This is a genomic window from Lentzea miocenica, assembly GCF_033949945.1.
GTDB classification, from domain to species: Bacteria; Actinomycetota; Actinomycetes; order Mycobacteriales; family Pseudonocardiaceae; genus Lentzea; species Lentzea miocenica.
Window position 1 is genome coordinate 1 of record NZ_JAXAVW010000042.1, and the last position, 107501, is coordinate 107501.

General features: G+C 68.2%; 119 protein-coding genes. 66 read left to right on the forward strand and 53 right to left on the reverse strand.

What is annotated here, in order from left to right; genetic code table 11:
- Positions 1-240 precede the first annotated feature (240 nt).
- Entirely contained in the window at positions 241-663 is a 423-nt protein-coding gene (locus SK803_RS38710; protein ID WP_319971176.1) for a hypothetical protein, read from the reverse strand.
- Positions 664-713: 50 nt separating this feature from the next.
- On the opposite strand from SK803_RS38710, the gene dapE reads away from it, so the two are divergent.
- From dapE to SK803_RS38725, 3 genes are read left to right on the forward strand one after another with little or no spacing between them, the layout of a single operon-like run.
- Positions 714-1781, forward strand: a complete 1068-nt coding sequence (dapE, locus tag SK803_RS38715; protein ID WP_319971177.1) for a succinyl-diaminopimelate desuccinylase — start codon at positions 714-716, stop codon at positions 1779-1781.
- Positions 1782-1798: 17 nt separating this feature from the next.
- Positions 1799-2581 (forward strand): LOG family protein, encoded by a 783-nt coding sequence (locus SK803_RS38720; protein WP_319971178.1) that lies wholly within the window; start codon positions 1799-1801, stop codon positions 2579-2581.
- The gene (locus SK803_RS38725; protein WP_319971179.1) at positions 2563-3114 is read left to right on the forward strand and encodes an LOG family protein; all 552 of its coding nucleotides are present in this window, start codon (positions 2563-2565) and stop codon (positions 3112-3114) included. Before SK803_RS38720 ends, SK803_RS38725 begins: the two co-directional genes overlap by 19 nt.
- On the opposite strand, the gene SK803_RS38730 is transcribed toward SK803_RS38725, so the two are convergent.
- Together SK803_RS38730 and SK803_RS38735 are read right to left on the reverse strand one after the other, a co-directional pair.
- On the reverse strand, positions 3085-4137 hold the full coding sequence (locus SK803_RS38730) for a winged helix DNA-binding domain-containing protein (RefSeq protein WP_319971180.1): 1053 nt from the start codon (positions 4135-4137) through the stop codon (positions 3085-3087). The genes SK803_RS38725 and SK803_RS38730 overlap by 30 nt on opposite strands.
- Before the next feature lie 10 nt (positions 4138-4147).
- Positions 4148-5641, reverse strand: a complete 1494-nt coding sequence (locus SK803_RS38735; protein ID WP_319971181.1) for a CocE/NonD family hydrolase — start codon at positions 5639-5641, stop codon at positions 4148-4150.
- A 117-nt stretch (positions 5642-5758) separates the two neighbouring features.
- Here SK803_RS38735 and SK803_RS38740 point away from each other — a divergent pair, with 117 nt between their 5' ends.
- On the forward strand, positions 5759-6097 hold the full coding sequence (locus SK803_RS38740) for a hypothetical protein (RefSeq protein WP_319971182.1): 339 nt from the start codon (positions 5759-5761) through the stop codon (positions 6095-6097).
- Positions 6097-7008, forward strand: coding sequence for a glucosyl-3-phosphoglycerate synthase (locus SK803_RS38745; RefSeq protein WP_319971183.1), 912 nt, complete (start codon positions 6097-6099; stop codon positions 7006-7008). Before SK803_RS38740 ends, SK803_RS38745 begins: the two co-directional genes overlap by 1 nt.
- Here SK803_RS38745 and SK803_RS38750 read toward each other — a convergent pair.
- Genes SK803_RS38750 through SK803_RS38765 form a run of 4 tightly spaced genes read right to left on the reverse strand, consistent with a single transcriptional unit; the run spans position 6940 to position 11340 of the window.
- Entirely contained in the window at positions 6940-8241 is a 1302-nt protein-coding gene (locus SK803_RS38750) for an amino acid ABC transporter ATP-binding/permease protein (RefSeq protein WP_319971184.1), read from the reverse strand. The genes SK803_RS38745 and SK803_RS38750 overlap by 69 nt on opposite strands.
- Complete coding sequence (locus tag SK803_RS38755) at positions 8238-9587, reverse strand: ABC transporter ATP-binding protein/permease (protein ID WP_319971185.1); 1350 nt, start codon at positions 9585-9587, stop codon at positions 8238-8240. The genes SK803_RS38750 and SK803_RS38755 overlap by 4 nt, the downstream gene beginning before the upstream one ends.
- Positions 9557-10180 (reverse strand): cytochrome d ubiquinol oxidase subunit II, encoded by a 624-nt coding sequence (locus SK803_RS38760; RefSeq protein ID WP_319971186.1) that lies wholly within the window; start codon positions 10178-10180, stop codon positions 9557-9559. The genes SK803_RS38755 and SK803_RS38760 overlap by 31 nt, the downstream gene beginning before the upstream one ends.
- The gene (locus tag SK803_RS38765; protein WP_319971187.1) at positions 10180-11340 is read right to left on the reverse strand and encodes a cytochrome ubiquinol oxidase subunit I; all 1161 of its coding nucleotides are present in this window, start codon (positions 11338-11340) and stop codon (positions 10180-10182) included. The genes SK803_RS38760 and SK803_RS38765 overlap by 1 nt, the downstream gene beginning before the upstream one ends.
- 253 nt (positions 11341-11593) lie before the next feature.
- On the opposite strand from SK803_RS38765, the gene SK803_RS38770 reads away from it, so the two are divergent.
- Genes SK803_RS38770 through SK803_RS38790 form a run of 5 tightly spaced genes read left to right on the forward strand, consistent with a single transcriptional unit; the run spans position 11594 to position 13820 of the window.
- Positions 11594-11932: a PadR family transcriptional regulator gene (locus tag SK803_RS38770; protein ID WP_319971188.1), complete on the forward strand. Its 339-nt coding sequence runs from the start codon at positions 11594-11596 to the stop codon at positions 11930-11932.
- Positions 11917-12594: a permease prefix domain 1-containing protein gene (locus tag SK803_RS38775; RefSeq protein WP_319971189.1), complete on the forward strand. Its 678-nt coding sequence runs from the start codon at positions 11917-11919 to the stop codon at positions 12592-12594. The genes SK803_RS38770 and SK803_RS38775 overlap by 16 nt, the downstream gene beginning before the upstream one ends.
- A complete protein-coding gene (locus SK803_RS38780; protein WP_319971190.1) occupies positions 12591-12890 on the forward strand; it encodes a DivIVA domain-containing protein in 300 nt (99 codons plus the stop codon). The genes SK803_RS38775 and SK803_RS38780 overlap by 4 nt, the downstream gene beginning before the upstream one ends.
- A gap of 46 nt (positions 12891-12936) precedes the next feature.
- Positions 12937-13275 carry an SRPBCC family protein gene (locus SK803_RS38785; RefSeq protein ID WP_319971286.1) on the forward strand — a complete coding sequence of 113 codons (339 nt, stop codon included), beginning with the start codon at positions 12937-12939 and terminating at the stop codon, positions 13273-13275.
- Complete coding sequence (locus SK803_RS38790) at positions 13275-13820, forward strand: DNA-3-methyladenine glycosylase I (RefSeq protein WP_319971287.1); 546 nt, start codon at positions 13275-13277, stop codon at positions 13818-13820. The genes SK803_RS38785 and SK803_RS38790 overlap by 1 nt, the downstream gene beginning before the upstream one ends.
- On the opposite strand, the gene SK803_RS38795 is transcribed toward SK803_RS38790, so the two are convergent.
- The 6 genes from SK803_RS38795 to SK803_RS38820 all read right to left on the reverse strand — a co-directional run bounded on the left by SK803_RS38795 (position 13804) and on the right by SK803_RS38820 (position 17258).
- Positions 13804-14457 carry a hypothetical protein gene (locus SK803_RS38795; protein ID WP_319971192.1) on the reverse strand — a complete coding sequence of 218 codons (654 nt, stop codon included), beginning with the start codon at positions 14455-14457 and terminating at the stop codon, positions 13804-13806. The two genes, SK803_RS38790 and SK803_RS38795, sit on opposite strands and share 17 nt — an antisense overlap.
- A gap of 11 nt (positions 14458-14468) precedes the next feature.
- Positions 14469-14843 (reverse strand): hypothetical protein, encoded by a 375-nt coding sequence (locus SK803_RS38800; protein WP_319971193.1) that lies wholly within the window; start codon positions 14841-14843, stop codon positions 14469-14471.
- Positions 14840-15127 carry a hypothetical protein gene (locus SK803_RS38805; RefSeq protein ID WP_319971194.1) on the reverse strand — a complete coding sequence of 96 codons (288 nt, stop codon included), beginning with the start codon at positions 15125-15127 and terminating at the stop codon, positions 14840-14842. The genes SK803_RS38800 and SK803_RS38805 overlap by 4 nt, the downstream gene beginning before the upstream one ends.
- The gene (locus SK803_RS38810) at positions 15115-15558 is read right to left on the reverse strand and encodes a YbaB/EbfC family nucleoid-associated protein (protein WP_319971195.1); all 444 of its coding nucleotides are present in this window, start codon (positions 15556-15558) and stop codon (positions 15115-15117) included. Before SK803_RS38810 ends, SK803_RS38805 begins: the two co-directional genes overlap by 13 nt.
- 106 nt (positions 15559-15664) lie before the next feature.
- On the reverse strand, positions 15665-16450 hold the full coding sequence (locus SK803_RS38815; RefSeq protein WP_319971196.1) for an enoyl-CoA hydratase-related protein: 786 nt from the start codon (positions 16448-16450) through the stop codon (positions 15665-15667).
- A 10-nt stretch (positions 16451-16460) separates the two neighbouring features.
- Positions 16461-17258: a PaaX family transcriptional regulator gene (locus SK803_RS38820; RefSeq protein WP_319971197.1), complete on the reverse strand. Its 798-nt coding sequence runs from the start codon at positions 17256-17258 to the stop codon at positions 16461-16463.
- A gap of 371 nt (positions 17259-17629) precedes the next feature.
- Here SK803_RS38820 and SK803_RS38825 point away from each other — a divergent pair, with 371 nt between their 5' ends.
- The 3 genes from SK803_RS38825 to SK803_RS38835 all read left to right on the forward strand — a co-directional run bounded on the left by SK803_RS38825 (position 17630) and on the right by SK803_RS38835 (position 21133).
- A complete protein-coding gene (locus SK803_RS38825; RefSeq protein WP_065914675.1) occupies positions 17630-17797 on the forward strand; it encodes a DUF3117 domain-containing protein in 168 nt (55 codons plus the stop codon).
- A 238-nt stretch (positions 17798-18035) separates the two neighbouring features.
- Entirely contained in the window at positions 18036-19454 is a 1419-nt protein-coding gene (locus SK803_RS38830; protein ID WP_319971198.1) for a leucyl aminopeptidase family protein, read from the forward strand.
- Positions 19455-19534: 80 nt separating this feature from the next.
- The gene (locus SK803_RS38835; protein WP_319971199.1) at positions 19535-21133 is read left to right on the forward strand and encodes an amidohydrolase family protein; all 1599 of its coding nucleotides are present in this window, start codon (positions 19535-19537) and stop codon (positions 21131-21133) included.
- On the opposite strand, the gene SK803_RS38840 is transcribed toward SK803_RS38835, so the two are convergent.
- Complete coding sequence (locus SK803_RS38840; protein ID WP_319971200.1) at positions 21115-22008, reverse strand: LysR family transcriptional regulator; 894 nt, start codon at positions 22006-22008, stop codon at positions 21115-21117. The genes SK803_RS38835 and SK803_RS38840 overlap by 19 nt on opposite strands.
- Before the next feature lie 52 nt (positions 22009-22060).
- Between SK803_RS38840 and SK803_RS38845 the strand changes: the two genes are divergently transcribed.
- Positions 22061-23305 carry an MFS transporter gene (locus tag SK803_RS38845; protein ID WP_319971201.1) on the forward strand — a complete coding sequence of 415 codons (1245 nt, stop codon included), beginning with the start codon at positions 22061-22063 and terminating at the stop codon, positions 23303-23305.
- Positions 23306-24634: 1329 nt separating this feature from the next.
- Here the strand turns inward: SK803_RS38845 and glgA are convergent.
- Positions 24635-25786, reverse strand: a complete 1152-nt coding sequence (gene glgA, locus SK803_RS38850; RefSeq protein ID WP_319971202.1) for a glycogen synthase — start codon at positions 25784-25786, stop codon at positions 24635-24637.
- An 88-nt stretch (positions 25787-25874) separates the two neighbouring features.
- Between glgA and glgC the strand changes: the two genes are divergently transcribed.
- Complete coding sequence (glgC, locus tag SK803_RS38855) at positions 25875-27089, forward strand: glucose-1-phosphate adenylyltransferase (protein WP_319971203.1); 1215 nt, start codon at positions 25875-25877, stop codon at positions 27087-27089.
- An 18-nt stretch (positions 27090-27107) separates the two neighbouring features.
- On the opposite strand, the gene SK803_RS38860 is transcribed toward glgC, so the two are convergent.
- Positions 27108-29366 carry an SdrD B-like domain-containing protein gene (locus SK803_RS38860; protein ID WP_319971204.1) on the reverse strand — a complete coding sequence of 753 codons (2259 nt, stop codon included), beginning with the start codon at positions 29364-29366 and terminating at the stop codon, positions 27108-27110.
- Positions 29367-29483: 117 nt separating this feature from the next.
- Positions 29484-30116 carry an O-methyltransferase gene (locus SK803_RS38865; RefSeq protein WP_319971205.1) on the reverse strand — a complete coding sequence of 211 codons (633 nt, stop codon included), beginning with the start codon at positions 30114-30116 and terminating at the stop codon, positions 29484-29486.
- A 219-nt stretch (positions 30117-30335) separates the two neighbouring features.
- Here SK803_RS38865 and sigE point away from each other — a divergent pair, with 219 nt between their 5' ends.
- The 4 genes from sigE (at position 30336) to tatB (ending at position 33582) form a co-directional block, all read left to right on the forward strand.
- The gene (gene sigE, locus SK803_RS38870) at positions 30336-30917 is read left to right on the forward strand and encodes an RNA polymerase sigma factor SigE (protein WP_082374044.1); all 582 of its coding nucleotides are present in this window, start codon (positions 30336-30338) and stop codon (positions 30915-30917) included.
- Positions 30914-31444, forward strand: coding sequence for a zf-HC2 domain-containing protein (locus SK803_RS38875; RefSeq protein ID WP_319971206.1), 531 nt, complete (start codon positions 30914-30916; stop codon positions 31442-31444). The genes sigE and SK803_RS38875 overlap by 4 nt, the downstream gene beginning before the upstream one ends.
- A 65-nt stretch (positions 31445-31509) precedes the next feature.
- The gene (locus SK803_RS38880; RefSeq protein ID WP_319971207.1) at positions 31510-33030 is read left to right on the forward strand and encodes a S1C family serine protease; all 1521 of its coding nucleotides are present in this window, start codon (positions 31510-31512) and stop codon (positions 33028-33030) included.
- Between the two features lie 177 nt (positions 33031-33207).
- Complete coding sequence (tatB, locus tag SK803_RS38885; protein ID WP_319971208.1) at positions 33208-33582, forward strand: Sec-independent protein translocase protein TatB; 375 nt, start codon at positions 33208-33210, stop codon at positions 33580-33582.
- Positions 33583-33656: 74 nt separating this feature from the next.
- On the opposite strand, the gene SK803_RS38890 is transcribed toward tatB, so the two are convergent.
- Entirely contained in the window at positions 33657-34802 is a 1146-nt protein-coding gene (locus tag SK803_RS38890) for an Mrp/NBP35 family ATP-binding protein (protein WP_319971209.1), read from the reverse strand.
- Positions 34803-34905: 103 nt separating this feature from the next.
- On the opposite strand from SK803_RS38890, the gene SK803_RS38895 reads away from it, so the two are divergent.
- Together SK803_RS38895 and SK803_RS38900 are read left to right on the forward strand one after the other, a co-directional pair.
- Complete coding sequence (locus tag SK803_RS38895) at positions 34906-35373, forward strand: MarR family winged helix-turn-helix transcriptional regulator (protein ID WP_089909775.1); 468 nt, start codon at positions 34906-34908, stop codon at positions 35371-35373.
- A complete protein-coding gene (locus tag SK803_RS38900; RefSeq protein WP_319971210.1) occupies positions 35370-35768 on the forward strand; it encodes an NUDIX hydrolase in 399 nt (132 codons plus the stop codon). The genes SK803_RS38895 and SK803_RS38900 overlap by 4 nt, the downstream gene beginning before the upstream one ends.
- Here SK803_RS38900 and SK803_RS38905 read toward each other — a convergent pair.
- The 5 genes from SK803_RS38905 to SK803_RS38925 are packed head-to-tail and all read right to left on the reverse strand — an operon-like array spanning position 35758 to position 39127.
- Positions 35758-36216 carry a hypothetical protein gene (locus SK803_RS38905; RefSeq protein WP_319971211.1) on the reverse strand — a complete coding sequence of 153 codons (459 nt, stop codon included), beginning with the start codon at positions 36214-36216 and terminating at the stop codon, positions 35758-35760. The genes SK803_RS38900 and SK803_RS38905 overlap by 11 nt on opposite strands.
- Positions 36213-36698 carry a DUF1003 domain-containing protein gene (locus SK803_RS38910; protein ID WP_319971212.1) on the reverse strand — a complete coding sequence of 162 codons (486 nt, stop codon included), beginning with the start codon at positions 36696-36698 and terminating at the stop codon, positions 36213-36215. Before SK803_RS38910 ends, SK803_RS38905 begins: the two co-directional genes overlap by 4 nt.
- A complete protein-coding gene (locus SK803_RS38915) occupies positions 36691-37944 on the reverse strand; it encodes a magnesium transporter MgtE N-terminal domain-containing protein (protein WP_319971213.1) in 1254 nt (417 codons plus the stop codon). The genes SK803_RS38910 and SK803_RS38915 overlap by 8 nt, the downstream gene beginning before the upstream one ends.
- A gap of 14 nt (positions 37945-37958) precedes the next feature.
- Entirely contained in the window at positions 37959-38792 is an 834-nt protein-coding gene (locus tag SK803_RS38920; protein ID WP_319971214.1) for an aminoglycoside phosphotransferase family protein, read from the reverse strand.
- A complete protein-coding gene (locus tag SK803_RS38925; RefSeq protein ID WP_319971215.1) occupies positions 38789-39127 on the reverse strand; it encodes a hypothetical protein in 339 nt (112 codons plus the stop codon). The genes SK803_RS38920 and SK803_RS38925 overlap by 4 nt, the downstream gene beginning before the upstream one ends.
- Positions 39128-39237: 110 nt before the next feature.
- Here SK803_RS38925 and SK803_RS38930 point away from each other — a divergent pair, with 110 nt between their 5' ends.
- Both SK803_RS38930 and SK803_RS38935 read left to right on the forward strand, forming a co-directional pair.
- The gene (locus tag SK803_RS38930) at positions 39238-40197 is read left to right on the forward strand and encodes an HpcH/HpaI aldolase/citrate lyase family protein (RefSeq protein ID WP_319971216.1); all 960 of its coding nucleotides are present in this window, start codon (positions 39238-39240) and stop codon (positions 40195-40197) included.
- A gap of 157 nt (positions 40198-40354) precedes the next feature.
- Positions 40355-40531, forward strand: coding sequence for a hypothetical protein (locus tag SK803_RS38935; protein ID WP_319971217.1), 177 nt, complete (start codon positions 40355-40357; stop codon positions 40529-40531).
- A gap of 11 nt (positions 40532-40542) precedes the next feature.
- Here SK803_RS38935 and SK803_RS38940 read toward each other — a convergent pair whose 3' ends face one another.
- Entirely contained in the window at positions 40543-40944 is a 402-nt protein-coding gene (locus SK803_RS38940; protein ID WP_319971218.1) for a DUF4190 domain-containing protein, read from the reverse strand.
- 201 nt (positions 40945-41145) lie between these two features.
- On the opposite strand from SK803_RS38940, the gene SK803_RS38945 reads away from it, so the two are divergent.
- The 12 genes from SK803_RS38945 to SK803_RS39000 all read left to right on the forward strand — a co-directional run bounded on the left by SK803_RS38945 (position 41146) and on the right by SK803_RS39000 (position 51921).
- Positions 41146-42342 (forward strand): acyl-CoA dehydrogenase family protein, encoded by a 1197-nt coding sequence (locus SK803_RS38945; protein ID WP_319971219.1) that lies wholly within the window; start codon positions 41146-41148, stop codon positions 42340-42342.
- Between the two features lie 91 nt (positions 42343-42433).
- Positions 42434-43255 carry a hypothetical protein gene (locus tag SK803_RS38950; protein WP_319971220.1) on the forward strand — a complete coding sequence of 274 codons (822 nt, stop codon included), beginning with the start codon at positions 42434-42436 and terminating at the stop codon, positions 43253-43255.
- 17 nt (positions 43256-43272) lie between these two features.
- Complete coding sequence (locus tag SK803_RS38955) at positions 43273-43899, forward strand: hypothetical protein (protein WP_319971221.1); 627 nt, start codon at positions 43273-43275, stop codon at positions 43897-43899.
- A gap of 43 nt (positions 43900-43942) precedes the next feature.
- Positions 43943-44542: a hypothetical protein gene (locus tag SK803_RS38960; protein ID WP_319971222.1), complete on the forward strand. Its 600-nt coding sequence runs from the start codon at positions 43943-43945 to the stop codon at positions 44540-44542.
- Positions 44543-44566: 24 nt separating this feature from the next.
- A complete protein-coding gene (locus SK803_RS38965; protein ID WP_319971223.1) occupies positions 44567-45103 on the forward strand; it encodes a hypothetical protein in 537 nt (178 codons plus the stop codon).
- Between the two features lie 2 nt (positions 45104-45105).
- Positions 45106-45747, forward strand: coding sequence for a hypothetical protein (locus SK803_RS38970; protein ID WP_319971224.1), 642 nt, complete (start codon positions 45106-45108; stop codon positions 45745-45747).
- Between the two features lie 33 nt (positions 45748-45780).
- The gene (locus SK803_RS38975; RefSeq protein WP_319971225.1) at positions 45781-46341 is read left to right on the forward strand and encodes a general stress protein; all 561 of its coding nucleotides are present in this window, start codon (positions 45781-45783) and stop codon (positions 46339-46341) included.
- A 167-nt stretch (positions 46342-46508) separates the two neighbouring features.
- Positions 46509-47762, forward strand: a complete 1254-nt coding sequence (locus tag SK803_RS38980; protein WP_319971226.1) for an ABC transporter substrate-binding protein — start codon at positions 46509-46511, stop codon at positions 47760-47762.
- Complete coding sequence (locus tag SK803_RS38985; RefSeq protein WP_319971227.1) at positions 47759-48724, forward strand: carbohydrate ABC transporter permease; 966 nt, start codon at positions 47759-47761, stop codon at positions 48722-48724. Before SK803_RS38980 ends, SK803_RS38985 begins: the two co-directional genes overlap by 4 nt.
- Complete coding sequence (locus tag SK803_RS38990; RefSeq protein ID WP_319971228.1) at positions 48724-49569, forward strand: carbohydrate ABC transporter permease; 846 nt, start codon at positions 48724-48726, stop codon at positions 49567-49569. The genes SK803_RS38985 and SK803_RS38990 overlap by 1 nt, the downstream gene beginning before the upstream one ends.
- A gap of 7 nt (positions 49570-49576) precedes the next feature.
- Positions 49577-50761: an ABC transporter ATP-binding protein gene (locus SK803_RS38995; protein WP_319971229.1), complete on the forward strand. Its 1185-nt coding sequence runs from the start codon at positions 49577-49579 to the stop codon at positions 50759-50761.
- 272 nt (positions 50762-51033) lie between these two features.
- A complete protein-coding gene (locus tag SK803_RS39000) occupies positions 51034-51921 on the forward strand; it encodes an SDR family NAD(P)-dependent oxidoreductase (protein ID WP_319971230.1) in 888 nt (295 codons plus the stop codon).
- A 79-nt stretch (positions 51922-52000) separates the two neighbouring features.
- On the opposite strand, the gene SK803_RS39005 is transcribed toward SK803_RS39000, so the two are convergent.
- Both SK803_RS39005 and SK803_RS39010 read right to left on the reverse strand, forming a co-directional pair.
- Positions 52001-52510, reverse strand: coding sequence for an SRPBCC family protein (locus SK803_RS39005; protein ID WP_319971231.1), 510 nt, complete (start codon positions 52508-52510; stop codon positions 52001-52003).
- Positions 52507-52809 carry an ArsR/SmtB family transcription factor gene (locus SK803_RS39010; RefSeq protein ID WP_319971232.1) on the reverse strand — a complete coding sequence of 101 codons (303 nt, stop codon included), beginning with the start codon at positions 52807-52809 and terminating at the stop codon, positions 52507-52509. Before SK803_RS39010 ends, SK803_RS39005 begins: the two co-directional genes overlap by 4 nt.
- A 119-nt stretch (positions 52810-52928) precedes the next feature.
- Between SK803_RS39010 and SK803_RS39015 the strand changes: the two genes are divergently transcribed.
- A complete protein-coding gene (locus tag SK803_RS39015) occupies positions 52929-53921 on the forward strand; it encodes a hypothetical protein (protein ID WP_319971233.1) in 993 nt (330 codons plus the stop codon).
- A complete protein-coding gene (locus SK803_RS39020) occupies positions 53918-54193 on the forward strand; it encodes a hypothetical protein (protein WP_319971234.1) in 276 nt (91 codons plus the stop codon). Before SK803_RS39015 ends, SK803_RS39020 begins: the two co-directional genes overlap by 4 nt.
- Before the next feature lie 673 nt (positions 54194-54866).
- On the opposite strand, the gene SK803_RS39025 is transcribed toward SK803_RS39020, so the two are convergent.
- The gene (locus tag SK803_RS39025) at positions 54867-55343 is read right to left on the reverse strand and encodes a GNAT family N-acetyltransferase (RefSeq protein ID WP_319971235.1); all 477 of its coding nucleotides are present in this window, start codon (positions 55341-55343) and stop codon (positions 54867-54869) included.
- A gap of 145 nt (positions 55344-55488) precedes the next feature.
- On the opposite strand from SK803_RS39025, the gene SK803_RS39030 reads away from it, so the two are divergent.
- Entirely contained in the window at positions 55489-56595 is a 1107-nt protein-coding gene (locus SK803_RS39030) for an MFS transporter (RefSeq protein WP_319971236.1), read from the forward strand.
- On the opposite strand, the gene SK803_RS39035 is transcribed toward SK803_RS39030, so the two are convergent.
- Positions 56564-57409 carry a ParB N-terminal domain-containing protein gene (locus SK803_RS39035; RefSeq protein WP_319971237.1) on the reverse strand — a complete coding sequence of 282 codons (846 nt, stop codon included), beginning with the start codon at positions 57407-57409 and terminating at the stop codon, positions 56564-56566. The genes SK803_RS39030 and SK803_RS39035 overlap by 32 nt on opposite strands.
- Positions 57399-58070: a metallophosphoesterase family protein gene (locus SK803_RS39040; RefSeq protein WP_319971238.1), complete on the reverse strand. Its 672-nt coding sequence runs from the start codon at positions 58068-58070 to the stop codon at positions 57399-57401. The genes SK803_RS39035 and SK803_RS39040 overlap by 11 nt, the downstream gene beginning before the upstream one ends.
- A 64-nt stretch (positions 58071-58134) precedes the next feature.
- Between SK803_RS39040 and SK803_RS39045 the strand changes: the two genes are divergently transcribed.
- Entirely contained in the window at positions 58135-59214 is a 1080-nt protein-coding gene (locus tag SK803_RS39045) for a DUF2332 domain-containing protein (protein WP_319971239.1), read from the forward strand.
- Here the strand turns inward: SK803_RS39045 and SK803_RS39050 are convergent.
- A complete protein-coding gene (locus SK803_RS39050; protein WP_319971240.1) occupies positions 59198-59575 on the reverse strand; it encodes a hypothetical protein in 378 nt (125 codons plus the stop codon). The two genes, SK803_RS39045 and SK803_RS39050, sit on opposite strands and share 17 nt — an antisense overlap.
- Before the next feature lie 138 nt (positions 59576-59713).
- Positions 59714-60784, reverse strand: coding sequence for a magnesium/cobalt transporter CorA (gene corA, locus SK803_RS39055; RefSeq protein WP_319971241.1), 1071 nt, complete (start codon positions 60782-60784; stop codon positions 59714-59716).
- Between the two features lie 288 nt (positions 60785-61072).
- Between corA and SK803_RS39060 the strand changes: the two genes are divergently transcribed.
- On the forward strand, positions 61073-61576 hold the full coding sequence (locus SK803_RS39060) for a MaoC family dehydratase (RefSeq protein WP_086663075.1): 504 nt from the start codon (positions 61073-61075) through the stop codon (positions 61574-61576).
- 1 nt (position 61577) lies between these two features.
- Complete coding sequence (locus SK803_RS39065) at positions 61578-62573, forward strand: DUF2332 domain-containing protein (protein WP_319971242.1); 996 nt, start codon at positions 61578-61580, stop codon at positions 62571-62573.
- A 28-nt stretch (positions 62574-62601) separates the two neighbouring features.
- Here the strand turns inward: SK803_RS39065 and SK803_RS39070 are convergent, their stop codons facing one another.
- Complete coding sequence (locus SK803_RS39070) at positions 62602-63021, reverse strand: NUDIX hydrolase (RefSeq protein ID WP_406601649.1); 420 nt, start codon at positions 63019-63021, stop codon at positions 62602-62604.
- Positions 63022-63096: 75 nt separating this feature from the next.
- On the opposite strand from SK803_RS39070, the gene SK803_RS39075 reads away from it, so the two are divergent.
- Entirely contained in the window at positions 63097-63315 is a 219-nt protein-coding gene (locus SK803_RS39075; protein ID WP_086663077.1) for a hypothetical protein, read from the forward strand.
- Between the two features lie 64 nt (positions 63316-63379).
- Entirely contained in the window at positions 63380-63940 is a 561-nt protein-coding gene (locus SK803_RS39080; protein ID WP_319971244.1) for a PH domain-containing protein, read from the forward strand.
- 13 nt (positions 63941-63953) lie between these two features.
- Here the strand turns inward: SK803_RS39080 and SK803_RS39085 are convergent, their stop codons facing one another.
- Entirely contained in the window at positions 63954-65189 is a 1236-nt protein-coding gene (locus SK803_RS39085) for an RNA-guided endonuclease InsQ/TnpB family protein (protein WP_319971245.1), read from the reverse strand.
- A 265-nt stretch (positions 65190-65454) separates the two neighbouring features.
- Here SK803_RS39085 and SK803_RS39090 point away from each other — a divergent pair, with 265 nt between their 5' ends.
- Both SK803_RS39090 and SK803_RS39095 read left to right on the forward strand, forming a co-directional pair.
- A complete protein-coding gene (locus tag SK803_RS39090; protein WP_319971246.1) occupies positions 65455-66312 on the forward strand; it encodes a PHP domain-containing protein in 858 nt (285 codons plus the stop codon).
- A 38-nt stretch (positions 66313-66350) separates the two neighbouring features.
- Positions 66351-66965 (forward strand): MarC family protein, encoded by a 615-nt coding sequence (locus SK803_RS39095; protein WP_319971247.1) that lies wholly within the window; start codon positions 66351-66353, stop codon positions 66963-66965.
- Here SK803_RS39095 and SK803_RS39100 read toward each other — a convergent pair whose 3' ends face one another.
- A complete protein-coding gene (locus SK803_RS39100) occupies positions 66966-67268 on the reverse strand; it encodes an ArsC/Spx/MgsR family protein (protein ID WP_319971248.1) in 303 nt (100 codons plus the stop codon).
- A gap of 42 nt (positions 67269-67310) precedes the next feature.
- On the opposite strand from SK803_RS39100, the gene SK803_RS39105 reads away from it, so the two are divergent.
- Entirely contained in the window at positions 67311-68150 is an 840-nt protein-coding gene (locus SK803_RS39105; protein WP_319971249.1) for a RecB family exonuclease, read from the forward strand.
- A gap of 552 nt (positions 68151-68702) precedes the next feature.
- On the forward strand, positions 68703-69005 hold the full coding sequence (locus tag SK803_RS39110) for a hypothetical protein (RefSeq protein WP_319971250.1): 303 nt from the start codon (positions 68703-68705) through the stop codon (positions 69003-69005).
- Between the two features lie 3 nt (positions 69006-69008).
- Here SK803_RS39110 and SK803_RS39115 read toward each other — a convergent pair whose 3' ends face one another.
- The 10 genes from SK803_RS39115 to SK803_RS39160 all read right to left on the reverse strand — a co-directional run bounded on the left by SK803_RS39115 (position 69009) and on the right by SK803_RS39160 (position 77417).
- Entirely contained in the window at positions 69009-69653 is a 645-nt protein-coding gene (locus tag SK803_RS39115; RefSeq protein ID WP_319971251.1) for a response regulator transcription factor, read from the reverse strand.
- 109 nt (positions 69654-69762) lie between these two features.
- Positions 69763-70647 carry a type II secretion system F family protein gene (locus tag SK803_RS39120; protein ID WP_319971252.1) on the reverse strand — a complete coding sequence of 295 codons (885 nt, stop codon included), beginning with the start codon at positions 70645-70647 and terminating at the stop codon, positions 69763-69765.
- Position 70648: 1 nt separating this feature from the next.
- The gene (locus SK803_RS39125; RefSeq protein WP_319971253.1) at positions 70649-72262 is read right to left on the reverse strand and encodes a VWA domain-containing protein; all 1614 of its coding nucleotides are present in this window, start codon (positions 72260-72262) and stop codon (positions 70649-70651) included.
- The gene (locus SK803_RS39130) at positions 72259-73611 is read right to left on the reverse strand and encodes a CpaF family protein (RefSeq protein WP_319971254.1); all 1353 of its coding nucleotides are present in this window, start codon (positions 73609-73611) and stop codon (positions 72259-72261) included. The genes SK803_RS39125 and SK803_RS39130 overlap by 4 nt, the downstream gene beginning before the upstream one ends.
- Positions 73608-74762, reverse strand: coding sequence for an AAA family ATPase (locus SK803_RS39135; protein ID WP_319971255.1), 1155 nt, complete (start codon positions 74760-74762; stop codon positions 73608-73610). Before SK803_RS39135 ends, SK803_RS39130 begins: the two co-directional genes overlap by 4 nt.
- Before the next feature lie 8 nt (positions 74763-74770).
- Entirely contained in the window at positions 74771-75520 is a 750-nt protein-coding gene (cpaB, locus tag SK803_RS39140; RefSeq protein WP_319971256.1) for a Flp pilus assembly protein CpaB, read from the reverse strand.
- Between the two features lie 15 nt (positions 75521-75535).
- Positions 75536-76618 carry a TadE/TadG family type IV pilus assembly protein gene (locus tag SK803_RS39145; RefSeq protein ID WP_319971257.1) on the reverse strand — a complete coding sequence of 361 codons (1083 nt, stop codon included), beginning with the start codon at positions 76616-76618 and terminating at the stop codon, positions 75536-75538.
- Positions 76606-76998: a TadE/TadG family type IV pilus assembly protein gene (locus SK803_RS39150; RefSeq protein ID WP_319971258.1), complete on the reverse strand. Its 393-nt coding sequence runs from the start codon at positions 76996-76998 to the stop codon at positions 76606-76608. The genes SK803_RS39145 and SK803_RS39150 overlap by 13 nt, the downstream gene beginning before the upstream one ends.
- 66 nt (positions 76999-77064) lie before the next feature.
- A complete protein-coding gene (locus SK803_RS39155) occupies positions 77065-77223 on the reverse strand; it encodes a Flp family type IVb pilin (RefSeq protein ID WP_143466700.1) in 159 nt (52 codons plus the stop codon).
- Entirely contained in the window at positions 77220-77417 is a 198-nt protein-coding gene (locus SK803_RS39160) for a Flp family type IVb pilin (RefSeq protein WP_319971259.1), read from the reverse strand. Before SK803_RS39160 ends, SK803_RS39155 begins: the two co-directional genes overlap by 4 nt.
- Positions 77418-77623: 206 nt before the next feature.
- Between SK803_RS39160 and SK803_RS39165 the strand changes: the two genes are divergently transcribed.
- Positions 77624-78232 carry a prepilin peptidase gene (locus SK803_RS39165; RefSeq protein ID WP_319971260.1) on the forward strand — a complete coding sequence of 203 codons (609 nt, stop codon included), beginning with the start codon at positions 77624-77626 and terminating at the stop codon, positions 78230-78232.
- Between the two features lie 279 nt (positions 78233-78511).
- On the forward strand, positions 78512-78958 hold the full coding sequence (locus tag SK803_RS39170) for a hypothetical protein (RefSeq protein ID WP_319971261.1): 447 nt from the start codon (positions 78512-78514) through the stop codon (positions 78956-78958).
- A 23-nt stretch (positions 78959-78981) separates the two neighbouring features.
- Here the strand turns inward: SK803_RS39170 and SK803_RS39175 are convergent, their stop codons facing one another.
- The 3 genes from SK803_RS39175 to SK803_RS39185 are packed head-to-tail and all read right to left on the reverse strand — an operon-like array spanning position 78982 to position 82869.
- Positions 78982-79860, reverse strand: a complete 879-nt coding sequence (locus SK803_RS39175; RefSeq protein ID WP_319971262.1) for an alpha/beta fold hydrolase — start codon at positions 79858-79860, stop codon at positions 78982-78984.
- Positions 79861-79867: 7 nt separating this feature from the next.
- On the reverse strand, positions 79868-81199 hold the full coding sequence (locus SK803_RS39180; RefSeq protein ID WP_319971263.1) for an Rv3212 family protein: 1332 nt from the start codon (positions 81197-81199) through the stop codon (positions 79868-79870).
- A 5-nt stretch (positions 81200-81204) separates the two neighbouring features.
- A complete protein-coding gene (locus SK803_RS39185) occupies positions 81205-82869 on the reverse strand; it encodes a DEAD/DEAH box helicase (RefSeq protein WP_319971264.1) in 1665 nt (554 codons plus the stop codon).
- A 189-nt stretch (positions 82870-83058) separates the two neighbouring features.
- On the opposite strand from SK803_RS39185, the gene SK803_RS39190 reads away from it, so the two are divergent.
- A complete protein-coding gene (locus tag SK803_RS39190; RefSeq protein ID WP_319971265.1) occupies positions 83059-83700 on the forward strand; it encodes a ferritin-like fold-containing protein in 642 nt (213 codons plus the stop codon).
- A gap of 210 nt (positions 83701-83910) precedes the next feature.
- A complete protein-coding gene (locus tag SK803_RS39195) occupies positions 83911-84135 on the forward strand; it encodes a DUF3107 domain-containing protein (protein WP_319971266.1) in 225 nt (74 codons plus the stop codon).
- Between the two features lie 59 nt (positions 84136-84194).
- Here SK803_RS39195 and SK803_RS39200 read toward each other — a convergent pair whose 3' ends face one another.
- On the reverse strand, positions 84195-84509 hold the full coding sequence (locus SK803_RS39200; RefSeq protein ID WP_319971267.1) for a DUF4873 domain-containing protein: 315 nt from the start codon (positions 84507-84509) through the stop codon (positions 84195-84197).
- Positions 84509-85192 carry a TetR/AcrR family transcriptional regulator gene (locus SK803_RS39205; protein WP_319971268.1) on the reverse strand — a complete coding sequence of 228 codons (684 nt, stop codon included), beginning with the start codon at positions 85190-85192 and terminating at the stop codon, positions 84509-84511. The genes SK803_RS39200 and SK803_RS39205 overlap by 1 nt, the downstream gene beginning before the upstream one ends.
- Before the next feature lie 61 nt (positions 85193-85253).
- Between SK803_RS39205 and SK803_RS39210 the strand changes: the two genes are divergently transcribed.
- Complete coding sequence (locus SK803_RS39210; RefSeq protein WP_319971269.1) at positions 85254-86141, forward strand: AurF N-oxygenase family protein; 888 nt, start codon at positions 85254-85256, stop codon at positions 86139-86141.
- Entirely contained in the window at positions 86114-86902 is a 789-nt protein-coding gene (locus SK803_RS39215; RefSeq protein ID WP_319971270.1) for an alpha/beta fold hydrolase, read from the forward strand. Before SK803_RS39210 ends, SK803_RS39215 begins: the two co-directional genes overlap by 28 nt.
- Positions 86903-86941: 39 nt before the next feature.
- On the opposite strand, the gene SK803_RS39220 is transcribed toward SK803_RS39215, so the two are convergent.
- Positions 86942-87571, reverse strand: a complete 630-nt coding sequence (locus SK803_RS39220) for a TetR/AcrR family transcriptional regulator (RefSeq protein WP_045314793.1) — start codon at positions 87569-87571, stop codon at positions 86942-86944.
- Between the two features lie 126 nt (positions 87572-87697).
- Here SK803_RS39220 and SK803_RS39225 point away from each other — a divergent pair, with 126 nt between their 5' ends.
- From SK803_RS39225 to SK803_RS39275, 11 genes are all read left to right on the forward strand, one after another.
- On the forward strand, positions 87698-88651 hold the full coding sequence (locus SK803_RS39225; protein ID WP_319971271.1) for an alpha/beta fold hydrolase: 954 nt from the start codon (positions 87698-87700) through the stop codon (positions 88649-88651).
- A 40-nt stretch (positions 88652-88691) separates the two neighbouring features.
- Positions 88692-89681, forward strand: a complete 990-nt coding sequence (locus SK803_RS39230) for a DUF3152 domain-containing protein (RefSeq protein ID WP_319971272.1) — start codon at positions 88692-88694, stop codon at positions 89679-89681.
- A 79-nt stretch (positions 89682-89760) separates the two neighbouring features.
- On the forward strand, positions 89761-90933 hold the full coding sequence (gene moeZ, locus SK803_RS39235; RefSeq protein ID WP_319971273.1) for an adenylyltransferase/sulfurtransferase MoeZ: 1173 nt from the start codon (positions 89761-89763) through the stop codon (positions 90931-90933).
- A gap of 148 nt (positions 90934-91081) precedes the next feature.
- Positions 91082-91879, forward strand: a complete 798-nt coding sequence (locus SK803_RS39240; protein ID WP_319971274.1) for a TIGR02569 family protein — start codon at positions 91082-91084, stop codon at positions 91877-91879.
- 105 nt (positions 91880-91984) lie between these two features.
- Positions 91985-93901: a molybdopterin oxidoreductase family protein gene (locus tag SK803_RS39245; RefSeq protein ID WP_319971288.1), complete on the forward strand. Its 1917-nt coding sequence runs from the start codon at positions 91985-91987 to the stop codon at positions 93899-93901.
- Positions 93898-95367, forward strand: coding sequence for an FAD-dependent oxidoreductase (locus SK803_RS39250; RefSeq protein ID WP_319971275.1), 1470 nt, complete (start codon positions 93898-93900; stop codon positions 95365-95367). Before SK803_RS39245 ends, SK803_RS39250 begins: the two co-directional genes overlap by 4 nt.
- A 97-nt stretch (positions 95368-95464) precedes the next feature.
- Positions 95465-96766, forward strand: coding sequence for a nitrate/nitrite transporter (locus tag SK803_RS39255; protein WP_319971276.1), 1302 nt, complete (start codon positions 95465-95467; stop codon positions 96764-96766).
- A 113-nt stretch (positions 96767-96879) separates the two neighbouring features.
- Positions 96880-99336 carry a nitrite reductase large subunit NirB gene (nirB, locus tag SK803_RS39260; RefSeq protein ID WP_319971277.1) on the forward strand — a complete coding sequence of 819 codons (2457 nt, stop codon included), beginning with the start codon at positions 96880-96882 and terminating at the stop codon, positions 99334-99336.
- Positions 99333-99647 (forward strand): nitrite reductase small subunit NirD, encoded by a 315-nt coding sequence (gene nirD / locus SK803_RS39265; protein ID WP_319971278.1) that lies wholly within the window; start codon positions 99333-99335, stop codon positions 99645-99647. The genes nirB and nirD overlap by 4 nt, the downstream gene beginning before the upstream one ends.
- Positions 99644-100738 carry a uroporphyrinogen-III synthase gene (locus tag SK803_RS39270; protein ID WP_319971279.1) on the forward strand — a complete coding sequence of 365 codons (1095 nt, stop codon included), beginning with the start codon at positions 99644-99646 and terminating at the stop codon, positions 100736-100738. Before nirD ends, SK803_RS39270 begins: the two co-directional genes overlap by 4 nt.
- Positions 100735-101376: a sirohydrochlorin chelatase gene (locus tag SK803_RS39275; RefSeq protein ID WP_319971280.1), complete on the forward strand. Its 642-nt coding sequence runs from the start codon at positions 100735-100737 to the stop codon at positions 101374-101376. Before SK803_RS39270 ends, SK803_RS39275 begins: the two co-directional genes overlap by 4 nt.
- A gap of 293 nt (positions 101377-101669) precedes the next feature.
- Here the strand turns inward: SK803_RS39275 and SK803_RS39280 are convergent, their stop codons facing one another.
- The 3 genes from SK803_RS39280 to SK803_RS39290 are packed head-to-tail and all read right to left on the reverse strand — an operon-like array spanning position 101670 to position 104318.
- The gene (locus tag SK803_RS39280) at positions 101670-101987 is read right to left on the reverse strand and encodes an MGMT family protein (protein WP_319971281.1); all 318 of its coding nucleotides are present in this window, start codon (positions 101985-101987) and stop codon (positions 101670-101672) included.
- A gap of 13 nt (positions 101988-102000) precedes the next feature.
- Positions 102001-102990 (reverse strand): alpha/beta hydrolase, encoded by a 990-nt coding sequence (locus tag SK803_RS39285; protein ID WP_319971282.1) that lies wholly within the window; start codon positions 102988-102990, stop codon positions 102001-102003.
- Positions 102991-103007: 17 nt separating this feature from the next.
- Complete coding sequence (locus SK803_RS39290) at positions 103008-104318, reverse strand: cytochrome P450 (RefSeq protein ID WP_319971283.1); 1311 nt, start codon at positions 104316-104318, stop codon at positions 103008-103010.
- Between the two features lie 178 nt (positions 104319-104496).
- Between SK803_RS39290 and SK803_RS39295 the strand changes: the two genes are divergently transcribed.
- Both SK803_RS39295 and SK803_RS39300 read left to right on the forward strand, forming a co-directional pair.
- The gene (locus tag SK803_RS39295; protein WP_319971284.1) at positions 104497-105315 is read left to right on the forward strand and encodes an SAM-dependent methyltransferase; all 819 of its coding nucleotides are present in this window, start codon (positions 104497-104499) and stop codon (positions 105313-105315) included.
- A gap of 174 nt (positions 105316-105489) precedes the next feature.
- On the forward strand, positions 105490-107501 hold a 2012-nt coding region (locus SK803_RS39300), incomplete at its 3' end, for a putative bifunctional diguanylate cyclase/phosphodiesterase (RefSeq protein ID WP_319971285.1).

Consider the following 107501-nt stretch of genomic DNA (forward strand, 5'->3'; position numbering starts at 1 on the left):
CACCACGGTCAGTTGCTTTGAGGGTCAGACCGACCCAGGCGATCCCGCGACGACATCCTCTCTGTTGCTTTGGGCGGAGTTGCGTTGCGTGGGTGGTGCGGTTCGGGTGCAGCAAGAGCTGAGGCACGACTCGTGACGGGACCACCCACCGGAACCTCCCGGTTCAAGCGTTAAGAGCCTCGGCTTCGCCGTCGGGTCGCCTCGCCTTCGGCCTCGGCTTGATTTGGCGCTTCGCGCGGGCTAGTCGGGTACGTCTGCTGAGAAGTAGAGGGAGCCCAGGTCGCCTCTGGTGGCGATCAGGGCCTCGTTGCACTTTGACTGGCGGGCGTCGGTGCTGGAGACGTTGTCCACTCGCACTTCGCCGCATTGGTGTGCCTCGAAGTCGCCTACTGCGGTCATCAGTCTCGGGAGGACTTGGTTCACGTCGTCTTGGACGTGTTTGCCCTGCAGGGACTTGTTGAGGTTGCGGGTCATCGAGCTGACGCTCGTCACCCAGGCTGCGCAGTCGGCTGGGGTGCCGCTGTGCTGAGAGCCGCACGGGGCGGTGAAGAGGGATCGGATTTCGCCGCACTGCCGGTCGCAGGCTGCTGGGGCTTCGCCGCAGCCGGTGGTCATGAGGAGCAAGGTGATGACCAGGAGTGTGCGTTTGATCACGCAGCGCACGCTATCGACTGAATGGGCTAGTGGCCAAAGTGGCTTAGTAGGGTGGCGGGGTGTCCGACACCCTTGATCTTCTTGCTGACCCGGTTGAGTTGACTGCTGCGTTGGTGGATGTGCGCAGCGTGTCCGGGGAGGAGGCGGAGATCGCGGATCTTGTCGAGCGGTCGTTGCGGGTGCATGCGCCGCATCTTGAGATCACTCGATCGGGGAATTCGGTGTTGGCGCGCACGAATTTTGGGCGGGAGCGGCGGGTGGTGCTCGCCGGGCACCTGGACACCGTGCCGATCAACTCCAACTTTCCCAGTCGGCGTGAAGGGGATGTCCTGCACGGGTGCGGGACCGTCGACATGAAGGGTGGGGACGCGGTCATGCTCGGGATTGCGGCCCTCAGTGCTGCGGCACGGCATGACTTGACGTTCGTGTTTTACGACTGCGAGGAGATCGAGGCTGAGCGCAACGGGCTCACTCGGATCCAGCGGGAGCTCGAAGAGTGGTTGCGGGGCGATCTGGCGATCGTGTGCGAGCCGTCGAACGGGACGGTTGAGGCTGGGTGCCAGGGGACCATGCGCATCGAGATCCGGACTTCGGGGAAGCGTGCTCACACCGCGCGGGCGTGGATGGGGAAGAACGCCATTCATGGGCTGGGTGAGGCGTTGCGGCGGCTGGAGGCGTATGAGGCGCGTCAGCCTGAGATTGATGGCTGTAGGTACCACGAGGGATTGCAGGCCGTGAAGATCAGCGGTGGCGTCGCCGGGAACGTGGTGCCGGACGAGGCTGTGCTCACGATCAACCACCGGTTTGCGCCGGATCGGACGGTTGAGCAGGCGGAGCAGCACCTGCGCGAGGTCTTCGAGGGCTTCGACGTCACCGTCACGGACTTCGCGGCCGGTGCGCTGCCGGGTCTGCACTCTCCCGCGGCCCAGGAACTCGTGACGGCCGCCGGAGGCACGCCGGTGGCCAAGCTCGGCTGGACGGACGTGGCGCGGTTCGCGGCTCTGGGCATGCCCGCGCTCAACTTCGGGCCGGGCGATCCGACGCTCGCGCACACCCAGGAGGAGAACGTGCCGGTCCAGCAGATCACCGGGTGTTTCGCCGTGCTTAAGCGATTTCTGTTGAACTGATCCCTAAGATCTCAGTGATGACGGAAGAGAAGAACAACGGCGCCGTCGACGAGCGCCCATCGGAGAAGCGTCGCGGCCCGGTCGTGGAGCGGCGTGATCGCAAGGACGACCGCACCACCACCACTGACCAGCGGTTGCTGGACTCCCGCGGCCCGTCGGACTGGGTCCACACCGACCCGTGGCGGGTGCTGCGCATCCAGGCCGAGTTCGTCGAGGGTTTCGGCGCCTTGGCGGAGGTGCCGAGCGCGGTGACGGTCTTCGGATCCGCGCGCACCGGCCGTGACCATCCGGAGTACCAGACCGGGCGTGAACTGGGCGCGGCGCTGGCCGAGGCCGGGTTCGCGGCGATCACCGGTGGCGGCCCCGGTGCCATGGAGGCGGTAAACCGCGGTTGTTCGGAGGCCGGTGGCTTCTCGATCGGGCTCGGCATCGAGCTTCCGTTCGAGCAGGGCCTCAACCCGTGGGTCGACCTCGGCGTGAACTTCCGCTACTTCTTCGTGCGCAAGACGATGTTCATCAAGTACTCGCAGGCGTTCATCTGTCTGCCGGGTGGCTTCGGCACGCTCGACGAACTGTTCGAGGCGTTGACGTTGGTGCAGACGAAGAAGGTCACCAAGTTCCCGGTCGTGCTGTTCGGAACCCAGTACTGGCAGGGCCTTTACGACTGGATCCAGAACTCGGTGCTCGAAGGCGGCAAGGTCGGCGAGAAGGACCTCACGCTGCTGCACCTCACCGACGACATCGACGACGCGGTCCGCGTGGTCAAGGACGCGCACAAGGCATGGGCGGACGCACACTGATGTATGTCGCTGTCTACTGCGGGAGTCTGGCCACTGTTCCGCAGAGTTATGTCGACCTCGCCGCCGAGGTGGGTCGTCAGATCGCGGCTCGCGGCTGGCACCTCGTCTGGGGTGGCGGGCAGACGTCGATGATGGGTGCGGTGGCTCGTGAGGCTCGCGCCGGTGGATCGCACACGTACGGCGTGATCCCCAAGGGGCTTGCCACCAGGGAGATCGCCGACCGCGAGTCGACCGAGCTGCACGTCGTCGACACCATGCGCGAGCGCAAGAAGATGATGGACGACAAGGCCGACGCGTTCCTCACGTTGCCCGGTGGCATCGGGACGGCGGAGGAGTTCTTCGAGGTGTGGACGGCCGGTGTGCTGGGCATGCACGCCAAGCCGGTCGTGCTGCTCGACGTCGACAACCACTACAAGGGACTCGTCGAGTGGCTGGGTGAGTTGCGGGACAAGGGTTTTGTCTCGCACGCGGCCTTGGACTCGCTGATCGTGACGGACGACGTGTCAGTTGCTCTTGACGCTTGCGTCGTCTAGTCCCTTGGCCTGAGCCAGGACCTGGGCCTCCGGCAGGAGATCCGGCAGCGGGCGGTACGGCGTGGCCGTGACCTCGAACCGCTTGCCGGACACCACCCTGCCCTGCCAGGAGCCCGCGATCTCGCCGTCCACCAGGATCGCGCCGCGCCGGCCGAGGATGCGGAAGATGTCCTTCTGCGCGGCCTTGTCCGGCAGCAGCAGGTCGCGGTCGCGTGCCTGCAGGTACGGGTCGGTCGGCGGGAGCAGGCGGACGTCCGGTGGTTCGGCGTCGGCGATCTCCAGATCTTCCGGCAGCCAGGCCTTCTGGCCTTCGACGGTCACCTCGACCAGGCCCTTCGACGGCCACTGCTTCTTGACCTCGCGCGTGGTCGTGCCGAAGTAACTGGCCACTTCGGACGGTCCGGCGGGGCCGTGCAGCGTCAGGTAGCGGTGCACCAGCTCGTCGAAGCCCGCGGTCTTGCGCGGCACGCCCGGCCAGCCGTGGATGCGTTCGAACGTCACGGTCTTCTCCTCCGGAATGATCCGGAGGCCCGCGGGCAGTGCGCCGAGGCGGAAGATCGGGTCGCTGACGTGCTCGGTCTGGCAGCCCCGGCACGCCTCGACGGTCTGCTTGGGCGCCAACGGGGTCAGCGCCTTGCTGAGATCGCCCTTGGTCATCGGCTTGGTGACGATCGACCTCATCGCGGTGGCGATGTGCCGCAGCGACGCCAGCATGTCGTCGACCTTCGGGCGGGACGCGCGGGACAGCGCGTCGGCGTCGCTCCACGGCCACAGCGCGCGGGAGAACGCCTTCAGCTCGCCTGCCCGGTGCAGGTGGGGAGCGCCTCGTACGGACCAGGTGAGGATGAAGTCGTCCACTGTCGGTTCAGCGAGACGGGCCGCCAGACTCAGCACGGCCGAGCCGGAGGTGTTGTCCTGGACACCCAGGGCCAACACCGCCAGCTCGGTCGCGTCGGAGATCCGCCGGTCCAGCTCGTGCTGATGGATCCGGTGGAAGAGCACCTGCTGCCGGGTGTAGTCCACCCGGACATTCTTACGCCTTCGGAACCGTGAGGCTCGACGGTCCGAAGGTGACGGTTGAGCCACGCGTTGATTCCGTGAGGTAGCGCGGGTCCACCGTGTCGATCACCAGTGCGAGCCGGTTGCCGGAGCCCACGTTCCACACCGTCGGCTCGAGTTCCACGTCGAGAGTCTGCGTGCGGCCGGCACCGGTCACCTTGACCGGCTTGTGCGTGATCAGCGCGCCGAGGCCCAGTGGCCCGACCTCGTACAGGTAGGCGAACAGCGTGGTGATCTCCGCGCTGGGCGTCACCTGCAACTTCAGCTTCGGCGTGCCCGCGAGGGTCGCGCCCCGCGGATACTGGGGTCCGCCCCACACGCCCGCGACGTTGCGGTCGACGAACGGCAGGGACACCCCGGTCGGGATGTTCAGGAACCCTTGCAGCGCACCGGAGAGCAGGATCGTGCCGCTGTCGGCGACGGTCGCCCAGCCGGCGTGGATCCTCTTGCCGTCGAGCTGCACCGTGTCGGTGGTGCCCGTCGGCCACGCGCCGAACTTCTTCCACGTACCGCCGTTGTTGGGCTTGAGCTGCACCGGCTGTTCGGCGTCGATGCCGTTGGCCGTGCCCTTGACGTAGCGGTCGAACCAGCGGCCGACCGACTCCCAGATCTCGTTGGGCAGACCGGCCGCGCCGAACAGTTCGGCGGTGGCGTGGTCGCCCGGCGAGAGCATGAGCCGCTTCGGGCCGGTGAGCTTGCCGTAGAAGTCCGCGATCTGGCCCGGCGCGAAGATGCCGTCGTTCCAGGCGTTGCCGAGCATCACGGCGGTGCCGTTGGCGTTGATCTGGTCGATCTTCGAGACCGCCGAACGCCCTGCGGAGATCGGCACGACCTCCCAGAACCTGCCGTCGCGGTAGGCGTCCTCTGCTTCCAGGAGGACGGGTCCGGGACGTCCGGTGGCGTGCCCGGCACCGAGCAGGACCTCGACGGCCTGCTTGTTCACGGTGTTGTTCGGGTAGAGCGAGCGGGCCAGGTCGGTCCACGTGCTCAACGCCGCCGCGGCCTTGATGCGCTTGTCGTTCGCCGCCGCCAGCAGGGACTGCCCGGCGCCGTAGGAGATCCCGGCCGCGCCGACCTTGGTGCCGTCGGCGTGCGCGTTCGCGATCGCCCAGTCGATGACTTTGCTGACGTCACCGACGGTGTCAGGGCCGGCGATGTCGATCTCGCCGCCGGAGTCCCAGAAGCCGCGGCTGGTGTAGCTGACCACGACGTACCCGGACTCCTTGGCGAGCTTCGCCGCCGCGCCGACGTACTCGATGTTCGGCACCGCCCAGCTGGACGGCATGACGAGCAACGGGAAGGGACCGTTGCCCTGACCGGTGGGTTCGACGACGAAGGCCTTCAGGGCGGTGCCGCCGACGCCGGGGATGGTCTTGTAGGAGATCTGGTGTCCGGGAGCCGCGACGGCAGCCGGAGCACCGAGCAGGGTTGTGAGGAGTACCAGGACTAAAACAAGTGATCGTCGCACGCTGGTCCTCCTTGACCATGACGTAGATCACACAGGGTTGTTACCGGGGAGTAAACCAGATTGCTACTCGTGGGTAGCAAGGCGCTGTGAGCCAGGTCACTGTTTACGCTGGGTGGCGTGAACCGATTCCGCGTCACTGAGCTGCCGAAAGACCGTGTCCTGGTCGTTGCGCATCTGACCAGCGCGGATGCTGTCGAACGGGCCATTGCCGACGGTGTCGATGTCGTCGAATTCGACGGAGATCTGGACCTGCCGTCGCTCACCGAAACGTTGGACGTGGTGACGATCCCAGCAGGGGACGAGGACTTCACGCTGGCAGCTGCCACAGTGGCTGCGATGTCCGGAGCACGGGCTGTTCGTGCGACTGACGTGAGGCAGGCGAGGAAGGTCGTGGAGATGGTCGCGAGCGTGACGGGGACCCGTCCGCCGGCCCGAGCGGTGCGGGCGCTCGCCTGATGCTGCCCTCCGTCGAAGCCTGGTTCGCCACGCACACCTGGCAGCAGCCGTCGTGGACGGTCGACGAGCTGGTGGCGTTGAAGCGCGGCCGGACCGTGTCCGTCGTGCTGCCCGCGTTGAACGAGGAAGAGACCGTTGGCGACGTCGTCAGGGTGGTCCGGCCGTTGCTCGGGACGCTCGTCGACGAGCTGGTGGTGATGGACTCCGGGTCGACCGACCGGACCGTTGCCGTCGCCGCCGAGGCCGGGGCGCGGGTCGTCCTGCGTTCCGATGTGGTGCCTTGGCTGGAACCGTTGCCCGGCAAGGGTGAGGTGCTGTGGCGGTCGCTGGCCGCTACTTCCGGGGATCTGATCGTGTTCTTGGACTCCGATCTGGTGGATCCGGAGACGGCGTTTGTGACGGCGTTGCTGGGGCCGTTGTTGCTGGATGCCGATGTGCACCTGGTGAAGGGGTTCTACCGGCGGCCGTTGCGGTTGGAGAGTTCCGGTGGCGGACGGGTCACCGAGCTGGTGGCGCGGCCGTTGCTGAACACCTTGCGGCCGGAGCTTTCCGGTGTGGTGCAACCGCTCGGTGGCGAGTACGCGGCCACCAGGTCCTTTTTGGAGTCCGTGCCGTTCGCTGCCGGATACGGCGTGGAGATCGGGTTGTTGCTCGACGTGCACCGGATCTACGGGCTGTCGGCGCTGGCGCAGGTCAATTTGGGCGTGCGCAAGCACCGGAACAGGTCGTTGTTGCAGCTCGGGGTGATGTCCTCGCAGATCATGGGGACGGCGCTGGCCCGGTGCGGAGTCTCAGCTGATTCCGGTCCGTTGACGCAGTTCGTGCAGGTCGGTGGCGAGTGGCTACCGGACTCGACCGACGTGCTCGTGGCTGATCGGCCCCCGATGACGCACGTGGTCGAAGAGGGCTAGCTGCTCTTCGCGGTGGGTCACGACCAGTGCGGTGCCCTGGCAGTTGTCCAGGACCTTCCTGAGCACGCGGTCCGCCTGTTCGGGGTCGAGACCTTCTGTCGGCTCGTCCATGAGCAGGATCTCCGGGTTCGCCAGCACTGATCTGGTGAGGATCAGGCGTTGGCGCTGGCCGCCGGAGATCTCCTCGCCGCGTTCGCCGACGACCTGGTCCCAGTCGAGGTCCAGTTCGGTTGTCGCTGCTGCTCGGTCCAGTTCTTCTTGCGTGGCATCGGGTTTGGCGAGCAGGACGTTCGTGCGGACCGTGGTGTGGAAGACGTGTGCGTCGGCCAGTGCGCCCTTGCTCGGTTCCAGCTCGTGTGCGATGGCGTTGAGCAGCGTGGTCTTGCCGGCGCCGCTCGGGCCGACGATCGCCGTTCTGCCTTGGAGTTCCGGGGTTTCCGGGGTGTGTGCTGGTTCGGGCTCGTCGGTCGGTTCTGGGGTGGGCCGGCTCATCGCGGCCAGCGGGATGGTGATCTCGAACGTCGCGATGGCGGCCATGATGAGCCACGCCGGTTCGTTCTGGGTGAGCATCAGAAGTGCCGCGGCGAACTGGACGGCGATCGCTGCCGGAGTCAGGTCTCTCGTGCGTTCCTTGCGGGACAGCTCTTCGGCGGTCTTGGTGGCTTCGGCGAGCTTTCGCTGGAACAGGCCGTAGGCGATCAGTTCTTCCTTGCTGTGGACCAGTTCGGTGGTCTGTTCGGTGAGCTTGGCGCGCAACGGGGTGAGGTCTTCGGAGTTCCTGGTGGCCAGCCAGGGGAGCACGGCGAGGTTGATCAGCAGGCCTGCGACGAGCGGCAGCGAGAAGCCTGAGGCGATGGCGACCGTTGCGCTGACCAGGGCTGCGGTGATCCACGGCAGGGTGGTGCGGAGCCTGGTGTCGAGGTGCTGGTCGACGTTCGTGACGATGCGGGTGAGTGCCGTGCCGGACGGGACGTGCCGGCGGTGCACGAGGTCGTCGTAGACGCGGCCGCGGAGTTCGACGGCCTCGCTGAGCACCGCCTTGTGGCTGGTCAGGCGTTCGAGGTAGCGGAGGGCGCCCTTGGCGAGCGCGAGCGTGCGGACCGCGACGATCGCCACGGTCAGCGCCTGCATCGGCGGGTGCTCGGCGGCGCGCATGATCAGCCAGGTCGCCGTCGCGGTGAGGCCGACGCCGGCCAGTTCGGCGAGCATGCCGACGAAGATCGCGAGCTTCACACCGTCACCACCCTGTTGACCTCGTTGAGCAGCGTCGGCCGGTGCGCCACGATCACGGCCGTGCGACCTTTCGTGAACTCTCTGGTCGCTTCGAGCACTCGTGCTTCGGTGTCCGCATCGAGGTGCGCGGTGGGTTCGTCCAGCAGGAAGAGGTTCGCGTGCCGGCGGTCCAGTGCGTTCGCCAGTGCCACGCGTTGCTGCTCGCCGGACGACAGGGTGGCCGGGACGAGCGTGGGTCGTTGCGGCACCCACGACAGCGCTTCCAGCCACTTGGCCCTGTCGATTCGCTGGAGGTCGACGCCGCCGACGAGGACGCGGCCCTCGTCCGGCGTCACGAAACCCAGCAACAGCCCCAGGATCGTGCTCTTGCCCGCGCCGCTCGGGCCGACCAGCGCGATCCGTTCGCCGGGCTTGATGGTGAGCTCGAAGTTCTTGAGGCTGCGGACGCTCACGTTGTCGAACACGATCTCGGCCTGGCGCAGGTCAGGCGGGGCCTGACCGGCGTGCTCGGTCGTCTTGGGCACCTTGGCGAGGACTTCACGGCCCTGCGCGCTCGCGTGGTACTGCGCTCCGGCGGCTCGCAGGGGGAGAAACGCCTCCGGGGCGAGCAAAAGCACGAGGAGTGCGGTGTAGAGCGGTACTCCGCCGTCGAGCAACCTGAGTCCGACCGGTACCGCGACCATCGCCACCGACATCGTCGCGACCAGTTCCAGCACGAACGCCGACAGGAACGCGACCTTGAGCGCTCTCATCGTCTCGTCCACGTGCTGCGCGGCGAGCTTTCGGACCGTGGTGGACTGCGTCTCGGCCCGGCCGAACGTCCTCAGCGTGCCGATTCCCTTGACCACGTCCAGGAAATGCCCGCCGAGGGTGGCCAACGCCGCCCATTGCCTCGCCGTGCGCTCACGGGTGTGCGCGCCGACCAGCGCCCCGAAGACCGGGATCAACGGCAGCGTCGCGAGGATCGTCAGCGCGGCCGTGAGGTCGGCGAACGCCAACCTGATGACCACGGCGAGTGGAACGGCCACGGCAAGAACCTGTTGCGGCAGATACCCGACGACATACGGCGTCACGTCGTGCACGCCGCGCGTCACCAGCGTGGCGACCTCGCCGGCCTTGGTGCCGGGCTCACTCAGGAACGCCTGTCTCAGCCGTGTACGCGTGCGTTCCGCGGCTCTGTGCGCCCACTCGCGGTGGACCCACCAGACGAGCACCCGCAAGCCGATGACCAGGCACAGCAGCAGGAATCCCTGGTTGCCGCTGAGCACTGACGCCAGGAGCTCGGCCTGGGCCAGCACCAGGAACGGGATCGGGATCAGCGCGAGGAGATGGCGACGATCGACCATTGCAGCAACACCACCAGCGGAATGATCGGGACAGCGACCCACGCGAGCAGGCCGAGCGTGTCGGTGTGCGCCATCAGCCCGCTCGTGTAGATCGAGCTGAACGCGAGCGGGATCGGCAAGGCGCAGAGCAACCCGGTGACCGGGAACAGCTTCCAGTTCTTGGTTTGGAACACCCAGCCGTGCACCGCGAACAGCACCGGCATCGCGAACGCGACGGGCCAGGGCGCTTCCAGCAGGTGCGCCAGCAACAGCCCCCAGCCAACGGACACCATCAGCGCGCCCGTGAACACCAGCCACCACCACAACCGCAGCTGCACAGCGGCCATGAACAGCACCAGCCCGGCCAGGACCAGCGTGAACACCGAGTGCGCTCCGGACAGGAGTTCGCCTTCGAGCCGGGGGAACGCCGCGAACAGCACCCCGATCGCGGCGACCAGCCACACCTCGTTGCCCAGGAAGAACGGCGTCATCCGGTGCAGCGTCTCGGCGCGCCTGCGGAACGGCAGCAGCAAGCCGGTGCCGTAGTCGAAGCCTGCCAACGCGAAGTACCCGACGGTGAGAACACCGAGCACGACCAACCAGAGCGTTTCCATCAGAGCGTCACCACCAGCGGCGAGACAGGAGCCGGCGCGACGTCCGGACCACGGCGGACCGCACGCGCGATCAACGCCCAGTCAACGCAGGCCAGCAACACGAACAGGGACGTGAAGACGATGAGCGACAACAGGATCTGCTGCGGTTCCACATGGGACACCGCGTCCTCGGTCCTGAGCAGCCCGTAGATCAGCCACGGTTGCCGCCCGACCTCGCGGAACACCCAGCCGAAGATCGCCGCGCAGAACGGCAGCGGAATCCCGATCACCATGAGGTACAACGGGAATCTCATCCGGATCACCGCGTCCTTGATCAGCAACGGCAGCGTGAGCCAGCTGACCATCGTCAGCGTCATCCCGATAATGATCATGAACCCGAGGGGCGCCCCGATCCACGGTGCCGCCTCGGTCTTGTCCGGCTGGAACTTCGCGATGATCGGGAACTGCGCGAAGCCGGCGCCGATCAGCGACGGCGTGGCCAGCGCGGTCGTGATCACGCCCATCCGCAGCGAGCGCCGGAAGAAGTCAACCTCGGGCGTGCGCTTGATGAAGTGGTACGCCGACACACCGGTCATGAACACGCCGCCGACCGTGATCGACGCGAAGACCACGTGCATCAGCGCCGAGGTGAACGTCGGGTTCGAGAGCAACGCGCTGAAGTCGTCCAGCCGCAACACGTTCCCCTCGACCCGGTAGCCGACGGGGTGTTGCAGGAACCCGTTGGCCGCCATGATCCAGAACGCCGACGCGTACGCGGTGAGCGCGGTCAGGTACAGCAGGCTGAGGTGGACCCAGCGGTTGAGCCTGCCCCAGCCGAAGATCCACAGGCCGAGGAACGTCGACTCCAGGAAGAACGCGATCAGCGTCTCCATGGCGAGCGGCGCCCCGAACACGTCGCCGGCGTACGTGGCGAGGCCTGACCAGTTCAGGCCGAACTGGAACTCCATCACGATGCCTGTGACGATCCCGAGCGCGTAGTTGATCACGTAGATCCGGCCCCAGAACCGCGTCATCCGCTCGTGCACGGGCGCACCGGTGATCGTGAACCGCGTCTGCATGATCACGAGCAGGGTCACCAGGCCCAGCGTGAGCAGCACGAACAGGAAGTGGAACGACGTCGTCAAAGCGAACTGGAGTCTGGCGAGGTCTACTGCACTCATGGGTAGGGACGCTATATGTAGCTCCGCTACTTATGAACGCGCAGGGCGGGATCTCAGGGGAATCTCAGGGCCGCCCCCGAGGGGTGCTGTTCTGGCGTCTGCAAGTACCCCCAACTTCGAGTTGGTGGTACTTGCAGATGTCCGAACCATCATCAGGGCAACATCTCGCACACCCCGCGCACCAGCGGGAACGCCGGAAATCAGGGACATCTCAGGGGTCGCCCGAGGCTCCGCATCAGTAGAGTCACTACTCATGAAGCCCGACGCCCTGCGCGGCCACCTCGACGCGTTGCTGCTGGCGACGCTCGACGGCAAACAGCTGCACGGATACGCGATCATCGAGGCGTTGCAGCTGGGCAGCGGGGGCGCGCTGGACCTCCCGACGGGCACGGTCTACCCGGCGCTGCGGAGGCTGGAGCGGGCCGGCCACGTCACCAGCGACTGGAGCACGGTCGGCGGGCGCAAGCGGCGCACCTACAAGCTCACGCAGACCGGGCAGAAGGCGCTGCACGCCGAGCGCGACGCCTGGCGCGAGTTCACGACGGTCATCGACGGGGTGCTGGGAGGTGGCGGCAAGTGGGCACAGACGTGATCGACAGCTACGTGACCGACCTGGGAACGAGACTCCAGGGCTCGAAGAAGCAGGTCAGGGATCTGCTCACGGAGACGCGGGACAGCCTCGAAGACGCCACCGAGGCACACGTCGAGAAGGGCTTCACCGAACACGAGGCCAGGAAGAAGGCGGTCGAGGAGTTCGGGCCGGTCAAGGAGATCGCGAACGAGTACCAGGCTGAGCTGGCTGTTGCGTACGGCACGAGGACACTCATCTGGCTGGCGATCGTTCTGCCGCTCATGCACATGGCGTGGGAGTACGGCCGGATGCTACTCATCGGGCCGTGGCAGGACTTCGGTGCGATGCCGCCGTCCTGGTACCTGTTCATCGCCAAGGCCAACGACCTGACGAGCGGTGTCGCGTCCGGTGTCGCTCTCGTGGCGTTGGTGCTCGGACGGATTCTGGCCCGCACGTACGACACGAAGCTGCTGGCCAAGCTCGCCGCGTCGATCGCGATCCTGGCCGTGGCGGTGGTCCTGCTGGGCAACGTCGCGATCATCGCGGCCACCGCGCACGTGGACCCGAGCCGGTTGATGCAGTCGTTGCCGATGAGCATCGCCAGCCTGATCACCTGGACGGTGATCGTTCGTCTTGGTCTGCTCGCTCGCCGCTGCCTGAGCTGTGCCACGATCGTCGCGTGACCAACGCCCTGATCTACCTGATCGTGATGGTGGCCGTCGCGGCAGTGGTGTTCCTGCTCGCGGCGTTGGTGTTCGGGCGCGGCGAGGAACTCGCGCCGCTGCCGCCCGGTGCCTCGCCGACGCGGCTGCCGTCCGACGACATCACCGCGGAGGACGTCCGCGAGCTGAAGTTCCAGCAGGTGTTCCGCGGCTACAAGATGAGCGAGGTCGACTGGGTGCTGCAGCGCCTCGCGACCGAGGTCGGGCAGTTGCGGGCGCGCGTCGAGGAGCTGGAGAGCAGTGACCACCGATCTTGAGCTGTCCGTGCAGGTGGCCGCGCCGCCGGCGACGATCTTCAACGCCATGAGCGACTGGGAACGTCAGGGCGAGTGGATCTTCGGTACGAAGGTGAAGGTCGTCGCCGGGGACGGGCGGTCGGTCGGCAGCGAGATCGACGCGGTCACGCTGGGCGTCAGCGACCGGATGCGGATCACCCGCTGGGACCCTCCGCACGCCGTCGAGGTCGAGCACCTCGGCAAGGTCGTGCGCGGAACGGGCGTGTTCGCGGTCAAGGGCAGCCGTTTCGTGTGGACGGAGCGTCTCGACGTGCCGTTCTTCTACCCGTTGGTGAAGCCGCTCTTCGTGCTGATGCTGCGCCGGTCGTTGCAGCGGTTCGCCCGTTTCGCCGAGGAGTACCGGTGATCGTCCGTTGCCCGTGGGGTGACTCGACCCCGGATTACGCCGAGTACCACGACACCGAGTGGGGCGTGGAGCTGCACGGCACGAACGCCCTGTACGAGCGGATGTCGTTGGAGGCGTTCCAATCCGGGCTGTCGTGGATCACGATCCTGCGCAAGCGGCCCGCGTTCCGTGCGGCGTTCGTCGAGTTCGATCCCAAACTGGTGGCGGAGTTCGGGCCCGCCGACGTCGAACGGCTGATGGCCGACGCGGGCATCGTCCGGAACCGGCTGAAGATCGACGCGACCATCCACAACGCCCGCACGATCGTCGAGGACGACGTCGACCTGGACGCTCTGCTGTGGTCGTTCGCGCCGAAGAAGCACCGCAGGCCCGCGACGATCACGGACGTTCCCGCGATCACGGACGAGTCCAAGGCGATGGCCAAGGAACTGAAGCGCCGCGGCTTCAAGTTCCTCGGCCCCACCACGTGCTACGCGCTGATGCAGGCCACCGGCATGGTCGACGACCACATCTCGACCTGCTTCCGGGCTACCCCGCGGGCCTGACCTCCCAGTTGCCCGTCTCGCTGACCATGTGTCCCGTCGGCACGAGGTCGGCGAGCGAGGCCACCTTGCTGTCGATCTCGGACATGATCGAGCGGAACTCCTGCAACCGCTTGAGCCCGTCGCCGATCAGCTGGCCCCCCTTCTCGATGAACGCGCCGAGCACGCCACCGATGGCGTTGGCGACACCGAACGGGTTCGGGATCGAGCCCAGGATGCCGGTGGTGAGCTTCACGAGCTGCGACGCGATCATGGCGACCAGATCGATCGCCGACTTGTAGACGTCGGTGATCGTCCTGCTGCACTCGTACAGGCCCTTGCGCATGCCCTCGACGACACCTTTGAAGTCGGCGAGCGAGTTGTAGTACTTCGTGCCCCACGCCTTGAACTCGTCCGCCGCGGGGCCTTGCCACACGTCGTTGATCTTCGCGACGCTCGCGTTGAAGTCCTCCTGCGAGTTCGCGAGCAGGTCCATCACCTCGGGCGCCCAGATGTCGCCGTACTGCTCCATCCTCGGGGCGTGGCCGAGGATGTCCTTGAGCCGGTCGAGCATCTCCACCGCGAGGTCGTCGCCCATCTCGGCGGCCACTTCGCGGATCTTGGCATCGTGTTCCGCGGGCCAGACAGGTGTTTCCGCCATGCCGATCCTCCTCAGTGATCGTCGAATCGGTTGAACTTCTCGTAGTACGAGTCGTCCATCGCCGCGTAGTGGGCCGCAACCTGGTTCAGCACGTCGCCCGCCGCGTGCAACGTCGTGGCCAGCCGCTTGAAGTGGCCGACGCACTCGCGCATCGAGCCGTTGTAGTCGGCGGGCGAACCCTCGTGCTTGCCGAGGAAGCCGAGGTCGTTCTCGCCGAGATGCGTGCTCTCGAGCTCCCCGACCACCCGCCCGCTCAACATGCTCGCGGTGGACTTGAGGTCGTCACCCGCGTAGGCGAGCTGCCGTGGCACCACGTGGTAGCCCTGCAGCTCGTTCGCCCGTTGCTGCATCGGATGGTTGGGACCGATGATCCCGCCTGCCGTCATGTGCTTTCCCCCAGTAGTACTTCTCGCACCGTCGCGGCTTTCGCCTCCGCCGTGCGGATCGCCTCGGCGAGCTGGCGGCCGAGCCTGCGTTCGTCCAGCGACCGCAACCGTTCCTGGTCGAACTCGATGGCGGCCAACCGGCCGGTGATGTCCACTTGGACCAGTCCGACGCCGCCGGCGACCGGTTCGCCGATCACCTTGTTCTCGGCGGCTTTCTCTTTGAGCGCCCGGAATTCGCGCGTGTGCTCGGCGACCAGGTGCTCGAGTTCGTTCAGGGAAGCCACGGCCGCTCCTCCATGAATCCGGAGGAGTCCTTGTCCTCGAAGTAGTCTTCGGTGCTCTTGTCGTCCGGTCGGCTGCTTCGACCGCGCGGTAACGGTTTCGGCTCCGCGTCTCCGGCGATCCAGTTCGCGGCCTGCTCGCCGATCACGTCCGTCAACGCCTCACTGGCGGCCGTCGACGCGTGCCTGCGTGCGTTCGCGACGGCTCTGGTGATCCGGTCGCCGAGCAGGTGAGGTTGGCGGCCCGTGTCCAGGCAGCCGGGCGCGAGTTCGATGTCGAGGAGGTCGCCCGTGCCGGTCACGGTCACGCGGACGACGTCCGGAATCTCGTCGGTGAAGCGCCGCTCGGCCACCACGGCCTGAGCTTGCGTCAGTTGTTGTTGTCGGGCCGTGTGTTGTCGTACGGCCGCGTCGATCTCATCGAGAACATTCATCAGCCAACACCCCAGTCAGCCGCCTCCCTGGGGCGGCGTGTGACTCACGTTACAACTGGCTGAACTGGGGTGTGGGCGGATTGGCGTCAGTGGCCGAAGAAGTGGGTCAGCGGCCGATGAACTTCGGCGCCCGCTTGTTCACGAACGCGTCGACGGCCTCGCGGTGGTCCTCGGTCGCCCCGCAGTCGGCCTGGGTGCGGCGTTCCGCCTCCAGCGCGTCCTCCAGCGTCCCGTCCGCCGCCGCGGCCAGCGCTTCCTTGATCTTCGCGTACGCCGTGGTGGGGCCGGCGGCGAGCTTGGCCGCGAGCAGGTGTGCGGTGGACAGCAGTTCCTCGTCCGGCACGACCTGGTTGACCATGCCGACCCGCAACGCCTCCTCGGCGCCGACCGGCTGGGCGAGCAGCATCATCTCCATCGCGCGGCCGTGGCCGATCAGCCGCGGGAGCGTGTAGGACGCGCCGGAGTCGGCGGTCAGGCCCACGTTCGCGAAGGCCATCAGGAACTTCGCCGACTTGCCCGCGATGCGCAGGTCCGCGGCGTAGGCGAAGGACGCGCCGGCACCGGCCGCGCTGCCGTTGACCGCGGCGATCACCGGCTTCGGCATGCCGATCAGCTCGCGCACGATCGGGTTGTAGTGCTTCTCGACGGTGTGCAGCGGCGCGGGATCACCGGCCTGCAGCAAGCCGATGTGCTCCTTGAGGTCCTGACCCGCGCAGAACGCCCGGCCCGCACCCGTGATCACCACCGCGCGCACCGAGGCGTCGGCCGCGGCCTCCTGCAGCGCGCTGAGGAACGACTCCTTCAGCGCGATGGTGAAGGCGTTGAACGACTCGGGGCGGTTGAACGTGAACGTGCGCACACCATCGGCGTCGTCGACGAGGAGCTCGGACACTGAACCTCCATCAAGCTGTGGAAACGTTGCGAACAGGCCGCAGGCACTCGTCGACGAACCGACTCGTGCCCGGTGCCAGCCGCAGTGTCTGTTCGTCGAAGAACGACGCTGCCGCGTGCCCCGGCCAGTCCGGTGGCAACAGTTCAGCAGGAAGACCGGGATCGCGGAACAGGAACTTCCGCCACGAGTGCAGCAGCTGCTGCGAGGCCGCGAACGCCGCCGAGTCGTCAGTTTCGTCCACAACGGACACCGCCGCCCGCCAGTGCGCGACGAACCCGGCGTAGTCGCGGCCCAGTTCGGCCAGGTCCCAGGCCTTCGCGGCGAGCTCGGCGTCGCCACCGTCGTGTGAACCGTGAAAAGTTCGTGCGGGAACTTCCTCCGCGGCCAGCACGTCGGCCAGTTCCGGCGACGGGCGGGGCGCGATCCACGTCACAGGGCCGAGCGCGCCGTAGCCGAGGAGTTGCAGCTCCGACGCCAGGTGGTCCCGCGAGTCGCGGCCCGGCATCTCCTCCAGCACCACCACGTGCCAGCGACCGTCCCACGTGGACGGCCCGGTGCGATAGATGCGGGCGGCGGCCTCGTCGAGCCTTCGTTCCCCGCGAGGTGTCATCGCGTAGCCAGGGCCGTCGGGCAGCCGCACCGGGTGCAACCAGCCCTGCCTGACCGTTCGGGACACGGCCGTGCGCACGGCCGGCGCGGCGAATCCCAGGGGTTCGAGCAGCCGGACGAGGGCGGCAATGGTGGCGGCACCACCTCGTTCGCGCAGGTGGCCGCCGTAGACGTCGAAGAGCGCGGAACGGGCTCGCACCCTGTTGAGTCTGTCACGCCGCGCCCAACGCCGTGTCGCGCCGTTCCGTCCGCGGTAGTCGCGGCCGAGGGGCCCGGAGGCGGCGCCGCAGGAACTCCCGAATACGCCCGGTATGAGGGCGTCCCTGCGGCGCCGCCTCCGGACCTCTCGCCCGTGACTCTCATCGAACGGAACGGCGCGACACGGCCAGCTGTGCCGAAAGTGTTGCGCAGAAGTGAAAACGCGTGGTGATCAGGTGCGAAGCAAGATCGACAACTGTCACCCGGACTCGCCAAAAGATCGGTTCGGTTTCGCCCCTGAGTCGCCATAGGGGAGAATGGAGCAGATCCGGCCTGGCCGGACGGGGAAGATGTTGACGGAGGGAGCACGCGATGGCGGCCATGAAGCCCCGGACCGGCGACGGTCCCCTCGAGGTCACCAAGGAGGGACGCGGCATCGTCATGCGCGTGCCGCTCGAGGGTGGTGGGCGCCTCGTCGTCGAGATGTCGGCGGACGAGGCCAGCGCCTTGGGCGACGCGCTGAAGGCCGCCGCCGGCTGAGGCCTCCCGGTGAGAAGTACGTGAAGCCCCGGTTTCCACAGTGGAGACCGGGGCATCGCTTCGTTCTGCGAGCACTGTGGCCGTCATTCTCCGCCGCGTCTTCCTGCGCTCAGCAGGGCACCTCGTGCCCGTCTGACCGGCGAAATACGGGGCGAAGACTGACGGCCACAGCGCTAGGCCAGAATGAACGGTTGTCAACACATGGGGAGGTCCAGTCGTGGCGTCGACGGTTCCGTCAGTGCCGACCAAACTCGTCGACGTGGAGGTGGCCACCACCACGCGTCGCAACGTTCCGGCGGTCGTGCTCGCGACCACCGGGCCGGCGCTGGGACCGGGTGGCGACGACCTCGACACCTCGGAGATCACCGGCAAGGCGGGCGAGGCCCTCCGTCAGCACGGCACCGACGTGTGGACGCTCGGTGTCGGCACCAGCACCCTCGGCGATCTTCGCACCGCGGGTGCGTCACTCGTACGTGCGTTGAGCGGTGACGACGCGCCCAAGACCGCGGACGTCCTGCTGACGCCCGACTTCGACGCCGAGAAGGTGCGCGCGTTCGTGCTGGGCGCGGCGCTCGGCGGTTACCGCTTCAAGGTCACCGGTGAGGACGGACCCAAGCGGGTCGCCTCGCTGCGGCTCGTCACCGGCGACACCGGCTTCGACGAGGTGCTGACGTCGGCCGCGCTGAAGGCCCACGCGCTGGCCACCGCCACCTCGCTGGCCCGTGATCTCGCGAACACGCCGTCCAACGTCAAGGACCCGCGCTGGCTCGCCACGACGGCCGCCAGGCTCGCGGACAAGCTCGACGGGCTGTCCGCCGTCGTGCGCGACGAGAAGTGGCTGGCGCAGCAGGGCTTCGGCGGCGTGCTGGCGGTCGGTGGCGGATCGTCCCGCCCGCCGCGGTTCCTGGAGCTCACCTACGACGGCGGTGGCAGTGAGCACCTGGTCTTCATCGGCAAGGGCATCACGTTCGACACCGGCGGCATCTCGATCAAGCCCGCCGACGGAATGCACCTGATGCGCACCGACATGGCCGGCGGTGGCGCGGTGATCTCCGCGCTGCTGGCCGTGGCCCGCCGGCAGCTGCCGATCAAGGTCACCGGGCTCGTGCCGTGCGCGGAGAACCACGTGAGCGGGTCGTCGTACCGGCCGGGTGACGTCGTGCGGCACTACGGCGGCGCGACCACCGAGGTGCAGAACACCGACGCCGAGGGCCGCATGGTCCTGGCCGACGCGATGGCGTACGCGGTGAAGAACCTGAAGCCGGACCTGGTCGTCGACGTGGCGACGCTGACCGGCGCCATGAAGGTGTCGCTCGGCCTGCGCACGGGTGCCGTGTTCAGCTCGTCCGACGACCTCGCCGCGAGCGTGATCGACGCGGGCGCGAGGGTCGGCGAGAAGTGGTGGCGGATGCCGTTGCTGGAGGAGCACGTCGCCTCCGTCGCCAGCGAGATCGCGGACTACAAGCAGTGCCCGCCCGGTCCCGGCGGCATCACGGCGGCGCTGTTCCTGCAGAAGTTCGCGGGTGACGTCCCGTGGGCGCACCTCGACATCGCGGGCCCGGCGCGGTCGGAGAAGGTCTACGACGAGGTCGTCGCGGGCGCCACCGGCTTCGGCGCGCGCACGCTGATCGAGCTGGCTGAAAAATATTCGCGTTAGTACCTACGATCTGCCGATACGAGACAGCGACGTTCCACGGCATGATGTGAGCGCCTTCACACCGTCGTAGAGGAGCGCTCGTGTTACTTCGCCTGGTCGTCGCCTTAGCGCTGTTAGCCGCGGCGCTCACCCCCGCATCGGCCGCCACGCCCTGGTGGGAACCAGTGGCGCGGCCGGCGCCGGACTCGCAGATCAACGTGACGGGTGAGCCGTTCAAGGGCGTCGACGGGCAGGGCAGGGTGCGCGGGTTCGTCGACGCGCACAACCACCTGATGACCAACGAGGGCTTCGGCGGCAAGCTGATCTGCGGCAAGCCGTTCTCGGAGCAGGGCATCGCGGACGCGCTGAAGGACTGCCCCGAGCACCACCCGGCGGGCCTCGGCGCGATCTTCGAGGCGATCGTGACGGGCGACTTCGACGGCCACGACCCGGTGGGCTGGCCGACGTTCAAGGGCTGGCCCTCGTACACGACGGTGTCGCACCAGCAGAACTACTACGCCTGGGTGGAACGGGCCTGGCGCGGCGGTCAGCGCGTGCTGGTGCAGGACCTGACGAGCAACGCCGAGCTCTGCATCATCCACCCGTTCAAGGACAAGCCCTGCGACGAGATGGCGTCCGTGCGGTTGCAGGCCCAGCGCACCTACGAGCTGCAGGCGTTCATCGACAAGCAGTTCGGTGGCACGGGCAAGGGCTGGTTCCGCATCGTCACGTCGTCAGAGCAGGCCAGGGACGTGATCAAGCAGGGCAAGCTCGCGGTGGTGCTCGGCATCGAGACCTCTGAGCTGTTCGGCTGCCGGACGTTCCTCGACATCCCGTTGTGCAGCAGGGCCGACATCGACCGCGGCCTCGACGAGGTCTACGCGCTCGGCGTGCGCAGCGCCTTCCTGTGCCACAAGTTCGACAACGCGTTGTGCGGCGTCCGGTTCGACTCGGGCACGCAGGGCGGCGTGATCAACGCCGGCCAGTTCCTGCGCACCGGCCAGTGGTGGAAGACCGAGGAGTGCAAGGGTCCGCAGCAGGACAACCCGATCGGCACCGTCGGCCCGAACGCGCTGATCCCGGCTTCGGCCGTCGCGCCGGCGTACGACCCGGCGAAGCGCTGCAACGTGCGCGGTCTGACGTCACTCGGCGAGTACGCGGTGCAGGGCATGATGCGCCGGCACATGATGATCGAGATCGACCACATGAGCGTGAAGGCCGCCGGTCGCACGCTGGATCTCGCCGCGCAGGCCCGGTACCCCGGCATCGTCTCCAGCCACAGCTGGATGGACGCGCAGTGGACCGAGAAGGTCTACCAGCTCGGCGGGTTCATCGCGGGCTACGAGAACGATCCCGGCGGGTACGTCGCTCAGGCGGCCGCCGCGGAGCCGTTGCGCCGCAAGTACGACGTGGGCATCGGGTTCGGCTCCGACTACAACGGCGTGGGCTCGCACCCGGCACCGCAGTCCGGCGTGACCTACCCGTTCCGCAGCTACCCGGACGGCCCGCTGGTCGACCGGCAGCGCACCGGTGAGCGCGTCTGGGACATCAACGTCGACGGCGGCGCGCACATCGGTCTGCTGCCGGACTGGGTCGAGAAGGTCCGCCAGCTCGGCGGTGACCAGCTGGTCCAGGACATGCTCGGCGGCGCCGAGTCGTACCTGCGGACGTGGTCGGGGTCTCAGCGCTGGACGCCGTGAGTCCGGAAGGCGTGGTCGCGGAAGGCCCGGACGGCGGGCGGCAACGGCTGGTCCCTCAGCCACGCCAGCCCGAAGATCCGGCCGGTGCGCGGGGTCAGCGGTAGCTCCCGCAACCCGGCGGGCGGGACGAACTCGGCGTGGGTGAGCAGTGCCACGCCGAGTCCCGCCGCCACCAGTCCGCGCACGGTCTCGATCTCCTGGCACTCGAACACGTAGCGGGGCGTGAACCCGGCCGCCGCGCACATGTCGTCGGTGATCTGGCGCAGGCCGTAGCCGTGCTCCAGGGTGATCAGCTCCTCGTCGGCGATGTCGGTGATCCGCACGGACCTCCGGTCCGCCAGCCGGTGCCCCGAGGGCACCACGACGATCAGGTCCTGCTCGAACAGGACCACCGACTCGAACTCGGGACCGACCGGCGGCGGGGCGACCAGCGCGAGGTCGATCTCGCCGCTGACGAGCTTGTCGACCACGGCCTGACGGGCGTTCTGGACCAGGCCGAACCGCACGTGCGGGTGTTCGGCGCGGTAGCTGCGGACCAGCTCCGGCACGATCGCGCGGCCGAGCATGTGCAGGAAGCCCAGCACGACACGGCCCTTCTCCGGGTCGAGCTCCTCCTCGACCTCGCGCAGGCCGGGTTCGAGCGCGGCCAGCGACCGGGTCGCGGCGTCGGCGAGCAGCCGGCCGGCGCGGGTCAGCCGGACCCTCCTGCCGCTCCTGACGATGATCGGAGCGCCGAGCTGTTCACCGAGTTCGGCGAGCCAGCGGCTGATCGTGGGCTGCGGCAACCCGACGCGTTCCGCGACACGAGTCACGTGTTCGTCGGCGGCAAGCGCTTTCAGCACCGCCAGCTTCGGGGCCAGCTCCAATTCATCCACGTATTGATTTTGACGCATTTCCGTATTGGACGTATGGCTTAGCGTCAGATGCGTGAACAGGTTGACCGCGTCCATCGCCGCTTCGGGCTTCGCGTGCTTCGCGTTGCTGTACACGCCGCAGCCGGTGATGCCGCAGATCGCCGAGGAGTACGGGCTGGGCCCTGGCGGCGCGTCGCTCGCGCTCTCCGCGGCGACGCTCGCGCTGGCGGCTGCGGTCGTGCCGATCGCGATGCTGTCCGAACGGGCAGGGCGCCGGCCGGTGATCGTGGTCAGCGTGCTGGTGGCGGCGCTGCTGGGGCTCGTGCTGCCGTTCGCGCCGAACTACGAGCTGTTCCTGGTGCTGCGCGTGCTGCAGGGGATCGCCGCGGCCGGGGTGCCCGCGGCGTCGATGGCCTACCTCGCGGACGAGCTGGACGGCAGGAGGCTCGGCGCCGCGGTGGGCGCGATGATCGCCGGGAACAGCCTGGGCGGCATGTCCGGCCGGCTGGTCTCCGGCATGACCGCGGACTGGCTGGGGTGGCGCGGCTCGGTACTGCTCGCCGGTGTGTTCGGGCTGGCCGCGGCGCTGGTGGTGGTGTTCTTCCTGCCTCGGTCGCAGGGCCGGCCGAAGCGTGCGCCGCGCGGCATGAAGGCGGCCTTGAAGGACCCGGTGCTGCTCTCGTTGTACGCGGTGGCCGTGCTGCTCGTCGGGTCGTTCATCTCGTTCTACAACGTCGCGGGTTTCCAGCTCGCCGGTCCGGCGTGGCTGGAGACGCTGGTGTTCCTCTTCTACGGGTTCGGCAGCACGTCGGCTGCGTTCGCGGGCAGGCTGGCCGATCGGTACGGACGTGGTCGCGTCCTGCTGCTGTGCATCGGCGTGCTGGCCTGCGGTGCGGTGGCGAGCCTGCTGTGGGTGCCGCTCGGACTGGCGATCGTCACCGCCGGGTTCTTCGCGTCGCACGCCACGGCGAGTGGCTGGGTCGCCGCGCGGGCGCCGGAACACGCCCGCGGCCACGCGTCCGGGCTGTATCTCTGCGGCTTCTACCTGGGCAGCAGCATCGGCGGCACGTCCGGCAGCACCGCGTACGAGGAGTGGGGCTGGGGCGGCCTGGTCCTGGTGATCCTCGGCTGGCTGGCGCTGGCCGCCATGCTCGCTCAGAACTCCAGCGCGAGGGTCATGCGCGAGTCGACGGGGGCGATGGCGGTCTTGCCGAGCCGCGGCAGTTCCGGGGTGCCGTCGACCATGCCGACGGAGACCGTGCGGGTGTCGGCGGGGATCTCGACCACGACGGCGAACGGCAGCGGGCCGCCGTCGTAGCGGGCGCCGACCTGCTTGGCGACGGACCCGTCCGGCAGCGTGACGGTGATCAGGTCCTTGGTCAGGTTGCCGCCGGCGGTGTCCGGCAGGTTGCCGGTGGCCTCGATCCGCACTTCCAGCAACGCCTTGTCCGGCGCGGAGATCGTGGCGACGTCGTACTGGCTCTCGCCGAGCTTGATCGGGCGCTGGCGGCCGAGCCGGATCCCGGTGATCTTCATGCCGAGCTCGCGGTCGCCGAAGCGGATCTTCTGGGTGGGCTCCTGGAACTGCGCGGGGGCGGCGGCGCGCTCCAGCACGTGCGGCGGGGTGTCGGTGCGCTTGCCGCCGGGGACCTCGGCGCGCTGCTCCAGCGACTTGGCGCCGAGCGTGCCGAGGGCGAGCGTCTCGGTGCCCGCCTGCGGGTCGGGCACGGTGTAGACGACGAACACCGAGCCGCTGGCCGGCAGGCGGTCGGCGGGCAGCAGGTGGCGCTTGCCCGGCACCTCCAGCGCGAGCTCGGACGGCTGCGGGGCGAAACCCTGCCAGTTGGTGCGGTGGAAACCGCTGTCCGTCTCGTGGAGCTTGTCGACCTTCATCCTGACCACGCGCAGCCGTGAACCGGGTTCGGCGCGCACCGTGCCGTCCGCGGTGAACCAGATGTCCGGGTTGGCCCAGCCGGTGACGGCGGTGGAGAGCAGGTCGTCGCGCAGCTTGATGTCGGCGTTGCCGAGCCCGAGGTCGACGTTGGAGCGCTTGCCGTCGTCGGGCAGCACGGCGAGGAAGTCACGGCCGGCGGTGAGGTCCTGCTGCTTCGACGGGTCGAACTCCTTGCCGTCGGTGCGCACGAGCTTGCCGGCCGGGGTGCTGCGGTTGCCGTTCTCCGGCACCTGCGGCGACTGCACCTCGTAACGGACCTCGTCATCCTTCTTGGTGACTTCCTTCATCGGCACGGGCACCCAGTCGGTGCCGGCGCCGGTGCCGGGAACCTGGACGGGGCCGCACCAGAGCCGCTTGTCCACCTCGGCGTCCTGGCCGGTCTTGGCGAACCAGCAGCTGACCGCCGCGGCGCCCGCCCGTGCCACGTAGCCGTAGTCGAGCGTGTAGGCGAGCTGCGCCTCCGCCTGTGACTGGAGCTCGGCGGCGTCCGCGATCTTCTTGCCCTCGACCGTGAGCTGAACGGCTGTCGGCTGTGCGGCGGGTGCTGTGGCGCATCCAGTCACTGCGAGGAGGACCGTCAGACCCAGCAGTGCACAACGCACAGTTCTCGCGCCCCTCACCAGTTGAAGCCACAACGTCACTACTGGTTAAAGGCGGCCTTCACACTTTGGGGTTGCCCCGACAGAGTGTGTCTCAAATCACAGCGCGATAGACCTCGACCGTCTGCGCGGCCATCGTCGACCACGAGAACTCCTGCTCAGCCCGTGTGCGTCCGGCGGCACCAAACCGTTTGGCCCGGTCCGGGTCGGCGATGAGTTGGTTGATCGAGTGGGCCAGTTCGAGTCGATATGTCGACAAATCATGCTCGTCGTAGTGGACGAGAAGGCCCGTCTCGCCGTGCACGACGACCTCCGGGATGCCGCCGACGTCACTCGCGACGACCGCCGTGCCGCACGCCATCGCCTCCAGGTTCACGATGCCGAGCGGCTCGTAGACCGACGGGCAGGCGAACACGGTCGCGTGGCTGAGGATCTGCCGCACCTCGGCGGGCTGCAACATCTTCTGGATCCAGAAGACGCCCTCGCGTCCGGCCGAGAGCTCGCTCACCGCCTGCCGGGTCTCCTCTGCGATCTCCGGGGTGTCCGGGGCGCCGGCGCACAGCACGATCTGCGCGGTCGGGTCGATGTGGTGCGCTGCGGCGACGAGATGTCCGACGCCCTTCTGCCGGGTGATCCGTCCCACGAACGCCACGATCGGCTTTTCCGGGTCGATGCCGTAGGACGTGAGCGCGTCCGTCTCCGTGACGGGGTGGTAAGCCGTGGAATCGATCCCATTGCGCACGACGTGCACCCGCGCGGGGTCGAGCGACGGGTAGGCGTCGAGCACGTCGGCCCGCATCCCCTCGCTCACGGCGATGATCGCGTCGGCGTGTTCGTACGCCGTTCGCTCGGCCCACGACGAGATCCGGTACCCGCCGCCGAGCTGTTCGGCCTTCCACGGCCGGCGCGGCTCCAGCGAGTGCGCGGTGACCACGTGGGGGACGCCGTGCAGGAGTTTGGCCAGGTGACCACCCATGTTGGCGTACCAGGTGTGCGAGTGGACGAGGTTCGCCGAGGCCACCGCCGCGGCCATCTCCAGGTCGACCGCGAGAGTCGTGAGAGCCGCGTTCGCCTGCTCCAGGCTGTGCGGTGGGTTGTGGGCCGTCGCATCCGATCTCGGCGCACCGAAGCAGTGCACGTCGACGTCGACGAGTTCGCGGAGATGGGGCACGAGGAATCCCACGTGCACGCCAGCGCCGCCGTAGACCTCCGGTGGATACTCCCGCGTCATCAGCGCTACTCGCACGCACCCACCGTAGATCACCGCGGTACCGGTTGGGACAAAGCGGTTTGCGTCTGGTTGAAGCGCGATCGCACAGATAGGGTCACATACCGTGAAGGGGCAGCCGCACGTTCTCGGAATTGTGCTTGCCGGTGGTGAAGGCAAGCGCCTGTGGCCACTGACGGCCGACCGCGCGAAACCGGCTGTGCCCTTCGGGGGCAACTACCGGCTGGTCGACTTCGTGCTGTCGAACCTGGTCAACGCGGGGCTCGCGAAGCTCTGCGTGCTGACGCAGTACAAGTCGCACTCACTGGACCGCCACATCTCCACGACGTGGCGCCTGTCCAATGTGCTCGGTCAGTACGTGACACCGGTCCCGGCCCAGCAACGCCTGGGCCCTCGCTGGTACACGGGGTCTGCCGACGCGATCTTCCAGTCGCTGAACCTCGTCCACGACGAGAAGCCCGACCACGTGGTCATCTTCGGTGCCGACCACGTGTACCGGATGGACCCAGGCCAGATGATCTCGCAGCACGTGGAGTCTGGCGCGGCCGTGACCGTCGCCGGCATCCGGGTGCCGCGCAACGAGGCCAAGGCGTTCGGGTGCATCGACTCCGACGCGTCCGGCAAGATCACGCGCTTCCTGGAGAAGCCGTCCGAGCCGCCGCACGTGCCGGACGATCCAGAAGTGACGTTCGCGTCGATGGGCAACTACGTCTTCACCACCGAGGCGCTGCTGGACGCGCTGCGCGGGGACGCGTTGAACCCGGACTCCGACCACGACATGGGTGGCGACATCATCCCCATGCTGGTGGACCGGGGGAAGGCGCACGTCTACGACTTCCAGGACAACGAGGTTCCCGGCGCCACCGACCGCGACCGCGGGTACTGGCGTGACGTCGGAACCATCGACGCCTACTACGACGCGCACATGGACCTCGTGTCCGTTCATCCGATCTTCAACCTCTACAACCAGCTGTGGCCTATTCGGACGGCCACGCCGCCGTTGCCGCCGGCCAAGTTCATCGCGGGAGGGTCCGCTGAGGACTCGATGGTGGGCCCCGGCTCGATCATCTCCGGGAAGATCCACGGGTCGGTGATCTCGTCCGACGTGATCGTCGAGGTCGGCTCCGTGGTGCAGGGCTCGGTGCTGCTGCCCGGCGTCCGGATCGGCAAGGGCGCTGTGGTCCGGCGGGCGATCCTGGACAAGAACGTCGTGGTGCCGGACGGAGCGTTGATCGGTGTGGACGCGCCGATGGACCGTGAGCGCTACACGGTGTCCGCGAGCGGTGTCACGGTCCTCGGCAAGGGCGTTCGGGCTTACTGAACGAACGGTCGTGCGGGCCTAACAGCCCGTCAGCTTGATGTCGTCCTGACCCTCGAACCGGCGGCCGTCGACCGTGCTGCCGACAAGGGTCGCACTCGTCATGCCGCACGTCAGGCCGGTCTTGGTGGCGTCGAACTGGCAGACCAGATCGGCGCGGCCGTCGTCGTTGACGTCCTCACCCGGTGATCCGCACCGGACGAGGCTCTGTTCGAGACCGGTGGCGCCGAAGGTGAGGCTGGTCCGGTCGACCTGGGCGACGGCGTCGAACTCCGCGGTGGACAGGATCGCCACCGGGATCAGGCCGTCCTTCTTCACGTTGATCGAGCTGGGGAAGCTGCGCGGCTTCACGTCCGGCGGCACCCAGTCGATCGAGCGGACGTCGTTGGCGCGGTCGGTGTCCTCCGGGTGGGGTTCGTCGGCGGCGATCACCGCGGTGGTGGACAACAGGTGCCTGCGGTCCTGGCTGCAGGACACCGCCCAGTCCTTGGTGAACGTCGCGGTCGTGCCGGCGTTGAGCACGTGCGCCTGCTGCTGGCCGGTGTTCGGCGAGATCGTGCAGTCCGCAGGGGCACTGAAGGTCACCGTGGTGAGGGTGTGGACCGCGTCGGCCGGTCCGGCGTTCGCGACGGTCGTCGTGGTGGTGCAGGCGAAATCCTGCGTGCGGTACTGACGTTCGGTGCAGGTGAGGCGGATGTCGGTCACCGAGAGGTCGGTGCGTTCGAACACCTCGACGCGGTCCGCCGCCGAACCCGTGTTGTTCGCGGGGTCGGGGTCGATGACGTGCAGGTGGTCGAGCACGGCCTGCGCGGAGGCGGTGAAGTCGTGATAGCTGCGGTTCGCGCAGGTCACGTCCCACTTCGACGAGACGGTCGCCGGGCTGGTGATCGACACCTCGTGGCTCGTCGCGGTGGTGGGAGTCAGCGTGCAGTCCGCGGGGCCGGTGAGGCCGAGGTTGACGTCGGTGTTCGCCGGGCCGTGGTCGCCCAGGTTGACCGCGACGGCCGTGACGGTGCATTCGAACTGGTCACGGACGTAGGTGCGGCTCGCGCAGTCGAGCCGGGTGTCGTCGATGCCGACGTTCGCCTCGTCGATCACGGCGATGGTCGTTTCCGTGGTCCGGAAGTTGCTGGAGTCGTCGGGATCGGTCACGCCAGGGGTGAGGATGACCAACGTGTTGGAGTACGCGAAGCGGTGGAAGCTCGGCTGAGAGCAGGAGACTTCCACCTCGAAGATCACCTCGACCGGCCTGCCGATCACCAGCTGCCTGGTCGGCGCCGGTGACGTCATGTACATCACGGAACAGTCCGGCGGCAGATCCAGCGCCTGGAGCCAGTCCCCCACTTCGATCACCGGTGCGGGACCACGGTTCTCCAGCAAGGCCCGTATCCGCAGGAGGTGCGGGGTGTCCGCGGTCATCTCCGCGGGTGGGTCGATGAACTCGAAGGCGACCTTCACCGCGTCGGCCTTCGTCTCCACGTTGCCGAAGTCATGGCCCTCGTACTTGGTGCCGGCGGCGCCGATCGGCACGTGCACGCCGTGGCGTTCGGTACCCGAGGTGCGGGTCCAGTCGGCGCGGTTCTCCTCGGTGACGGCGTAGTCGCCAGGCAGGTGGCCGTCCAGCCGGAACTCGTAGTAGCCGTTCGCGTCAGTGGTTCTGGTGTCGACCGCGCCAGTGCCCTGACCTGCGTCGGAGCGGTCGCGGTGCAGCGTCATCGTCCAGCCGGCGAGGCCCGGCTCACCGGCGTCGCGGACGCCGTTGCGGTTGGCGTCGTGGTACTTGTGGCCGCTGATCAACGGCACCGGCTTCGCCGAAGTGTCCCTGGAGAAGTTTCCGCAGGCCTGGCCGATGAAGCTGTCGCCGTAGCTGAGCGAGGGCAGCGTGACGGGCCGCGCGTGGAAGGGATTCCACACAGGTTTGAAATGCAGCAGATGGGGTGCGCACGGCACGTCGACAACTCGGTTGTTGTCATCGCAGCCCGACCATTCCACGTCACCTGAAACGACCGGCCGGTTTTCGATGCGCGCATACCAGATGAAATTCGGGTGGAAACCCCTCGCCTGGTAATAGTCGCGGTGCCGGATGATGTCCTCATGCGACAGCACCCGACCGTAGCCCGGATCGAGCACGAACGAGTCGCGGCAGCTCACATCGGTCGTCGTGGGCATGTCCGCGCCGTCGATCCAGCACGTGTGGTGTGCGTGCGCAGCGGGGGTGGTGACGCCGATGATCGGTATCAGCGCAGCCACCAGCGCGGCGAGAACTCTTGTTGGTTTCACCTGAGCCCCTTTCGGGGAATGGACGATCCCCGACCCTGCGGAGGGCATGTCGAATTGCCGTGAGGCGTTGTTACCGCGTCACTCAGGTGGTCCAGCAAGAATCTTTATCGGTGCCACTCAGGGTTTGCGCGCGGCGACCAGCAGCCCATCGCCCAGCGGCAGGATGACCGGCACCAGCCGGTCGTCCTCCTTCACGAGCCGTGCGATGTCCCGCATGGCCTGGGTCGACTCGTCCCGCTTCGTGGGATCGACGACCGCGCCGTGCCACAGCACGTTGTCGAACGCGATCACTCCGCCCGGGCGGAGCATGCGCACGCCGTGGGCCAGGTACTGCGGGTACTCGGGTTTGTAGGCGTCGACGAAGACCAGGTCGTAGGCCGCGTCGGTCAGCCTCGGCAGGACGTCCAGCGCCTTGCCCATGATCAGGCGGGTGCGCGAGGGCGAGATGCCTGCGGACGCGTACGCCTCGCGGGCGGCGCGTTGGTGGTCGGGGGCCACGTCGATGGAGGTCAGGATGCCGGACTGGGGCATCCCTGCCAGCAGGTACAGGCCGCTGGTGCCCGCGCCCGTCCCGATCTCCACGACGGCCTTGGCTTGCAGCGCTGTCGCGAGGAACCGCAGTGCGGCTCCGCCACCAGCACCGATGGGCACGCAGCCCAGCTCCTGGCCGCGTGCTCGTGCTGCCAGGTGCACGTCGTCCTCGGGGAGGTACTGCTCGACGTACTCCCGCAGGGCCGATTCCGCTGTCACGGGTACGCAGGTTAGTGCTTCGGGTGCCCAAAACGGGTGAACGCGGCCCGAACCGAGATTCTCAGGATGCTCTCAGCCCACTCTCACGATCGTTTAAAGAGAGCAGGAGAAGGTACAGAGGCAAGAAGCCAGGCTCTAGTCGGGAACAAGCCGGACCCGTCGCCCGTTGAGCCGCATAAGGGTCGCCGGGCGGCCCACATGGAGGTGCCGAAACACCTGATGCGCACGCAGTCGAGTTCGCCGGAGGCCGTCGCGCCCATCGAGACGGCCGACTGGACGCCGCCCTCGTGGGACGCAATCGTCCGTGAACACGCGGACAGGGTCTACCGGCTCGCGTACCGCCTGACCGGCAACCAGCACGACGCCGAGGACCTGACCCAGGAGACGTTCATCCGCGTCTTCCGGTCGCTCGCGTCGTACAAGCCGGGCACCTTCGAGGGGTGGCTGCACCGCATCACCACCAACCTCTTCCTCGACATGGCACGCCGGCGCAGCCGCGTGCGCATGGAGGCGCTGCCCGAGGACAACGACCGCCTCGAGGGTGACGACCTGTCCCCTGAGGAAATCTACGACGAGAACCACCTGGACCCCGACCTGCAGGCCGCCCTGGACGAGCTCCCGCCGGAGTTCCGCGCCGCGGTCGTGCTCTGTGACGTGGAAGGTCTCTCCTACGAGGAGATCGGTGCCACGCTCGGGGTGAAGATGGGTACCGTGAGGAGCAGGATCCATCGGGGCCGCCAGGCTCTGAAGGTCGCTCTCGAGCGCCGTCGTCAGGAATCGTTGCTGGAGGACTCTGCATGACCGACCTCCGTGGTTGGGGCCTGCCTGAGCAGCATCTCTTGCCGGATGCCGTGGTTGCTTTCGTGGACGGAGAACTGTCCTCGCTCGCCCACGAGCGAGCCTCGTCGCACATTCAGCGCTGTGGCTTCTGCGCCTTCGAGACCTACACGCAGCAGCAGGCGCGCTCCGCCGTGCGCACCGCGTCCGCGCCGACGGCGTCGGCGTCGCTGCTGGACAGGCTCGGTGCCATCCCGCAAGAGGTCGATCTGCCGTCCGCTCCGGACGGGCTCGCGATCACCGAGGACGGACAGTTCGTCGCCGTGCAGCGGACCGACAAGCCCGCGTTCGGCTCAGGGCCGGTGCTGGGTTCGTCGAGACCCCTGGGCAGCAACGGCTGGTTCAACGGCCGCCGCGCCCGCCAGGGTGCCGGGGTCGTCGTGAGCGGCATGCTGCTCGGCGCGCTCGCGTTCACCACGCCGGAGAGCGACGCGCCCGCCTCGCCTTCCGCGCCGCAGAACGCCCGCGCGGTCTTCGCAACCACCCCCTGACAGCCATTTCACTGTTCGTCAGGCACGCTGTAGTTCAGCACTCCTAGCGGAAAATTCGGGGAGAGATGAGCCAGCAGTCGCCCAACGGCCAGACGTCCACACCTGTTTCCGGAGTGGACGACGGAGCGCATCGCAGGCTCCGGCCACGGCCCTTGGTGCAGCCGCCGGTCGACCCCGCGTACGCGTCGGCGTTCGGTCGCCCGGACGGAGTTTCCAGCGCGTTCGCCACGCGCGACGTGCCCGTGCCGGACGTCCAGTCGGCGCCGCCGCCTCCCGAGTCGCTCGTCAGCGCGTTCGGCCGGCAGGGTTCCGCGGAACTCCTGCAGCGGCCCCCGCAGCCCGTCTCCGACCCCGATCCGGACATCGATCCGGTGTTCTGGGGCGACAAGCCCGCCGGTGACCCGTGGCGCGATCCCGCCGCCGGCGCCGTGATCGGCCCGCCCGCCGTGGGCGAGGACCCGCCGGGCGAACCTGAGCACAAGCCCGCGCCGGGTCCGCAGCTGAGCGTTCCCGAACTGCTCTTCGGCCGTCGCGTGAAGCCGTCCGCACTCGCGTTGCTGATGGTCGCGGCACTGCTCGTCGGCTCCGTCGGCGGCCTGATCGGCTGGCTGATCGGCCGGGCGGGCAACCCGCTGACCGACTCGACGGTGACGCTGGCCGAGGTCGAGCAGGGCAAGGAGCGCCCGGCCGGTTCGATCTCGGACATCGCCAAGCGCGTCACGCCCAGCGTGGTGTCGATCGAGTTCAAGGGCGCCAACGTGGCGGGCGTCGGCTCCGGCGTCGTCATCGAGGGCGGCGGCTACATCCTGACCAACGACCACGTGGTCGCCCCGGCGGCCCAGGACTCGTCGGCCAAGCTCAGCGCCGTCTTCACCGACGGCACCCGCGCCGCGGCCCGCGTCGTCGGCCGCGACCCGAAGACCGACCTCGCCGTCATCAAGGTCGAGGTCACCAACCCCACCGTCCTGCAGTTCGGCAACTCCGACGAACTCCAGGTCGGCGACAGCGTGATCGCCATCGGCTCGCCGCTGCAGCTGTCCAACACGGTCACCGAGGGCATCGTCTCCGCGCTGCACCGCCCGGTGACCGCCGCGGGCGAGAACGGCGGCCCCCAGGTCACCTACGACGCGATCCAGACCGACGCGGCCATCAACCCGGGCAACTCGGGCGGCGCGCTGGTCGACTCGCGCGGCGCCCTGATCGGCATCAACTCCTCGATCCGCACCGAGACCGGCGGCTCGGTCGGCCTCGGCTTCGCGATCTCCGGCAACCAGGCCCGCAAGATCAGCCAGGAGCTGATCCGCAGCGGCTCGGTGAAGCACGCGGACATGAACGTCAACGTGAAGTCCGTGTCCGCCGAGACCTCGGAAGGCGCCCAGGTGCAGAACGTCCCCGCGGGCGGCGCCGCGGCGGCCGCCGGCATCCAGGAGGGCGACGTGATCACGAAGGTCGGCAACCGCATCGTCCGCAACGCCGCCGAGCTCGTGGTCGCCGTTCGCGAGCACGAGATCGGCCAAACGGTCCAGGTGGTGCTGGCCCGGCAGGGCAGAGAGCTAAAACTCGACGTGACGCTCAAGAGCGACTGACACTGCCCGCGACCTGGCCCTTGGCGAGCTGTTTCACGCTCAGCAGGGCAGCTCGCGGCACCGCCCCCGCACCCCCATACGTTCCAGTATGAGGATGCGGGGGCGGCACCACGATCTGTCCGTCTGACCGCGAAACAACTCGGCAAGTTCCAGGCCGCGGGCAGTAGGCTGAGATCTGTGTTCGACAGCATCGGATGGGTAGAGATCCTCATCATCGTCGTCGCGGGTCTCTTCATCCTGGGGCCCGAGCGCCTGCCGTCCGCGGCAGCATGGTTGGGAAAGACGGTGCGCCAGGTCCGCGAGTACGCGACCGGCGCGCGCGAGCAGCTCAAGCAGGAGATGGGGCCGGAGTTCGAGTCGCTCCGCAAGCCCCTGGAAGACCTGCGCGAGCTCCGCAACTTCGATCCGAAGCGCGCGGTCGCCAAGCACCTGTTCGACGATCCCGAACCCACCAAGGCCAACGGCTACCCGACGCCGTCCACGCCGCAGGCGCCGGAGCAGCGCCCGCTCGCGCCGGGCGAGCGTCCGCCGTACGACCCGGACGCGACCTGAGCTGAACGCACGCGGGGCGCTTTCGTTCACATCTGGTGAACGAAAGCGCCCCGCGTGCGTTTGCGTGAAAGCTGCTAGCGGCCGGCCGGGGAGACGTTCAGCAAACGGCCCGCGAGGCCGCGCGACCGCACCGACAGCTTCGTCGCCACCTCGGCGAGCACCTTGGCGGCAGCGGAGTCCGGCACGGCCTGCACGATCGGCGTGCCCGCGTCGCCGTTCTCGCGCAGGCGCGGGTCCAGCGGAATCTGTCCGAGCAACGGAACCTCGGAACCGATGGACTTGGTGAGCGACTCCGCGACGGCCTGACCGCCGCCGGTGCCGAAGACCTCCATGCGCGAGCCGTCGGGCATCTCCAGCCACGACATGTTCTCGATGACGCCCGCCACCCGCTGCCGGGTCTGCAGCGCGATCGAGCCGGCCCGCTCCGCCACCTCGGCGGCAGCCTGCTGCGGGGTGGTGACGACCAGGATCTCGGCGTTCGGCACGAGCTGGGCCACGGAGATCGCGATGTCGCCGGTGCCGGGCGGCAGGTCGATCAGCAGCACGTCCAGGTCGCCCCAGAACACGTCCGCGAGGAACTGCTGCAGGGCGCGGTGCAGCATCGGGCCGCGCCACACGACGGGGGTGTTGCCCGGCGTGAACATGCCGATCGAGATGACCTTCACGCCGTGCGCGGACGGCGGCATGATCATCTTCTCGACCTGGGTGGGGCGGCCGTCGGCGCCCAGCATGCGGGGGATCGAGTGGCCGTAGATGTCGGCGTCCACGATGCCTACGGACAGGCCTCGGGCGGCCATCGCCACGGCCAGGTTCACCGTCACGGACGACTTGCCGACGCCGCCCTTGCCGGAGGCGACGCAGTACACGCGCGTCAGCGAGCCCGGCTGGGCGAAGGGGATGACCGGCTCCTCGGCGCCGCCGCGCAGGGTCTTGCGCAGTTCGGTGCGCTGGGCGTCGCTCATCACGTCCAGGTCCACCCGGACGGACGAGACGCCGTCGAGGGCCTGAACGGCCTCGGTGACGTCCTTCGTGATCTTGTCGCGCATCGGGCAGCCGGCGACGGTCAGGAACACCCCCACGACCACGGCGCCGTCGGAACCCACCTCGACGTCCTTGACCATGCCGATCTCGGTGATCGGGCGCCGGATCTCGGGGTCCTGCACACCGGCGAGCGCCTTGCGGACGTCCTCGACGGTGGGGAGGGGCTGCGTGGTGGTCACACAGCCATGCTACGTCCGGTTCGTGCCCGTCCTACCGGCCGGTCACTTTTGACTGCAGGGCCAGGTCGTAGCTGGGTCGACGCTGTCCGTAACATCGACGTTCGTGCCGGAATCGGGTAGTTCCCGGTTGCCCACCCGTGTCGAGCTAGGGGTGTGGCGATCGTTCCTCCGCGCGCATGCACGGATCACGAGGGTCCTCGAGGCCGAACTGATTGCTGAGCAGCGCCTATCGCTCGCGGCGTACGACGTGCTGGTCCAACTGGCCGAGACGCCTTCCATGCGCATGCGCATGACCGAACTCGCCGATGCCGTCCTGCTTTCCCGCTCTGGCGTGACCCGTCTGGTGGACCGCCTGGAACGCGCCGGCCTGGTCGGGCGGGAACGCGCCGACGGTGATGGACGCGGCATCGTGGCCGTGCTCACACCGCTTGGAGCAGAACGTCTACGCAGCGCTTCCGCCACCCACCTCGCGGGTGTCGCGGAACACTTCGGGGAGAGCTTCGGGCCAGGTGAGCTCGAGGCCTTTGGCCGCACGTGTGATCGCTTGGCAGCGGACGACGTCTTTCCGTGATCACCGTGGTGGGACTTGTTCACGTCGAGGCTGGCCGCCTCCTCGTTGTGCGCTCACGCAACAAGAAGGCCTTCTACCTTCCCGGCGGCAAGATCGAGCCCGGGGAGTCCCCTGAGGACGCTCTGCGCCGGGAGGTCCGGGAGGAGCTCGGAGTCGAGCTCGCGCAGCCTGTTGTGCTCAAGCGCTACGTCGCTCCCGCCTACGGGGAGGGCGAGGGCGCGATGGTCGACATGACCTGTTTCACGGCTTCGCTGCTGGGCGTGCCGCAGCCCACCAGTGAGATCGCCGAGCTCACCTATGTGACGTGGGATGAGTACCGCGAGCACGTCGAGACGGCTCCCGCGATCCACGAGGTCCTGGCGGACCTGGTCGCGAGTGGACAGATCAGGACGTGATGCGGCGCACCTCGGCGAACACCTCTTCGTCCACATCGGCCTCGGTCCCGCCGGTGGCGTCCAGGACGTCGTAGACGTCGTCCAGCCCCGCGAGTTCGTCGGCCAGCTCGATGCAGTCGTGCCCGAACTTCCGGTGCACCCATCTCGTCAGGTCTCTCGGCGCGAGTTCCCCGGTGAGCGTGCGCCGGGACATGGCTCGCAACGCCGCTTCCCTCGCCGCGATGGTGCCCCTGTCGTGCCACTCCAGTCCGAGCTCCGGCAGCACGTCCCGCAGCCGGATCGGCACCTCGACGTCGGCCTGCCGCAGCGACACCGCCGCCAGCACGGCCAGCGAGGGTGCCGGGACGTCCTCCATCAGCAGGTCGCAGGCGGCGAACACGACGTCACCGGCGGACTTCTCCTTCACCCACCACAACGCCACGACGTCGCCGAACTCCTCGACCGTCACGGCCGGACCTTCTTGCGGTTGTTCTGCTCCTTCACCAGCTTGTCCAGTTCGTTGCGGATGAAGTCACGCGTCGCCACCTCGCCGAGTGCCAGCCGCACCGCGGCCAGTTCGCGCGCCAGGTACTCGGTGTCCGCCTTCGTCTGCGCCGCCCGCGCCCGGTCCTCCTCCAGCGAGACCCGGTCCCTGTCGTCCTGCCGGTTCTGCGCGAGCAGGATCAACGGCGCGGCGTAGGCGGCCTGCGTCGAGAACGCCAGGTTCAGCAGGATGAACGGGTACGGGTCCCATCGCAGCGACACCGCGACGAGGTTCGTCGTGATCCAGGCGATGACGAGCAGCGTCTGCCAGAACAGGAACTTGCCGGTGCCGAGGAAGCGCGCCAGTCGTTCGGAGAGCTGGCCGAACCTGTCCGGGTCGATCGAGAAGCGGAAGCCGCGGGGCTCGCGCGGCTGGTCGAGTCTGCGCCGAGGCAGCAGTTCAGGCATGGCTCAGTCCCGTCTCGCGCCAGTTGTCCGGCAGCAGGTGGTCCAGCACGTCGTCCACGGTGACCGCGCCGAGCAGGTGCTCGGCCTCGTCGAGCACCGGGGCGCACACCAGGTTGTAGGTCGCGAAGTAGCGCGTCACGTCGCTCAGTGAGGCGTTCGGCGAGAGGCGCGCCATGTCGGTGTCGAGCACGCCGGCGACCAGGTCGAACGGCGGTTCGCGCAGCAGGCGTTGGATGTGCACGCAGCCGAGGTAGCGGCCGGTCGGCGTCGCGGAGGGCGAGCGGCACACGAAGACCATCGACGCCAGTGCCGGGGTGAGGTCGGGATTTCGCACTCGTGCCAACGCTTCCGCGATCGTCGCGTCCGGGGTGAGGATGATCGGCTCCGGCGTCATTAGACCGCCGGCCGTGTCGAACGAGTACTCGAGCAGGCGCCGGACCGGTTCGGACTCCTCGGGTTCCATCAGTTCCAGCAGCCGGTCCTTGGTGCCCTCGGAGAGTTCGGCGAGCAGGTCGGCGGCGTCGTCCGGGTTCATCGCTTCGAGGATGTCCGCGGCGCGTTCCTCGTCCAGGTGCGCCAAGACGTCTTTCTGGTCCTCTTCGGACAGTTCCTCGATGACGTCCGCGAGTCGTTCGTCGTCCAGCGCGTCCGCGACCTCGTAGCGGCGCTTGGGTGGCAGCTCGTGCATCGCGTTCGCGACGTCTGCCGCGCGCATGCCTTCGAACACCGCCACCAGTTGCTGTGCGCCTTGGGGCTGACCGGCGATCTCGTTGACGCTCAGGCCGCCGATGTCCTCCCACCGGAACACCTGCACCGGGCCCTTGGGGCTGAACCGGCCGGTGCGCTGCCGGACGGCGACGCGGACCATCCTCCAGTCGCGGGTGCGGGTGAGTTCCATCGCGGCGTCGACGACGACCGCCGTGCCGCCGTCCTCGAGCTGGATCCTGGCGTCCAGCACCTCGCCGATCACCAGCACCTCGTTGACGCGCTGGTGGAACGGGCGCAGGTTCACCGATCCCGTCGCGAGCGTGACCGCGTTCGGCTCGATCGAGGTGAGCCGCAGCATCGGCACGAAGATCCGCCGGCGCGTCACCAACTCGACGACCATGCCGAGCACGCGCGGTGGTTGCCGGTCGATCCGGAGGCTGATGACGACGTCACGGGCTTTGCCGATGGGTTCGCCATCGGGGCCGAAGACGGGAAGTCCGGCCAGTTGGGCGATGTAGATCCGGTTCACAGCCACCACATCACCAGGCTAGATCAGGTTCTGACCGCCCACCGGGCGATCTCGGCGCAGATCACCGCCATGTCCTCGATGTCCTCTTCCAGGCACCAGATCCAGTTCACGACCGCGCGGTGCAACGTCCAGTCCCGTGCTTTCGCGATGTCCAGTTCGCCGGCGTCGCACAGGGCGAGGAACCGGTCGTCGAGTCCCCGGTGGTCGTCCAGCTCGTCGAACCTGTTCCACAGCAACGGAATCATGCAGTACTCGGGATCGCCGGACAGCGGTTTCGGGTCGATCACCAGCCACGGTTCCCGGTCGCCGCGCAGCACGTTCTCGTAGTGCAGGTCCTCGTTGACCAGCGTCGTGCCCATCGGCCTGGTGCCGGCCTCGCGGGCGGCGTCGAGCAGCTTGCGAGGCACCGCCGGATGGTCTTCCAGGTCGTTCTCGAACCGTCGGAGCTCGTTCGGAGCCTGGATCGCGCGATGGCGGCGCAGCAGTTCACCGATCACGCCGACGGCCAGGTCGATCGGTTCGTCGTCGAGGGAGTGCGGGTCGAGGCGTTCGAGCAGCAGCGCACCCAGTTCCTCGTCGTGGTCGAGCAGGCGCACAGCACCGTTGCCGTCGTAGAGCTTGAGCGCCAGCGGCTCGTGCCTGGTCTCCTCGTCGACCCAGCTCAGCTTGAGCACGGCCGGGTGTCCGTCGGCCCGGCGGACCGGGAGGACGACCGCGCAGAAGCCGTTCATCAGCGCGCCGTCCGGGGTCAGCCGCCAGCGTGCACACGCCTTGGTGGCGAGTCTCGGCAGTCGCGCCACCCATTCCTCCGCGCCGTCGCCGAGGCCCTCGCCGAAGCCTGCCGGGACGGTGATCATGCGCTGAACTCCAGCCGGTACACCACTTCCCACTCCGGTTTGGTGTTGAGCCGCGCCGTCCTCAAAGCCTGCGTCGTCTCCTCGTCGGGCTCGGTCAGGTGCGCGACGGCCTCGGCGTCGATGAGGTGCGAGTGCGTGCTGGGGGAGCGGACGGTGACGGTGACCTGGGCCTGGTCGCTCAAGCCCGGCACCTGTTGTTCCGAGCCGCCGGTGACGACCCACAGGGCGTCGTCACGCCAGTGTGCGTGCACGAGACGGGGTTCGTGGCCGGGTGAGGTGATCCAGACGGCCGCCGCTTTGCGCAGCGCCGCATCGAGGACTCGAGTGATCTCCACCGGTTCAGCCTGCCAGGCTTTGTGAAACGGGACTCAGCGAATATGCGCCCGGAGATGATGCGTGCCACTGTGGCGCACATAGTTACCGGCCGGTACGAGGAGGTACTCCAGTGGTCGACCAGCAGCGTCCCCGTCGCTCGTGTCTGGCGGTCCCCGGTTCTAGCCAGAAGATGATCGACAAGGCGCGCACGCTGCCGGCGGACCAGGTGTTCCTGGACCTGGAGGACGCCTGCGCCCCGCTGGCCAAGCCGGACGCCCGCAAGACCATCGTCGCGTCGCTCAACGAGGGCGGCTGGGGTGACAAGGCCCGCGTCGTCCGCGTCAACGACTGGACGACGGAGTGGACCTACCGCGACGTCACCGAGGTCGTCGAGGGCGCCGGTGCGAACCTCGACTGCATCATGCTGCCGAAGGTCCAGACGCCCGAGCAGATCGTCGCGCTCGACTTCCTGATCACCCAGATCGAGAAGACGATGGGCTACGAGGTCGGCAAGATCGGCATCGAGGCGCAGATCGAGAACGCCCTGGGCCTGAACAACGTCAACGCGATCGCCACCGCGTCCCCGCGCGTCGAGACGATCATCTTCGGCCCGGCGGACTTCATGGCGTCGATCAACATGAAGTCGCTGGTCGTCGGTGAGCAGCCGCCCGGCTACGACGTCGGCGACGCCTACCACTACATCCTGATGCGGATCCTGATGGCCGCGCGGGCCCACGACAAGCAGGCCATCGACGGCCCCTACCTGCAGATCCGCGACGTCGAGGGCTACAAGCGCGTCGCCGGTCGTTCCGCGGCGCTGGGCTTCGACGGCAAGTGGGTGCTGCACCCCGGCCAGATCGACGCGGCCAACGAGGTCTTCAGCCCGAAGCAGGACGACTACGACCACGCAGAGAACATCCTCGACGCGTACGAGTACTTCACGTCCGAGGCGGGCGGCAAGCGCGGCGCGGTGATGCTCGGCGACGAGATGATCGACGAGGCGTCGCGGAAGATGGCTCTGGTGATCTCCGGCAAGGGGCGCGCCGCGGGCATGTCGCGGTCGAACGTCTGGTCTCCGCCGGAGGACTGATCGGGGTTCAAATCCGTTACGGATTGTGCGCTACTTCACCCCAATTGTTACTGGACGTGTTCGACCGTCACAGGTTGCGTTCAAAACGGGTGAAGTGGCGCACAATCCGTCACCGAAGTTTGCGGTCCGCCCCCTCGGTGGGGGCATGCTCTGGGGCATGTCACATTCGAGTAACGGCAAGGCGGGCAGACGGTTGCGGCTTTTCAAACGCCGCGAAGACGACCTGCTCGAGCGCAGCTTCCGCAGCTGCCCGGGATGCGATGCCGACGTCCACGTGTTCGCCGACGTCTGCCGCCACTGCGGAGGCGCGCTGGAGATCGCCCTCGCGGGCTGAGCTCTTTCCCGCTAGTTGTAGCCCTGATTTGCCGCTGCGACGATCGCGATGATGATGATCGCGGCGTAGAGCAGCCAGCCGGCGATGACGACGTAACCGACGATCACGCCCGCGAGCGCCATGCCGCGGCCGTCCTCCTCGCCCCGCCTGATCTTCCCCATCGCGATGTGGCCGAAGATGACGCCGACGATCGCCGTCACGCCACAGGTGGCAAGACCCACGCACGACAGCACGAGCGCGAGGATCGCGTTTGTCTGAGACTTGGGCGGCGCGTAGCCGTAACCGCCGTACATCGGCTGCTGGCCGTACGGGCCGGGCTGGCCGGGCTGGCCGTAGGGCTGCTGCTGTCCGTAGGGCTGTTGCTGGCCGTACGGATCGCCCGGCTGCTTCGGGTTGTACGGGTCGTAGGTCATGCGGTCCCCCCTAGATGTGGTGAGGCGGGATCTTAAAGTCCGCACTCTGAGTTCGTCGCGTGTGGGTGCGCGATTACACCTGTCAGGGATGCTGTTTCGGTACAGCGGGCGCTGCTGTGTTGCGGAGAGCACACCGCGGTCGCAAACGGGCGTTAACCGGTCCATACTCGCCGGTAACCAAAGCCTTGGAAGGGAAGTGCGATGGCGCGCCTCGCCCAGACCGCGGGTCTCACGGACATCCAGGAAGAAATCCTCGCGACCGTCCGCACGTTCGTGGACAAGGAGATCATCCCGCACGCCCAGACGCTGGAGCACGGCGACACGTACCCCGCCGACATCGTCGAGGGCATGAAGGAGATGGGCCTCTTCGGCCTGACGATCCCGGAGGAGTACGGCGGCCTCGGCGAGTCCCTGCTGACCTACGCGCTGGTCGTCGAGCAGATCGCGCGCGGCTGGATGAGCGTCTCCGGTGTCATCAACACGCACTTCATCGTGGCGCACATGCTCAAGCAGCACGGGACGCCCGAGCAGAAGGAGAAGTACCTGCCGCGGATGGCCGCCGGCGAGGTGCGCGGCTCGTTCTCCATGTCCGAGCCCGAACTCGGCTCCGACGTCGCGGCGATCCGCACTCGGGCTGTTCGCGGTGACTCCGGCTACACGATCAACGGCCAGAAGATGTGGCTGACGAACGGTGGCACGTCGAACCTGACCGCGGTGCTGGTGAAGACCGACGAGGGTGCCGAGAAGCCGCACCAGAACCTCACGACGTTCCTGGTCGAGAAGCCAGAGGGCTACGGAGAGGTCCTGCCGGGCCTCACGATCCCCGGCAAGATCGACAAGATGGGCTACAAGGGCGTCGACACCACCGAGATGGTGTTCGACGGCTTCGAGATCGCCGCCGACCAGGTGCTGGGCGGCGTCACGGGCCAGGGCTTCCGGCACATGATGGACGGCGTCGAGGTGGGCCGCGTGAACGTGGCCGCCCGCGCGTGCGGCATCGCGATCCGCGCCTTCGAGCTCGCGATCGAGTACTCCCAGCAGCGCAAGACGTTCGGCAAGGTCATCGCCGAGCACCAGGCCATCGCCTTCAAGCTCGCCGAGATGGCCACCAAGGTCGAGGCGGCGCACCTGATGATGGTCAACGCCGCGCGGCTGAAGGACTCGGGCCAGCGCAACGACGTCGAGGCCGGCATGGCCAAGCTCATCGCGTCCGAATACTGCGCCGAGGTGACGCAGGAGTCGTTCCGCATCCACGGCGGCTACGGCTATTCCAAGGAATACGAAATCGAGCGCTTGATGCGCGAGGCGCCGTTCCTGCTGATCGGCGAAGGCACGTCGGAGATCCAGAAGACGATCATCTCCCGCGGCCTGCTCCGCGACTACCAGTCACGCGGCTGAGACTCGGCTCGACGTTCCCCCGTTAGGGGCCATTCTTTCACGAGAGTGGCCCCTAACGGTTTTTGCCTGGGGGCCTTAAGGTTCGCTCACTTTGAGCACAGATCTGACGCTTCCGAGACCTGTGTCGCCGCCGCACGTCGTCCGCCTGGAGCTGGACACGTTCACCGCCGTCGACCGTCCCGCGCTGGCCACCTGGTTCGGCGCCGTGTTCACCGACCTGCTCGCACCCCTCTGCCCGGCATCGGTGGAGGAGCTCGTGTCGGTGGCCCGTGACTACATGCCATCTGACACAACGCCCTGGGGTCCACCGGGTTATGCCCGCCTGTTGCTCTCTTCGGGTGACTTCACCCCTTCGTCGTGGCACGCCGCACTGACGGAGCTGCCTTCTTTCCTGCGCGTGCAACTCGTCCAGCTCGACTTCCAGGGCCTGCCGCTGGTCGAAGACGGCTGGTGCGCCGAAATCCTGCTGAAGGACGACCCCGCGTTCCCGCACCAGGTCGTGGTCACCGCGTCCCGCTCGTTGTTCGGTGGCTGGATTTCCCATGCCGTGCAACAAGATTGGGTGTCGAAGTTTCGCTCGGGAGCGTCCTTGCTGCGCGCGTCGGGCGGCTGGATCACCCTGGACCGCGTGGGAGTGCGGACCGCGCACGAGGTCGCCGTGGGCGTGGGCCTCGACGAATCTCTTTTCATGGCCGCGGAGTTGGCCCGCGGTCCGCACTGGGCAACGCTGCTCGGCCCGCGCCAAGTCGCTGCTTTGGGTGGCGTGCAAGAGGTTTGCGTCACCGCACCGTGTCGTTCGGTCACCGACCTGGGCGGCGGGCGACTCCTCTTGCAGCTCACCGAGCACCTCGACGACGTACCCTCGCAGGCGGTGGACGCGCTGGCGAAGTTCCTGGCGCCGGTGTTGCACTGAGCCTGGGGGAGTTGTAGATGCACGAGCTTCCGTGGCGTACCGGTATGTCCTTCCAGCTGTGGAGTTACGGCGTCGGCCATTCCGAGCTGAGGATGTACAGCAAGGCGAGCGGCGTGATGCTGCTGTTCGTCGACGTCCGGCTGATCAGGCTGGGCACGAGCTACCCCGACGTGGTGCTGCGCCTGGCCGAGGAACGCGAGTACGACGAGTTCCGCGACCTGCCGTTCAAGTTCCAGCTGTGGCTGGCGCTGGAAAGCCCGGACAGGACGGGGTACATCGCGTGCAGCGGCGTCTCTGCACGCGAGGTGACTTCGACGAACCGCGCAGAGCACGCGGACGGCCGGTTGGTCATGGCCACGAACCACCAGGAGAGCCTGGCCGGCCGTGAAACGCCCCGGCAGCCGCCTCACGAACTGGACGGCGCCGAGGTGCTCTCGTTCGCCCTGGCCGGCCCGGCGCAGCGACCCAGGGGCACCTCGACAGCCACCGGATTCGTCGTGGCCAGGTACGGCGACGACTTCCACCTCCTGCACTGCGACGACGACTGGAACGTGCTCGCCCGCTCGGTGCACGACGGCAGGTTCAAGGCGATGAGGCAGGCCGGGAGCGAGTTCGAGGCCCTGGAGTTCCTCCAGCCCGGCTGAGGTTGCCGGGCGGGATGCGGCTCGCCCTGGCACTCTCTCGTGAGTGAGGCCCTCTCTGAAAACCGACGTGCTCGTAGCTGTGGACACCGCGTTGCGACCGACGGGCTTCGTCCGCCGCGGCCACGTCTGGCTGCAGGACCGCGGTGACGGCGCCTTCGGATGGCTCGGTTTCGGCCTGGCGGGCTCACTCGACGTCACCCCGTTGGTGGGGGTCTGTTTCCGCCGGTACGACGAGGTCTGCCGCGCGCTCGGCGTCGGCATTCCCGGGACGCCCGTCGTGTCCGTGCCGGTGGGCTACCTGATGGGGGAGAAGCCGGTCTGGCGGTGGGTCTTCGAGCCGGGCGGCGACCACGCGGGGGTGGCTTCGTCGCTGGTGGGTGCTGTGGTGAAGCACGGTGTGCCGTACATCGACAAGCACGCCAAGTGGGACGCGCTGTCCCGCGAACTCGTCGGCAAGCCGGAGTCGTTGCTGGACTTCGAACGGGCGCGGAAGCTGGCGATCATTCATGTGCTGAACGGGAACGCCCGTGCGGCCGGCGAGGTGCTGAAGAAGGAACGTGAGCGGGTGGCGGACAAAGTGGACGTCCACGCGCGGTCGTACCGGGCGTTCGCGCACCGGTTCGAAATTGCGTTTCCCAGGTGACGTGGACACGGCGACACTGCCCTGGTGAGTGACGACCCGACCGGGGTCGCGCTGTCCGTGATCGAGGCAGCACGACGGTCCACGGCAGAGCTGATCGGTGAGCGATGGCTCCACATCGGGCGTGCCTGCGACCTCGTCTGGCTGGGGTTCGGCCCGTACCGCGAGGTGACCGACCACCGAGGTGGGACTCGTGAGATCGGTGAGTACGCACTGCACCTGCAATGTCCGTGGCGGGTGACATGTGGGGATCGGCTCGTCACCAGGTCGTCCCACATCTACGTGCCAGGACCGGACTGGACCGGTGACGGTGACTTCGACTGGGACGTGCGGGGCGCCAACAGGTTCGACGTCCGGGCGGGGGAGCTGACCGCACACCTGGCGGGCGAACGGATCGTCGTGACGTCGGTCGAGGTGACTGAGCGGGGTGACCTGACGGTGGCTCTCTCGGACGGCCTGCGGATCGAGGCGCTCAGGGCGGGTTCGGTGCGTGACGAGAGCTGGCGGTTCTTCCGGCCGCACCGCGACGACGACCACGTGGTCGTGTTCGAAGAGGAGGACTGATCGTGCGGTCGTATCCAGGCGTGCCGTGGGCCGCGTCCGACGTGACGGGAGGCCCCGTCGACGAGCTGTTCGCGGCCCTGCGGCGGAAAGTCCGCCGGCTGCGGATCGAGCACTTGGCGGTGCCGAACCCGAACGACGACGACAACGTCTGGGTGATCACGCGTGCGCGGGACGGGGCGGAGATCCAGATCGACACGTTCCCGTCCGGCCGGCTGCCGTTCCGCGTCGAGGCGGACGACGAACCACCGGTCGATCATCAGCAGGTGGCCGAGGCCGTGGCGCACGTCGAGCGGTGGCTGAGGACCGGGCCCGCGTCGAGGGAAGAGTGGCTGAAGGACTGCGTACGCCGGCTGGCGATGCCTGCCGACGTCCAGCGCGCGTGGCTCGAGTCGATCGGCACCGCGCCGTCGGCCGACGAGCTCGCCCTCGAGTTCGACGACGCTCGCCAGGGGCCGTTGACCATCAGCGCCGAGGCCGAGGTCGCGCTCGCTCGTCTCGACCGGCTGCTCGACGCGATGAGCGGGCCGAGCCCGGTGTGGCACGTGGACGCGCTCGTGGACGCCTCGCAGTGGGCGGAGGTTCGCGCGCTCGCCCAGGGGGCACTCCCACTGTTGGAGTCGGGGATAGCGGCAAAACACCCGTAGGCGTCTCGGCACTCCGCAACGGGCACTGGCAGGATGGAACGATCAGCGCGTCCGACAGAGGTGGTCCCTGTGACGAGTCCGTTCGCCAACCCGAACCGGCCAGGCGTCCCGCCCCGCCTGCCCACCCCGCCGACGGGGTGGCCGATCGGCTCGTACGCCACGTACGAGGAGGCGCAGCGCGCGGTCGACTTCCTCGCGGTCGAGGACTTCCCCGTGCAGGACGTCATGATCGTCGGTGTCGACCTGATGCTCGTCGAACGCATCACCGGCAAGCTCACCTGGAGCCGCGTGCTCATGACCGGTGCCGCGAGCGGTGCCTGGTTCGGTCTGTTCGTGGGTCTGCTGCTGACGTTGTTCAGCCCGGAGCCGGGAGTGACGGTGGGGCCGGTGCTGACCGGTCTGATCACCGGTGTGTTCTTCGGTCTCGTGTTCGCGGCGGTCGGGTACGGGTCGGCGCGCGGCAAGCGGGACTTCCAGTCGGCCAGTCAGCTCGTCGCGGGGCGGTATGACGTGCTCTGCCATCCGAAATCGGCCGAAAAGGGCCGTGACCTGCTCGCGAAGCTCGCGATGCGGCCCGTGAACCCCGGCAATTGAGACGCCGAAAAGTGCATTGGTTCTGAATCGTTGCTTCCCTTGGTTGCGGCTCCTGATCACCAGGCCTAGGTTCATTTGACCGGTCCGCCCGGTGCGGCCGGTGGCACGACGAGGTGCCGGGCGCTGCGGTCTGGCTCCTCCGTGTAGTCGGGAAGGAGGCAGGGCCGATGGGTGCGACACGGCGCTATCGACTTGCCGCCGGAGTGGGAGCCGCGGTACTCGCGGCAGGAACGCTCACGGCGTGCGGGTCGGGCGACGGCGGCATCACCGTCAACGTCTACAAATATCCGCAGGAGAACTTCCAGGCCATCGTCGACAGCTGCAACGCGAAGGCCGGCGGGCGCTACAACATCGTCTACAACAAGCTGCCGCGTGAGGCGGACGGTCAGCGCGAGCAGATGGTGCGCAGACTGGCCGCGGAAGACGACAGCATGGACGTGCTCGGGCTCGACGTCACGTGGACCGCGGAACTGGCGAAGGCGGGCTGGATCAAGGAGTTCACCGGCTCCGTCAAGTCGCAGGTGGAAAGCGGCACGCTGAAGACGCCGCTCGACACGGCAACCTACGAGGGCAAGCTGTACGGAGCGCCGGACAACACGAACGTCCAGCTCCTCTGGTACCGCTCCGACCTCGTGCCCACGCCGCCGAAGACGTGGGACGAGATGATCTCCATGGCCGAGGCGCTGGTGGCGGAAGGGAAGCCCGGCCAGATCGTGGGGCAGGGAAAGCAGTACGAGGGGCTCGTCGTGCTGTACAACACCCTCGTCAACTCCAACGGCGGCACCATCCTCGACGAGAACGGCACCAAGGCCATCGTCGACGACAAGGCCGTGCAAGCGTTGGCGGCGTTGAAGAAGCTCGCCACGTCGAAGGCGATCGACCCGTCGTTCTCCAACGCGGCCGAGGACAACGCGCGCCTCGCCATGGAGGGTGGCAACGCGGCGTTCCAGCTCAACTGGCCGTACGTCTACGCGGCGGCACAGAAGAAGCCGGACTTCGCGAAGAACTTCAAGTGGGCGCCGTACCCCACGGTCAGTGGTGACGCAGCCAAGGTCACCGTCGGCGGGATCAACTACGCCGTCAGCAACTACACCACGCACGCGGACGAGTCGTTCGACGCGGTGTTGTGCTTGCGCGGTGCGGAAAGCCAGAAGCTCGCCGCCCTCAAGGACGGTGTGCCGCCGACCATCGAGGCCGTCTACGACGAGCCGGAGATGGCCGAGGCGTACCCGATGCGCGACGACATCAAGGAGACGCTGAAGAACGCGAGTGTGCGGCCGCGCACGCCCGCTTACCAGAACGTCTCGACGGTCATCTCCACGATCCTGTCGCCGCCCGCGAGCATCGACCCGCAGGCCACGGCGGACAGGCTGCGCAAGGAACTGCAGGACGCTCTCGACTCCAAGGGGGTGTTGCCGTGAGTCGCGCGACCACGGAGGACACGGCGAAAGCCGGTGGGACAGCGCCGGAATCCGTCGCCCCCAGGAAGAAGAAAGTCGCGCTGAGCGAGGGAAAGCGGGCCGAGCGCAGGCTCGGCTGGCTGCTCTGCGCGCCCGCCGCGATCACCATGGTCGCGGTGACCGGCTGGCCGATCCTCTACTCGTTGCTGCTGTCGATGCAGCGGTTCGACCTGAAGTTCCCGGACCGCACCGAGTGGATCTGGTTCGACAACTACATCACCGTGCTCAGCAGCCCGTACTGGTGGAACGCGGTGTGGGTGACGGTGTTGCTCACCGTCGTCACGGTCGCGGTCGAACTGGTGCTGGGCATGTCGCTCGCGCTGATCATGCACCGCGCACTGGTCGGTCGCGGCATCGTCCGCACCACGACGCTGATCCCGTACGGCATCGTCACGGTCGTGGCCGCGTTCTCCTGGCGCTTCGCCTGGACGCCCGGCACCGGCTACCTCGCAGAGGCGCTCGGTGGCGATCCCGTGCTCACGGAGAAGATCCCCGCGCTGATGGTCGTGGGTCTCGCGGAGATCTGGAAGACCACGCCGTTCATGGCCCTGCTGCTGATGGCCGGTCTGGCGCTCGTTCCGGACGACCTGCTCAAGGCCGCCGCGATGGACGGCGCGAGCGGGTGGCAGCGGTTCATCAAGATCACCGTGCCGATCATGAAGCCGGCGATCCTGGTGGCACTGCTGTTCCGCACGCTCGACGCGTTCCGGATCTTCGACAACCTCTTCGTGCTCACCGCGGGTTCGCAGGGCACGTCGTCGGTGTCGATGCTGACCTACAACAACCTGATCAAGGGCTTGAACCTCGGTATCGGATCAACGATGTCCGTGCTGATCTTCATCATGGTCGCGATCATCGCGTTCGTGTTCATCAAGCTCTTCGGCACCGCTGCCCCCGGCAGTGACGACGGAGGGAAGCGCTGATGGCAGGCATCGGAGGAGCGGACACCACCGGCAAGAAGTGGGGCTGGGGCCTGCTCAACGCGGTCGTCGTGATCTACGCGCTGTTCCCGGTGCTGTGGATCGTGTCGCTGTCGTTCAAGTCGTCGAAGACGCTGGCGGACGGCAACTTCATCCCACGCGAGTGGAGCCTGGAGAACTACCAGAACATCTTCTCGACGTCCGAGTTCACCAGGGCGTTGGTCAACTCCATCGGCATCGCGATCATCGCGACCGCGATCGCCGTGGTGTTCGGCACGATGGCCGCCTACGCCATCGCCAGGCTGGACTTCCCCGGCAAGAACCTGCTGGTGGGCGTCTCGCTGCTGATCGCGATGTTCCCGCAGGTCTCGCTGGTGTCGCCGTTGTTCGAGATCGAGCGCTCGCTCGGCCTGTTCGACACGTGGCCCGGCCTGATCCTGCCGTACATCACGTTCGCGCTGCCGCTCGCGATCTACACCCTGTCGGCGTTCTTCCGCGAGATCCCGTGGGAGCTCGAGAAGGCGGCGAAGATGGACGGTGCGACGCCGGGGCAGGCGTTCCGTCGCGTCATCGCGCCGCTGGCCGCGCCGGGTGTGTTCACGACGGCGATCCTGGTGTTCATCTTCTGCTGGAACGACTTCCTGTTCGCGATCTCGCTCACCTCGACCGAGCAGTCGCGGACCGTGCCGGTGGCGCTGTCGTTCTTCACCGGCAGCTCGCAGTTCGAGGACCCGGCCGGATCGATCGCGGCGGCCGCCGTCGTGATCACCATCCCGATCATCCTCTTCGTGTTGTTCTTCCAGCGCCGGATCGTCGCCGGCCTGACCTCCGGCGCCGTCAAGGGGTGAGTTGCTAATGGCAGAAATCGTTCTGGATCAGGTGACCAAGAGGTATCCCGACGGCGCTCTGGCCGTGCAGGAGGTCAACCTCGAGATCGCCGACGGCGAGTTCATCATCCTGGTCGGACCGTCCGGCTGCGGGAAGTCCACGACGCTCAACATGATCGCGGGTCTGGAGGACATCACCGACGGCGAGCTGCGCATCGGCGGGCAGCGCGTCAACGAGAAGGCGCCCAAGGACCGCGACATCGCGATGGTGTTCCAGTCCTACGCGCTCTACCCGCACATGACGGTGAAGGAGAACATGGCCTTCCCGTTGCGGCTGGCCAAGGTCGACAACGCCACGGTCGAGCGCAAGGTGCAGGAGGCCGCGGAGATCCTGGATCTCACGCAGCACCTGGACCGCAAACCGTCCAACCTGTCCGGTGGCCAGCGGCAGCGCGTGGCGATGGGCCGCGCGATCGTGCGCAGCCCCAAGGCGTTCCTCATGGACGAACCGCTGTCCAACCTGGACGCCAAGCTCCGCGTGCAGATGCGCACCTCGGTGTCGCGCCTGCAGAAGCAGCTGGGCACGACCACGGTGTACGTGACGCACGACCAGACCGAGGCGATGACCCTCGGCGACCGGGTCGTGGTCATGCGCGGCGGTGTCGTGCAGCAGATCGGCGCACCGCAGTTCCTCTACGACCAGCCGGCCAACCTCTTCGTCGCGGGCTTCATCGGCTCGCCGTCGATGAACTTCGTGCCGGCGACGCTGGAGAACGGCGCGCTGCGGTCGGTCCTCGGCGACGTCACGCTGACGGACCGGGTGCGGCAGCTGGTGGAGAGCGCGGACGCGCCGCGCGAGGTGATCATGGGCATCCGCCCGGAGCACTTCGAGGACGCGGCACTGGTCGACGCCGCCGCGTTGTCGGCGGGCGGCAAGTTCACCTCGCAGGTGGACGTGCTCGAGTCGATGGGGTCGGACAAGTACGCCTACTTCAACCTCACGGGCGAGCAGGCGGCCTCGGCCGAGCTCCAGGAGCTCGCGGCGGACGCGGGAGCGGACGACGTGCCGGGTGACGGCATCTCGCTCGTGACGCGCCTGTCGTCGGCGTCCGGCGCGGTGGAGGGCGCCTCGGCGGACATCTGGTTCGACGCGGACAAGGTGCAGCTCTTCGACCCGTCCAGCGGCAGGAACCTGACTTACACGGAACGGTGAATTCTCGTTTTGCGGGCCGCCTTCCCCTCGCGGGAGGGCGGCCCGTTTTTGTCACTCGATCGGGTTAGGACTAAAGCCTCCACATACTTGGGACTGATTAGCGCGGCACTATCTGCCGGGCCGAACTCAGGTAGCCATTGGGCGCTCGGCAGCGACGTCTCAACGAAACATGTTCTTCGCCGCTCCGGATAGTCCGCACGCTTGTCGAAGGCGGCTACAGGACCACAGGGGGGTTCCGGGGAACCGCCGCCGAAGATGAAAGAGAGCGTGCAATGGGGATCCTGGACGGAAAAGCGGTCGTCATCACGGGGGCGGGCCGAGGACTCGGCGAGGCCTACGCGATGCACGCAGCCCTGGCCGGCGCATCGGTCGTGGTGAACGACAACGACGGTGACCTCGCGGAGCGGGTGGCCGAGCACATCCGCGGGTACGGCGGTCGTGCCGTCGCCTCGAACCACACGGTCGCGGACCCGAGCGAGGCGCAGAAGATCGTCGACCTGTGCGTCGACGAATTCGGCCGCGTCGACGGTCTGGTGAACAACGCGGGGCTGAACTACGAGACGCTGCCCTGGGAGGACGACCCCGAGACGATCAAGCACGTCGTCGAGGTGAACGTCCTCGGCGTCATCTACGTCGGAATCGCGGCCATGCGGGCGATGCGTTCGTCCGGTGGCGGTTCCATCATCAACATTTCCTCCGGCGCCTCCTTCGGCCAGCGCAAACTCGCCACCTATTCGGCGACCAAGGGCGCCGTGGCGTCGTTGAGCTACTCGTGGGCCCTCGACCTGGAGTCGGAAGGCATCCGCGTGAACGCCGTCTGCCCGGTCGCGCACACGCGGATGGTGTGGAAGTCGGAACGTTCGCTGCGCGCCATTCCGGCGGACCGCACGCCGGGCAAGGTGGCGCCGCTGGTGCTGTTCCTGCTCTCGGACCGCGCGGAGGGCATCACCGGCCAGGTCATCCGCTGCAACGGGCGTCAGCTCCACATCGTGGGGCAGCCGTACTTCAAGCAGCCGATTCTGGAGAGCGACAACTGGGACACCGCTTCGGTGGAGCGGGCGTTCACGGGCGTGCTGCAGGCCCACCTCGAACCGTACGGGTTGGAGAAGAGGATGCCTCCCCGGCTCCGTGCGCTGGTGGAGCCCTCGCAGACCGCCTGAGCCCGGCGGATGGAAGTGCCGCCGGGTCAGCCCGGCCTGGCGACACTTCCATCCACAGGAGACCTGAACGGAGTCGGCCTCACTTCCAGGCCGGGTACGCCGGCGCGACTTCGGCGTAGCGCTCGCTCCAGCCCGGCAGCGTCTCGTCGCCGAGGTGCGCCGTGAGCCGGTCGAGGAAGGCGTGCGTGCCAGGGACGAAGCCCAGTGCGTTGCGTTCGGACAGTCCGATGTGGGTGAAGGTCAGCACCGTGCCGTCGCCTTCTGCCTTGAGCTCGTAGCGCACCACGCTGTCTTCCACGATTCGTTGCTGCCACTCGTGTTCGAACACCGCGTGCCCCTGGGCCGGCGGCTGCCAGGTGAGGATGCGGCCGGTGACGCGCTTGGCCTCCATCGGGGCGGGCGGGTCGTCGGGTTCGATGACGACCTCGCCGCCTTCACGCTGTTCCACGGTGCCCGCGCCGAACCAGGCTTTGCGTTCGGCCGGGTCGGTGATCGCGGCCCAGACGCGGTCGATCGGGAACGGCAGCCTGCGCTCGAACGTGAGGATCGCGTGGTCGCCGGTCGTGGTCACGGTGCCGAGGTCGTTCATCGGTTCTCCAGGTGCTGTTCGAGGGCTGCCAGGTGGTCGCGCCAGAAGCGGCGGTACGGGGTGATCCAGTCGTCGATGCGTTGCAGGCCATCGGGTTTCAAGGCGTAGATGCGCCGCTGGCCGTCCGGGCGGACCTCGACCAGGCCGACTTCCCGCAGGACGCGGAGGTGGCGGGACACGGCGGGCTGGGTCAGCGTCGGCAGGCTGTCGACGAGTTCGCCCGCGGTGCGGTCGCGTTCGGCCAGCAGGCTCAGCAGGTGCCGGCGGTTCGGTTCGGCCACGGCCTCGAAGACGTCCACGGGTTATGTATAACTACTGGATTATATAAGCGCAAGTGGATATGGGCGTTCCGGTGACGTTTGCGCACGTCACACGGATGGCTGCGGAAAATGTCAGACCCTCCTGTCACCATCGGAACATGGCCGAACGTAAACCGAGAGTCACCGACTGGCGACTCGTCGTGCAGTCCCGGTTGGACCGGGTCCGCGCGGATCTGGCTGCGCTCGGCCCGCCGGACCCCGTTGATCCCGAGGGTGACGTGTGGCGCCGCACCGCCGAGGAGCAGGCGGCGGTGGTGGAGGCGATGCTGAGCGATCGCGAGCCGTGGTGGCGCATGGTGCCGTCGTGGTGGTCGGGCTGGTACATCGAACGGGCGTGGCGCGCCCTGCACGAGGCCGAGGTGGCGACGATCTCGGCCGAGCGAGGGTTTCTCGGCCGGTTGCCGGGCCTGCAGGCGCGCGTGGCGCAGTACCTGGACGACGACGATCCGCGGCGCCGGGCCCTGGAAGCGTTGCGGCCGGGGGAGTTCACGCCCGCGGTGGAGCGCGCGATCGTGGTGGACGCGCTGCGGGCGGCGTACGACAACTCGGACTTCGCGCACGCCGGTTCGCGCGCGCTGCGCAACAAGCTGATCGCGGCGTCGCTGGTGCTGTTCGTGATCAACACCGTGCTGGGCGTCGTCGGCATCGTGAAGCCGGGCATCATCCCGCTGTGCGTCGACCCGAAGGAGAACGCGCTGCCCACGGTGTGCCCCGGCGGCACGGCGAAAGCGTCCGGTGTGGACGTCTGGCTGGTGCAGGTGCTCGGCTCGTTCGGCGCGGTGCTGGCCGCCGTGGTCCTGCTCTTACGCCGCCGGCCATCGCTCTCGCCGTACGTGATGATCGGCTACCAGGCGCTGATCAAGATCATGCTCGGTGCGGCCCTCGCGGTGGTCGGGATCCTGGCGCTCGGAGCCGGTGTCACGAGCGGCCTGATCGGGATACCGTCGGCCGCCGCGCTGCTGCTGTGGGCGGTCATCTTCGGTTACGCGCAACAGATCGGAACCCGCTTGCTGGACAAGTACACCGACGAGGTGCTGGACCAGGCCCGCCCGCTGCCCGACGCGGACAGCCCGCGGGTGGCGCCCAGATGAGCGTGTCGGAGCGGATCGCGCACCGCGTCGGCCGCGACTTCGGCGACCGTGCGGCCGAAGCCCTGGAGGCCCTTGCCCTCGCCGAGACCGGGAACCAGGACGTGGAACGCGTCCACGCCGCGCTCGTGCTGATGGCGGAGGGCAGCGTCGAGCGGTTGTGGCAGGCCGTCGAGCTGAGCCTCGTGGACTGGCGTGACGTGCTCATGGCCGGCGGTCTCGGGCCGGCAGACTGGCCAGAGGTGCTCGAGCGCGAGTTCGGGTCGGTCGGCTGACGGTGTGCGCTGGTGGCCGTTTGCTGTGCGGGGACAGCGGGAACGTGGTCAGCGTGGTGGCGGCTTGGTGAATGGCGGTCGGCTCGGCGTGCCATGGCCGCGGGTTCGGGTCGGTCGGTTGACGGTGCGCTGGTGGCCGTTGCTGTGCGGGGACAGCGGGAACGTGGTCGGTGTGGCGGTGGCTTGGTGAACGGCGGCTGGCTCGGCGTGCCATGGCCGCGGGTCCGGGTCGGTCGGCTGACGGTGTGCGCTGGTGGCCGTTGCCGTGCGGGGACAGCGGGAACGTGGTCGGCGTGGCGGCGGTTTGGTGAACGGCGGCCGGGTCGGCGTGCCATGGCCGCGGGTCCGGGTCGGTCGGCTGACGGTGTGCGCTGGTGGCCGTTGCCGTGCAGGGACAGCGGGAACGTGGTCGGCGTGGCGGCGGTGGCCTGGTGAACGGCGGCCGGCTCGACGTGCCACGGCCGCGACTTCGGCTCGGCCGACTGGCCTCGGCTGAGTGAGCGTGGCGGCGCCTGGTGGGTTGCCGGCGGCGGACGGTCGGATGCGCCGGCGGTGGCGGGGCTGTGGGGGCTAAGCGCGATGGGCGGGCGGCGCGGGTGGGCGGCGCTCGGCCAACGGTGGCTGGGCCGATGTGCCCAGCCGCGAGTCCGCGAGTCTGCGAGTCCGGGCCCGATCAGCCGGTGGTGCGCCGGTAGCTGATCAGCTCGTCGGGTCCGTCGTACCGGCTGAAGCCCGCCTTCTCCAGCATCCTGGCGCAGGCCGGGTTGGACTGCTCCACGTTGGCGTGCACGGTGTTCACGTCGTCCAGCGTCAGCGCGAACGAGGTCAGCGCCGCGGCCGCCTCCGAGGCGTAGCCGCGGCCCTGACGTGACGGCACCACGCCGTAGCCGATCTCCACCTGACCGTCGGAAGGGGGCCAGAACAGGCCCAGGGAACCCACGACCTCCTCGGTGGCCCGCTCGATGATCAGGCGGTGCCCGAACGGCGAGAGCCAGTCCGGGTTCGAGGCGATCAGGTCGGTGATCACCGTGTCGCCCTCGGCGGGGAAGTCGGAGGCCCACGACGGCCTGCGCTCGGCTTCGACCACGGCCTTGATGTCGGAGGTGTCCCAGGGACGCAGGATCAGGCGTTCGGAAACAAGATCAGTCACCGGCGCACGCCAACGACGGACGAGGTCCTCCGGCGAGCGGGTTTTCGAGACGTGCGGCGTGCGATCACGAGTTCACCGAAGCGGGTCTGGCGGGCACGCCGAGCCACTAGCTTGGGCGCTCGGCGATCATTTGGGGGAATGAGCGATGAGGGGTCGGGTCGCGCTCGGCGCGTACTTCTTCCTGCACGGCGGGGTCGGCACCAGCTGGTTGTTCGCGATGAGCATGTTCACCAGCCGGTTCGCCAGCCCGAACAGCCTCGGTGAGGGGATCGCGGTCGGGCTGGTGGTGCTGCTCGGCGTCGCCCTGGCGCCGCTCGGCATGCCGCTGGGTGCCTGGCTGGCAGGGCGGTGGGGTGCGCGGGCCGTCGCGGTCACGTCGGCGATCGCGGCCGGCCTCGTGCTCGGCGGGGCGGCGTTCGTGGGCAGCCTCGGGGTTCTCGCGCTGGCGATGGTGGGACTCGCGCTGGCGAACGGTGCGTTGTTCATCGCCATGAACCTGCTCGCGGCCGGCCTGGAGCGGGACACCGGACGGCTGGTGCTCCCGTGGTGTCACGGGTTGCTGGCCCTGGGTGGGCTCGTGGGCAGCCTGCTGACCGCGCAGCTGATCAGCGCGCACGTGCCGCAGGTCGACCGGCTGGTGTGGACGGCTGTGATCAGCCTCGTGGCGGCTGCGGGGCTGGCCGTGTTGCTGCCGGACGTGCAACTGGAGGACACGAGGCCGCGGATGCCGCACAACTTCCTGTTGCTCGCGGGGGTGGCGCTCGTGGCAGGTGTGGCGGCGGACGTTCTGCGCGCCAGTCTGTCGTGGCGGTTCGAGGGTGCTGTCAGCTTGAACGGTTCGCACGCTCTCGGGTTCGGGATGGCCGTCGGAGGGCTCCTCGGCGGGCTGGTCGCGGCGCGCGCCGGGGTGCGGAACCTGCTCAACGCCGGTGCCGGGCTCACCGCGCTCGGGCTGGTCTGGTTCCTCCTGGAGGGCGGGCAGGAGGTGTCGCCGGCCGGGTTCGTGATCACCGGGCTGGGGCTGTCGTGCCAGTTCCCGGTGGCGCTGAGCCTCGCGGCGTCCTGGGGGAGCACCCGGCACGCCGTCACCGCGGTGGCCGCGATCGGCTACCTCGGGACGCTGGCGGGGACGCAGCTGTTCTGGCTGGTAGGAGGCCTGGGACACGCGGTGGTGTACCTGCTGGTGGTACCGGTGCTCGTGGTCGGGCTCGGCATGACGCTCAGCCGCGGTTCTGCTCCCGCACCGCGTTGATCACCTCGGCGTCCCAGCGGTGCGTGCGGATGAGCCGGTAGCGCTCGGCCGCCACCCACATGTAGGCCTCGGTCTCGGTCCGGTCGCCGATCATGTCGGCCTGCCGCAGCATCGCCACGACGGGTTTGTACTCGTCGGCGTACCAGCGCCGGGCTACCTCCGCGCGGTCGAGGAACTGGCCGGTGTCCTGCATCAGGCGGAAGCCCCAGGCCTCGACGTGCTCGCCCAGTTCGGCGTAGTCCCACGGGTCGGACAGGACGACGGCGGCGCGGGCCTCGCCGCCGAGCGGGACGCGGTCCAGGAACAGGCGGCGGTAGTCCTTCACGATCAGGTCGCCGCGGTACCGGATGCCGGACGAGTTCACGCGCGTGATCACCTGGGTCACGTAGGCGTCGATCACGGACAGGCCCAGGGCGTGCGCGACGGAGACGCGGTGGTGGCCGTCGATGATGAAGTGCAGCTCACCGATCCGGTACACCTCGATCGGCGGGACGCTCTCGCCTCGGCGGGCGGCCAGGGCCAGGCGTTGCCAGCGCTCGCGGACGCGGCCGGAGGTGGGGCGGAAGCGGCGGTCGAAGTCGCGGGTGCGGTCGACGCTGCCCACGATCGAGTCCAGGCGGATCGACTGCAGGCCCAGGCGCTTCTCGGACACCATGCCGAGGGCGTCCACCACCTCGTGGAACGGCAGCATGATGTTCACGTCGTCGGGCTCGCGGCGCAGCCAGGCGGCCAAGCGCGACATCACCTGCTGACGGCGGGCTCGCAGGAAGTCGTTCTCGGCGTCCGCCACGGGGAAACCGGTGTCACGTCTCATCGCGCGCTCCCGATATGTCCAGCACCTTATACGGCACCACGTTGACCACACGAGTCGCGCCCAAAGCACGATCCGGGCGTGGATGCCCGTGCGGGTGGATGTGCCCGTGCAGCATGAACCTGGGTTGTAGCCGTGAGGTCAAGCCGCGCAAACACTCGAAACCCCGGTGTGGCGCGTCAGGTTCGTCGCCGCAGTCCAACGGCGGTGAGTGGGTCAGCAGCACGTCCACGCCCCGTCCGTCCCGCAGCCTGCGCCACCCGGCCAGCCGGGACACCCGGCGGGCGCGGCGGGCCTGCTGCCGTTCCGTCCACTGGTTCGGGCCCTTGTTGTAGCGGATCGAACCACCGAGACCGGCGATGCGCAGGCCGGCGACGTCGACCACGCGTTCGTCGGCGTTCACCGCACCGGCTGGACCTGGCCAGCGGACCGGAACGCCCGCCTTGGTCCACAGGCCGCGCACGTTCGAGTAGCCAGAAAGATCGACGTCGTGGTTGCCGGGGACGAACACCAGCGGCTTGTCCAGCGCGTTGGCCAGGAACTCCAGGTAGTCGAAGGGGAGATCGCCCGCGGCCACGATCAGGTCGACGCCGGAGTGCTGATACACCTGATCGGTCCACAGCTGTTCGGCCACTTCGTCCGCCACCGCCAGAATCCTGGGCATTCCAGCAGCGTAATCAACCTTTCTCCAGGTGACGCGGGACAGCGCTGCCACTAGCGTCAACACCGTGCTTGCCGAGCTGTTCGCCGCGGCCGCCGACGGATGCCGCGACCGCAGTCCGCTGACCCAGCGACTCCTCAACGACGCCGCCGCAGACCTGACCCGGGGCGGTGTCACGACCAAGATCATGGCGGGCTCCGAACGGGAGCGGGAGGGCACCGTGCCCGGCCTGCGGTTCGCGGGCGCCGTCCACCGGCTCGTGCTCGAAGGCCGCGCGCCGGGCCTCTCGAAGCACTACCCGTCCGTCGGCGGCCAGCCGGACCTGCCGAGGCTCTGGGAGGACGCGCTGCCCTCCCTGAACGAGCACGCGGACCTGCTGAGACAACGCGTTCAAGCCACGATCGTGCAGACCAACGAACCCGCCCGCAGCGCGCCTCTCTACGGCGGCCTGATGGTCGCCGCGCAGGAGGCCGCCAAGGCCGCCGGCCGGCACGTGCCGTTCTGCGTGCGGCTGCTGGAGGTCGGCGCGAGCGGCGGGCTCAACCTGCGCCCGCACCACGTCGGCTACCGGCTGGACGACACCGTGCTCGGCGACCCGGACAGCCTCCTGGTGCTCGACCCGGAGTGGACCGGCAGGCCGCCGGCGGATCTGAGCCACCGGTTGCGGGTCGTCGGCAGGGCGGGCTGCGACCTCAAGCCGGTCGACGTGTCCACAGAGGACGGACGGCTGCACCTGAGCTCCTTCGTCTGGGCGGACCAGCTCACGAGGTGGAACCGGCTGAGGGACGCGCTGGACCTCGCCGCGACGGATCCGGTGAAGGTGGAGCAGTCGGCGGGTCCCGAGTGGCTCGCGAAACAGCTCGCCCGCGCCGAACGCGACGTGCTGACCGTCGTGTGGCATTCCGTGGTGTGGCAGTACGTTTCACCCGCCGACCGGGCGATGGGCCGGGCCGTGCTGGCCGACGCGGCCGCGAAGGCGACGCCCACGACACCGTTGGCACTGCTGGTGTTCGAGCCGCGCCGGGTGGACGACGACTACCGGTTCGAGCTGCTGCTCAAGCTCTGGCCGGCCGGAGTCTCGCTGAACCTGGGTTACGGCGAAGGTCACGGGACGCCGTTCACCTGGAACGTCACCCCGTGGGAATGACCACCGCGTTCACGACGTAGCGCCCGTCCTGCTCCTCGACGGGCAGCCGGAAAACGCCACTCGTGCCAAAGCGGGTGTACTCCACGACGACCGCGCCGTCGCGGTAGCCACCGCGGTCCACCTGGGCTCCGGCGAGATGCTCGACGGTCGACTTCGCGACGTCCTCGCCGCCGACCGCGAGCAACGGCTGCAGCTGGTGGAAGTCGTGTGCCCGCAACGCGTTCGTCACCTCGGAGGCCAGCTCGTCAGGTGACGCGGCGCCCGGTGACGGCCAGATCGCGATGGAGATGAACACCATCGCGAGCCAGCCGATCGGGAAGACCAGCAGCCAGAACCTGAGGTTCGTCAGCCGCTTGTACACGTCAGGGCGTTCCGCTGATCAGCACGAACACGGTGGTGATCCAGCAGAGCAGGAACGCGAGGATCCAGAAGCGGATGTTGGTGAGGATTCTGGTCATGACAGGGCCTCTCGACAACGAACAAGCGAGCGAAACCAGGACTAGAGCCAGCGATTTCGGCGCAATATTCGGTAAAGCGTGAGGCAGGCGATCAGGACCAGGCTCATGATCAGCGGGTAGCCGAACTTCCACTTCAGCTCTGGCATGTAGTCGAAGTTCATGCCGTACACACCGACGACCATGGTGGGCACGGAGATGATCGCGACCCACGAGGTGATCTTGCGCATGTCGGTGTTCTGCTGCAGCGTGATCTTCGCGAGCGTCGCGTCGACCAGCGTGGTCAGCAGCTCGTCGAACGCGGTCACGCGCTCGGACACCTCGGTGAGGTGGTCGTCGACGTCGCGGAAGAACGCGCGCACCTGCTCGGGGATGAGCGGCGTGTAGCCCTCCGCCAAGCGGCGCAACGGGTTCGCGAGCGGCATCACCGCGCGGCGCAGCTCCACCACCTCGCGCTTGAACATGTAGATCTGCTCCGCGCTCACCTCGCTGCGCGGCGCGAAGACCCGTTCCTCCATGCGGTCGATGTCGTCCTCGATGTGGTCGGTGACCTCGAGGTAGTTGTCCACCACCTGGTCGGCGATCGCGTGCATCACCGCGGCGGGACCGATCTCGAGCCGCTCCGGGTCCTCCTCGAGGACGTGGCGCAGCTTGGACAGCCCGGAGTGGTTGCCGTGCCGCACGGTGATGACGAAGTCCTTGCCCAGGAACACCATGATCTCGCCGGACTCGACGATCTCGTTGGCGGTGTCGGGAGACTCGTTGGTCACGTAGCGGACTGTCTTGAACACCATGAAGAGCGTGTTGTCGTACCGCTCGAGCTTCGGGCGCTGGTGCGCGTGGACCGCGTCCTCAACCGCCAGCTCGTGCAGTCCGAACGTCTCGGCGATGCCCTCGATCTGCTCGGCGTCGGGCTCGTGCAGCCCGATCCAGACGAAACCGTCCTTGCGCTTGCTGACCTCTTTGACGGCGTCGGTGTGCGTCCAGCGACCGGGCAAGCGCTTGCCGTCGACGTAGACCGCGCAGTCGACCACGTAGTGCGACAACGGCACGGTGATGTGCGGCGTCGGACGCTGCTGAGCGCCACGGCCGCGGATCGAGGGCAGGCTGGGCATGTCGGGTTCCTCCAGGTACACACGCCGGCATGGCAGAGCAAAAGCGCGACGGGCGTCCTGACCAGGTGGAACTCGAACGTTCTAGATGGATCTAGAAAGCCACCTCGGTGAGGACGCGCTTGGTACTGGCAGGGTGGGGGTCCTTGCTCATTTAGGGGTCCTCACCTCCTCGGGGCGAAGTCACTGGTGGTGGAAATCCTCACACACCGGTTGCCGAGGGTACTCCCTCTCTGTTCAGACTGTCTCCCCACCTGAGGCAGATCTCGATCACACGTAGTTGGAGGCAGGGTGCAGTTCGGTCGGTACTACGAGGAGTTCGAGGTCGGAGCGATCTACAAGCACTGGCCGGGCAAGACGGTCACGGAGTACGACGACCACCTGTTCTGCCTGCTCACGATGAATCACCACCCGCTCCACATGGACGTGAACTACGCGGAGAACACGACGGACTTCGGCAAGAACGTCGTCGTCGGCAACTACATCTACTCGTTGCTGCTGGGCATGTCCGTGCCCGACGTCTCCGGCAAGGCGATCGCCAACCTGGAGATCGAGTCACTGCGGCACGTGAAGCCGACGTTCCACGGTGACACGATCTACGGTGAGACCGAGGTGCTCGACAAGACGCCGTCCAAGTCGAAGGACGACAGGGGCGTCGTTTACGTCGAGACCCGCGGTTACAAGCAGGACGGCACGGTCGTGTGCATCTTCAGGCGCAAGGTCATGGTGCCGAAGCAGTCCTACGGCGAGGCCCGCGGTGGCGAGCAGCCGGGGCGCCCTGAACCCAAGGAGTGAAGTGACTTCTCTGGATCTGGCACAGCAGCGTCTGAGGGCGTTCGCGGAGGAGGCATCAGCGATCTCGCCCCTCTACGAACACCTGGCGTCGCGTGCTGCGGAGGATCCGGAGGTCGCCGACCTGCTGACCGCCGCCGGTGAGGACAACGCCTCCGGCGAACTCCTCCTGGCGGCGGCGCATCGGCTCGTGCAGGCGGAGCCGTTCCACCAGCTGTCGAACTACTACCCGTCGCTCGGCGGGACCTACGGCGCGGACGAGAGCACCTGGCCGCTCTTCCGGGACTTCCTGCTGGAGCGCGGAGAGCGGGTCCGCAAGCTGGTCAGCTCACAGGTGATCCAGACCAACGAGGTGCGGCGCGCCGCCCTGCTCTACCCGGCGGTGGCCGCGGCGGCGAAGCAGGCGGGCGGGCCGATCGGGCTCGTGGAGGCCGCGACGACGGCGGGCCTGCTGCTCGGCCTCGACCAGTACTCGTACCGGTACCAGACCCAGGAGGCCGGGCAGCTCGTCGCCGGGCCCGCGAAGGCCGCGCTGGGGCTGCACTGCGCGCTGGAGCTCGCGCCGGGCGCGGTGCTGCCGAAGCTGTCCAAGACGGTCAAGGTGGCCGCGAAGGCCGGCATCGGGGTGGCACCCGCCGACCTGGCGGACGAGGACGCCTACGCCTGGCTGGAGGCCTGTGTGTGGGCCGACCAACCGGAACGGCTGCGTCTGTTCGGTGTGGCCTGCGGCGTCCTGCGCAAGAACCCGCCACGCCTGGTCGCCGGCGATCCGGTCGCGGACCTCGCCAAGGCGGTCGAGCCGATCGACGCACCGCTCGTCGTCATCACGAGCGGGTCCGGCCTCGACCTCGTACCCGCTTTGTCGGCTTTGGGAAGAGACGTCTGGTGGGCGGCACACGAGGGCGGTGAGCTGCGGCTCATCCGTGTGCGTGACGCGGATGTCGAGACGACCACTCTGGCGACCACCGAGGCCCACGGGCAACGTCTCGTTTGGCGTTGAGCCTCTTCCCCGATCGCGTGAACCCTGATCAGGCCCTGGGCAGCCAGTTCCATTCGGAAAGCGCTTCCAGGAGCCCGTCGGTGGTCGGAAGTGTGGCCAACGTCGCACTGTCGACCCAAGCGACATCCGATGCGTCGTCGCCCGCTCGGAGCACACCCGACGTGACCTGGCATTCGTAGTCGAAGATCAAAAAAACCCCGTTCGGGGCCGGTCGCTCGACGCTGCCGACGAGGCGGCCGACGGTGACGGAGAGTCCCGTCTCCTCCGCGACTTCCCTAGTCACGGCAGCCTCGTCAGTCTCTTTTGGCTCCACGCGCCCGCCTGGTATCGACCACAGGCCCTCACCAGGCGGATTGGCTCGTCGCACGAGCAGTAGTCGCCCGTTCGAGTCATGTACGAGGGCTCCGACACAACGGATGGTGCGCTCACTGCTGCCCGTCACGAACACGTAGCGTAGTCACCCCGGAACGGCGGTGCAGTCCACTACCCCGGCTGCGGTACAAATCTCCCAAGGTGCTGAATCGTGCTGTACAACGGTCACGAACGGCGCCAAACGGGTGCGGACGCGGACGGGGTGGACACCGTGAACCTGAAGAAGATCCTCACTTTCGCCGGGATCGCCTTGCTGCTGTTCTTCCTCATCGCGGAGCCGCAGCAGGCCGCCCAACTCGTCACCAACATCCTCAACTCGCTGCGAACTGCGGCTGAGGCCCTGATCACCTTCGTGCGACAATTGTTCTAGTTCACCCGGCATTCCGGGCGGGCAGGACAGGGCACTGGCTGGTACCAGGAAGGGCTGGTAGCGCATGTTCGCACCACGTGATCCGGACGACTACCTGTTGTCGAGCGAGCGTCGGGTCATCCGGGTGCGCAGGCACTGGTCCTACCTGATCTGGGACGTCCTGGAGGCGGCGGCACTGCTGGCCGGCTTCATGATGATCTCGTACCTGCTCCCCGCCAACGCGGGCGTGATCCAGAACGTGCTGTGGTACGGAGCGCTGCTCGTGCTGCTGCGTTTGTCCTACTTCATCATCGAGTGGTGGGTCGAACGCATCGTCGTGACCGACAAGCGGTTCATGCTGACATCGGGCGTCTTCGAGACCAAGGTCGCGATGATGCCCATCAGCAAGGTCACCGACCTCACCTACGAGCGCACCGTGGGCGGACGCATGTTCGGCTACGGCACGCTCATCGTGGAGTCGGCCGGTCAGATCCAGGCGCTGAACCGCCTGGAGTTCCTGCCGGACCCCGAAGAGGTGTACGACGCCATTTCGGAGCTGACCTTCGGCGACAAGAAGGCGCAGGCCGAGCGGTTCTCGATGATCAAGGCACAACGGGCGGCGCGCGGAAAGAAGATGGTCCCCTGACATCCTCTCCGCCCTAGAGGACGGCGATTCTCTCCACGCCGCACGTGGACCGCGCGGCGTCTGAGTGGGTTACCGCTTCGCGGCGCGGTGCCAGCACGGATGCGGGTCTTACCTGCGCTCCACGGTCGTTTGAGTTGTCCGCCTGCCCGGCGGCCAACACGTTCTTGGCGGCGTTGATGTCTCGGTCGTGAGCGCTGCCGCACGAGCACGTCCACGACCGCACGGACAGCGGCTTCGGCCCGTCGATCCGCCCACAGTGCGAGCAAGTCTGCGAGGTCGGCAGCCACCGACCGATTCGGGCGAAGGCACGCCCGTAGCGGGCCGCCTTGTACTCCAGCATGTCGGTGAAACTAGACCAGCCGGCGTCGTGGACGGACTTGGCGAGCCTGGTGCGGCCCAGCCCGACCACGCACAGGTCCTCGACGTAGACCGCTTGGTTGTCGCGGATGATCGCCGTGGACAGCTTGTGCTGCCAGTCCCGCCGCGTATCGGCCACCTTTGCGTGCGCGCGGGCGACCTTCACGACGGCCTTCTTGCGGTTGTTCGAGCCCTTGACCTTGCGGCTCAGCGACTTCTGCAACCGCCGCAGCCTGCGCGTCGCCTGGCGCAGGAACCTCGGCGCGGCCACTTTCGTGCCGTCGGACAGCACCGCGAAATGCGTCAGGCCCAGGTCGATACCGACCTCGGACTCGGCCGTCGGCAGTGTCTCGTCCTGCTTCGTCGCGACGACGAACGAGGCGTGGTATCGGCCTGCCGCGTCCTTCACGATGGTCACCGAAGACGGTTCGGCGGGCAGGTCACGGGACCAGCGCACGTCCAGGTCGCCGATCTTCGGCAGCTGCAGCTTCCCGCTGTCGAGGACCGTGAACCGGGCGTTGCGGGTGAACCGGATCGTCTGCCGGTTGTCCTTGCGGGACCGGAATCGGGGCGGGGCGACCTTGCGGCCCTTGCGCGCATCTGTGACCGAGGCGAAGAAGTTGCGGTAGGCGGTGTTCAGGTCCGCCAGCGCCTGTTGCAGCACCACCGCCGACACCTCGCCCAGCCACGCCCGTTCCGGCGTCTTCTTGGCCTGGGTGACGATCTTCTTGGACAGCTCGTTGTCCGATACGTACGGCAGGCCGGCGTCGCGGGCGTCCTGGCGTGCGCGCAAGCCATCGTTGAAAACCACCCGCGCACACCCGAACGCCCGTGCCAACGCGTACTGCTGGGCAGGCGTCGGATAGACGCGGAAGTTGTAACGGAGCTGCACAAAACCATCGTATTCGGCTGATTCCGTGGCTGATCTCGCCCGCCACTACTGGCCGACACAACGCCTGTGGCCCTGACTCCCACTTCGCCGGTTCGGTCGGCGGCGCTCCGATCTCCATGCTGCGCCAGTACATCGAGCAGCAAACCGCCTGGTCTGGGCGCGCTCGGCCATGACCGGTCTCCGGCGGGCCTTCGCCACCGGGTTGGAGCCCAGCGCACCAACCCGGTAGCGGGGTTCGTTTGCGACGTCGTCCACACTGGACGACGTGGTCATCGATCTGCACACCCATTCGACCGAGTCCGACGGCACCGACAGCCCTGCCGAACTGGTGAGGGCCGCGGGTCTAGCCGGACTCGACGCGGTGGCGATCACGGACCACGACACCGCTGCCGGATGGGCTGCCGCCGCCGCGGCGTTGCCTCCTGGCCTGCGTCTCGTGCGCGGGGCCGAGCTCTCCTGCGCGTGCCCTGACGGCCGTGGGCGCACGATCACCGTTCATCTGCTGGCCTACCTGTACGACCCGACGCACGCCGCGTTGATGGCCGAGCAGTCGAGGCTGCGCGAGGAGCGGCGGCACCGGCTGCAGAAGATGGCCGAGATGATGAAGGCCGACGGGTTCCCGATCGACCCCGCCGACCTGATGTCGCGGCTGCCGTTCGACGCGCCGGCCGGTCGTCCGCACCTCGCGCAGGCACTGATCCGCGCCGGGGTGGTCACCTCCGTCGACGAGGCGTTCGCGACCTACCTGACCGGTGGGCGCTACTACGTGGGTCGGACGGACACACCGGTCGAGCGCGCGATCGAGATGATCGCCGAGGCCGGTGGCGTGACCATGCTGGCACACCCGTTCGCTCGCTCGCGCGGTCCGATCGTGACCGCTGACGTCGTGCGTTCGCTGGCAGCCGCCGGTCTGGGCGGGGTCGAGGTGGACCATCCCGACCACGACGCCGACACCCGTGCCTCGCTGCGGTCGCTGGCCGCCGAGCTGGACCTGCTCGTCACCGGGTCGAGTGACTACCACGGCACCAACAAGACGGTGCGGCTCGGCGCGGAGACGACGGCGCCGGAGATGCTGGATGCTCTGGCCGAGCGGGCGACAGGCGGCAAGATCCTCGTCGGGTAGGTCAGGTAGCTCGGGCAAGGCCGGATTAGGCGGTTGTGATGTTCAACGTGCGGCTGTTCGTCGAGGCCACGATCACGCTGCTGGTGATCATGGATCCGCCCGGCACCGTGCCCGTGTTCCTGGGGCTGGTCGGCCGCAAGTCGCGGGAGGCTCGCAAGCGGGCCGCGCGGCAGGGCGTGCTGGTGTCGTTCCTGGTGATCACGCTGTTCGCGGTGGCCGGGAACTCGATCCTCGCCTACATGCACATCGGCATCCCCGCGCTGCAGGGCGCGGGCGGGCTGTTGCTGTTGCTGATCGCGCTGGACCTGCTGACCGGCAAGGGCGCGACCAACCACCCCGAGGTCGAGGACGTCAACATCGCGCTGGTGCCGTTGGGGACGCCGTTGCTGGCCGGGCCGGGTGCGATCGCCGCGACGATCGTGTTCGTGCGGCAGGCGGACGGGGCCTGGGGCTCCTACTTCGCGCTGGCCGCGGCGATCGTGGCCGTGCACCTGATCCTGCTGGGGACGCTGCGGTCCGCCGGCCTGCTGATCAAGGTGTTCAAGGAGAGCGGGATCCTGCTGATGGCCAAGATCGCCGGTCTGCTGCTGGCCGCGATCGCCGTGCAGCTGGTCGCGTCTTCGGTGCAGGGGTTCATCTCGTCCGGGGTCTAGCTAGCGCTCGATGTGCGCTGTGGTGCCGTCGATGATGATCGGGCGCTCGATCAGGCTCGGGTTGGCGACCATGTGCGCGATCCACTTGGCGCGGTCGTGTTCGAGGTTCGTGGGGTAGGCGGGTTCCTTCTGGCGGGCGATCTCCCACGGCTCCTTGTTCAGGAGCTTGAGGACGTGGTCCAGCTCTTCTGCCGTGGGGACGTCGTCCAGGTAGCGGCGTTCGGTGTACGGGGTACCCGCGTCTTCCAGGCGTTGCTTGGCGGCTCGGCTCTTGGAACAGCGGGGGTTGTGCCAGATCTCCATGCCCGTCATTTTCTGTCAGTGGTGCTGAGTAACTTGGGGCGGGTGGAACAACTCGGCTTCGACTTCGGCACCGCGGCACCGCGTCGGCTCGTGCGCGTCACGCCCGCGAAGCTCAACACGTGGACGGACTGCCCTCGTCGGTTCCGGATGACGTACCTGGACCGGCCGTCGCCGCCCCGGGGTGGGGCTTGGGCGCACAACACGCTGGGGGCTGTTGTGCACAACGCGTTGAAGGCGTTGTTCGATCTGCCCGCTGATCGGCGGACGCCTGAGCAGGCGGTGGCGCTGGTGAACCGGCAGTGGAAGTCCGAGGGGTTTCGGGACGTCGACCAGGCTGCCGTGTATCGGGAGCGGGCTGGGCGATGGGTGCACGACTACGTGTCGTCGCTGGACGTCGCGTTCGAGCCGCTGGGGGTGGAGCGGTGGGTTTCCTCGCCTACTGAGCGGATTGTTGCCGAGGGGCGAGTGGACCGGATCGATTACCGGGACGGGGAGCTGGTGATCGTGGACTACAAGACTGGGCGGCATGTGCTGACTTCTGATGATGCTCGGGGGTCGCAGGCGTTGGCGTTGTACGCGTTGGCTGCTCGGCGGACGTTGCGGAAGCCTTGTCGGCGGGTGGAGTTGCATCATCTGCCGTCGGGGACTGTGGCTGAGTGGGAGCACACCGAGGAGTCGTTGGGGCGGCATGTTCGGCGGGCTGAGGAGGCTGCGGATGAGATTGATCTGGCCTCGGAGACGTTGAAGGCTGGTGGGGATCCGGAGGTGTTGTTTCCGGCGGTTACTGGGCGGCAGTGTCAGTGGTGTGATTTTCGGCGGAGCTGTGCTGAGGGGCAGGCTGCGGTTCCCGGGATTGAGCCTTGGTCGTTGTTGGCTCCGTAGGGGCGCTGGCTTTGCGGGTGGTCACCTTGCGGGCGGCGAGTTCGCCTTGCGTGCTTTCCCTGGGGGACTCCGTCCCCCAGACCCCCTGCCAATCTGATCTGGGGGTACCACGCCACGCGTGGGTTGATGGCACGTCTGTTGCTTTGGGCGGAGTGGCGTTGCGTGGGTGGTGCGGTCCGGGCGGGGCCCCGTCACAAGTCGGGCCAGAGCGCGCCACAACCAGGGAGGGATGTCAAACGGACGAAAAGCGTGTCCGTTTGACATCCCTCCCTGGTTGCAGCAAGGGCTGAGGCACGACTCGTGACGGGGACCCGCCCGGAGCGCCGTTTCAAGCGTTAAAGCGCCTCGGCTTCGCCGTCGGGTCGGCTCGCCTTCGGCTTCGCGTGGGATGGACGGCTCGCCTTCGGCTTCGCGTGGGATGGACGGCTCGCCTTCGGCTTCGCGTGGGATGGACGGCTCGCCTTCGGCTTCGCGTGGGGATGGACGGCTCGGCTTCGCCATCGCTGCTGACCCTCGCGTCGCGTGTGCGGCTGGACCCGTAGGGTGGCGGGGGTGGACGTGGAAGCAGCTAAGCGGCCGTCGCGGACCTTTGGAATCCTGCGCGCTGTGAGCGGGGTGCTCGCGGTGGGCTTGGTGTTGCTTGCCCTGGGGAACATCGGCGTTCAGTTCTACGCCAACTCGCGTGATTTGCCTGGGCCTGGCGTGTTGTCGGTTGTGGCGCACGTTGTGGCGGCTGTGTTGGTGGTTGGTGGGCAGATCGTGGCTGACCGGTATGCCGACTGGCGGGCTCCGGTGGCGTCGCTCGGGGTGCTTGTGGTTGCTGGGGCCACGTTGTGGACGTTTTGGTGGGCCTGAGGGTTAGGCCGTGGCTGCGTCGCTGTCGATCAGGCCGTGGCGCAGCGCTGCCATCAGGGCTTGGGCTCGGTTGGACGCGTTGAGCTTTTCGTAGAGGCGTGAGACGTACGTCTTGGCCGTTGAGGGTGAGACGTAGAGGGTTCTGGCTATTGCTGGGATGGACACGCCTTCGCGGAGCAGGGCCAGCACTTCGCGTTCTCTTGGGCTCAGGGCCAGGCGGGCGGTGGTGGCCTGGCGGCGGGCCATGGCCAGGGCCAGGCCTGTTGCTGTGAAGGACGAGGCCGCTACGGAGGCGTGGCGGATGGCGCAGAGGATTTCTTCCGCGGGGGCGGCTTTGCCCACGAAGGCTGAGGCGCCGGTTTCCAGGGCTCGGAAGAGCACGTCGTCTTCGCCGTGGGCGGTCAGGACGACTATGCCGAGGGTTGGGTAGCGGTCGCGGAGGTCGCGGGCCAGTTTCAGGCCGTTGGCGTCTGGGAGGCCCACGGCCACTGTCACCACGTTTGGTGCTGCCTGGGCGATGATGCCGGGGGCTTCGGCAGCTGTCTCCGCTTCCGCCACTACCTCCACGTCGGGGTTCGCGGCGGCGAGAGTCTTCAGGCCCAGGCGGGTGAGTGTGTGGCCGTCGACGATGACAACTCGGATCGCCATGAGCTGTCCCCTCTCATCTGCAGGTGCACACCCCTTGTCGTTCCGGATGTATCAGTTGGTTACACCGAAGGGACCAATAGAGCTTTTGGTCCCGTTCGGACGGGGACTTTCAGAGGTTCATCAGGACTTTGGCGATGCTGATCGCGCCAGGGCCGATGATGACCACGAACATGGCCGGGAACAGGCAGGTGATCAGCGGGAACAGGATTTTCACCGGGACCTTCTGGGCCTGTTCCTCTGCTCGTTGGCGGCGGCGGAGGCGCATCTCGCGGGCCTGTTCGCGCAGCACTGAGGCGATGGGGACGCCCAGTTCGCCTGCTTGGGCGAGGGCTGAGACGAAGGCTCGGAGTTCGGCGACCGTGGTGCGTTCGGTCAGGGCTCGGAGGGCCTCGTTGCGGGACTTGCCGATCTGCATCTCCTGGAGGACGCGGGCGCATTCCTGGGCCAGTGGGCCTGTGGTGTTGCGGGCTACCTGGGCGAGGGCCGCGTCGAAGCCCAGGCCTGCCTCCACGCACACGGTGAGCATGTCCAGGGCGTCTGGCAGGGCTCGGCGGATGAGGGTTTGGCGTTTTTGGCCCGCGTTGAGCAGCAGGAGGTCGGGGAGGAAGAAGCCGAAGGCTGCGCCGAGTGCCAGGCCGGTCAGCAGCCAACCCGCTGAGCGGAAGCCGAGGAGGCCGCCCAGGGTGGCGCCGAGCAGGAGGGCCAGGCCCTTGGCGGCGAGGATGCGGTCCGGGGTCCAGGTCGGCGGGTTGCCGGCCAGGTCCAGGCGGCGTTGCAGGGTGTGGGCCACGCCTGCGGGGGACAGGCGCAGGGCTATGGAGCGCAGCCAGCTCGGGGAGGTGTTCGCGTCCTGCTTCGTGATGACGGTGGCCGAGTAGCTGGTCTCGATCAGGGCCAGCGAGCCGGCGACGGTCACGCGTGGTTTGGCCACCACGGCGATCACGGCCAGCGAGAGAGCCAGCAGGAGGCAGCCGAGTCCTACGAACAGCACCATGTCACACCTCCACGCGCACGAGTTTGCGCATCCACAACGAGCCGAGGACGACGAACACAGCAGCGAACGCGAGCATCACCATGCCGATCAGCGTGGTGTAGAGCGGGCGCATGTAGTCGGCGCGGAACCAGAACAGGAACCCGGCCAGGAAGATCGGCAGGCCCACCAGGACGTAGGCGGACAGGCGGCCCTCTGCTGAGAGTGCGCGGACGTGGCGGCGGGTCTGGGAACGGTCGCGCATGGTGGCGACGGTGTTCATCAGCACCTCGGCCAGGTTGCCGCCTACCTGGCGTTGGATGCGGATGGCCATCACGACCCACGCCAGGTCGGCGCTGTGCATCCGCAGGGCCACGCGGTCGAGGGCGTCTTCCAGTTCGGCGCCGATGCGGGTGGCGGCCAGTGCGCGGGAGAACTCGCCCGCGGTGGGCTGGGTGTCGTCGCGGACGACGGCGTCGATCGACTGGGCCAGCGAGAAACCGGAGCGCAGCGAGCTGGCTACCAGTTGCAGCACGTCGGGGAGCTGGTCGGCGAACGCCGCGCGGCGTTTCGAGGTTCGGATTCGGAGGTGGAGCGCGGTCAGCAGCCAGCCGCACAGGACGCCCAGCGGCACGCCGATCCACCACGTGGTCACGAGGGTCAGCAGAGCGGCGAGAACGGCCGAAGTGCAGAGTCGTAGCAGTGTCCACTCGGCTGGGCTGGCCTTGATCCCGGACAGGTCGAGCCGGTCCGTGAGGCGGGCGGTGGTGTTGTCGCTCATCACCCTGCGGGTCCACACCACGGCGGTCTGCGCGGCCTGGCTTTCTTCCTGCACAACGGGTTCCTGCGCGCCGTAGTGGTCGAGGTGCTGTTCCAGCTTGTGGCCGGCCGCGGAACGACGTGGCGTCAGCAGCATGAACGCTGCGAAGAACAGCACCAGGAACGTGCCGGCGATCAGCGCTCCTGCTTGCCAGTTCTGGCCTGGAGTCGGAGCGGGTGCCGCCACGGGCAGAGGTTCGGGCGTGGCAACGGGTTCCGCCGCCGGCGGGGGCGGTGCCGGGGAAGGTACCGCCAGTGCGGCGAAAGCGGCGGCCAGTGCGGCGGCGTCGGAGGCGGTCAGCAGACGTCCACCGGCGGCTGCGGCGATGCGGCGCAGGGTCTCGTCGCTGAACTGGAAGCCGATCACGTCCGTCGGCACGCCGGCCGCGGCGACGGCGGAGACAGCAGCGTCCACAGTGGATTTGGAGACGGTGTCCTCGCCGTCGGACACGATCACCATGCGTCGCTCGGTGATGCCCTGCAGGGCGGACAGCCCTACCGGAACGGCGTCGAACAACGACGTGTCGCCCTTGGCCTGCAACTGGCTCAGCGCACCGGCGAAGGCCGTCCGGTCGGCGGTGGGTGCGAGCACCAGGGATGGTTGCGACGAGAACGCGACCAGGCCGACCTGGACGTCCGCGGGCAGGCTGGACACGTAGGTGGCGATCGCCTGGCGCGCCACCACGATCCGGTCGGGTGCCATGGAGCCGGAGGTGTCGAGCAGCACGACCACCCCGCGAGAGGGCGCGGCCACTGCGAAGGCGCTGAACACGAAGGTCAGCAAGGCTCCGATCAGGAACCCGGCGAGCAGTCGCTTCATCGCGGACCACCTCCGAACAGGTGCGGAGGAACGTCGATCCCGCGGTCCCGCAAGCGTTCCACGAAGTGCGGCCGCAGGCCGGTGGACTGCAGCTGGCCGCGGTAGAAGCCGCGCTCGTCGACACCGGCGTGGAAGTCGAACTGGAAGATGTCCTGCAGCGTCACGATCTCGCCCTCCATCCCGATGACCTCGGTGATGTGGGTGATCCGCCGCGTGCCGTCCTTGAGCCGGGACTGGTGCACGATAAGGTCGATCGCGGACGCCATCTGCTCGCGGATCGCCCGTGCCGGCAGGTCCACGCCCGCCATCAGCACCATGGTTTCCAAGCGGGACAACGAGTCGCGCGGCGAGTTCGAGTGCACGGTGGTGATGGAGCCGTCGTGGCCGGTGTTCATCGCCTGCAACATGTCCAGCGCGGCACCGTCGCGGACCTCGCCGACGATGATCCGGTCGGGCCGCATGCGCAGTGCGTTGCGCACCAGGTCCCTGACCGCGATCTCGCCGCGTGACTCGACGTTCGGCGGGCGGGCTTCCAGGCGCAGCACGTGGTCCTGGCGGAGCTGGAGTTCGGCGGCGTCCTCGATGGTGACGATGCGCTCGTCGGCGGGCACGAACGACGACAGCACGTTCAGCGACGTCGTCTTGCCGGAGCCGGTGCCGCCGCCGATCAGGATGTTCATCCGCCCGTGCACGCAGCACTGCAGCAGGTACGCGGTCGCGGCGGTCAGCGTGCCGAACCCGACCAGGTCGTCGACGGTGAACGGGTCGGCCGCGAACTTGCGGATCGTCAGCACCGAGCCGTCCAGCGCGATGGGTGGCACGACGGCGTTGACGCGGCTGCCGTCGGGCAGGCGGGCGTCGACCATCGGCGAGGCTTCGTCGACCCGGCGGCCGACCTTGGCGACGATCTTGTCGATGGTCCGGCGCAGGTGCGACTCGTCCGCGAACGCCGCGGACACCGGCTCCAGCCGCCCGGAGCGTTCGACGTAGACCTGGTCGAACCCGTTGACCATGATCTCGGAGATGCTCGGGTCGCGCAGGTAGGGCTCCAGCGGGCCGTGGCCGAGGATCTCGTCGAGGACCTCCGACGCGATGCGGGCGCGGTCGGCGTTGGTCAGCGGCGTCTCGTCGCGTTCCAGCACCGCCTGCAACGTCTGGCGCACACGGGTTTCGAGCTCGCGCTGGTCGAGGTGTGCGTCGTAGAGCTTGGGGCCCAGCACGTCCAGCAGGCCCGCGTGCACGCTGCGCTTCACCTCGGCGAACGGGTCGGCGGCGCGGGCGTGCCTGCGCAGCTGGGGTGTCGGCGAGGCGGATTCCCGTTGCGCGGCAATGCGGTTGGCCAGGCTCATCGGAACCACCTCTTCGAGGTCTTGGCGGCGACAACCGGTTCGGCGAGCACGTGTTCACGGGCGAACCGCGAGATCGCCTCGCTCACCGGGTGCCTGGGCAGGTCCAGCACGATCGGGTTGCCCTTGTTGACCGAGATCGGCACGTCGCGGCTGGACGGCACGTGCGCGCGGATGTCGCTGCGCACAACGCGGTCGATGTCGTCCATGGTGAGGCCGACCTTCGAGTCCGACCGGTTCAGCACGACCGAGCGGATGTCGTGCGCGTACGACAGCAGGTCCAGCATGTCCAGCGTCACGCGGAGGTTCTTCAACGCCGGGACGTCCGGGGTGGTCAGCAGGACGTGGTGGTGTGAGGTGTCCATCGCCGCCAGCACGTGCTCGCTGAACGCCGACGGCGTGTCGACCACGACGAAGTCGAACATCGTCGGCAGCACGTCGAGCAGTTCGCTGATCAACGCCGCCGGAATCCGTTCCGCGTCACCGGGTTCGACCGGCGCGAGCAGCGCGCTCAACCCCGGCCGGCATGCCGTGAGCAGCGATGACGCGCCCGCCGCGTCGACGTGGCCGAGCATCCCGAGGCCGTGCACGATCGTGCGGACCGGTTCGGCCCGCAGGCAGATACCTACGTCGCCGAACGCGAGATCGAGGTCCACGAGGCACACCGACCGCTCGCCACCGGCCGCGAGCACCGCGGCGAGGTTCACCGCGAGCGTCGTCTTGCCGCACCCGCCCTTCGCGGCGAACACGGTGATCACCTGGCCGTGCCTGCGCTCGTCGGTGCGGGGCTGCGGCACCCCGGTCACCTGCGCGGACAACGCCCGTGATCGTGCGCAGGCATCGGCCAGGGACGAGAGGTCGTCCCGCGCGACGACCTCACGAACACCGGCGCGCAGTGCCTGTGTCAGCACGACGACGTCCAGCACATCGCGCAGCAGCAACACGCCGACCGCGGGACGTTCGACCCGCAACACCTCGGCGAAGGTGAGTGCCTCGTTCAGATCGATGGCCGCGCCGACGACGACGAGCGACTCTGCGGGGTCGGCGGCGAGCAACCGGCGGGCCCCGGCCAGCGTTTCCGCGGTGCGGACGTCACCGCCGAGCGCGGGGGAGAGATGTCCGGCGAGGGCGGCCGGTTCGCACAGGATCGTCATGGCACGCCTCAGTTTCCGAACAGGGAGCGGTTGTCGACGCCGTTGCCGGGCGTGATCTCGGACTTGCCGCCGAGCAGTGCGAAGTAGAGCGTTCCGGTCTGCTGGCCGTGGATGAGCTTCTCCGCGTCCACCTGCTTGACCGCGACCGTGACGATCGCCTTGCCGACGTCGCCGTCCTCCGCAGCCTTCTTCTCGTCGACGACGGACAGCACCTCGAGCCCGGTCAGCAGCAGCCGGGTGGACTGGTTTCGTTCGTACTGCTTCGAAAGCCCGTCGCCGGCCGGGGTGTTGCCCTGGCCCTCCATCACCGTGAACGTGTCGAAGACCGCCACCTTGGAACCCTTCTGGATGAGCCCGCCGGCGCGTTGCCAGGCCTCTGTCGGCACGGTCACCGCGATCATCCCGTCGGGGATCGAGATGCCCTTGGCGAGCGAGGCCTGCTCGGTGAACAGCGACTTGGTGACCAGCTGGCCCTCGGCGATCTCCGACGACGTCACCAGGGACGCGATCGAAGTGTCCAGTTCGGACATGGCGTTCTCCGGCACGGTGCTCTTGGGCATCTGTTGCCTGTCCACGAGCTTCATCAGCGACTCGGCTGTGGTGCCGGCCGGGATGCGTTCGTTCGCGACGAGCACGGTGACGGCCTGCTGGCCCGCGATGGCGCGTGAGTCGGCGGCCCGGACGTAGAGGAACACGCCGACGCTGCCGCAGACTGCCAGCAACACCGCCAGGATGATGATGAGAGCGCGGTTCTTCATGACTACTCCTGGGATTCAGCCGGTGAGCTGGACGATGTGGAGGCCGAGGTCGGGGCCGCCGATGGTGCCGGTGCTGGGCATGAGGCCTTCGACGAAGTAGCCCGCGATGCACTTCTCCGAGCCTTTGCACTCGTTCTTGTTCGTCAGCCAGTCCTTCTGCTGTGCGCCGGGCAACCAGTAGCCGGTGACCACGAAGCCCGCGAAGCCGGCCAGCGTGTACGTGCCGCCCGTGCCGGTACCGGTGACCTTGTTGTAGATCGGGAGGTAGACGGCCTGGCGCGAGCTGAAGGCGGCGGCCAGCGCGGACTTGCAGTCGTTGCCGGCCGAGGCGCCGGTGTCCGAGCTGTACGTGTTGTTGTTGATCAGCACCGAGCAGTCGCTGTCGGACTCGTCGACCCAGCCGAACTCACCGGGGCCGTCCGAACCGGCGGGCCCGCCAGGACACCCCGTTCCGCTGGTCGTGTGCAGCTTGAGGACGCGGTGCACCGACACCGGCGGCGTGGCCGGAGGTGTGGGGCCGAACGCGGTGCCGTCCGAGGTGGCCTGCGACCACTCGCACCACGAGATCGTGAAGGCGATGGTCGTGGCCGTCTTCGGCGGACCCCACGCGGCGCGAGCACAGGCCAGCACCCGTGAGCCCTCGTAGGAGGCGTTGCCCGCCAGGGCGCGAGCGAACGACGGCGGCAGCAGCGTGTCCCCGCCGGCGGTCTGCGTCGAGGTGTGCACGTCCACGTACTTGGTGCCGGAGGACGGTTTGGACGGGCAGTCGGTGATCTTGCCGGTGGTGCCGGGGCAGGAGGACAGCACACCGCTCCCGTCGAACCCGCACACCTTCTCCACAGTGGACACACCGTCTTTGGCGTTGTGGTTGGCGTAGTAGTTCGCCTTGTTCACCATGCAGGTCGACGCACCGGTGGCGCAGCCGCGGGCGACGGCGAGCGCACCCGCGTCGGCGCCGTTCTGCAGCTCGGCACGCTCCTGGTAGATGAACCCGACGTCGATGACGATCGCGCCCATGCCGAGCAGGACGCCGAACCCGAGGAGGATGGCGATGAGCACGCCCAGTGCGCCGCGGTCATCACCCTTCACCCTTCGCATGGCATGACTCCCTTGGCGCTCAACGTGATCGGAGAGCCGAAGCTGCCGCCACCGAACAGGCCGGCGAGTCCGCCGACCGGGGTGACGAAGTTGAACGTGTGGGTGACTGTCACCGTGGCATCGCCGCCGGTACCGGACGGGCACGCGCCGACCGCGACGCCGATGGCGAGGCCGGAGGCGGCCGTCTCCGTGCGACTGGTGGCACCGGTCTGCTTCAACGCCGCCACGCGGACGCCTTCCCGTGCTGCCTGCGTGATGGTGATCTGGGCGCGCAGCGCGAGCCCGAAGTCGACGATGCCCATCACCAGGAGCAGCAGGATCGGCATCAGCAGGGCGACTTCGACAGCGGTCGCGCCGCGATCGCGAGCATTCTTGGTCATGACCGCTCCGAAGAAAGGTGCGCGGCCGGCGGAGGGGATCGCCGGCCGCGCGGGACAGGAGACTTCTCAGCCGTCGATGACGTCGGCGATGAAGTCGAACATCGCGGCCATGTTGGTGCCGACGGCGGTGATGGCGACCATCGCGGCGACGACGATCAGCGCCAGCATCAGGCCGTACTCGACGGCCGTGGCGCCGCGGTCGACGTCACGCCGACGGGTGGTCACGTGAGTTCTGCCGCGATCTCGTTGAACAGCGCCAGCAGGTTCGTGCCGACCAGTGCGACGCCGGCGATGATGACGATGGCGATGAGGGCGACCATCAGGCCGTACTCGACCGCGGTGGCGCCGCGGTCGTCGTTCTCGCGCTTGGCGGCGGCGTGGCGGAGGAACGTCTGCACGTAGCTGAGGAAGGTGAGCATGGCGGTCTCCTGAGGGAAAGATCCGATTTCCTGGACGCCGCAAACTCTCCGTGACGACGCATGCTGTTCGGTATCGGGCGAAGAGGTGTAACGAACATGCAGTTCGGGGGACATGTCGGCCGATCGGGGGACACGCTGTCGACCTGTCGGCCAGACCTGTCGCAGTTACGTTCCGTAGACGACGTGCGCGACCTACCGTCGGTCGCATGACTCTTCTCTGGGCCGTCGGAGGTGCTGTCGGAGGACTCGCCTCCGGTGTCGCCCTGCGCGAGCTGGTCAACCGGTTCACCCGCACCGGCGTCGCGTTGCCGCTGGTGTCGGCGGTGGTGCTGGCGGTGCTCGCGACCAAGTTCGCCGGCTCCGTGGAGGTGCTCGCGTTCGCGTGCCTGGGCGCGGTCGGGGTCGCGCTGGCGTTCATCGACACGGCCGTGCGGAGGCTTCCGGACGTGCTGACGCTGCCCGCGTACCCGGCGGTGCTGATCCTGCTGACCCTCGCCGCACTGACCGGCGGCACGATCGGCGCGCTCGGCCGCGCGGTGCTCGGCGGGCTCACGCTCGCGTTCGTCTACCGGGTGCTGGAGTTCGTCAACCCCGCCGGCATGGGCTACGGCGACGTGAAGCTGTCCGGTGTCATCGGGATGGCACTGGCCTGGCTCGGCTGGCCGGTGCTGCTGCTCGGCGCGGCGCTCGCGTTCGTCCTGTCGGCCGTGGTGTCGCTGGTCCTGTTGCTGCTGCGGAAGGTCACGCTCAAGAGCACGCTGCCGTTCGGGCCGTTCATGCTGCTCGGAGCGTTCACCGCGGTGTTGCTCAGCTGACCCGGCCGGGAAAGTCGGTCGCGTTGCCGGTTCCGGTGCAGCGGTGCTCGAGCCGGTGTCGAAGGCACCTCTTCTCGGGGCCGGGCGGGGAAATGAAGCTTTTTCTTCGACTCGGGCAACCGAGGAGCCCAGGTGATGCGTGATGTGCACAACGAGTACCTCCAGGTGCTCGGGGCCGTGGGGGCTGTTGCCGACGCTGGCGGTAGTTGGTGCCCGTCGTGCTCATCGTCGCCGGCCTCCGTGCCGGCATGGGGGGCTCCGTCCACAATGGATGGAGCAGTGAGGGGCAGCATCATGAAGAAGTTCTCCGCAGGCAAGACGTTGGCGGTCGTCGCCGTCGCGGGAGGCTCGCTCATCGCGTCCGTCGCGCCGGTCATGGCGGACGTGAGCACTCAGTCGCCGTCGAACCTGGCGCTGCGGGTCGAGTCGCCCGCGAAGGTCGAGGTGTCGGGCGCCGTGCTCAAGGTCAAGGTCACCTACGCCTGCCCGGTGGGCTCCTCGGGCAACCTGAGCCTGCAGGTCACCCAGGCCGTGGCAGGGGGCCGCATCGCCAGTGGCAGCGGCGAAGCCGGCGTCGACTGCATCGGCGACTTCAAGACCGTCACCGTGACCTTGACGGCGCGCGACAACGCGTTCCGCCGAGGCATCGCGTACGCGCAGGCCACCATGGGCGTTCCCATGATCGGCGTCGCCGAGGACGAGCGCCAGATCTCGATCACCGCGTGAACGACGGGCCTGGCTGGTTGGTTTTATGAACTCAGCCAGGCCCGCCACGTGGGCAGCAGGGTGGCGATGAGGTCGTGCGGGGCTTCGGTGTTCGGTGAGTGCATCACGCCGGGCAGCACCGCGAAGTCCGCGTCGAGGCGCTCCGCCATGTCGCGCTGGGCGGCCGGGCTCCACGCGTCGTCCATGTCGCCGCACACCACCAGGCACGGGATGCCGGACGACCGCAGCGTGCGGGAGAGCTTCGCCACCTGGTCCGGTTCGTAGCGCAGGCCGTTGCCCATGCCGAGCAGCGCCGCGGCCGGTGAGGCCAGGAACCTGGTGCGGTAGAAGTCTTTCAGCTCCTGCGGGAGCGCCACCCAGGCCGGGTTCTGCGCGGTCCGCAGTTCGTTCAGCCGCTGGGTTCCCTCAACGCCCTGCTCGGCCAGCACGTGCTCGCCGACCTCCAGCACCGTGCGCCGTTCGCCGGCAGGCAGTTCGGACGGGCCCGACGACATCAGGGTGAGCCCCGCGATCGGGGCGCCCGCGAACACCGCTGCCCGTGAGACCAGGCCGCCGTAGGAGTGGCCCAGCAGCAGCACCCGACGGCCGTCGGCGGCGATCTTGCCGATCAGTTCGGCGATCACCGATCCCAGCGGGCCCGGCCGGTAGAGCGCCTCGTCGTCAGGGCCGGGAGAGTCCTGCTGGCCGGGGAGATCGATCGCGAGGACCTCGAAACCCGCGTCCGCGATCAGGTCGATGATGGGCGCGAAGTCCTCTTTGGAACCCGTGTAGCCCGGCACGAGCAGTGCCGTCGTGCGCAACGCGTCGTCGCCCATCGCGGGCGCACGCAGCGCGGCGATCGTGCCGTAACGGCCCGGCAGGTCGACACGGTGCGCCCGGTGCGGGCTGATCTGCGAGTACACGAGGGAACTATCGCAGCGCGACCAGGGTTTCGCCACGCTGCTCGAGGACAACGGGACCGGCTGTGGCGAGTTGCACAGGGCCGGTGTGGCCCTCGCGGTTCACCCGGATCGTGCCCACGACCGCGCCGGTGGCCTGCTCGTACACCCGCAGGCCTTCCTTCACCGGGATGACCGCGCGGCCAGCGAGCGTCGTGCCGGCGCCCAGCGTGCCGTCCGCCGTCCACAATGGAGTGAGGTTCTCCTGCGACAGGGCGATCGTCTTCGATCCGGTGAACCAGAAGACGTTCGTCTTGGTCGTGAACCCGCGCGACACGTGGTTCGGCGGGTCGACGAAGTCCGCGGCCGGCACGTCGATCGGCACCTCGGTGACCTGGGCACCGCTCTCCGCGTCGAACACGACCAGCCGGCTCGGGTTCGGCATCGCCACCGCGACGAGCTTGTCCGTCACGGCCACGACCTGGGCGTTCTTGCCGCCGGTCAGGACGCTCGCGAACACCTTGGGCTCGTCGGACTTGTCCGGGTTCGGCTTGATCACCGAGATCCGGTCGGTGCCGTCGTCCGGGCAGCGCTCGATCATCGCGAACCTGCCGGACGTGACGGCCACCGAGCCGTACGTGCAGCCGACCCGCGGCTGCTTGCCGGGGTTGACGATCGCGCGCAGGCCACCGAACTCCAGTGAGCGCACCAGGTCGTCGCGCCGGTAGACCTCGACGAACTTCGACCCGGTGGTGATCAGGTGCGAGCCCTCGTTGAGCAGCGCCGTGCCCGGTTCCGCGTCGCCGTTGCGCTGCGCCTTGCGCTCGCCGGTGATGCCGTCGAGCGAGGTGAGCTCAGAGCAGTTCGTGCCCTTCGAGTACAGGGCCATCGCGCGGCCCCAGCCCGTGCTCACCACGCACAACGGCAGATCGCGTTTGTAGGTCCACCGCACGTCACCGGTCAGCGGGTCGCGCCCGTTGACCTCACCGCCGTCGCCGGTCACGACCGTCGACGGCTTCTCCTCGCCCGTTTCCTTCACCTGGGTCTGCACGACCACCGGTGACAGCGACGCGCCGCTGCGCGCCCGCCAGACCTCGGAGAGCGTCGGCGGCAGCGCGGCCACCTCTGGCAGTTGATCCCAGGACGAGGGCCCGGTGACCGACGTCGTGGCGCGAGCATCGCTGAACGCCCAGGTCAGCACGGCCGCGAGGACCGAGACGACGGCGATCAGGGCGACCGCGACGTAGTCGGCGCGGGTGCGCCACGACCGGGCGCGCGGACGTTCCACGACGGGGTCAGGCGCGTGCGCTGGCTCGTCGAGGACGTCCTCGATGTCGGTGACGTCGGAACCGGGGGACGACATGGTGATCAGTCTGCCGAAGGAGCGGCCTGTTCGGCAGAGCTTCGGCGACGCCGACGCCTGCGAGGCTTGTCCGAGCCGGACTTCTCGCCTTCCGCGGCGGGCGCGTCGCCCGATGCGGAGACCTCGGCGGCTTCACCCTCGACGGGCACGCCGGCCCGGCTGCGGGTGCGGCTGCGGGAGCGCTTCGGCCTGGTCGGCGTCTCCTCGGCACCGGACTCCGGCGCCGTCTGCTCGCCGTTCGCGGATCCACCGGCCCTGGTGCCGCTGCGACGGCGCTTGCGCGGCGCCTTGCGGTCGAGCTTCTCCTCGACCTCCGCGTCCAGACCGGCCCGCGTGCGGTGGCTCAGCGGCAGCCTGCCCGTGGAACCGGACGGGATGCCCAGGTCCTCGAACAGGTGATCCGAGGTGGAGTAGGTCTCCGCGGGCTCGTCGAGGCCCAGGTTGAGCAGCTCGTTGACGGACTTCCAGCGCGTCGTCTCGTCCCAGTCGACGAACGTGACGGCGACACCCTCGCGCCCGGCCCGGCCCGTGCGGCCGATGCGGTGCACGTAGGTCTTCTCGTCCTCGGGGCACTGGTAGTTGATGACGTGCGTCACGTCGTCGATGTCGATACCGCGCGCCGCGACGTCCGTGGCGACCAGCACGTCGACCTTGCCGCTGCGGAACGCCCGCAGCGCCTTCTCGCGCGCGCCCTGGCCCAGGTCGCCGTGCACGGCGGCCGCGGCGAAACCGCGCTCGGTCAGGTCGTCCGCGACCTTCTGCGCCGTCCGCTTGGTGCGGGCGAAGATCATCGACAGGCCGCGGTCACGGGCCTGCAGCACGCGGGCCAGCATCTCCGGCTTGTCCATGGAGTGCGCCCGGTAGACGAACTGCTTGGTGCGCTCGTGCGTCTGGCCGGCGTCGTTCTCCTCGGCCCGGATGTGCGTCGGCTGGTTCAGGAACGTGCGGGCCAGCGTGATGATCGGGCCCGGCATGGTCGCGCTGAACAGCATGGTCTGGCGCTGGTCGGGGACCATCGTCAGGATGCGCTCGATGTCGGGCAGGAAGCCCAGGTCGAGCATCTCGTCGGCCTCGTCCAGCACCAGCGCGCGGACCTTGCCGAGCACCAGGTGACGCTGCTCCGCGAGGTCGAGCAGGCGGCCGGGCGTGCCGACGACCACGTCGACGCCCTTGCGCAGCTCCGCGATCTGCTGCTCGTACGGGCGGCCGCCGTAGATCGCGGTCACCCGCACGCCGAGGTGCTTCGCGGCGTCCTTGAGGTCGTGCGTGACCTGGAGACACAGCTCACGGGTGGGCACGACCACAAGGGCCTGCGGGGTGCCGTCGCCGGGCGTGTCGAGGCGGTGCAGCAGCGGCACGCCGAACCCGAGGGTCTTGCCGGTGCCGGTGCGGGCCTGGCCGATGAGGTCGTCACCGGACAGCGCGATGGGGAGCGTCAGCTCCTGGATGGCGAACGTGCGGACGATGCCGGCTTCCGCGAGCGCCTTGACGATCTCGTCACGCACTCCCAGCTCGGCGAACGTGGGGGAGTCGGTGTCGACCGGTGCGTCCGCGAGCAGCGGGTGCGACGGGTCTTCTTCGGGAACTCCGGCCTCGCTGTGCTCCAGCAGAACCGGGTCCAGATGTGCTTCTACTTCAGCGGTCAGGGTGATCAGCCTCTCTCGTACCAAGCGCGTACGAGCCCTGGCCGGGCCTCTCGACCGCGCTTCGGATCAGCTGCGGGAAAGGTGTACGCGCACCATTCGTGCGCCTGCCCAAGAAGAAAATTGGGGCACAGCGTGGTCGTCACACTCGTCACGCCGGGCGTCTGGGGGCCATTCTACCTGGCGAGACTCATTTGACCACTAGGCTTCTGATCCATGGGTGTTGCGGAGGGTGTTGTCGATCTTCTGGGAGCGCTTGCATATGGCGAGCTCTCGGCCTTCGACCGGATGACGGAGGACTCGCGCACGGCGCCGACCTTGGCCGGGCGCGCCGCGTTGGCGCAGATGGCCGCCGCGGAGATCGGTCATTTCACGCTGTTGCAGAACCACCTCGCCGCCGAGGGGCTCACCGTCGAGGACGCGATGGCGCCGTTCGTGAAGGGTTTCGACGCGTTCCACGAGTCGACGAGCCCCAAGTCGTGGCTCGAGTCGCTGGTGAAGGCCTACGTGGGCGACGGGCTCGCCGCCGACTTCTACCGCGAGATCGCCGAGTGGCTGGACGCGCCGACCAAGGAGCTGGTGCTCGCCGTGCTCGCCGACACGGGTCACTCGGCGTTCGCTGAGCGCGAAGTCCTGGCCGCCGTCGAGGCGGATCCGCGGGTGCGCGACCGCCTCGCGCTGTGGGGCCGCCGGCTGCTCGGCGAGGCGTTGACGCAGGCCCAGTACGTGGTGGCGGAGCGGGACGGGCTCTCCGAGCTCATCGTCAGGGGGTCGGGGGACCTCGCCGGGATCGGTCAGCTGTTCCGGCGGCTCCAGCAGTCGCACGCGCGGCGCATGACGCAGCTGGGTCTGGGCTAGTGCGGCGACCACTAACCGCCGTCGGACGATTCCCGCTGGTCAGACGGGTGCATCGCGGTGCCGACCCCCGCCCCCCATATCGGGCATATGGGGGGCGGGGGTCGGCACCGCGAGGTGCCCTGCTGAGCACCGGGAGCGTCTGGCGGTGATTGTGGTCGCCGCACTAGGTAGGCTCGGGATCAGTTTTTCTCTTTGAGCACGGAGGTCAGCGTGGAGGTCAGGATCGGCGTCGCGGACAGCCCGCGGGAAATCGTCGTGACCAGTGAGCTCAACCCGTCGGACGTTGAGGCTCTGGTGGCGGACGCGGTGTCCGGCAAGTCCAGCGTGCTGTCGCTGGTGGACGTCAAGGGTGCGCGGTTCGTCGTGCCCGCTGGCCGCGTCGCGTACGTGGAGATCGGCCCGCAGGACTCGCGCAAGGTCGGGTTCGGCGCCTGAGGTTCTTCTCAACGAAAAAGCCCCGGTCAACTCGACCGGGGCTTTTTCTGTGCTCGTCGTCAGTGCTCGGCCGGTTCCTCGATCTTGTAAGGCGGGGTCGAGATGCCGCCGACCCGGTAGCGGCCCCACGGGTCGGGGTCGGTCAGCGTGCCCTCGGCCTCGCCGGTCGGGGTGCGCAGCAGCGCGGTCCTGGCGCCACCTTCGACCCGGCTCGTGACGTCGTCGTTCTTCTTGACGCGGCCGTACCAGTGGTAGCGGCCGTCGATCGGCTGGAAGTAGCCGCGCAGCTCGACGCTCACCGCGACCTCCTCCTTGCCGAAGAGCAGGGTGGCGTCGCCGGTGTAGCCCTCTTCGGCGTGGTCGTGCTCGCTCATCAGTCCACCAATCGCAGGGGGTTGAGGGGCCGTTCCGGGTCCGCCTGGACGCCCGCGGAGCGCAGCAGCCCGTCGATGGCGTGCCAGATGATCGTGGCGAGGTAGTCGCTGAGGTTCGCGCGGGACATGGTCTGGCGGTCGAGCCACCAGTCGCCCGCGTTCTGCACCATGCCGACGAGCGCGTGCGCCCACGGTTCGGCGCCGCCGGAGTCCATGTCGTAGGCGCGCATGTAGTCGCCGAGGATGCGGGCGAGCGTGCTCGCGATGAGGTTCTTGTCCTCCTGCACCACGTCCTTCTCGACCGGACGGTCTACAAAGGACCCCTTCACCACGAACCGGTAGAGGTTCGGGTTGTCCTCGATGACGGACAGGTAGGCGTCGACGATCCGCCTGATGCGCTCGCGGATCGGGCCGTCGGCGGCGAGCGCGGGACCCATCCGGTCCATCAGCAGCTCGGTGGCCTTCTGGCCCACGGCCAGGTACAGGTCGGACTTGTCGGTGAAGTGCCGGTACAGCACGGGCTTGCTGACGCCGGCCTCCGCGGCCACGTCCTCCATGCCGACGTCCGGGCCCTTCTTGGCCACGGCGGCGATGGTGGCCTCCACGAACTCCGCCCTGCGCAGCTCGCGATGACCCTTCCACCGCTCACGTCGCGCGTCCGGCCCCTTGACAGTGCGTGCCATGTGACGCACGCTACCAGAAGTAACCGTTACCTCAAGTAACACTTACCGGGGAGGGTAACCGATGAGGGTCGCCGATCGGGAGAAGACCGCGGAACGGCTGCTCAAGTCGTCCGCCGAGAAGTTCTACGACCCCGAGGTGGACATCGACTGGTCCGCACCTCTGGTGGACGGCCTCTTCTACATCCCTGAACAGCGCATTTCGCTCTACGGCACGCCTCTCTACGAGTCGCTCACGCACGAGCAGCGCATCGAGCTGTCCAAGCACGAGCTGGCGTCGATCGCGTCCGTCGGCCTGTGGTTCGAGCTGCTGCTGATGCAGATGCTGGTGAAGGTCGTCTACAACACCGACCCGACCTCGCGGCACGCCCAGTACGCGCTGACCGAGGTGGCCGACGAGTGCCGGCACTCGACGATGTTCGCGCGCCTGGTCGAACGGATCGGCTGCCCGCCGTACGGGCCGATCAAGCACACGCACCGGTTGGGCAAGCTGCTGCCGACGATCGGGTACGGGCCCGCGATGTACGGCTCGATCCTGGTGGCCGAGGAGATCCTCGACCGGTTGCAGCGCGAGGCGATGAACGACGACACCGTCCAGCCGATCGTGCGGATGGTGAACCGCATCCACGTGCTGGAGGAGGCCCGTCACGTGCGGTTCGCGCGTGAGGAGCTGGTGCGCGGGATGGGCGAGCTGAAGGGTTATGAGCTGCCGTACCAGAAGTGGCTGATCGGGTACGTGTCGATGATGATCACCCGGACGATCATCAATCCTCAGGTGTACGCGGCGGTCGGGCTGGACGTGCGTGAGGCTCGTCGGCAGGCGCTGGCGAACGAGCGCTTTCAGGAGACCATTCGCTGGTCGGGGGAACGGATCATGTCGTTCCTGGAGGAGGCCGGACTCGTCGGGAAGCCGGGGATGCGCTCATGGCGTCGCTCGTTCTTGATCGGCTGAACGTCGTCACGTCGGGGCCTTCGTCCTCCGACGTGACCGCGGTTTTGCTGCACGGGTGGACGATGGACCTCACGACGTGGGATCGCGTGGCCGCGCGGTTGCCCGGGCGGGTGGTCCGGTATGACGTGCGTGGGCATGGGAAGTCGTCCGGTGACGGACCGGCGCCGACGTTGTCCGAGCTGGCAGACGACCTCGAAGCGGTCCTCGAGGAGTTCGCTCCTGCCGGACGGCTCGTGCTCGCGGGCCACTCCCTCGGCGGCATGACGATCATGGCACTGGCCGAGCAGCGCCCCGAGCTGTTCGCGCGCATCACCGGGGTGGCTCTGGTGGCCACCTCGTGCGGGGACCTGCCCGGCTTGAGCGGGGTCGAGCGGCTCGCGGGGAAGTGGCTGGTCAAGCGGCCGAAGATCGGGTTCGGCCGGGTGATCGCGCCAGGTCTGCGCGTCACCTTCGGCCGGCGTCCGCGCTGGGCCGACGTGCGCGCGGCGGCGGCGATGGCGGGGAACACGACGGGGACCGCGTTCGTGGGTGTCCGGGAGGAGCTGACCCGGCATCAGCGGCGGGAGGCGTTGGCGGTGCTGTCGGACGTTCCGACCGTGGTCATGGCCGGGTCGTGGGACGTGCTCACGCCGATGCGGCACTCACGGGTGCTGGCCGAGGCGTTGCCGGCCGCGGAGTTCGTGATCTATCCGAAGGCCGGGCACATGCTGCCGCTGGAACGCGCGGAGGACGTGGCAAGACGGATAGCCGCACTGATGTAGCGAAAAGGGCCCGCGAGTGCGGGCCCTTTTTCGTGCAGGTCAGTGCTGGAGCGGGAAACCGCCGCCGATGCCCCGCCAGGCGAGGTTGGAGATCAGCGCGACGGCGTCCTCCTTGGGCACCCGGCGGTTGTCCGCGAGCCACGACCGGGCCGTGACCTGTGACAAACCCACGAGCCCGACGGCCAGCAGCCGCGCGCGCTCGGGGTCCAGACCGGCGTCGGCGGTGATGGTGTCGGTGATGGCGTCCACCGAGTCGGTGGTGGCGCGTTCCACGGCCTCCTGCACGGCCGGCTCGGAGCGCAGGTCGGACTCGAAGACCATGCGGAAGGCCTGGCCTTCGCCGTCCACGAAGTCGTAGAAGGCGGCTACGGCGGCGCGGACGCGGAGTTTGTTGTCCGGCGAGGAGGCGATCGCGGTGCGGACGCGGCCCACCAGTTCGTCTACATGGGACTCCAGCAGGGCCATGTAGAGCTCTAGTTTGCCCGGGAAGTGTTGGTACAGCACCGGCTTGGACACGCCTGCGCGTTCCGCGATCTCGTCCATCGCCGCGGCGTGGTAGCCGTTGGCGACGAACACGTCCTGCGCCGCTGCCAGCAGTTGCGCGCGGCGGGCGGTGCGCGGCAGTCGAACGCCCCTGCCTGCGGGTGCGCTCTGCGCCGTCTCCGTCATGGTGCCTCCAGCACGAGTGATCTGCCGTCGGCGAGGGGTTGCCTGACCGAGGCGTGAGCGCAACCTTACTCGCTGGTAGCCCACATCCGGGAACCATCTGTGCTCCTTTTCCCGCATCCTGGTCTGGTGAGCACGCTGATTCCCGCCCCGTTGTCCAACGTCGCGCTGCCGCCGCTGGACAAGTCCCAGACGCCTTGGCCGGGTGAGTTTCACCAGGTCGACGACCATGAGGTCCATGTCAGGGTCACGCCTGGCGACGGGCCGCCGGCTGTGTACGTGCACGGGCTTGGCGGGTCCGCGACGAACTGGACAGATCTCGCGGCCCAGCTGCAGGGGCATGTCAGCGGGTACTCGGTGGACCTGCCTGGCTTCGGGCGGTCGGAGCCGATTCCGGGGTATGACTTCAGTCTTCCCACGCATGCGCGCACGGTGATCAAGTACATCGAGACGCTGCCGCAGCCGGTGCACCTGTTCGGCAACTCCATGGGTGGGGCGATCTCCGTCATCACGGCCGCTACCAGGCCGGATCTGGTCAAGACGCTCACGCTGGTGTCGCCTGCCGTGCCGGATCTGAGGCCGCGGCTGGATCGGATGTCGGATCCGCGGATGGCGCTTGCGGTGCTGCCGATCATCGGGTCGAAGGTGCGGCGCGAGCTCGCCAAGCTGACGGCGCACGAGCGCACCAAGCAGATGCTGGGGTTGTGCTTTGCCGATCCGAGTGTGGTGCCCGACCACCGGATCGAGGAGTCGATCAAGGAGAACGAGGAGCGGGCCCGGCAGAAGTGGGCAGGACAGGCGCTCAACCGCAGCACGTTCGGGCTGATGCAGAGCTGGCTCACGCCTGGGCCCAAGTCGCTCTGGCGCATCCTTCCGCTGGTCAAGGCGCCGACGCTGGTGTTGTGGGGGGAGAACGACCGGCTGGTCAGCGTGCGGAAGGGGCCGAAGACGGTGAGGCTCCTGCCGAAGGGGCGACTGCTGGTGCTGCCGCGCACCGGGCACGTGGCCCAGATGGAGCGGCCCGCCACCGTGGCCAGGGCTGTGCTGGGCATGTGGGAGGCGGTCGATCGACACACATGGTGAGCAACGACGGCCATACGGGGGATGTGGGATCCTGGGGAACGTGAATCGCGCCCCCGAGCGAGGACGAACTGATCCGCCCGCTGACCGCTACCGTCGTGGCGCGCGCCGGACCAGCGCGGAACCGCTCGCGGCCGCATGGGAACCAGACGGCACGGCGCAGACCAGGAGACCCCGCAAGCGCGGGGTGAAGAAGCTCGTCTCCAACTACGGGTGGCGCATCTACGCGATCCCGGTCCTGCTCGTGCTGACCGCGCTGGTGGTGCTCGACACGGTCCAGCCGAAGTCGCCCGCGGCCGGTGACAGCACAACCGGCGCCGCCCAGACGCCCGTCAGCACGCCGGAGGCGCCCGCGTCCGAGTTGCCGGGCAAGAAGCCGGTGCTGAACATCCCCACCGCCGAGCTGCCGCCCGGTCCGGACTTCTCGCAGGACGGCGTCGGCACGTTCAAGGCGGTCCCCGGCAACGGTGCCCGGATCGGCGAGGCGAACGCGCAGAAGTTCCGCAAGTACGCGATCGCCATCGAGGACGGCGTCAAGCCGGCCGACTACAACGACGACGCGGCCGCGTTCGGGCGCACGGTCGACGGGTTCCTGTCCGACCCGCGCAGCTGGATCGGCACCAAGACCGTCGCGTTGCAGCGGGTCGAGGCGGACCAGAAACCGGACTTCATCGTCACGCTGACCAGCACGAAGACGACGCACACGCTGTGCGGCAAGGAGATCCCGTTCGAGACCTCCTGCTGGAACCCGGAGAGCAAGCGCGTGATCATCAACGTCGCCCGCTGGGTGCGCGGAGCCATGGTCTACGGCCGTGACCTGGCCGGATACCGCAACTACGTGATCAACCACGAGGTCGGGCACGCCCTGGGCAGCGGCCACGCGGCCTGTCCGGAGGCAGGCGCGCCGGCCCCCGTGATGATGCAGCAGACGTTCGGGGTCTCGAACGACTTCGTGTCGCAGCTCAACGCGGGCCAGGACGTCGTGCCTGCCGACGGCAAGGTGTGCACGCCGAACGCGTTTCCCGCAGGCTGAGACAGCTTTCCAACGGGGAAGAGTCGAGGCAGGGTAGACGTTGTCTCGGACACGGAGACATTCGTCGAGGAGGACCAGCATGGCGCTTCCGCCGCTCGTTGAGCCAGCCGCGGAGCTGACCAAGGAAGAAGTCGCGCGATACAGCCGGCACCTGATCATCCCGGACGTCGGGGTGGACGGGCAGAAGCGGCTGAAGAACGCGAAGGTGCTCGTCGTCGGCGCGGGCGGCCTGGGCAGCCCGGCACTGCTGTACCTGGCCGCGGCCGGGGTCGGCACGCTCGGCGTCGTCGACTTCGACGTCGTGGACGAGTCGAACCTGCAGCGTCAGGTCATTCACGGCCAGTCCGACGTCGGCCGCCCGAAGGCGGAGTCGGCGCGTGACTCGGTCGCCGAGATCAACCCGTTCGTCAAGGTGATCCTGCACCAGACGCATCTCAACTCCGAGAACGCGCTGGAGATCTTCCGCGACTACGACCTGATCCTCGACGGCACCGACAACTTCGCCACCAGGTACCTGGTGAACGACGCCGCGGTGCTGCTGGGCAAGCCGTACGTCTGGGGCTCGATCTTCCGGTTCGAGGGCCAGGTCAGCGTCTTCTGGGAGGACGCACCGGACGGCCAGGGCCTGAACTACCGCGACCTCTACCCGGAGCCGCCGCCTCCCGGCATGGTCCCGTCGTGCGCGGAGGGCGGCGTGCTGGGCGTGCTGTGCGCGTCGATCGGCTCGATCATGGTGACCGAGGCGATCAAGCTGCTCACGGGCATCGGCGACCCGCTGCTGGGCCGTCTGATGGTCTACGACGCGCTGGAGATGTCCTACCGGACCATCAAGATCCGCAAGGACCCGGAGTCGCCGAAGATCACCGAGCTGATCGACTACGAGGCGTTCTGCGGTGTCGTGTCCACGGACGCGCAGCAGGCGGCCGCCGGCAACACGATCACGCCGCTCGAGCTCAAGCACAAGCAGGAGTCCGGTGAGGACTTCCTGCTGGTGGACGTGCGCGAGCCGCACGAGTTCGAGATCGTCCGGATCCCCGGATCGGTGCTGATCCCGAAGGACAAGATCCTGTCCGGCGCGGCGTTCTCGGAGCTGCCGCAGGACAAGCCGCTGGTGCTGCACTGCAAGTCCGGTGCTCGCTCGGCTGAGGCGCTCGCGGCGTTGCACAAGGCGGGCTTCAAGGACGCCGTGCACGTCGGTGGCGGTGTGCTGGCGTGGGCTCGCGAGGTCGACCCGTCGCTGCCGACCTACTGATGGCTCGAGGGTGTCCGCAAGTACTGCCAACGGCCTAACCGGTGGTACTTGCAGACGCTCCAACGGCTGCGCCGTCTGGGTGGTGGGTTGAATCACGACGTGTCGTGGTCCACCACCCGGACGGTCTAAGCAGGTAGCGTGCCCGACCGTGACCCGGTCCCCCGAATCGCCCCCAGCGCACGTGCGTGCGGCGTTCGGGGCACGTGACGCCGAGCCAGAGCTCATCGACGGTGGCCCTGCGTGGCGGTGCGGCGATGCCACGATCCGGCCCGCGCCCAAGCCGGCGGAAGCCACCTGGATCGCCAAGACCCTCGACGGCCTGGACGTGCCGAACCTGCGCATCGGCAGACCGCTGAGATCCACCGACGGCCGGTACGTCGTCGGCGGCTGGTCGGCCACCAAGTTCCTCGCCGGACGGGCCGAGGCGCGCCACGACGAGGTGATCGCCGTCGCTCAGCGCCTGCACCAGGCCACCGCCGAGCTGCCCAAACCCCGGTTCCTCGACACGCGCACCGACGTGTTCGCCGTCGCCGACCGCAAGGCGTGGGGCGAGGAGGACGTGCCGCTCGACGCGGACCTCGGCGGCAGGCTGTTCGACCTGTTGAAGGAAGTGCAGAAGCCGGTCAACCTCAAGCCGCAGGTCGTGCACGGGGACCTGTTCGGCAACGTGCTGTTCGCGGGTGACGCCCAGCCCGCCGTCATCGACTTCACCGCGTACTGGCGTCCGTCCGAGTGGGCCGCCGCCGTGGTCGCCGTGGACGCCGTCGCGTGGGGCGGCGCGGACTCCGGCCTGCTCCACCGGTGGAGTCACCTGGCCGAGTGGGAGCAGATGCTGCTGCGCGCGACGTTGTTCCGTCTTGCTGTGCACGCGCTGCACCCGTTGTCAACGTCACAGTCGTTTGCGGGTTTGGAACGTGCTGCTCACCAAGTGACAGCACTGCTCTGAGCGGGCCATTTTCCACCGACGAAACATTGCGGACCACCGGGTTAACGCGGGCTTCTTAGCGTCAGCGGCGTGACCCATTGCCCCTACTGCGCGCTGCAGTGCTCCATGAGCGTCATCGACGGCCAGGTGGCCCCTGGTCCCGGTGGGCTGTGCCAGAAGGGCTGGACGGCTGGGGACCTGCTGCGCCATCCGGGCAGGTTGACGACGCCTCTTCTGCACGGCGAGCCCGTCTCGTGGGACGAGGCGATGGACTTCGTCGTCGCGAAGATCCAGTCGTACGAGCCCGACGAGGTCGCAGTGTTCGGTGGCGGCGGGCTGACCAACGAGAAGGCGTACCTGCTCGGCAAGTTCGCGCGCGTTGCCCTGAAGACCTCGCAGATCGACTACAACGGCCGGTTCTGCATGTCGTCGGCGGCCGCGGCGGGCAACAAGGCGTTCGGGCTGGATCGCGGTCTGCCGTTCCCGCTCACCGATCTCCGAGGCGCCGACACGGTGTTGCTCGCGGGCTCGAACCCGGCCGAGACGATGCCGCCGTTCCTCCGGCACCTCGAGGGCGCGCGGTTGATCGTCATCGACCCGCGCCGCACCCCGACCGCCGAGCGCGCGACGTTGCACCTGCAGCCCGCGCCGGGCACGGATCTGGCGCTGGCATTGGGTTTGCTGCACACGGCCGTGATCGAGGGCGCGATCGACAAGGAGTACATCTCGTCCCGGACCTCCGGTTTCGACGAGGCCTGGCGGATCGCCGCGCAGTGGTGGCCCGAGCGCACCGAACGCGTCACGGGTGTTTCCGCCGCTGATCAGCGCGCTGCCGTGAAAATGCTGGCCGGCCGGTCTTATGTGCTGACCGGTCGTGGCACCGAACAGCACGCGTCCGGCACCGACAACGTGTCGGCGTGGATCAACCTGTCTCTGGCGTTGGGCCTGCCGGGCCGCGCCGGATCTGGTTACGGCTGCCTGACGGGGCAGGGCAACGGCCAGGGCGGTCGCGAGCACGGGCAGAAGGCCGATCAGCTGCCCGGTTACCGCAAGCTCGACGATCCCTTGGCGCGCAAGCACATCATGGACGTCTGGGGCGTCGACTGGCTGCCGGGACCGGGACGCAGCGCGTACGAACTGCTCGACGCGGACGACCTCAAGGCGATGCTGGTGTTCGGCAGCAACCCGGTGGTGTCGGCGCCCCGTGCGTCCGGCGTCGCCGATCGGTTGAAGGCACTGGACCTGCTGGTGGTCGCGGACTTCGTGATGTCCGAGACGGCGGCGATGGCCGATGTCGTGTTCCCGGTGACGCAGTGGGCCGAGGAAGACGGCACGATGACCAACCTCGAAGGCCGGATCATCAGGCGCCGCAAGGCACTCGACCCACCCGCCGGCGTGCGCAGCGATCTGGAGCTGATCAACGGCCTGGCTTCGCGGCTCGGGGTCGGGGGTTTTCCCGTCGTGCCCCAGGAAGCTTTCGAGGAGCTGCGCAGGGCGTCCGCCGGCGGTCTCTCCGACTACTCCGGCATCACCTACGAGCGGCTGGAGTCCGAGCAGCTGCACTGGCCGGTGCCGTCCGTCGAACATCCCGGCACGCCAAGGCTCTTCCTCGACCGGTTCGCGCACGCCGACGGCCTGGCGCGGTTCGTCCCGGTCGACCACCGCGGCCCCGCCGAGCCGCCGGACGACGAGTTCCCGTTGCAGGCCACCACCGGACGGGTGTTGCAGCACTACCAGTCGGGCGCGCAGACGCGGCGGATCGGCGAGCTCATGAAGGCAGTTCCCGAGATGTACGTGGAAATGCACCCGGACACGGCGATGCGGGCGGGACTCGCCGCCGGCGAGCCCGCACACGTCGTGTCCAGGCGGGGAACGGTCACGGCGACCGTGCGGTGCGTGCCGAGCATGCGCGGCGACGTGGTGTTCCTGCCGTTCCACTTCCCCGGTGACGGGCGGGCGAACCTGCTGACCAACCCCGCGCTCGATCCCACGAGCCGGATGCCCGAGTTCAAGGTGTGCGCGGTGCGATTGGAGCGGGTATGAGGCGAGTAGTGATCGTCGGCTACGGCATGGCGGGCGCGCGGTTGGCCGACGAACTGCGGCGCCGCGATCCGGACATCTCCATCACGGTCATCGGCGCCGAACCGCACGCCGCGTACAACCGCGTGCTGCTCTCGACGGTGGTCGCGGGGGCGATGACGCCGGAGTCGACGCGGCTGCACGACACGACGTGGGCCACCGAGCACAACATCGACCTGCGGCTCAACCACGAGGTAACCGAGATCGACCGAGCCACCCGCACCGTTGTTCTCCGCACGCGGGGCCCTCGCGTGCGCTCTGATGGTACGAAAGCTCCCCGCGTGCACCTTCCGTACGACGCGTTGGTGCTGGCGACGGGCAGTACGCCGTGGGTGCCGCCGGCCGAGGGGCTGATCGAGGACGGGAAGCTGGCACCGGGTGTCGTCGCCTTCCGCACCCTCGACGACTGCGCGGAGATCGAGGCCAAGGCCCACAAGGGCGCACCCGTGGTCGTTCTCGGCGGCGGTCTCCTCGGCATCGAAGCCGCCCGCGGCCTGGCCGGACGCGGCTGTCTGGTCACCGTCGTGCACCCCGTCGGCCACCTGATGGAACGCCAGCTCGATCCGGGTGCCGGCGGTGTTCTCGCCCGCACCCTCGGCCAGCTGGGCATCGAGTTCCGGCTCAACGCGCTGGCCGCCAAGTACCTGCCAGGTGACGGCCTGATCCTCGACGACGGCTCGCACCTCCCCGCCGAACTCGTGGTGGTCTCCGCCGGCGTCCGCGCCGAGACGTCGCTGGCCGTCAAGGCTGGTCTGGAGGTCGACCGGGGCATCCTCGTCGACGACGCGCTGCGCACCAGCGACCCGCGCATCCACGCGATCGGCGACTGCGCCCAGCACCCCGGCACGGTGTCCGGTCTGGTGCAGCCGGCGTGGGACCAGGCGGCGGTGCTCGCAGACCGGCTGACCGGCGTCAATCCGGCCGCTCGGTACCGCGGCACTTCCGTCGTCACCCGGTTGAAAGCCCGTGACGTCGACCTGGCCGCGTTGGGTGAGGTGCACACCGAGGTGGACTGCCCGGACTCGGAAGTCCTGTGTTTTCAGGAACCCTCGCGCGGCCGGTACGCCAAGCTCGTCCTGCGCGACGACAGGGTCACGGGCGCGATCATCATCGGCGCACCGGACGCCGCCGCCACGATCACCCAGCTCTACGACCGCGGCATCCCCGCCCCGACCGACCGGTTGGCGTTGCTGCTGGGACGAGCGCTGCCGGCCGAGGCCGCGAGCCCGGCCGACCTGCCGTCCAGCGCGGTGATCTGCCGGTGCAACACCGTTTCCAAGGGACAGATCGTGTCGGCTTGGCGTGCGGGCGCGGAAACCGTTCCGCAGCTGGCCGAGGCGACGCGGGCCACCACGGGCTGTGGTGGCTGCAAGGACGCTGTGTGCGGATTGCTCGACTGGCTCGGCGCCTCACAGCCGGCCTCCGCGTGATGTGCGGCGGAGTTGCCTTCGCCGTCATCGGTCAGAACTCCCTGGTAATGCGCGGTTCTTACGTTCTACGGCAATCGCCGACCCCACGGAGGACTTCATGAGCTGGATCGACCACTGGGAGCCGGAGAAGCCCGAGTTCTGGGAATCCACCGGCAAGCGGATCGCCCGAAAGAACCTGGCGTTCTCCATCTTCGCGGAGAACCTCGGCTTCAGCGTGTGGGTGCTCATGAGCATCGTGGTTGTGAGCCTCGGTTCGGTCGGGTTCAACTTCAGCGTGGGCCAGCAGTTCTGGTTGCTGATCGTGCCGAACCTGATCGGCGCGATCCTGCGGGTGCCCTACACGTTCGCGGTGCCGAAGTTCGGTGGGCGGCTGTGGACGGCGATCAGCGCCGGGTTGCTGCTGATTCCGTGCACGATGCTCGCCTACGCGGTCTCCACGCCGGGCACTCCGTACTGGTTCTTCCTGCTCACGTCGGCCGCGATGGGCCTGGGCGGCGGCAACTTCTCGTCGTCGATGGCGAACATCTCGTTCTTCTACCCGGAGGGCAAGAAGGGCCTGGCGCTCGGCATGAACGCCGCCGGCGGCAACCTCGGCGTGGCGATCACCCAGCTGATCGTGCCGGTCGTGATCACCATCGGCACCGGGATCCACCTCGCGTACGCGGCGTTGATCTGGATGCCGTTCATCGTCGTCGCGACGGTCTGTGCGTGGTTCTTCATGGACAGCCTCACGCAGGCGAAGCCGGACGGTCAGTCGTACAAGCTGGCGCTGTCGAACAAGCACACCTGGGTGATGTCGTTCCTCTACATCGGCACGTTCGGGTCGTTCATCGGGTACTCGTTCGCGTTCCCGTCGCTGATCAAGATCAGCTTCGTCGACTACAAGGGCTGGGTGGCACTCGCGTTCCTCGGTGCGCTGATCGGCTCGGTGGCGCGTCCGGCCGGCGGGTGGCTCGCGGACCGGATCGGCGGGGCGAAGGTCACGCTCGCGACGTTCCTCGGGCTCGCGGTCGGCACGATCGGCGTGATGACCAGCGTCGACATGCAGAGCTTCCCGCTGTTCTTCAGCTCGTTCATCCTGCTGTTCGTGCTGGCCGGCGTCGGCAACGGCTCGACGTACCGGATGATCCCGGCGATCTTCCGCACCCAGTCGGACGACGACAAGTCGGCCAAGCGGCAGGCCGCCGCGGTGGTCGGCATCGCGGGTGCGATCGGCGCGGCCGGTGGTGTGCTGGTGAACCTCGTCTTCAAGTTCTCGCTGGAGGGCTCGAAGACCCTGACGCCCGCGCTGACCGCGATTCTCGTCTTCTACGGGCTCTGCGTCGGCACCACGTGGTGGTTCTACCTGCGACGCAACGTGTTCGTGGAGCGGCCGAGCCTCGCGTACGCGGGCGTGTGACGCACACCGCTGCTACCTGCGAAGAGAGTTTCCTTTAACACCCGCGAAATATCGCGGACCTTGGGATGACACGCCGCGCGGTGAGCATACCGGGCGGAGGGAGTGATGCGGACATGACGCGAACCCTGGTTGTGATCGGCAACGGAATGGTCGGCCACCGGCTCGTCGATGCTCTGAACGGATCCTCCTGGCGGATCGTGGTGTTCGGCGAGGAAGCCCGCCCCGCTTACGACCGGGTGGCGTTGTCGTCCTATGTGGACACATGGAGCTCCGCGGACCTGGAGCTGGCACCGTTGTCCGGCGCGGAGATCCGGCTGGGCGAGAAGGCTGTCTCGGTCGACCGGGAACGGCGTGTAGTGGTCGGTGCTTCCGGCGTCGAGGTCGCGTACGACGCGTTGGTGCTGGCGACCGGCTCGGTGCCGTTCGTGCCACCGGTGCCCGGCCGCGATCTGCCTGGCTGTCACGTCTATCGGACGCTCGACGACCTGGACGACATCCGCGCGACCGTGCAGGCCGCCAAACGGCCCGGCCGGCACTCCGGCATGGTGCTCGGCGGCGGTCTGCTCGGGCTGGAGGCGGCCAACGCGTTGCGCGGCATGGGAGTCTCGCCGCACGTCGTGGAGCTGGCTCCGCGGCTGATGCCGATCCAGGTCGACGACGGTGGCGCCGGGCTGTTGAAGCGACTGGTCGAGAAGCTCGACCTGACCGTGCACACCGGCACGTCGGCGTCCTCGATCGAACGTGACGGGTCGCGGTTGATCGCCAAGCTGGCCAACGGGGTCGAGCTCGACCTCGACGTCGTGGTGTTCAGCGCGGGCATCCGGCCGCGCACCGATCTGGACCTGGGACTGGAGCTCGGTCCCCGCGGTGGTTACCTGGTCGACTCCGCCTGCCGGACCTCGGATCCGCACGTGTTCGCGATCGGTGAGTGCGCTTCCGTCGAAGGCGTGGCGTACGGGCTCGTGGCTCCCGGTTACGCGATGGCCGAGGTCGTCGCGGATCAGCTCAACGGTGGCACCAAGGTGTTCCCCGGTGCGGACATGTCGACGAAGCTGAAGCTGCTCGGTGTCGACGTGGCGTCGTTCGGCGACGCGCACGCGCAGACCGAGGGTGCGCTGGAAGTCGTCGTGAACAACGCGGTCGCGGGCACCTACAGCAAGCTCGTGGTGTCGGACGACGCCCGCATCCTGCTGGGTGGCGTGCTGGTCGGTGACGCTTCTTCCTATCCGTCGCTGCGGCCGTTGGTGGGCAAGGAGGTTCCGGCGGCGCTGTTGCAGCCCGGTGGGGCCGTGGACGTGGAAATGCCCGCGGATGCGCAGGTCTGCTCCTGTCACGCGGTGACCAAGCAGACGATCACCGACGCGATTCAGTCCGGTGTCGCCTGCGACGTGGCCGAGCTCAAGGCGTGCACCAAGGCGGGCACCGGGTGTGGCTCGTGCGTGCCGATGCTGAAGAAGCTGCTGACCGACTGCGGTGTCGAGCAGTCCAAGGCGTTGTGCGAGCACTTCACGCACTCGCGCGCGGAGCTGTTCGAGATCGTCCGCGCGACTCGGATCACCACGTTCACGTCGTTGGTGGAGAAGCACGGCAGCGGGCGCGGGTGCGACATCTGCAAGCCTGCCGTGGCCTCGATCCTGGCGTCGCTGAACAACGGGCACATCCTTGGCGAGGCCCAGGTCTCGTTGCAGGACACCAACGACAAGTTCCTGGCGAACCTGCAGCGCAACGGCACGTACTCGGTGGTGCCGCGGATCCCGGGCGGCGAGATCACGCCGGAGAAGCTGATCGTCATCGGCGAGGTGGCGCGCGACTTCGGGCTGTACACGAAGATCACCGGTGGTCAGCGGATCGACATGTTCGGTGCGACCGTGGACCAGCTGCCGGAGATCTGGCGCCGGCTGGTCGACGCCGGCTTCGAGTCCGGTCACGCGTACGGCAAGGCGTTGCGGACGGTGAAGTCCTGCGTCGGCACGACGTGGTGCCGTTACGGCGTGCAGGACTCGGTCGGACTCGCCATCGAGCTGGAGCTGCGCTACCGGGGTCTGCGCTCGCCGCACAAGCTCAAGTCGGCCGTCTCGGGGTGTGCCCGCGAGTGTGCCGAGGCGCGCAGCAAGGACTTCGGCGTGATCGCGACCGAGAACGGCTGGAACCTCTACGTGGGCGGCAACGGCGGCTTCACGCCTCGCCACGCCGACCTGCTGGTGTCCGATGTGGACACCGAGGAGCTGATCCGGATCATCGACCGGTTCCTGATGTTCTACATCCGCACGGCGGACCGGTTGCAGCGCACCTCGGTGTGGCTGGAGGGCCTCGACGGCGGGCTCGACCACCTGCGTGAGGTCGTGGTCGAGGACAAGCTCGGCATCTGCGCCGAGCTGGAAGCCGCGATGGCGTCCCACGTCTCCGACTACGCCGACGAGTGGCGTGGAGTGCTCGAGGACCCGGAGAAGCTGGCGCGGTTCACCAGCTTCGTGAACGCGCCCGGCACTCCCGACCCGACGATCTCGTTCCGCGCTGAGCGTGGTCAGCGCGTCCCCGTCCAGCTCGGAATTCCGGAGGTCGTCAGGTGACGGTGGTCTGTGACTTCGACGTGTTGCGTCCCGAGCAGGGCGTGGCCGCTCTGCTGCCAGACGGTTCGCAGGTGGCGGTGTTCCTGACCGCCGACGGTTCCTTGCACGCGTTGGACAACATCGACCCGTTCAGCGGTGCCGCGGTGTTGTCGCGCGGCATCGTGGGTGATCGCGGTGGCGTTCCCGTCGTGGTGTCGCCGGTGTACAAGCAGGCGTTCGAGCTGGCCACCGGCAAGTGCCTGGAAGAGCCGTCTGTTTCCGTTGCGGTGCATCCGGTTCGTGTGCGTGATGGCGTGGTGGAGCTGACATGACGGAGCCGCTGGCGGGCTTCACCATCGGCGTCACGGCGGCCCGTCGCGCCGACGAGTTCGGTGCCCTGCTAGAACGCAAGGGCGCCACGGTCATCCACGGCCCCGCCATCAGGATCGTGCCGCTGCCCGACGACGCGGAACTGCACGCGGCGACGCAGCAGCTCGTGTCGATGCCGATCGACGTGGTGGTCGCCACGACGGCGATCGGCTTCCGCGGATGGTTCGAAGCCGCTGAAGGTTGGGGACTGGCGAGCCGGCTGCACCGTGCTCTGGAGGGCGCGGTGGTGTTGCCACGCGGCCCGAAGGCGAAGGGTGCGGTGCGGGCGGCAGGCCTCGTCGAGACCTGGTCGCCGTCGTCCGAGTCGAACGCCGAGCTGCTGCAGTACCTGCTGCGGATGGGCGTCGCCGGCAAGCGGGTCGCCATTCAGCTGCACGGTGAGCCGCTGCCGGACTTCGTGAACACGCTGAGCGCCGCCGGTGCCGAGGTGGTCGAGATCCCGGTCTACCGCTGGATGCCGCCCGCGGACACCGGCCCGTTGCAGCGTTTGCTGGACGCTGTCCTGAATGGTCAGGTGGACGCCATGACGTTCACCAGCGCCCCGGCCGCCACGTCGGTGCTGCGCGCCGCGGGCGAACGGTACGGCGCGTTCGTGGAGGCGTTGCGGCGCAACGTTCTCGTGGTCGGCGTAGGTGCGATCACCGCCGGTCCGCTGGTGGCTGCCGGGATTCCGGTCGTCCAGCCGGCACGAGCCCGGATCGGGTCGATGGCCAGGGAACTGGCGCTGGAACTGCCCTCTCGGGCGACCCGGCTGCGGATCGCGTCCAGGGACATGGAGATGCGGGCTCAGGCCGTGGTGATCGATGGCGAGCTGCGCCCGGTCGCGCCGGCGCCGATGGCCGTGCTGCGGACGTTGGTGGAGGCGCGGGGACGGGTGGTCTCCCGGCAGGACCTGTTGGCCGCCTTGCCTTCCGGCGGTGAGGAGCACGCGGTCGAGACGGCCATCGGACGGCTGCGGACCGCGCTGGGTTCGCCGCAGATGGTGTGCACGGTTGTCAAACGTGGTTACCGCCTAGCTATGGAGCCCGCATGAAGCTGGTGTTGGCGTTTCACGGCACTCGGGATCCGCGCGGGGCCGTCGTTTGCGACGAGATCGCGTCTTTGGTCCAGGCATCGGTGGACGTCCCCGTCGAGGTCGCCTACGCGGATGTGCGGCAGCCGGACGTCCGGTCCGTTGTGGATGGACCTTGTGTTGTGGTGCCGGCGTTCCTGGCTGCCGGCTACCACGTTCGGGTCGACATTCCCGAGCAGATCGGCTCGCGTCGCGACGTGGTGCTGACCTCGCCTTTGGGCCTGGGCGCGGTGCCGGCGGTGCGGGACCGGTTGCGGGAAGCAGGTGTCCGCCGCGGCGACGCAGTAGTGCTCGCCGCGGCGGGATCATCGGACGCGCGGGCACTCGCCACGGTGCAACGCGCGGCTTCGCTGCTCGGCGCGGAAGCCGTCGGCTACGTGGCGACCGCGACGCCCCGCGTGCCCGACGTCGTTGCCGGGCTGCGGGGGCGCCGCGTGGCCGTCGCCTCGTGGCTCCTGGCACCAGGGACATTCCACGGGTCGCTCGCCGAGTGCGGCGCGGACGTCGTGTCCGCACCGATCGGGGCGCATCCTCTTGTGGTCGATGTGTTGCTGCGCAAGTACTACGAGGCTCGGGCGGTGTTGCTGCAATCAGCATGAGGGCGGAGTGGATCCGGCCTCAATGGAACTGTTCCACTGGGCGGTTTGACAGGGATCGAGGCTGGCTGGGGACCGAGCGTGCGGGATTGTCGGACGCACGCCGGCCAGGGCCGGGTGGCTGCCTGGGGGACGGGTGCGACACCGTGCGTGCGGTCGCCTGGGGCTGCACCGCGCGTGCTCGCATCATTGCGATCGGGGCTTGACCAGCGCCGCGGTTGGGCTCGACTGCGGGTTTGAGGCGCTCTGCCCCACCCAGCGCGACATCAGGGATGACGGCGCGTGGCGCCCAGCGCCTACCAGAGGCCTTCGGCTTCTTCCTTGCGCGCGTCCTCCCAGCGGTACTCGCGCAGGTTCACCTTGCCGTCCAGGTTCGGCACACCCTCCTCGTGGAGGAGTTGGAGCTGCGTCTCGCGGAGGTGCGGCGCGCAGGTGCCGTCGGCCTTGAGCACGCGTTGCCACGGCAGGTCGTGGCCGTCCTCGTTGAGGATGCGGCCGACCAGCCGTGGCGACGGCGCCTTGGCGAGATCAGCGATGTCGCCGTAGGTGGCGACGCGTCCGCGGGGGATGGCCTTGATGCAGTCGCGGATTCGCTCGTGGATCTCTTCGTCCATCCCCCGAGTCTAGCTAGATGCCCTTGGCCCACTGGGAGACGACCGCGTGGTAGTCCGGGGCGTTCGGGGCGTAGTTGATGGAGTGGCCGTAGCCGTTGAGGATGTAGGTGTCGAGGCGGGAGGCTGCCGGGAAGAACAGGCCCTCGTCGGCCTTCAGCGCGGCGGGGGAAGAGCAGTCGCTGCCCATCAGCGGCAGGCCCGAGCTGCAGAAGTGGGTGTCGTTGCCCACGACGATCAGCACCGGGACGGTGATGTTGCGGCTGATCGGGGTGATGACGGTGTTGAGGAGGATGGTGTCCACGGCTTCCGTGGCCGCGAAGACGTCCTTGGTGGACTCGTCGAACGAGATGGCGCCGGAGACCAGCGGGCCCGGTTTGTGGAACGCGTTGTAGCGGGTGTCCGGCATCGTGGTCAGGTAGCCGAGGTCCAGGCCTGCCGGGATCATGTTGGCCAGCACTGGGACGACCGTTATGTAGTTCATCTTGTGCGTGAAGCCGGTGACCAGGACGCCGTCGACGTCTTGCCAGGTGCCGGCTTCGATCAGGGCCATCGCGGAGCCGATCGAGTGGCCCGCGACGATCACCTTGGTGAAGCGCGGTTTCAGGGTCTGGATGACCTGGTGCACCGCGCTTGCCTGGGTGGAGGCGGTGAGCAGGACGCTGAGGGGTTTGGAGCTCGTGCCGGTGCCCAGGCGGTCCAGGGCGAGGGTGGCGATGCCCGCCTTGTTCTGGGCGCGGGTGAACGAGTGGGTCGTGGGTTCGTAGCCCACGTCCCAGTAGGACCTGTCGTAGGTGCCGCCGGGGATCAGGACCTGCACGGTCTTGGCGCCGTCAGGGGTGCACAGCCTGCCGGCCATGGTTTCCTGCGAGGTCACCAACGGGGTGAGGCCGACCCTGACGGGATAGCTGACTTCCTGGCAGGTGACCGCCGCGGAAGCGGGGAGCGGGACCAGCAGTGTTGCGGTGGCTAGTAGGGCCGCGGCGCACAGCCGACGGAAACGCATGGGGGTACTACCTCCAACTAGTTGCGGGGAACGGCCTTCATGAGCAGGCCGTTGGGGTACGGGGCGGACGTGAACTTCACGCGCGCCGGACGGGTGGGGACCAGTCGCCAGCGGGCCGCGACTGTCGCGAGGGTGACGATGATTTCGGTCTGGGCGAAGGTGTTGCCCAGGCACTGGCGGTTGCCGCCGCCGAACGGGATGAACGCGCCGCGCGGGAGACCGGCGGCGAACGACGGTGTCCAGCGGTCCGGGTCGAAGCGCCGGGGTTCTGGGAAGTAGCGCTCGTCGTGGTGCAGGGCGTGCGGGCTGACGATCACCTCGGCGCCGGCGGGCAGGGTGACGTCGCCCAGCTGGACCTCGGTGAGGGTTCGGCGCATCACGAACCAGATCGGGTACCGTCGCAGGGTTTCCTGGACTATCTGTCCTGTGTAGACCAACGAGCTCACGTCGGCGAACGTCACCGGGCGGTCGCCGACGACCGAGTCGATCTCGGCGTGCAGGCGGCGTTCGATCTCGGGGTTGCCGCCGACCTCGTAGAGCGCCCAGGCGAGGGCGATCGCGGTGGTCTCGATGCCCGCGGTGAGCAGGGTGAGCACTTCGTCGTAGGTCTGCTGGTCGGTCATGCCGACGCCGTCTTCCTGGGCTAACAACAACATCGAGAGCATGTCGCCGTGGTCGGTGCCGTCCGCGCGCCAGCTCTCGATCACTTGCAGCACAACGGCTTTCATCCGGGCGATGGCCGCGTCGAATTCCTTGTTGCCCGGAATCGGGAGTTTTTCGACGAAAGCGGGGGACAGCGCGCGGATCATGCCCTGCTGGATGACCGTGAAGATGGACCGGCGAACCTCCTCGACCGCGCGGTTGCCGATCTCCGTCGAGAAGAGCGCCTCGCCGACGATGGTGACCGCGAGCTCCTGCATGTCGTCCTCGACGACGCGGATCTCGCCGGGTTGCCAGCGCGCAGCCAGCGAAGAAGCAGCACGAGCCATCGTCGAGGCATACGCTTCAATCCGTTCCCGGTGGAAGGCCGGCTGCATCATCCGGCGCTGTCGCAGGTGGTACTCGCCGTTCGACAGCAGCAACCCGGTGCCCAGGTACGGCTGGAACTTGTCGAACATCGCGCCCTTGCGGAACTTCGAACCCTGCGTGACCAGAACTTCGTAAGTCAGCGAAGGATCTGAGACGAAATACGCGTGCAGAGGACCGAGGTCCAGACGCACCACATCACCGTGCTCGTGCAGCGCGTCGGTGAACTTGGCGCGCTGGGTGAGCATCGCCGGGGTGTGCCCGAGTAACGGCCAGCGGTGGGGAGCCACCGGGACTGGCATCCAGACTCCTGGGAGTTGGGCCGGATGGGGACGGACCACCTTAGGAGCCGTTTGGAGGAGGACGACAGTGCCTGAACGGGTGGTTCCGGGTCACTCTGATGGTTCAGTGCAGCTGCCGCTCGGGTGACTAAGCTCGTGCGTCATCCCCGAACCGCCACGAACCGAAGAGGTGTTCACCGTGGCTCAGACCCAGGACTGGGTGCCGCTCGGCATCGACACCAGCGTGCCGAGCATGGCTCGCGTCTACGACTACATCCTCGGCGGCGCCCACAACTTCGCCGCCGACCGGCAGGTCGGTTCCCAGATCGAGAAGCTCGTGCCGGGACTGCCCAGCGTCGCCCGGTTGAACCGGCGGTTCCTCGGCCGCGCGGTGAACTTCCTCATGGACCAGGGCGTTCGCCAGTTCCTCGACATCGGTTCCGGCATTCCGACCGTCGCGAACGTGCACGAAGTGGCGCAGGAACGCGACCCGGCTGCGCGAATCGTCTACGTCGACAAGGATCCGGTCGCCGTAGCGCACAGCGAATTGATGCTGTCCAACAACGAAAATGCTGCAATTGTGCACGCCGACATGCGCGACCCGGAGTCCGTGCTGTCGAGTCCAGAAGTGCGGCGCTTGTTGCGATTCGACGAGCCGATCGGCATGTTGATGCTGCTCATGCTGCATTGGGTGCCGGACGAGGACAGCCCGGAGAAGCTCGTCGCCCGCTACCGGGACGCGTTGCCCGCCGGCAGCTTCGTGGTGATGACGCACGTCGCCAAGGACCAGATCGACGAAAGCGTCGACAAGGCCGCTGACGTGGTCAATCGCAGCAAGAGCGCGGACCGGATGCACATGCGCACGCACGGGCAGGTCGCCGCGCTGTTCGACGGGTTCGAGCTGGTGGAACCGGGTTTGGTCGGGTGCGGGGAGTGGCGGCCGGACGGGCCTGGTGATTTCGCGGACGAGGCGTCCATGAACATGTTTTTGTACGCCGGGGTGGGTCGTAAGGCCTGAAATCACCCTGTAGTGTCGGAGGATCACACTGTTGGCGCAATGAGCACCGACTGCCGGTAGGTAAACTCCCGGACACTCTTCAACCCATACAGGGCAACGGGAATGACGAATCCAAGCCGAAGACCCGATGCCGCTCCACCTGCGGACACCGCCGCCGTCCGCGCGCGAGAAGCCTTGGCGCGCAAGTGGAGCTATCTGCTCAGCAGCGTCGTTGTCGTCGCGTTGAGCAGGGACGAGTTGGACGCCGAACTGGGCAGCCAGCTCGACGCGTTGTGCGCGGCGCTGCACAACGAGCCGTTCGACCCCGCTCCGTTCGAGGAGGTCGGCGAGCGACTCGTCGCTCTCGGCTACGTCAACGAGCCCGGGCTCAAACGCACGGTCGACGTGCTGGGCAAGGGCTTGCTGGCACTGGAGGAGTTCCGCGCGAGCGACCAGCACACGGTGCGCGTCGTCGGCGGAATCGGTGCGCTGACGTGCGGCTTCACCGTCGCTCGGGCGCGTTCCATCCTGGACCAGCAGGAGAGCATGCAGCGGTCGCTGATGAAGGCCGCCCGTGACGCGCAGTGGGACCAGCGGCAGAGCGAGGCCAAGTTCGCCGGCATCGCGATCTCGTCGACCAACGGCATCCTGATCGTCGGCCTCGACGGGAAGGTGGTGTGGGCCAACGACGCCATCGGCGAGATCATCGGCCGCGCGCCGGAACCGGGCGTCCGGCTCATGGAGCTCATCGCACCGAACTCCGTCGCGGTGTTCCGCGAGATGATGGAGAAGGTGCTCGCCGAGCGCGACGAGTTCGAGCGGGAACCGATGCAGTTGCTGCGCGGCGAGGACGACCTGGCCAAGGTCACGCTGACGGCGTCACTGCTGCGCGACGGCGACGACAAGCCGAGCCATGTGCTCGTGGTGGCCGACGACGACACGGAACTTGCTTTGTTGCAAGGAGAATTGCGCAGGCAGTCGCTGCACGACGTGCTGACCGGGCTGCCCAACCGGCAGTTCTTCACCACGCACCTGGAAACGGTGCTGCGCCGCGCCGACCCCGAGTTCGGCGTGACCGTGTTCCACCTCGATCTCGACGCGTTCGGCCTGGTGTGCAACAGCCTCGGCGGCCGCGTCGGCGAGAAGCTGCTGCAGCACGTGGCCCGCAGGCTGCGGGCGTTGACGTCCCGTGAACGCGCGATGGTCGCGCGGTTCGACGGCGACGAGTTCGGCATCGTCGTGGAGAACACCTTCACCACACCGAACATCGCGACGATGATGGCGACCATCAACGCCGACCTGGCCGAACCGGTCTTCGTGGACGAACACGGGCTCGCGGTCTCGGTGAGCGCCGGTGTGGTCCACCAGCCCTCGCCCGACGTCGAGCCCACGGAACTGCTGCGGATGGCCGACCTGGCGTTGCGGCAGGCGAAGAAGGACCAGCGCGGGCAGTGGGAGTTGTTCCACGGCAGCCAGGACACCGCGGACCGGCGCGATGCCGCGCTCGCCGTGGTGATGCCGGGAGCGTGGGAACAGGGCGACATCGGCGTGGCCTACCAGCCCGTGCGCGTGCTCGCGACCGGTGAGCTGGCGGGCGTCGAGGCCGTGCTGCACTGGGACCTCTCGGACAGGTGCGCCGCGCTCGCCGACTCGACCGGCCTGATCCTGCCGATGGGCGAGTGGCTGATCAGGGTTGCGGCCGGCCAGGCGCAGTGGTGGCGTCAGCGCGGCGAGCTCGACCAGCAGTTCGGCGTCCGGCTCACCCGGCACCAGGCCACCGACGCGGATCTGGTGTCCCGCGTGGCGAAGGTGGTCGAGGAGACCGCGATGCCGCACGAACGGATGACGCTGAGCATGCCGGTCGGCGTGCTGGGCGTGGCCGGCGCGGCGGAGAACCTGGCCACGCTGGCGGACATGGGCATCCGGATCGCGCTCGACGACTTCGCTCTCGGGCCGAGCGACCTGGCCTGGCTCTCGGAGCTGCCGGTGGTGGCCGTGGTGGTGCCGAGGGATCTGGTGCGGCGCAAGGATCCCCGGTCCGCCGTCCTGATCCCGGCCGTGCACGAGCTGGGCGTGCGAATCTGCGTGGACGGCATCGAGACCGCGGAAGAAGCGAAGTGGTGGACGGAAGCGGGCGCCGACCTCGCGATCGGCGCCCACTTCGGTTCACCGCGGGACGCGGGAGAGTTCCTGAAGAAGCTGCGCGA

Excerpts from the sequence above, each read along its gene's own strand:
- SK803_RS38720 (WP_319971178.1), top strand. The coding sequence starts at position 1,799 with ATGACGGAAGAGAAGAACAACGGCGCCGTCGACGAGCGCCCATCGGAG.
- SK803_RS38725 (WP_319971179.1), top strand. The coding sequence starts at position 2,563 with ATGGGCGGACGCACACTGATGTATGTCGCTGTCTACTGCGGGAGTCTG.
- SK803_RS38745 (WP_319971183.1), top strand. The coding sequence starts at position 6,097 with ATGCTGCCCTCCGTCGAAGCCTGGTTCGCCACGCACACCTGGCAGCAG.
- SK803_RS38755 (WP_319971185.1), bottom strand. The coding sequence starts at position 9,587 with ATGGTCGATCGTCGCCATCTCCTCGCGCTGATCCCGATCCCGTTCCTG.
- SK803_RS38760 (WP_319971186.1), bottom strand. The coding sequence starts at position 10,180 with ATGGAAACGCTCTGGTTGGTCGTGCTCGGTGTTCTCACCGTCGGGTAC.
- SK803_RS38765 (WP_319971187.1), bottom strand. The coding sequence starts at position 11,340 with ATGAGTGCAGTAGACCTCGCCAGACTCCAGTTCGCTTTGACGACGTCG.
- SK803_RS38770 (WP_319971188.1), top strand. The coding sequence starts at position 11,594 with ATGAAGCCCGACGCCCTGCGCGGCCACCTCGACGCGTTGCTGCTGGCG.
- SK803_RS38785 (WP_319971286.1), top strand. The coding sequence starts at position 12,937 with ATGAGCGACTGGGAACGTCAGGGCGAGTGGATCTTCGGTACGAAGGTG.
- SK803_RS38795 (WP_319971192.1), bottom strand. The coding sequence starts at position 14,457 with ATGGCGGAAACACCTGTCTGGCCCGCGGAACACGATGCCAAGATCCGC.
- SK803_RS38800 (WP_319971193.1), bottom strand. The coding sequence starts at position 14,843 with ATGACGGCAGGCGGGATCATCGGTCCCAACCATCCGATGCAGCAACGG.
- SK803_RS38810 (WP_319971195.1), bottom strand. The coding sequence starts at position 15,558 with ATGAATGTTCTCGATGAGATCGACGCGGCCGTACGACAACACACGGCC.
- SK803_RS38825 (WP_065914675.1), top strand. The coding sequence starts at position 17,630 with ATGGCGGCCATGAAGCCCCGGACCGGCGACGGTCCCCTCGAGGTCACC.
- sigE (WP_082374044.1), top strand. The coding sequence starts at position 30,336 with ATGCGCACGCAGTCGAGTTCGCCGGAGGCCGTCGCGCCCATCGAGACG.
- SK803_RS38875 (WP_319971206.1), top strand. The coding sequence starts at position 30,914 with ATGACCGACCTCCGTGGTTGGGGCCTGCCTGAGCAGCATCTCTTGCCG.
- SK803_RS38880 (WP_319971207.1), top strand. The coding sequence starts at position 31,510 with ATGAGCCAGCAGTCGCCCAACGGCCAGACGTCCACACCTGTTTCCGGA.
- SK803_RS38910 (WP_319971212.1), bottom strand. The coding sequence starts at position 36,698 with ATGCCTGAACTGCTGCCTCGGCGCAGACTCGACCAGCCGCGCGAGCCC.
- SK803_RS38920 (WP_319971214.1), bottom strand. The coding sequence starts at position 38,792 with ATGATCACCGTCCCGGCAGGCTTCGGCGAGGGCCTCGGCGACGGCGCG.
- SK803_RS38935 (WP_319971217.1), top strand. The coding sequence starts at position 40,355 with ATGTCACATTCGAGTAACGGCAAGGCGGGCAGACGGTTGCGGCTTTTC.
- SK803_RS38940 (WP_319971218.1), bottom strand. The coding sequence starts at position 40,944 with ATGACCTACGACCCGTACAACCCGAAGCAGCCGGGCGATCCGTACGGC.
- SK803_RS38945 (WP_319971219.1), top strand. The coding sequence starts at position 41,146 with ATGGCGCGCCTCGCCCAGACCGCGGGTCTCACGGACATCCAGGAAGAA.
- SK803_RS38955 (WP_319971221.1), top strand. The coding sequence starts at position 43,273 with ATGCACGAGCTTCCGTGGCGTACCGGTATGTCCTTCCAGCTGTGGAGT.
- SK803_RS38975 (WP_319971225.1), top strand. The coding sequence starts at position 45,781 with ATGGAACGATCAGCGCGTCCGACAGAGGTGGTCCCTGTGACGAGTCCG.
- SK803_RS38980 (WP_319971226.1), top strand. The coding sequence starts at position 46,509 with ATGGGTGCGACACGGCGCTATCGACTTGCCGCCGGAGTGGGAGCCGCG.
- SK803_RS38990 (WP_319971228.1), top strand. The coding sequence starts at position 48,724 with ATGGCAGGCATCGGAGGAGCGGACACCACCGGCAAGAAGTGGGGCTGG.
- SK803_RS38995 (WP_319971229.1), top strand. The coding sequence starts at position 49,577 with ATGGCAGAAATCGTTCTGGATCAGGTGACCAAGAGGTATCCCGACGGC.
- SK803_RS39000 (WP_319971230.1), top strand. The coding sequence starts at position 51,034 with ATGGGGATCCTGGACGGAAAAGCGGTCGTCATCACGGGGGCGGGCCGA.
- SK803_RS39005 (WP_319971231.1), bottom strand. The coding sequence starts at position 52,510 with ATGAACGACCTCGGCACCGTGACCACGACCGGCGACCACGCGATCCTC.
- SK803_RS39015 (WP_319971233.1), top strand. The coding sequence starts at position 52,929 with ATGGCCGAACGTAAACCGAGAGTCACCGACTGGCGACTCGTCGTGCAG.
- SK803_RS39020 (WP_319971234.1), top strand. The coding sequence starts at position 53,918 with ATGAGCGTGTCGGAGCGGATCGCGCACCGCGTCGGCCGCGACTTCGGC.
- SK803_RS39030 (WP_319971236.1), top strand. The coding sequence starts at position 55,489 with ATGAGGGGTCGGGTCGCGCTCGGCGCGTACTTCTTCCTGCACGGCGGG.
- SK803_RS39035 (WP_319971237.1), bottom strand. The coding sequence starts at position 57,409 with ATGAGACGTGACACCGGTTTCCCCGTGGCGGACGCCGAGAACGACTTC.
- SK803_RS39040 (WP_319971238.1), bottom strand. The coding sequence starts at position 58,070 with ATGCCCAGGATTCTGGCGGTGGCGGACGAAGTGGCCGAACAGCTGTGG.
- corA (WP_319971241.1), bottom strand. The coding sequence starts at position 60,784 with ATGCCCAGCCTGCCCTCGATCCGCGGCCGTGGCGCTCAGCAGCGTCCG.
- SK803_RS39080 (WP_319971244.1), top strand. The coding sequence starts at position 63,380 with ATGTTCGCACCACGTGATCCGGACGACTACCTGTTGTCGAGCGAGCGT.
- SK803_RS39095 (WP_319971247.1), top strand. The coding sequence starts at position 66,351 with ATGTTCAACGTGCGGCTGTTCGTCGAGGCCACGATCACGCTGCTGGTG.
- SK803_RS39100 (WP_319971248.1), bottom strand. The coding sequence starts at position 67,268 with ATGGAGATCTGGCACAACCCCCGCTGTTCCAAGAGCCGAGCCGCCAAG.
- SK803_RS39115 (WP_319971251.1), bottom strand. The coding sequence starts at position 69,653 with ATGGCGATCCGAGTTGTCATCGTCGACGGCCACACACTCACCCGCCTG.
- SK803_RS39120 (WP_319971252.1), bottom strand. The coding sequence starts at position 70,647 with ATGGTGCTGTTCGTAGGACTCGGCTGCCTCCTGCTGGCTCTCTCGCTG.
- SK803_RS39125 (WP_319971253.1), bottom strand. The coding sequence starts at position 72,262 with ATGAAGCGACTGCTCGCCGGGTTCCTGATCGGAGCCTTGCTGACCTTC.
- SK803_RS39130 (WP_319971254.1), bottom strand. The coding sequence starts at position 73,611 with ATGAGCCTGGCCAACCGCATTGCCGCGCAACGGGAATCCGCCTCGCCG.
- SK803_RS39135 (WP_319971255.1), bottom strand. The coding sequence starts at position 74,762 with ATGACGATCCTGTGCGAACCGGCCGCCCTCGCCGGACATCTCTCCCCC.
- cpaB (WP_319971256.1), bottom strand. The coding sequence starts at position 75,520 with ATGAAGAACCGCGCTCTCATCATCATCCTGGCGGTGTTGCTGGCAGTC.
- SK803_RS39145 (WP_319971257.1), bottom strand. The coding sequence starts at position 76,618 with ATGCGAAGGGTGAAGGGTGATGACCGCGGCGCACTGGGCGTGCTCATC.
- SK803_RS39150 (WP_319971258.1), bottom strand. The coding sequence starts at position 76,998 with ATGACCAAGAATGCTCGCGATCGCGGCGCGACCGCTGTCGAAGTCGCC.
- SK803_RS39160 (WP_319971259.1), bottom strand. The coding sequence starts at position 77,417 with ATGCTCACCTTCCTCAGCTACGTGCAGACGTTCCTCCGCCACGCCGCC.
- SK803_RS39165 (WP_319971260.1), top strand. The coding sequence starts at position 77,624 with ATGACTCTTCTCTGGGCCGTCGGAGGTGCTGTCGGAGGACTCGCCTCC.
- SK803_RS39180 (WP_319971263.1), bottom strand. The coding sequence starts at position 81,199 with ATGTCGTCCCCCGGTTCCGACGTCACCGACATCGAGGACGTCCTCGAC.
- SK803_RS39190 (WP_319971265.1), top strand. The coding sequence starts at position 83,059 with ATGGGTGTTGCGGAGGGTGTTGTCGATCTTCTGGGAGCGCTTGCATAT.
- SK803_RS39200 (WP_319971267.1), bottom strand. The coding sequence starts at position 84,509 with ATGAGCGAGCACGACCACGCCGAAGAGGGCTACACCGGCGACGCCACC.
- SK803_RS39205 (WP_319971268.1), bottom strand. The coding sequence starts at position 85,192 with ATGGCACGCACTGTCAAGGGGCCGGACGCGCGACGTGAGCGGTGGAAG.
- SK803_RS39210 (WP_319971269.1), top strand. The coding sequence starts at position 85,254 with ATGAGGGTCGCCGATCGGGAGAAGACCGCGGAACGGCTGCTCAAGTCG.
- SK803_RS39215 (WP_319971270.1), top strand. The coding sequence starts at position 86,114 with ATGGCGTCGCTCGTTCTTGATCGGCTGAACGTCGTCACGTCGGGGCCT.
- SK803_RS39220 (WP_045314793.1), bottom strand. The coding sequence starts at position 87,571 with ATGACGGAGACGGCGCAGAGCGCACCCGCAGGCAGGGGCGTTCGACTG.
- moeZ (WP_319971273.1), top strand. The coding sequence starts at position 89,761 with ATGGCGCTTCCGCCGCTCGTTGAGCCAGCCGCGGAGCTGACCAAGGAA.
- SK803_RS39245 (WP_319971288.1), top strand. The coding sequence starts at position 91,985 with ATGAGCGTCATCGACGGCCAGGTGGCCCCTGGTCCCGGTGGGCTGTGC.
- SK803_RS39250 (WP_319971275.1), top strand. The coding sequence starts at position 93,898 with ATGAGGCGAGTAGTGATCGTCGGCTACGGCATGGCGGGCGCGCGGTTG.
- SK803_RS39255 (WP_319971276.1), top strand. The coding sequence starts at position 95,465 with ATGAGCTGGATCGACCACTGGGAGCCGGAGAAGCCCGAGTTCTGGGAA.
- nirB (WP_319971277.1), top strand. The coding sequence starts at position 96,880 with ATGACGCGAACCCTGGTTGTGATCGGCAACGGAATGGTCGGCCACCGG.
- SK803_RS39270 (WP_319971279.1), top strand. The coding sequence starts at position 99,644 with ATGACGGAGCCGCTGGCGGGCTTCACCATCGGCGTCACGGCGGCCCGT.
- SK803_RS39275 (WP_319971280.1), top strand. The coding sequence starts at position 100,735 with ATGAAGCTGGTGTTGGCGTTTCACGGCACTCGGGATCCGCGCGGGGCC.
- SK803_RS39280 (WP_319971281.1), bottom strand. The coding sequence starts at position 101,987 with ATGGACGAAGAGATCCACGAGCGAATCCGCGACTGCATCAAGGCCATC.
- SK803_RS39285 (WP_319971282.1), bottom strand. The coding sequence starts at position 102,990 with ATGCGTTTCCGTCGGCTGTGCGCCGCGGCCCTACTAGCCACCGCAACA.
- SK803_RS39290 (WP_319971283.1), bottom strand. The coding sequence starts at position 104,318 with ATGCCAGTCCCGGTGGCTCCCCACCGCTGGCCGTTACTCGGGCACACC.